Origin of the sequence: Actinomadura graeca (genome assembly GCF_019175365.1) — a bacterium.
Lineage (GTDB): Bacteria > Actinomycetota > Actinomycetes > Streptosporangiales > Streptosporangiaceae > Spirillospora > Spirillospora graeca.
In genome coordinates this window covers 8,147,501-8,262,843 of the sequence record NZ_CP059572.1, presented here as the reverse complement: position 1 = coordinate 8,262,843, position 115,343 = coordinate 8,147,501, and the positions used below count along the sequence as shown (strand labels likewise).

Genomic DNA, 115,343 nt, shown 5'->3' with positions numbered 1-115,343 from the left:
CCTGATGGCCTAAACCCTCGGGTCATGGTGGAAGCGGTCGATGCGCTCACTCTGGATGAAGCGTTGCTGCTGGCCCGAGAACTACCTCACCTGCAAGCCCTGATCACAGGGACAGCGGACGGGTTGACTGCTACCGATGCCCGGGACTTGGCCCTGCAGGTTCTGGTCCAGACCCAAGGCCACCCCCTGCTCCTCGAATTGGCCAACAGCCAAGCGGCGAATGCGCAGCAATTATTATCGAGGCTGAACGCAAGCGCTCAGGAGTGGACCCTGACCCGAGGCCGACCCACGACATTCCTCGCCACCGGTAAAACACTCGTAGGCCCCGAGGACTACCTGCAGGTGCTGCAGCATTGGACCAACGCAGCCACCGGTGATCTCACCGACGGCGATCGCGAACTGTGGTGGCTGCTGTGTTGCCTGCAGGAGTTTGATCGCAACCAGGCATTCCTGGCGGAAGTAACAAAAGAAACTCGCCATCTGAGTCCGGACTCTCCATCCGGTCTCCGGGAAGGCTTGAACGCCTTAGCATTCAGAGGCTTGATCACCATCGAACCCTCCACACACGAGTACGTTGAGGCGTACAAAGTGCATCCTGCCCTGGCCACTGCAGGACGCGCAGAGGCGGGAGAATCGTTCCGAGAGACTGTAGATTCGGCCGCAGGCGCGTTGTGGTTCGCGGTCTTTCGTGAGCTGAGAGACCAAGAATCCAAGAGCGGCGGGAGCCGGGCGATCGTTCAGGCCGGGGAAAGTGGCATTTCTTACCTTATTCGCGGACGAAATTGGGAACCGGCTGCACAACTAGTTCAGCATGTACTCCTGCGTGATCACTCTGTCCAGACCAGGCAGAGGATTCTTCCGCAGCTCCGGCGGATCGCCGAGTCCCTTATCGCAACCGAGCGCCACCTTGCCGTCCTGAGAGTTATGGCCATGGCCTTGTCCGATAGTGACCCTGCCGAAGCTGAGCGGCTACTGCGACGGACTCAAAAAAGGGCGCTTCGCCAGTCAGACTATGGGATCGCTGCGTTAGTGACAGCTGACCTGGTAGAATTTGCGCGGCTGGATGGCCGGGTCGGTGAAGCGCACACCCTGTTCGCTTCGTTGCGTGAGTACCGGTGGCGTGCTGGTTCCGGACCGTGGGCTCGACTCATGGATGAGGTGCAGGGGGCGCGGTTGCTGCTGCAAGAAGACAAGCCAGAGGTCGCTCTGGTGGTAGTAAAAAGCCTGCTCGAACAGATGGCTACGACACCCAGGCCGGCCCCTAGTGCTTCGGACAGTGCCATCCCCTGGGGAGTGCATGAGAGCGCCCTCGGGCTCGGGGTGGAGATTTGCCTCCTCGCCGGGCGCTGGCAGCAAGCACTAGACTTGAATACGGACCACGTTGCATCGAAAGTGGCACGAGGCGCTCCTTGGACGGAGATTGCGCGTACCACCTTCGACAACTATGGGCCACTGCTACAGCTAGATCGCATGTCCGAGGCGTGGTCCACGCTGAACCAATGCCGCTCAACCTTCGAGGAAGACAATGACCTGGAGATGGTCGGCCTCGTTCTCAGCGCACAAGCCGACATCAAACAGAGACAGGGCCTCATCCAGGAAGCCATCAAACTCGAGCATGACGCGCTGCACTACAAGTATAAAGCAGGACCCCAATTTCGTGCTGCTGATGCCGACGTCATCGCGACTAGCCACCACAACCTCGGCTACTACCTGCTTCTCGGCTCCACCGACTGGGTGCGCGCAGCGACCCATTACCTGACCGCCGCCCTGCTCTTCACCCTTACCGAGAGTCCTGAGCGCTTGCAGGTAATCGATAAAGTCACCGGAATATTCCGCCTGCATACACCAGCCCAAACCGGAATCCGCCCAATCTCGCTGCCGCCGACGATCGATCAACTTTGCCGCGTGATAGACGAACAGCACGGAACGGATCTCGGCAATCTACTGGCGGTACTGGCACCCTCGCCAAGCCACCTGCAACAGCATTGGGACTGGCTTATAGGTCACGCACAAAAATCCTGAAGATGGCCATCTTGCGCACCCTCAGCCCAGGCCAAAGGGGGTGATCAGGAAGGCCCGGGCCGGGCTGCCGCCGATCGACGTCGCTAGCTGGCGCGCCGTCGTCATCGTGGCCGCGCATCCCGGCGACGAGGTTCCTCGGGGTGGGCGGGCTGCTCGCCATGCTCGACGTCCTGGTGCGGCTCGTTGCGGTCACCGACGGCGAGGGCTCGCATCCGCACCTGCCCGGCCGGCGGGTCGCCGCGCCGCGGCGCGCCGAGACCGCGGCGGCGCTGGCGCATCTCGCCGATCGCGAGATTTACCGGCTCGGGATGCCCAACGCCGGGGTCCGGGAACGGACGCTGACCCCCGTCCTGGAGGACCTGCTGCGCGGCTTCGACGTCTGCCTGGCCCCCTGGGAGCACGACGCCCATCGCGACCACCAGGCGGCGGGCCACGCCGCGCTCGCCACGGGTCCCGCTGACGGCCGCCACCGAGGTGACGCTCGGCTTCATGGACGGCAAGGTCTAGTAGTGCTTTGTTAGGTCAGCTTGTTGTGGCTGTTGGGGTCGGTTCTGCGTGCTGGGGTGGAGGCGTGACTCCGGAGAAGCTTGCTGGTGTCGGTTCGCGATTGGAGACGTTCGCGGCGGAGGTGTTCGCGCCGCTGGCGCACAGCGATCAGCGGGTCAAGGGTGAGGTCTGCTTGCGTGGGTTGTTGCTGGACGGCCGCCGCAAGCCGATGCAGCCGATGGCCGAGCGGCTGGGTGTGGACCATCAGGGGCTGCAGCAGTTCGTGACGTCCTCTACCTGGGATGTCGGGGCCGTGCGGCGGCGGCTGGCCGCGCGTGCGGTGGGCGTGGTCGACCCGGTCGCCTGGGTGATCGATGACACCGGGTTCCCCAAGGACGGCACAAGCTCGCCGTGTGTGGCGCGGCAGTATTGCGGCACCCTGGGCAAGGTCGCCAGCTGCCAGATCGGGGTCAGCGTGCACGCGGTCAGCGACACCGCCTCGTGCCCGCTGGACTGGCGGCTGTTTGTGCCCAGGTCCTGGGGATGAACAGGCCGTCGACGACGATGCCCGGCCGGGCGTGGCCGCACGCCGGGACCGTTGCGGGGTCCCCGCCGGTGAGCAGCACCGCCCCAAGTGGATGATGGCCGTGCAGATGCTCGATGCCCTGGCCGGGCAGGGCCTGCGTCCGCCGCTGGTGCCCACCGACGCCGGGTACGGCGACAACAGCCGGTTCCGCAGCGCGCTGGACGAGCACGGGATCGGCTACATCATGCAGGTCAAAGGCGACGCTCTGGCCCACGGGCCCGGCGTGGCCCCGGTGCCGCGGGTCTGGTCCGGGCGCGGCCGGCCACCGACACGAACCGACCCGCGCTACCCCGACACCGCGGTCGGCCTGGCCGGGCATGTCACCGCGGCCGGACGCGGTGCCGCGGTGACGATCACCTGGCGTGAAGGCTCCAAGGGCGCGATGACCTCGCAGTTCATCTTCCTGCGCGTACGCCCGGCCGGGCACCGCGTCGCCCGCGCCCCCGACGGCACCCTGCCTGAACGCTGGCTGGTCGCCCAGTGGCCCGACAGCGAACCCCGACCGGTCAGGTACTGGCTGTCCAGCCTGCCCGCCGACACCGACCCCGCCGCCCTGATCGGGCTCGGGAAGATCCGCTGGCGCATCGAGCACGACTACCGCGAGCTCAAGACCGGCCTTGGCCTGGACCACTTCGAGGGCCGCTCCTGGACCGGCCGGCACCGCCACGTCACCCTGGTCACCGCGGCGCACCTGTTCATCACCACACTGCGCCCGGACCCAAAAGCGGCTGCGCCGGCCTGACCCTCTACACCACCCTCCGCGAGCTGCAACTACTCCTCGCCACCTGGACCGGCGCATGCCCCACCTGCCACCAAGCCATCAAACCCTCGCACAGCAGAGGACCGCCATAACCTAACAAAGCACTACTAGTCCAGTTCCCGCCCACGTCCGACGAAGGTGGCCTCGAACCGGGGCAGGTTCACCACCAGCGGCGCGGGTGAGCGGGCGGCCTCGACCGCGCGGCCGCGCGCGGCCATCCACGGCCGAGGATCCTGCCCGCACGCGGTTACGAACGCCGTCAGGCTCGCCAGTGCGGGATGGTGGTGGTGCCGTCCCGGATCGCCTTGACCGTCGAGACGCTCAGCCCCGCGGTCTCCGCCAGCCGGTTGATGCTCCAGCCGCCGCCGACGCCGCCAAGCCGAAGGCGTCCTGCTACCGGGCAAGAAACCCACCGGCCGACCCCACGCCATCGGCCCGCCGAACTCGCCACGCTACGCTGCCTGGTCGCCGATGGCACCTCGGTGACCGAAGCCGCCCGCACGCTAAAGATCGGCCGGTCCACCGCCTACGCCGCACTCACCCAGCGCGCGGAGACGCCCGGACACTAATCCCGCCAGAAATACAGACAATAGATCCGTAACAATACGCCCACGAGCAGGGCCTGCGGAACCGCGTGTACGCGGCGGATCGAGTTCGCGAAGGAGTGCGGTGTGGCCGGCGCAGCGGCATGTCCTCTTGGCCAGGCTTGGCCGCCGCAGAGGCATTTGTCTGATCACCAGGCGTGAGGGGACGGGCGGGGCCGATGATGGCAACTCGGGGACAATCAGGTCCGGTAGTGCGGAGGGTCAACTGGATGGCAGCTGAATGCGAGAACGAGGACCGCGGCGTCCTCTGCGGCGTCCAAGCGCTAGGACGCTGCCCGAACCCGGAGTGTCATGTCCAGGGTGGTGCTGCGTTCTGCAGTTCGCACGTTGAGCGTCGTCACGGTAGGCGGCGAGACTGGTGTCTGCGATGCTCTCGCGCGGCTGACCGCTGGCTGCTTGAGATCGAGGAGGCGAAGGATCGAGCCCGCGACCGGATCCGGGCCCTGGCACACGCCCTGGTTGCAGCCGGGGCTGGGCCCGACGAGCAGTATTTCCACGCCACCACGACCGAGCTGATCGGGTTCTTGAAGTTCTTCGGGGTCTGGAAGTACCGTACCCGCGACAATCCGGATGGACACCGTTACGGGTGGTATATCGGCACCTATGACTGGTACTTAGAAGAGCCGATCCGCGACGCGCGTTTCGACTCCGGCGGCATCTCCCAGCACATCACATTCTATCATACCTTCGTCACCCAGGGTGGCGACATTGCTCCTCAGGGCGGTCGCAGGGGGCGCCTGGCAGGCTTGGACCTCTATGACAGAAGCCTGACCACCCGGACCCGCGACTTTCTGGACACCGGGGCGGCCGAGATGTCAAGGTTGGCGCAGGCTCGCGGGGTCGAGATCGAATAGCAGGGTGTCCACAACCTCGGGGGAGCCGAAGGCCTGCCGATTGCGAGCTGGGGCTCGGAACGCGCCCGGTCCAGGTGGTGCACGAGTGGAACGCCGCGGTCCACGTCCAGGACGCCGAGGGCGACCCGACTCGCCGCGCGTTCACCCGCGGCCAGGGCCGGCCGGCGGCCTCCTCCCGAGCATGTCCTGAGCCGCCAGGTAGCAGAGCGTGATCGGCCACCCGACGTAGTGTCCGGACCCGACCACCGCCGCCCGCCCTGCGAACGGACCCTGAACTGCGCGGACGGAGTTGTTCCTCACGTTGCCGCCTGATTATCCGGGCCTGGACTGGCCGTGAGCGCCCGTCATATCCCGCCCTGCCCGGACCGGAACCCGTCCGGCCGCCGGGGCGGTGCGTACCGTCCGTGACCTCTGCCGATCCATCCAGTTGGCGGTACAGGCCATGTTCGGGAGAAGGACGCCGGTTTAACGGCGGCACGGTCGTCTTCGGGGGTTCCCAGTTCTGGCGGCACGGTCAACTTCCGGGGCGCCCGGTTCAACGGCGGCACGGTCAACTTCTGGCACGCCCAGTTCAACGGCGGCACGGTCGACCTCGGGGGCGCCCAGTTCGAGGGCGGCACGATCGGCTTCGAGGGGGCGACCGGGCGGCACTGGTACGACGGGGAAGTTCATGTCGCTCCCTCTTCGGTTTCATGCTCCGGTGTAGACGAAGGCCGCCCAGTTCCATGGCTTCTGGTAGGGCCGGATGAGTTCCCAGGCGCGGTAGGCATCTTCGAGAGCCGGTGGAGGCCCTTTCAGGTGAGTCGCTTCGTAGGTGAGGAGTTCGCGGTGCATCGCACTGCGAAGCCATAGTTGCGCTTCGTTGAGTGCGTCCCTGGGTGCCTGACCGTTGAGGCGGTTCCCGCGGGTGCGCAGGAGGAGGTAGGTAGCGGGGGCGGGTTCGACCGGCCAGGCAAAGGCGATGACGCCGGCGACCCCCGTGTACATGAGGCGCGCGGGAAAGCCGATCGTCTCGTCGGGCAGGGCGCCGTCGGTGACGCCGGTCTCGCACGACGACAGGATCGCCAGGCGCCGCCTGCCCCAGTCGCTCGTAAGGAGCCGCTGCAATGGAAGCGGGCGGTTGACCAGCGCGAGAAAGCTTTCGAGGATGTCACCTTTGGTCACGTCGTGGCAGGCGAAATGCCTGATACCGTAGCCGCCGATGGTAGTCAGAACCTCGCCCAGCCGCGCGGACGGCAGGCGATGGCAGCGCTGCCCACCATAGAGGCGCTGGACGGCCTCAGTTTGCCCTGACACCAGTGGCACCGGCTTGAGCCGCCCATGGCCCATGGAGCCTCGGGCGCGTCGACCGTCAGGATGCGCAGGGGATGCCGGTCAGCCTCCCGCGCGATAGCCTGGGCGGTCCCAAGGAGGCGCGCGCTTTGGCGTCCAGCGCACGGACAGGCGGGCAGCTTCGGCGAGCACCTCTTCGGCGGCGCCGACCTCCCAGACCCTGCTCACCGCCGCCGACATCCTCACCGGCCGGCACGAGGAAGGCCCAGGAGCACGGCGGCCGCCGCCACCACCGCGACGGACTAGCCCGTGCGCGAGCACGTCGACTACGGCCAGGGCTCCTCGCCCCGCCATGGAGATACAAGTCAACGGCGGCCGTTTGGCCAGCGAGGATGGCCCCGTCGGAAAAGATCTTGGTTCTTCTTTCCCGTTGATCTTGTCTGTGGCGCACTAACAGATGAAGGGGCCGCCATGGGCGGCGCACTCCTCCGAGGTGGCCGGGGCGGGCCCCTCGGGATGGGAGGACCACACGGCATGGATCTTTTGACGGTGCTGGGGGCGGTGGCCCCGGTGCTCGCCGCGGGGATCACCGTGGCCGATGTCCGGCTGCGGGCGCGGCGCGGGCACCGTGCTCCCGCCGATGATGAGTAGCGATGACCGCCCCGAGCCCACCTCGTACCAGCGGCCGGTCCCAGCCGGCCCGGGCGATTCCGTGCGGGCCGAGGCCACGATGGCGGCGATGCGGCAGGTCTTCGTGGGCTTCTTCGACGCCGAGTACCACCCGGTGGTGCGTTTCGTGATGCGGTTCGGCGCCGGCCTGCCCGACGCACAAGACGCCGCGCAGCAGGCGTTCCTGCAGGTCTGGAACAACATGAGACGCCGCGAATGGGACGAGATCACCAACCAACGGGCTTGGGTTCGCACAGTGGCGCTCCGCCGGTACCGCGCCCGGCCGGGCACCCGGATCGAGATTCCGCTCGGCCCCCACATCGATCTCCCCCAGCCCGGCACCGGTCACGCCGAACTCACCGACCAGGCCCGCGACGCGCTCGCCCTGCTGCGGCGGCTGGACCCCGACTGCCGCGAGGTGATCGCCCTCGCCCTCGACGACATCCCCGCGGCTGACATCGCCGCTGCACTGGGCATCAGCCAGCAGAAGGTCCGGGACCTGCGCAAGAAGACACGAAAACAACTCCGAAAACACGCACCCGCCGTGCGCCGTGAGGGGAGGAACCAACGATGAAATGGCCCTGGTGGAACCGGCCCGACCCTGGCGACAAGGCCATGGACACTCTGACCGCCGGCGACGCCGACCTGCTGAACCACGTACGCGCGCACGCCGACCCCCACCGCGCCCTGGCGGGGCTCATGGACGAACTCACCCGAGACGACGACCAGGCCGTACCAAGGGCAGACAACCAGGCCGTGCCAGGGACCGGTACCCTGCCCCCTGGCACTCAGGCCGCTGCCCGCTCAAAGCCGGCGCAGGTGATCCAGATGCGTGTTCTCGCCTATGACCTCGGCCAGGCCCGTGGCCGCACTCTGGCCCTCGACCGCGCCCTCGACGGCGCCCGCACCCGCGCCCCCGCTCGCGACCTTGCCAGCGCCCGCGATCTTACCCGCGCCCTCACCATTGCCCTCGCCCAAGCCCTCACCCGCGCTCAGGCCCTCACCCGCGTCCTCGACCTCAACCTCGACCGCGACCTCGACCGCGACCTCGCCCAAGGCCTCGCCCAAGCCCTCGCCCGCGCCCACGACCTCGACATCGTCCTCGACTTCGACCGCTCCCCCGCGCTCGACCTCGACCGCGCCCGTGTCCTCGCCAGCGACCTCGACCTCGACGTCGCCCACACCTGCGACATCGCCCGCGGCCACACTCGCGATCTCTCATTGACGGCGAAGACCATCGATGCCAGGGGCGCCGATCTAGCCGATCTGGAGCTGCAGGAGTCGGGCCTGGCGGTGGTGCTGTCGGGTGTGATGTGGGACATGGACACCCGGTGGCCGCCCGGACTGCGGGCGCTGGTCGCGGCCCGGTCCCAAGAGATCGGACCCGGTGTCTATCAGGTGCGGGACGGTACCGAACGCGACCCGTACGAGGCCGTCGGAGTGTGAGGGCGCCCGCTAGGTGTTCTGTCCCGTGAGGTTGGGAACGCGGCTGGCGGGTGAGAGGCCGCCGAGTGCGGTGTGGCCGCGGTGGTGATTGTAGGTGTGGAGCCAGTGCGGGAGTGCTGTGCGGCGTTCGGTCTCGCTGGTGCAGGGCTGGTGGTAGGCCCATTCGTCGGGCAGGGTGCGGTTGTAGCGTTCGACCTTGCCGTTGGTTTGCGGCCGGTAGGCGCGGGTGCGCTTGTGGGTGATCCCGGCCGCGGTGAGGGTGTCGCGCCACAGGCGTGAGCGGTAGCACGAGCCGTTGAGTTCCTAATGGATGTCAAGCAGGCGGGGCCTTTGCGTGGTGGGTGGACGGGCCGGTCGGCGGAGGGTGTTGCGACTCCTTGTTTGGTCGGCCCGTTTTCGAGCTGGTGGTTTGGTGGCGGTGGGTGGTGCGTCTGGCTGCGCGAAGCTCGGCTGAGAAGGTGTATCGCTCGGCGATGATGGTGCGGGCTTGTTCGCGGGTGACCGGCTGGCCGGTGGCGTCGCGCAAGGTGTAGTGCTCGCCGCGGCGCCAGCAGGCGGCGATCCGGGTGAGTAGTGTGGTGGCGACGTGGCAGAGCGCCGAGGTGTGGTGTTTGCCCTGGGTGGCCATCGGCCGGTGGTATTTCGCGGCCAGGCTGGGGTCGGTGCGGCGGGCGTGCTCAGCGGCCAGGAACAGGGCCTCACGCAGACATGCGTCACCGGACTTGGTCAGGCCGCCGTGATGCTGGTTGAGGCCGGAGGAATCCAGGCGCGGGACCAGCCCGCTGAAGACTCGGACGCCCGCCAGCGAGGTGAAGCGGTTGGGCTCGCCCAGGCGGCCGAGGATCTGCGCGCCCAGGATCGGGTTGACAGGGCTGCCGCCGTACAGGTACTTCGCGTACTTGACGTACCTAGTTGCGCGTGACATGCTGGGCGTCGACCACGATGGATGATGTGGAGGTGCCGCGATGTCCGCTGTTCACTACGACAGCTACACCGACGCGCGCAAGCACCTCAAACTACTCCTGGATGCCGCAGAGAGCGGACGGACGGCGACCGTGCGTCGCGATTCGGCTACGTCGGCGATCGTAGACAGCGATCGCCTGCGTCACTACCTTGCCTCCGTCAGTCCGTCTCGCGCGCAAGTGGTGCCGGAAGCGGGCGGGTGGTCGATCTTCCTCCCAGGTTTGCCCGTAGCCGCGGACGGCGCGAGCCTTGACCAGGCCGTCACGGAGATGATCGATGCCCTGCGTGAATATGCCGACGACTGGCAGGATCACCTGCTCAATGCGCCGAATCATCGCGAGAACTGGGGGGTCGTGCAGCTGATCAGTCTCTCTGATGACGATCAGTTGCGAGAGTGGCTGGTGGGGCAGCACGCGTGACATGGCCCCAGGCCACGCGGGAGGATCATGATCGCTTCTGCCGGGCAGAAGGCTGGCGGGAGGTCAGGAACGCCCGTGGAAAGACTGGAACCCACCATGTCACCTACGAGCTAGACCTGCCCGACGGTCGAGTCCTGAGGACCCGGATCTCCCATCCGGTCGATCGGAGCGACTACGGCCGTGCCCTGTGGAGCCACATCCTCCGCGACCAATTGGACGTAAATGAAGCGACCTTCTGGGCGTGCGTTCGAGACGGTGTCCCACCTGACCGCGGAGGATTTGGCTTGCCCAAGGACGCTTTGCCTGCCGATCTGATCTACCTGTTGATCTCGAAGGTGGGGCTCAGCGAGCCCGAGGTAGCGCGGATGAGCAGAGATGAGGCTATCGCCAGGTTGCAGAAGCACTGGACGGAAGGCGGCTGATTCTCAGCATCTGACAACAGGCCAGTTCACAGGACCCGGACGAATCGGCACCCCGCAGAGGAACCCCAGGTCGGCCTCACCATCCAGCGCCTACTGCACACCCACCTACAACCCGACGCCGATGTCCACTGGCAGGACATCTCCCCATCCGCACGGGGTGGATTGCTCGCGGCGGCGGTTCGGATCCAACCTCGGCCCGCTGCGGCGGGGAGTCCAACATCATGCATCGGATCTCCGCCCGTATGACGGTAAGCCAGACCTCCACGCCAGGTACCCGCTTCCGCCCTTTGGTTGGACGCTCGACCGAGCCACTCATCACACCTTGCGTTACTGCGCACCTCGCTGAGCAGCACCGCGATCACCAGACGAACCAACACGAAAGCCGTAACGGGCACGCTGGTGCCGCAGTGCACGACTCTAGGATCAGTCGTGCCCACCCGATCCCGAGGTCAGCCACTCAGAGGACAGGGCGCGACGAAACCGCCGAACTGACAGCAGACAGCCACTGACATGGTGCCCGACGACCGGCGCGGACGAGGCGGACCGCGGGCCGGGCCACGCCAGGGAGGAGCGCCGGTACCCGGATGAGGCCGTTTGTGGACTCTGCCGCCACGATGCATCGCGGCGGCCCCAGGATGGCGGGCATGCGTAGCGGCAGGGCCTGGTGGCCGTGGCTGGCGTTCCTGGCGGCAGTGGCCGGAACGCTCATCCTGAGCATATGGACCCTCGTCCCCCTGACCGGCAAGGACGGTTTGCAGATCGCGGCGAACCGCGCCCAGCTCACCGGAGGACTCCTGATCACCGCCGCGGCCTCGCTGATCTCGGTCTGGTGGTGGGCCCGCCGCCACTCCCACAACCTGGCCGCACAGGCCGTCCCTGCACCCGATGCGCTGACGCGCGCCAAGGAATTACTGGCCGGGCTGGTGGCCGAGCAATGGAAGGACGAGGCGCGGCTGCGGTCGCTGGATGACCCCGATCCCATCCCGGTGCGCTGGCGCACCCCCACGCCCGGCGAGCACACGCCCGCGATCATGGACCATCCCGGGCACATCGACGCTGATGCGAGCGGGGGCGGCATGTGGTGGACAGCCTCCAGCGCCGACATCGCCGCGCTCACCACCCGCTTCCGCCGCACCCGGCGCCGCCGCCTGGTGATCCTGGGCGGTCCCGGGATGGGCAAGACCACCCTGGCGGTGCAGCTGCTGCTGCACCTGCTGGCCACCCGCCCCCAGCACCCCGGCGAACCGGTTCCAGTGCTGCTCCCGATCGCCGGATGGGACACCGGACGCTTCCCCCGGCTGCACGACTGGCTCACCGACCAGCTCCTCAGCGGCTACCCCGTCCTGCGCGCTCCCGGACTCGGCGAGCCGGTGGTGCGCGCGCTGACCACACGCGGGCACCTGCTGCCCGTCCTGGACGGCCTGGACGAACTCCCTGCACCCGCGCACAAGGCCGTCATCGGCGCGCTGAACCGGTCGCTGGGCGGCGACGACCAGCTCATCCTCACCAGCCGCACCGGCGAATACACCGACGCGGTCGCCCAGGCCGGAGACGTGATCACATCCGCGGCCGTACTCGAACCCCACCCTCTGGACCCCGCAGCCGCAGCCGACTACCTGGCAACCTGCCTTCCCCCCGAGCCCGGCCCGCACTGGCGGTACACCCTGACCACCCTGCGCCACACCCCGCCACCCGGCCAACGCTCGCCCGGCCACCCGGCGGCGGCACTGGCCGACGTCGCGGCAACCCCCCTGGGCCTGTGGCTGCTGCGCACCGTCTACCTCACCCCCGGCACCGACCCCGCCCCGCTCACCGATCCGGCCTGCTTCCCCACCGCGGCCGACCTCCGGGCCCGCCTGTTCGAACGGCTCATCCCCGCTCTCATCACCACCCGCCCGCCCAGCAGCAACCCCGCCGGGCCCTTCCGCCCCCGCCGCGGGCACGACCCCGTCCAGGTCCGCCGCTGGCTGGGCTACCTGGCCCACCACCTCACCCACCAGCCCGCACCAACCGGACACGGAAGCGGTACCCGCGACCTGGCCTGGTGGCGCCTGGCCGCCACCACCCAGGCCATCACCCCCGCCACCAGGCTCACCCTCGTCCTCCTCGCCGCCGCGGGGGGACTCGTGACCGGGCTCCTGGGCGGCTTGCTGGGAGGCCTTGTGTTCGGGCTCACGGATACGGAGGCCCTCACAGGCGGGCTCGTGGTCGGCCTCGCAATCGGCCTCGTAGTCGGCCTCGTAGTCGGCGCCATGATCGGAATCGCAGGCGGGCCGGTGGTCTGGCTCACTGCCAGAGATTGGGCGCAAGAGCCACCGGGCTATGCCGATCTGCGCCTTCGTCAACGAGCCACCGAACTCATCCCCCACATCGGACGTAACTTGACGGTCGGGCTCGCATTAGGGCTCCTGGGCGGCCTCGCGCTCGGGCTCGGCTTCGTGCTCCTGTTCGGCATCACATTCGCGCTCAGGATCGGGCTTCCGTTCGGGCTCACGATCGGACTCACATTCGGACCCACGTTCGGGGTCACGGAATGGGCAGAGACACCGGCGCAGGCACTCAACGCCCAGACTCCGATGGATAACTGGCGGGCCGACCGGACCCTCAACCTGTTCCGCATGAGCAATAGCAGCCTCACGGGCGGGCTCGCCGGCCTGCTCGCAGTCGGGCTCGTCTTCACGCTCGCAGTCGGGCTCGCGGTCGGACTCACAGCCGGACTCGTGGTCGGACTCATATCCGGGCTCGCCCTTGGTGACCACAGGGCCTGGCTGGCGTATCTGATCGCCGCCCGCCGACTGGCCCGCGCCCACCACCTGCCGCGCCGACTGATGCCGTTCCTGGACGACTGCCACCGCCTCGGACTCCTGCGCGCGGTCGGACCCATCTACCAATTCCGCCACGCCGAACTCCACGACCACCTCGCCGCCACCTACCGGCCACCCGCCTGACCGAAAACGGCGCCATCCTCGCCAGCCTCACCCTGCCGGTCCACCACGTCGGCCCCCTAACCCGAACAAGGATTCGGACTCCATGACTCAGCGCACCTCCTCCAAGGCACACGACGCGGCGGCCGGGAGTGTGAGCAAGGGAACGGTCCCAGCGGTCGCCGTTTCGGGCGCTCAAGCACACCCATGGCAAAATCGGCGACCGCTGAGAGCCGAAACTGAAGGGCGACAAGGACCGACCAACGCGCAGGCGGCATGCGGCCTCACCACCTCCACGAGATCACGGGGACGCGGATACCAACGCCCCGAAGAAGCACCTCCACGACATGGCCCGGCAACTGGAGGCCTCCGAGCGCTCGGCCATGCCAGTGAACGAGTTCGTCAAGGCCATCGAGAGGGTTAACAAGCGCAGGAAGGCCGGTTCACGATCCCGACCCCGCGCCGTCGGCCCTCCGGCGACGAGGTCGCAGGGTCAGGACGGCGGAGCGGGGACCAGATTCGCGGCCGCCACGGCCGCAGCCACCAGGTTGGAGGCCATCGCTCGTCCGGTGCTGTGCGACCAGTCCCGGCCCGCTTCGCTCTCCAGGTAGCCCGGGCCAGGCCCGCGCCACGCCTTCTGCCACCATGAGCTGAACTCCAATCCGTCTAGCCACCGCGTCCAGCCACTCACCACACGCCACCGGCATAACCAGCGCGACCCACGTAGGCTCACCCATGCGCGACAGCAGCCAGCCCTGGAACCGCTCATCTCAAAACAGTAACGACCCTACATAACCCCAGGTCACGAAGTGTTCTCCCCGCGCGAGCGGGGGTGGTCCGGTCCAGGCGCGGATGCAGCTCCCGGCCGGGGAGTTCTCCCCGCGCGAGCGGGGGTGGTCCGCGCGGGAGGCGGGCCCTGGGGCGGCTGCGCGGGTTCTCCCCGCGCGAGCGGGGGTGGTCCGTTGCGGCGCGCGTCGCGGCGTTTCCAGCGCAGGGTTCTCCCCGCGCGAGCGGGGGTGGTCCGTGGCAGGACGTGGCGGCGGCGCTCGGCATCAGGTTCTCCCCGCGCGAGCGGGGGTGGTCCGTCGCGGGTGATCATGCCGCCGAGCCAGATGGGGTTCTCCCCGCGCGAGCGGGGGTGGTCCGCCGCCGTGCGCGCGGGGACGGTGCGGCCCTACGTTCTCCCCGCGCGAGCGGGGGTGGTCCGGAACTGGCGGCCGCCCTCGACGGGACGGAGGCGTTCTCCCCGCGCGAGCGGGGGTGGTCCGATGCAGGCGGAGCTTGCCCAGGCCCGGGCGACGTTCTCCCCGCGCGAGCGGGGGTGGTCCGCGGTGCGTGCCGTCGCCGCGATCCTTCGCGGAGTTCTCCCCGCGCGAGCGGGGGTGGTCCGTCTGGTCGGACGAGTCGCACACCGAGTTCATCGTTCTCCCCGCGCGAGCGGGGGTGGTCCGGACGTGCACCTGCTGTTCACCGGCTCCGGCGGGTTCTCCCCGCGCGAGCGGGGGTGGTCCGGGCATCGGCGGCACCTGGAACTATTCCGGTGAGTTCTCCCCGCGCGAGCGGGGGTGGTCCGGCGCATGAATCGCAGGTCAGAGCGGTTCTGGCGTTCTCCCCGCGCGAGCGGGGGTGGTCCGGGCAGGGTGGCGCCTAGGTAGTGCTCGATCTGGTCTCCCCGCGCGAGCGGGGGTGGTCCGTCTTGTTGGGCGAGGAGGCCGCGGACGGCGTCGTTCTCCCCGCGCGAGCGGGAGTGGTCCGCCGCGTACCCCGCGGTTCCAAACGGCTGCGCAGTTCTCCCCGCGCGAGCGGGGGTGGTCCGATGTCGCGCGTGGATGCCTGACATCCTCGGGCAGTTCTCCCCGCGCGAGCGGGGGTGGTCCGCGCGAGACGGTGGCGTCGCGCGGCTTCATGTAGTTCTCCCCGCGCGAGCGGGGGTGGTCCGCTCGTCGGCCCAGAGGACGACCAGCCGGTGGTGTTCTCCCCGCGCGAGCGGCGGTGGTCCGCTCGCCGGCCCAGAGGACGACCAGCCGGTGGTGTTCTCTCCGCGCGAGCGGCGGTGGTCCGGTTGAGCGCGGACACCGCAAGGCCAAGGTCCCGTTCTCCTCGCGCGAGGGGGGTGGTCCGAATGGCTGCGCCGCGACGAGCGGGACGGAGACGTTCTCCCCGTGCGAGCGGGGGGCCCGCAGCGAACGTCGCCGATGTCACCCTTCGTCTTGTTCCCCCGCGCGAACCGGGGGTGGTCCGATCGGGCGGAACAAGGCGAAGTGTGAGCGGTAGTTTTCCCCGCGCGAACCGGGGGTGGTCCGGGACACCCGTGCGTCACGTCCGCAGCCTGCGCGTTCTTACCGCGCGAACGGAGGGTGGCCCGGTCACCGTGCTGGCGGTGGCGGTGTCGTCGCGGTTCTCCCCGCGCGGGCGGGAAGTCCGATCTCGTTTAGGGTCTGCGCCAGCGCTGCTGGTCTTCCCCGCTCGAGCGTGGGGTGGTCGCAATGTCCCCCACTTCTCGGATGTGGTGGTGCGCGGGTTCTTTCGCCGCGCGAGCGGAGGTGCTCCGTAGCTAACGGTCGTCATGACAAACGCCATGACATTCTCCCGGCGGGAACGGGAGCGGGAGTGGTCCGGTCCAGGAGGATCACGGGGCTGACATCAGCCAGTCTGCACTCCGCCCGCCGAGCCGCCGGGTGGATCGCCTGGTTGTCCGCCGACCTGCCGCCCTGGCCTGCCACGGACTCTCTCGACCGGTGAGGCGTCAATGATCCTGCTGCACCTGCCGCATCGCGTCGCGTCCGCTGCATGGTCTGCGTGGAAACCGACCCCTACAGCAACGACGGGGTAGGGACGTTGAGGTCACTGCGGCTGAACGTGTCCGGACGCGTGGCAGCTCGCCAAATCGTCGCCGATCTCGGCGAGCAGAGCCCGCTGCCAGCTCGCGACGTGGCCCCCAGGTTCCGCGAGGGCCTCACCGGCAGTTGTCAGAGTCTAAGCCGCAGGCCGACCAGTACGAGCTGAGTGCACGGGCAGGAGCCCGGTTCACGCTCTGAGTGCGGGGCGTGCTTGATCGTCACGCTGCTCGATCAGGGCGTGCCACATGGGCGACGGGCTCGGCCCGGCGGCTACCTGTAGTTCGGTGTGCTTGTCGTGGGCGATTTCGGGTGAGTCTAGGTGGTCTGGACAAGCGGATTGTCGTGGTCTCTGCGGGTCGGGTCGGCGCAGACCGTGGGGTTCGCTGCGTCGCCGGGGCGGGAGACGATCAGTGGTTTGGGTTTGCGGGTGTTCACTGCGGACCGCCCGGTCAATGAAGCTTTTGGTCAAGCCGGGGGATCTCCTCTGGGATGGTCGGCTGCTGGCTCTGGTTCGCTGGGGTTGAGCGCGATGAGGGTGAGGCCGTCGAGGTCGATGGGTGTGCGGCGGCGTTGGCCGGCGGTGTGGAGGGTGAAGCCTTGCTCGTTGTCGTCGGGGTGAAGGAGGAGGGCGGCGCCGTCGTTGATGGTGGCGGCGACGGCGCTCCAGAGTTCGGTGCGGACGCGGGCGGAGAGGGTGCCGACGTAGAGGCCGGGCATGGGTTCGGTCATCCAGCGGGTGAGTGCGCCGCGTAGATGGCCGGGGATGGCGGTGGTGGCGATGATGGTCATGTTCGCCATGTCATTGGTGTCCGTAGTTGGTGCCGCCGGCGAGGCGCCCGAAGTCGGGGTCCCAGAGGTCGACGAGTTCTTCGGTGGCGTCTTGGGCGTCTTCTTGGCGGGTGCCGTCGTCGGGTTCCAGGAGGGTTTGGATGTCGGCGACGATGCGGGGCAGCAGGCGGAACAGGCGCAGGCCGTCGCGGAAGGAGCGGCGGGCTTGGCCGTCGGGGTCGGTGGAGTCGTGGAGTGTGAAGGCGAGCGGGAGGGTGAGCTGGGCTTTGTAGAGGTCGGCGATGTCGTAGATGAAGGAGTGGCTGGTTCCGGTGTGGACGAAGCCGAGTCCGGGTGTGCATCCGAGGGCGTTGATGGCGGCGTGGGTGATGCCGTACAGGCAGGTGTTGGCGGCGGACAGAGCGCGGTTGACGGGATCTTGGGCGTCCCAGTCGTCGGGGGCGTAGGAGCGTTTGAAGGGGCGGACGCCGTTCTGTTCGGCGAGCATGCGGTAGAGGGCTTTCATCCGCTGGCCCTCTAGGCCGCGGAGCTGGGAGATGGTGGCGTCGGCCGGGGCGGTGTCGCCGAATCGCCGTTGATACATGCGGCGGGCGACGGCCGTGCGGGTGGTGTCGTCGGCCCAGGCTCGTGCTTGGGTTTCCAGCCACCGGGTGGGGAGTGAATCGGGGGTGGTGGCGATGTAGCAGCGGACGCCGGCGTTGCCGGTGCAGATGACGGTGGTGCCGTGCCGGGCGAAGGTCGACAGGGCCCTGGTGGTGATGGAGACACCGGGGCCAAGCAGCAGGCAGCCGAGGGCGGCGGTGGGTAGGGCGACACGGCGGATGTCGTCACCGAGCTGGACCAGGGCTGTGACCCCGGTGTCGTCTTGGACGATGCGCGCGATGTCGATGTAGAGGAAGGATAAGGAGTCGCCGATGCGGGGCAGCATCGCGGCGGTGGGGGCGGCCAGGCGTTGCCGGGCGTTGCGTGGCGTGGAGGTGCTCATGCGGGGGCGATGGTGAGCAGGCCGCAGCCGTAGGGCTTTCCGCGTCCGATGCCGGCGCGGATCTTTTCGATCAGTGTTGCGGAGTCGGTGACGGTGGCGGTGCCGTCGAACCGGGTGCGGGCGTGGGTCATGCGGGCGTTGCCGCGGCGGCCGGTGGCGCCGGGGAGCTGGCTGCTGTGCAGGCTTCGCAGGATGAGGCCGGCGGAGTCGGCTTGGCGTTGCCACCACTGGTCGGCGTCTGCGCCGTGCAGGGGGACGACTTGTTTGGGCCGGCCGGCGGTGGTGTTGTTGCCGAGTTTGCTGGTGGCGTTGGCGATGATCCGGTAGTGGACGTTGGCGCCGTCGGTGAGCCCTTTGAGCAGGGGTGTCAGGGACGTGGTGCGGGCGGCGCCGTAGTCGGCGGCCAGGTTGTCCAGGGTGGGCTTGATGCTGCTTTGCACCAGGATGGAGAACCCGTCGGGCTGCTCCTCCAGCCGGAACAGGGCGGCGGCCTGGTGGCGGGCCCGGTCCCCCAGGCCGTCTGGGAACAGGGTCATGATGCGGCGGTGCAGGTGGGTGGCGTCGCGGAGGTCTTTCAGGACGGCGCGGTCGCGGGTGTTGGGGACGATCTGGGTGAGCCATAGGCCGGTGGTCATGGGGTGTGCTCCCCGGTGGAGTGCTTGAGGTAGGTGGCGAGGTTGGTGACGTAGTCGACTCCGAGGCCGGCGCATTGGACGGCGGGAAGCTGGATGTGCCGCCGGTAGACCGGGCGGGTCCGGTAGTGCCGGGCATCGGGGGCGAAGGAGACCGGGTCGTCCTGGATCTGGGTGTGGACGTGGTGGTGTGCAGAGACGTCGGGGCTATCGGGCCATTGCCCGGTGAAGGCGGCGTCCGCGTGGAATTCCACGGTGACCGCTTGGGCTCGCCGGGGGGCGGGGCGGGCGAGGGGCAGGCCGGTCAGGTGCGCGACCGGGTCGTCGTTGACGGTGGCGATCAGCAGTGGGGCGTCGGGTGGGCAGGACCGGCGGCCCAGGTAGGGCGGCCAGACCGGTGTGCGCAGTGCGCGGGCGCAGGCCTCGAGCAGGCTGGGATCCGCTGCGGTGACGGCGACGGTGAACGCGGCGTCTTGGAGGTAGTAGCGGTGGGATACCAGGGTCGCCTTGTCGAGGCGGCGATGTTCTCGCTCGGCGGTGGCCACGGTGAGGCGGCGGGGCATGCCACCGCCGACGGTGTGGAAGTCGCGTAGCAGCGTGCCTGGCCGGTCGATGCGTGTGGTGAACCGCAGGGTGGCCAGGTCGTCGATGGGCTGGTCGCGGCGGCGGCCCAGGGCGGCGGCGACCAGGCCGATCAGGCCCGAGCGGGTGGGTGCGCGCAGGGTGTCGCGCTGGTTGAAGCGGGACCGCTCGCCCCACGATTGCAGGGGCCCGCTCAGGTGCAGCAGCACAGCGGTCGTGGCCTGGACGGCGGGCTGGGAGGTCACGCCGTTTCCTTCACCGGCTCGGCAACCTCCAGGGCGCGGTTCAGGGCGCCGTCGATGAGCTCGTCGAAGGAGGACACGCGTTCTCCCAGGCCGCTGGTGTCGGCGGTGGACAGGGTGGCGTGGGCGTGGTGGAGCAGCCCGCTGTTTCCCAGCAGGTCGTTGACGGCGGTGGCGTAGGTGCTGAGCGCCTGGACCGAGGGGTCGCTGTGTCCGCCGCCGGCGTGGTCGGCGGCGACCGGCTTCTCGAACGCTGCGGCGTAGGAGACCGGGCGGTCGGCGCGGACGGCCAGGTGGGCCAGGGCCGGGATCGTGTTGGGTGCGGTCGAGTTCTTCTTGGCGTGCGGCAGTGACAGCAACGCGGCGCGGATCACGGCGTCGGCAAGTTCCCGCGTGGCTGCCACGCCGCCGCCGAGGTTACGGTGCAGGTCGTGCAGGTCGACCACGATGTTGCGGTAGAGCACGCCGGCGCTGTGTTCGGCGTGGCCCATGTGTGCGCTGCCGGTGGTGTCGCCCCAGTCGCTGGTGACGTCGTCGACCGCGCTGAAGTAGTCGATCTCGATGTCGGTGGCGTGCGTGGTGAAGCTGTGCGCGACTTGAACGGCCCCGTCCACCTCGGCGTTTTCGACCTGCGCGAGCATCCGCCCGAACAGGTTGATGATCCCGTTGCGCTGCCGCAGGATCTCATCGACCTGGCTGGTGGGGATGACGGCGTGCTTGCGCTCGAACTTGGCGGGCTCCCCGGCTTGTTCCAGAGCGCTGCGGTGCTCGATCGCGAGCTCGGCGAGTTCGGCGATGGCGGTCGCGGGGATGTAGACCATCGCGGCCGTAGCCCAGGCGTTGGACACGGCGTCGGGCTCGGCGTTCTCGGCCTTCTTGTCCTTCTTGGGTGGTTCGGCGCCGACGCTGCTGGCAACGGCGATGTGCCGGCCGGCGCGCTCGGCGAGCTCGGCGGGCCAGTGGTGCTCGTCCTTCAGGTGCTGTGCTATGCGTTCGGGCAGGCGGCGGGTGCGCAGGGCGCTGTGCCCGAGGTGCTGTTGCAGGTGCAGCCGCATGGCGCGCTTCCAGCATTGGCTGCTGACCCGGGTGCGTTCGGCGCCGCCCCACTTCACGGTCTTGATCGCGTTGGTGTCGTCGCGGTTGAGGCTGGCGAACGGGATGGGCTGCAGGACGTGTATCTCAAGGAAACGGCCAGGGATCGTGGTCATGGCGGACTCCGGCATTCGCAGATCGATCGGGAAAGGGACTCAGGGCTATTCGGCGGCGGGCGCGTCGTGGTCGGCGCGGTCGGCCTGCTCGGCGGCCTGCTGCTCGGCCGCGGCCCGGGTGCGGTAGTACGACTGCAGCCAGCGGCGCGTGATCTGGTCGCGGTATCTGTCCCACCAGTACAGATCGGACAGCAGCTGCGTCCAGTCCACTGCCGATGGGCGGTCGGCCAGGACGCGGACGGCGGCGGGCAGGTGCCGGTGCACACCATCGACGCTTTGCCGGGTGAGCAGGCTCAAGCGTGCTTCGGCGGTGTTCTCCCGCAGCACGCCGCGCTGGACGCCTTCGGCGAGGCACTGACCGAAGTTGCGTCGATGGACCGCGCCGTTGTTTTCAGGCCCGGCGGCGCCCTCGGCGTCGTCCGCGGGACCATTCTCGGCAGCGGCGCGAGCCCCGGCCGTCTCCGGTTCGCTGTTGCGGGCCTGGGGCGGGAGCGCGGCGATCATGGCGGCGACGGCGTAGTAGGCGCGTTCGCCGTCCGGGCCGCCCCGCGGAACCCGCGCGGCGATGACCTGGTGCATCCGGGGACAGCCGTCCAAGGGGCGTCCCAGTCCGCTGCGGAGTGCGGCTCGTTTGCCGGGGTCCTCGCACAGGCTGAAGACGGTGGAGACAAAATCAGCGGCTTGGGTCACGGTGCTGGCGGCTCTCGATGAAGTGGGAGTGTTCATGGTCTTCCTGCCAGGGATCCGACGGGTCGGCGTCAGCTCCGCCGCTTGGGCTTGGCTGCGGGCTTGCGGCGGCCACCGTGCAGCTCGATGCGGGCCTGCTCCACGGCCCGGGCGTTGCGGGCGTCGCGAACGTGTTGCTGGGTGACCTCGTCGAACACGGTCGTAGCCGCATGCAGGAACGGCTTCCAGGAGTCGGTGTAGTTCTCGCAGCGCATCCGGTCCCAGAAGATGTCCTCAGCCTGCGGCCAGTACGCGGCCGCGGCATGCTCGGCCCACGCGCAGTCGCCGACCTTGTCCTTGTTGACCAGGGCCCAGGCGCGCTTGGCCGCATACTCCAGGCGCCGCCCGTACAGCTCCCCGAACATGCGCAGGTCCCCGATCCGGCGCGCGAGGACGTGATCGCTCTCCTGGATTCCAAACAGCAGCGGCGGCGTGGACGCCGACACGAACTGCACGTCCTTGGTCTTGCCGTCCTGTTCAAAGCCCAGCGCCCGCGCCTTGAACAATCCCGGCCCCAGTTCGTCAAGGGTGTCGAAGGCCTCGGGAGACTGCGGCTGGGCGGTGCCGGTGGTCTTGAGCTTGAGCAGCCCGTCCAGGTCGCGCCACAGGCCCCGGTTCGCGTCGGCCGGCCGCGCGTACGGGTTGCCCTGCTTGCTGATCTGGTGGATCAGATACGCATCATTGGTCGAAGGCTGCTTGCCGCGCCGGCCCCAGGTGATGAAGGCATCGGTCACCTTTTCCCCGCTGTCGTCGGGCACCAGCAGCACCGCGTGCTGCCAGCCGCCCGTCAGCCGGCTCCTCGGCCCCGGATAGGGAACGGGTTGCCGCGGAGGCGCCAGGGGGTCGGGGAGTTCGGGCAGTTCCCACGGGCACAGGTCGTCGCCTTCACGCAGCGTGCGCGGCGGGAGCGTCAGCCCCGCCAGCAGCGTCTCCAGCAAGGTCGCGCCCTCGGGATGGTAGGAGAGACTGGAACGCAGCGGCCCGGCCGACACATTGGCCTCAGTGACCAATGCGTGCGTGCGGGTGGCACACCGGCCCGACGGCCCGTAGTAGAGCCACACCACCAGCGCGGCGAACGCTTCCAGGGCCGGGGCCGGTACCGGTGCAGCCTCCCAGTGATGCCCGAACCACACCGGGTTGTTACCTGCCGGACGGCCAAGCACCAGCTTGTTCACTCCGGCACTTTTCGGAGACACCTGGGGGTCGGCCAGCCGCGGATCCTGAAGGAACGGGCGCACCGGGTCGAACAGATCCAGCCGCCCGGACATCTCCTCGAAGTACCGGTCGACCGCGGCCGGGTCCAGCGGGCGGCCGGCAAGGGCCGCCCGGCGGTCCAGCCAGTCCTCCTCGTGCCCGCCCACGACCTCCAGCCCCGTAATCCGCGACGTCATCGCATACAGCAGCCGGTACATCCCCGACAGGAACGGCGGCGGAGTGAGCGTCAGCGCCTCGATCTCATGGGCGTGAACCAACAGATCACGCAGGCCCACCCGCGGCGGACGCTCCGGCGAAGGCTCCAGCCAGCAGACATCGGCCCACTGTCGTTCAGCCAGATCAAAGCTGGCTCTGCTCAACACACACCCTCCCTTTCTCGCCGAACAACCGCCCGGCAAACTGCACCTGGCCACCGAGCCGGAATGTCATCTCGATCGGTCGCAACATTGCTGCGACGCCGCGGCCATCAGTGCCACAGGAAAGGCCGCGAGATTTGTTTGCCGCTGCCGCGTCCCGGCGAAGCTGCGGTGAGCCAACAACTGCACGGGGGCAGCCGGGCAGCTGCTCCGTTACCGGTTTCCTCACGAGCGGACGGGCCACTCAGGATTTCCGGAGTATCGAGTCATACAGCCTCAGCAGCCCCGCGGGAACCATTGTCTCGGATAGCGCTAGTCAGGCCACTCGATCGGGTGTACTCGACGGCCCCTGACCGGACTTGGCCACCCCACCGGCCATCGAAATCAAGACGCATCGGCAGCTGAGCCCAGCCGGCCAGGACCGAATTCTCCTGCCAGGCAGGCGGCGTGGGCAGAAGGTCGGCGTCGCCTTCGACCCATTTCCCCGGAACGGGAATCATGTGACGGGCGATCAGCCGGGCCTCATCGGCACTCACCCTTACCGTGCCCCTCATCCCAGGCACGGGGACATCGCCCTGCTCATCCAGCGTCCACCGGCCCGATTCCTGCTCATAAACGCACACCAGCCGCGCCGAATCGGCCCCCAGCCGGGTCGTGATCAACGACTCGTCGACCCCGGCCTTGGCATTGCTCATCTCCCACAGGTCGTTCAGCAAACGGTTGTCCGGCGACTCGATCTTGACCAGCGCGGACAGCTGGCCCTGGGCCGCCTGCCCGGCCAGTCGCTCGCCATCGGCGCGCCTGATCGCCTCCGCCGTCGCCTCATCCACGTTCGCGACTGCGGCGAAGTCGGCGGCATAGACCGCATCGACCAGTTCCTGCACGGCGCCGGGCACCGCGACCACGCCCCCACCTCGGTCATGCAAGAGCCGGCTGGTGCGGCGCAGCAGGGACTCGTCGTAGACACCGCCCCAGGTATCGGGGACGGCGAAGGCTCCGTCGTCCCCCACCGGATCCAGCACCACGATCCGCGGATCACGGCTGATCCATTCCGGCCGCCGCGCTTGATGCAGGTCGTGGCCGGTTCCCCGGTGCCGCTGGCACCGGCCCGCACGCTGCAACAACAGCGCCATCGGAGCCAGGTCCGTGATGAGCAGGTCGAAGTCCAGGTCCAGAGACTGCTCGATGATCTGCGTGGACACCAGCACCGTCCTCGGCCGAGTGCCCGTCTTACCGAAATCGGCCTCGCACCCAGCTGTGATGTCGGCGCGGTCACCGGCCCGGAAACGAGAGTGCAGCAACCGCAGCTCCGGCGGGCACTCACCCTCCGCCCGCAGCCGGGAGAACCAGCCCGCCAGGTGCCGGTAGGTCTCCTGCGCCTCCTTGACGGTGGTACAGCACACCAGCACGCAGCCCCGGTCACTGTCCACAACCGGTTTCAGCAACTCCCGGAGCACGCCGATCCGGTGCCCCGAACCCTCTGCGCCCTCGCCCCGCCGCACCGGTACGACCTCGAAAGCCAGCTCACGCTCGCGCTCACTGGGCACCGCCCGCGGCTCGCACACCTGGCCGGTGACCGCGTCAGCGAACAACCATCCCGGATAACACGGCCGTAGCTGCGACCCGGCATCATGACCGCCACCGCGCAGATAGGCCTCCACCAACGATCTCGCAGACGAACCGGTGAGCGTCGCCGACAGCAACACCACGGGCGCCTTCAACGCCCCCAGCCACTCCAGCAACCGCACCAAAAGCCCGTGCATCCACACGTCGTAGGCGTGAACCTCGTCAAAGACCACGACCTTGCCCGCCAAGGCAAGCAGCCGCAACACGTTGTACTTCACCGGCAGCACCCCGGCCAGTGCCTGGTCGATGGTGAAGGTGCTCAACGGCGCCAGCAGGCCACGCCGGCTGGAATGCAGCCACTGCGACGCCTCCAGATCGGCGACCACCCACCCGGCATCCGCAGCCGACACCGCCGCATCGCCTGCGGCGTCCTTAGACAGCCACGCCATGCTGTGCACCCGCGTCAACGCAGCATCCCCCAGCAGCGCCCTGCCGACGAACTCCGCCACCCGCTTGTGCATCGCATCGGTCGTGGCCATCGTCGGAAGGCAGAACCCGAGACCTCCGGCCCCGCAAGCCCGCGCCAGAACACTCGCCGCGTACAGCGCCACCTCGGTCTTGCCCTCACCTGGCGGCGCAGTCACCAGCAGCACCCCGGGCCCCCGCACCATCTTGGGCAGATCGTCCGCCACGGACGCCTGCAGCGGATTGGGCTCGAAGGGGAACAGCTCGCCGAACTCCCGCTCACCGAACCGGGCCTCCCCCAGCCCGGCCGCCCGGACCACTCCGGGCGCCTCGGCTACCGCACGCTCCCAATGAGCACGCAACCCCGCTTCTCCAGCCGCCCAGCCAGGAACGGGCAGCCGAGCACAGATGAACTCCTCCTGGCTCGCCAGCCAATCGGCGACGATCACGATTCCCAGCACCATGACCCCCACCGGGACAGTCAGCCGGCCCGTCAGAGGCTCATACGCGCCGGTCAGCTCCTGGAGAACCCCGGCATGCGCCGCACGCTGCCGCCGCCAAGCCCCCTCCCCGAGCCCATCCCTGCGCGGATCACGAAGCTCATCACGCTCCAAGGCCGGGCAGAAACGCCCATGATGGCCACCGAGCAACTGGGCGATCTGATGAGCCACGTCCCGGCGCGCTCTCGCGTCCGCCGGATATCCCAGCCCGCGGAAAATTTCGACCAGCACCCACTGCGTCACCTCGCTGTGCCGTAACCCAGCAACCGACTCGTTCCCCTCCCCGCCATACTCCGGCGCCCGAGCCAGCAACTTCCGGTAAAGATCATCGACGACAGCTTGAAATGACGGAGAGATCTTCCCGACATCATGCAGGCCAGCCCAGAAGCAAACCAGTCTGCGCATCTCAGCCCTGGCAGGCACACCGCCGGGACCCGAACCATCCCGCAGAACCGCGAGCTCCCCGATCCAGGCATCCCATAAGGCACCCGCGATCGCCGCAGTATCGATCAGATGACAGATCACCGGATACGGCGACGGAAGCCCCCGGCGCTTACCCCACAGACGAGCATCCACAGCCGCCATTGGCTGAGACTCCCGATCACCATGTGCCATGAAAACGACCTCGCTCCGTCTACTCACCGTGCGCAGCCACTCAACCACACCCCACCGACAGGACCAGCGCGATCCACGTAGGCTCACCCCATGCGCGACAGCCGTCGGCTCTGGAAGCACTCATCTCAAAACGGTAACGACCCTGCATCGCCCCAGGTCACGAAGTGTTCTCCCCGCGCGGGCGGGGGTGGTCCGGGTGAATCCAGGTGTCCGTGATGTCGAACGGGGGTTCTCCCCGCGCGGGCGGGGGTGGTCCGAGGTGGGATGGCGGGTCAGTGCGGCGGGGATTGTTCTCCCCGCGCGGGCGGGGGTGGTCCGGCGATGCCCGACGCGGTGCCCAGCGTCAGCGCGTTCTCCCCGCGCGGGCGGGGGTGGTCCGAGACCCGCCCAGGTGATCACGTAGTACAGGATGTTCTCCCCGCGCGGGCGGGGGTGGTCCGGTGAGGGTCGTGACGCCGCCGGACGAGGACTTGTTCTCCCCGCGCGGGCGGGGGTGGTCCGAGGTCCGCCCAGGGCTGCAGGGCGGTCTCCGCGTTCTCCCCGCGCGGGCGGGGGTGGTCCGCCAGTCGCGGAGCTATCAGCAGTCGACCAGGTGTTCTCCCCGCGCGGGCGGGGGTGGTCCGACTGAGGACGCGGTGAAGGCCGTCCAGGCGTGGTTCTCCCCGCGCGGGCGGGGGTGGTCCGCCGGGTCTGTTCGGGACGCTGACGGCGGAACAGTTCTCCCCGCGCGGGCGGGGGTGGTCCCCGATGAGCAGGCCGAGTGTGGCGATGCCGAGCGTTCTCCCCGCGCGGGCGGGGGTGGTCCTCTGGCGTTCCGTCCAGTTGATGTACTGGATGCGTTCTCCCCGCGCGGGCGGGGGTGGTCCGGAAGCGGACCGGGCAGCGAACTCCTGCCGCTGGTTCTCCCCGCGCGGGCGGGGGTGGTCCGCGAGGTGAACTCCCGCCTCCCGCCACGGTCCGGTTCTCCCCGCGCGGGCGGGGGTGGTCCGGCCGCCTTCGCGGGTGGCGCGCACACGAAAGGGTTCTCCCCGCGCGGGCGGGGGTGGTCCGCGCCTACGGTCCTGGCTCAAGGCGGCGTACGGGTTCTCCCCGCGCGGGCGGGGGTGGTCCGTCCACGGCCGCCCAGACGGGCGCGTCGTCGACGTTCTCCCCGCGCGGGCGGGGGTGGTCCGCGCCTGGCCGACGTCTACGGCACCCGCGCCGCGTTCTCCCCGCGCGGGCGGGGGTGGTCCGATCGCCTTGGCCTTGTCGGCAGCCTCGGCAGCGTTCTCCCCGCGCGGGCGGGGGTGGTCCGACCGACGGGTCCAGGGTGGTTCTTGAGGACGGGTTCTCCCCGCGCGGGCGGGGGTGGTCCGTGGCGGCGGTCACCGGGTCTCCTCGTCGATCCGTTCTCCCCGCGCGGGCGGGGGTGGTCCGCCGCCGGAGCACCTGGTTGACGCGTTTGTCGGGTTCTCCCCGCGCGGGCGGGGGTGGTCCGGCCATGGACGCGCGGCTCGTCAGTACCGGCGAGTTCTCCCCGCGCGGGCGGGGGTGGTCCGCGCTCGGCGCGCTCCTCCTCGTCCTCCAGGTCGTTCTCCCCGCGCGGGCGGGGGTGGTCCGGCGATCCTCGTCATCCGGGGTGACCGCGCCGTGTTCTCCCCGCGCGGGCGGGGGTGGTCCGCTGGACATTGCCTCTAACCCCGCACTGGCGGAGTTCTCCCCGCGCGGGCGGGGGTGGTCCGGCGGTCGCTGCCCTCAGCCGCCTTCTGGGTGTTCTCCCCGCGCGGGCGGGGGTGGTCCGGTGGCCATCGCGGTCACCGTGATCGATCTGCCGTTCTCTCCGCGCGGGCGGGGGTGGTCCGCCCGCCAAGGTCGCGGCGCGCGGCCAGGACGCGTTCTCCCCGCGCGGGCGGGGGTGGTCCAGTAGAGGCGCCTGTAAACCAGGGTGTACCAAGGTTCTCCCCGCGCGGGCGGGGGTGGTCCGCGATTCGTCGGCCCGGCGAACCCGGGCGAAGAGTTCTCCCCGCGCGGGCGGGGGTGGTCCGCGGGGGCCTTTGCCCTGGCAGCGCCAGTTCGCGTTCTCCCCGCGCGGGCGGGGGTGGTCCGCGGTCGCCGGTGGGATCCTGCTGGGCGTCGGGGTTCTCCCCGCGCGGGCGGGGGTGGTCCAGGTCTCGGCGTACTTCACTGTCAGGCCCAGGGTGCCCTCCCCGCGCGGGCGGGGGTGGTCCGTGCCTATGGAGCCTTTACGGGGAGAGGGCGCAGTTCTCCCCGCGCGGGCGGGGGTGGTCCGTCCGCCGCCGCTCGTGCGGCCGTCGCTGCAAAGTTCTCCCCGCGCGGGCAGGGGTGGTCCGTCGTCGCCACCTTGAAGGTGTTCGTCGCCGAGGTTCTCCCCGCGCGGGCGGGGGTGGTCCGAGCTGGGGACGTCCACGTGATCTCCCCGCTGAGTTCTCCCCGCGCGGGCGGGGGTGGTCCGTTAGTTGGTGAGGTCCTCATCCCTCGGCCCCGGTTCTCCCCGCGCGGGCGGGAGTGGTTCGAGGTCAGCGTACGGCCGCCACTCGTCCCGGTAGTTCTCCCCGCGCGGGCGGGGTGGTCCGCCGGTATGCGGCGCCTCGATGATCTTCCCCGCGTTCTCCCCGCGCGGGCGGGGGTGGTCCGAGCGACCCGGCGCGGCGGGCCCGGTTGGCGGAGTTCTCCCCGCGCGCGGGGGTGGTCCGGCAACCCAATGAGCCCTTTTCCATCCTGGGCGGGTTGGTCACGAGCTGGATGCGGATCGCCGGTTGTGATCGCCAGCTAGCGAAGCTCCCAGTAGATGCGGAGTCGACCAAGACTCGACCGCACCCACCAGGAGCTTCAGTGCTGCTCTATCGCGCTGCGCTGGATCTGTCGCCCGCCTACCGCAGATACGTGGCCCACCTCCTCCGCGCTCACCGCCGCCGCCGGATCGGCTCGCGCTGGCGGGCGCTGCCGTCCAAGCGCCAGGCCCTGCTGATCCCGGTGCACTTGCGCCGCAACGAGACCTTCCCCGCCCTGGCCGCCGCGTTCGGCGCCGGGCCGGCGACCGCCCACCGCTACGTCACCGAAGTGATCGAGTTGCTCGCCGCCCCGGCGCCCGGCCTGCGCACCGCGATGCGCATCGCGACACGCAAGGCGTTGGTGACCCTGGACGGCACCCTGGTGCCGACCGACCGGCTCACAGGCGCCGACGACCGGCGCATCCACTCCGGCAAACACCGGCGGCACGGCGTGAACGCCCAGTTCCCCACCGACCCACACGGCCGCCTGATCCGGGCCTCGGCAACATCGCCCGGCTCCAACCACGACCTGACCGCCACCCGCGTCCACGGCATCATCGACGCCCTCACCGGCCGGGCGATCGCCTGCTACGCCGACAAGACCTGCAGCGGTGCCGGCGGCGCGATCCGCACGCCCTACCGCCGCCCCAAAGGCGGCAAGCCCAGCAAACGCAAGAAGCTGTTCAACCACCACCACGCCAAAATCCGCCCACTGGGCGAACAGGGCGCCGCCACCCTCAAACGCCGGCACATCCTCCGCCACGCCCGCTGCTCACCAGCCCGGCTGACCGCCATCGTCCAGGCGATTCTCGCACTGCACCATCACACCAACTGAGCTTGGAAAGAGCTCAGTAGTTACGGGACAGCCCATAGGCCGGACCTACTCGCCCCACGCCGATGTTTGTTGTTCTGTGGTGAGCAACAGGTAGTCGATCATGAAGTAGGGGATCGAGTAGTCGTTGTCCACGTCCTGGCTGATGCTGAAGATCTGCCGCTGCCTTGGCCCCAGCCCTTCCAGAAGAAACGTTTGTGCGGCCAGGCGACCCGTGAGTAGGCCGGACTGCGTATGATCAAGGATTCGTGACGATCTCGCCCTTGCCACCGAAGATTCGGCCACCATCAGTATCGCCTCATGGGATCCGTCGGATCTAACCATCAGTTCGAAAATTTCTATTGCGGTCTCGCGCAGCAAGGAAATCAAATCCGGATCCACGCCGACAGATCTCGGATTCTTCTTAAGCTGGCCAAGGCACCAGGAGAGGCGCCGCTCAACTCGCCGATAATCTTCATGAGTGGCGAAATCGAGCGCAGAGGCGGATCCTTCAATGTGGCTGCGAAGTTCGCCAAGATGCTGCTGGCATATATCGATGTATTCTTGATACCTCGGCAGATTCTCCTCTAAGGTCGAACTGCTACTCCCAACAAACACGAGCCGCATAACGTCGACGAATGTTTCACATGCGCGCCGGGCGAGCGCCCTATAGGCAAAGTCCCATTGCCATCGCTGATGCCTACTCACTAGGCGTTCAATCACGAGTATGGCGATTGCAATCTCCAGCGAGACTCCAGCAAGTTCGGCGATTAGATTAGGTATCATATCGCCGCCATAGAGCACTATTCCCAAGGTCGACCATAAGATAACGAGAGAACATGCGACGGTTCCGGAGGCGACAAGAATATGCCTGCTTGGCCAGCGGCTCATGTGCATTCCCAGCGCTTCATCGGCGGTCACCTCTCTGACGCAGAGCCATAGGCTCTCGTTCCAATGATCTTCCTTCGATCATTAGCAACCCTGGATAGGCTAGTCCGCAGACTTGCGGATGCTCCGCATGCCGAGGCTTACAATGGGTTTGCTGGTAGCGGCATCGTACACGGCCTGAAGCTTCTGGTTCGCAGAGGCGAGGGTTGTTTCGATGGTGGCGACTCTGCCGAGCGGGCCACCGGCCCGCCTGCAGACCTGCGCGGCCAGATCGAGTTCCTCACTGTGCACGAGCAGCCCGCGCCGGACCCACCGGCGAGGGGATGACCGTCCTGCCGGAGGTCACCACCAGGCCTGAGAACCGACCTCGATCCGCCTCCTGCTGAGCAGAGGACCGGTGACCAGCACCGGCGGCCAGGACTACGGCACCCACCGGGGCCTGATACGACGGACGGCTACGCACGCGCAGACGTTGGCGAGCAGAACGCCGTCCGGCTGCCTAATGTGACCTGTGCTGCTGCAAGCCACCCGCGCCAGCACCGCCGCCGCCTCTGGCGACTTCAGTTCGCTTCGTCCTCGCCCTCGCGCTCGGCATCACCGCATCTTGCCAGAGTTTGCCCCCCACCGGTTTCAGCGGTTCACCGGCGCGCGGCCCGTGACATGCCTATTAGCAGCATCCCAACACCTCCCCGGAGTTGGCGACTGAACAGTGGCCGAAAGGCCGCACACCCGCCGCCCGTTCTGGTAACCCGAGTGGCCGCCAAGCAGCTCAAACGCACCTCCTCTGCTCGCACATTGCTCGCACAAACGGCCCCACAGCACGCCCCACCAGCCCCCTTCAACGACCACAACGGCCGCTGCGGGTGGCCCCCTGACCAGTGCAAAAACAACTGGACGTATGAACCGCAACCTACACCCAACTATCCGGAGCACACTCCTAAAGCGGGTGTCACAGCTAGAAGCCCAACTTCTCTGTGAGGGAGTGTCCAGTTTCCGGTGTAACTCGATCTGTGGGTCTAGCGGCGGTTGATGGACAGGCGGCCTTCGAAGGCGATGTCGAAGGCGTTGAGGGCGGGTTTCCAGCGGCTGATCCAGCGTTTCTGGCCTTTGCCGGTGGGGTCCAGGCTCATCACGGCGAGGTAGACGCACTTCAGGGCGGCCTGCTCGTTGGGGAAGTGCCCGCGGGCCTTGACCGCGCGGCGGATGCGGGCGTTCACCGACTCGATGGCGTTGGTGGAGCAGACCACCCGTCTGATCTCGATGTCGAACTGCAAGAACGGGACGAACTCGGCCCAGGCGTTCTCCCACAGCCGCACGATCGCCGGGTAGCATCCGCCCCAGGTCTCGGCGAACTCCAGGAACCGGTCCCCGGCGGCCTCGGCGGTGGGCGCGGTGTAGACCGGCTTGAGGGCCTTGGCGAATGCCGCTGCTCTCTGCTGGGCGCCAGCTAGCTAGCGCCCAGCAGAGGCTCACCGCCCAGGTCGGGGTGGTGGTGCGGGAGTTGGCCGGCCGGGCCGGCGCTCGGATACTGGCCGCGCTGGCAGCGCCGATCTCCCCTCACACCGCACTGCGAGCCCTGTCGCGGATCCCGTTACCGATGGTCGCGGCGCCACGGGTGCTGGGCGTGGACGACTTCTCCCTGCGACGCTCCAGGACCTGCGCCACCGTTTTGATCGACGCCGAGACCCGCCGGCGTGGCGATGTCCTGCCCGACCGCAGATCCGGCACCCTCGCAGTGTGGTTGCGCGAGCATCCGGGCGTGCAGGTCGTCTGCCGGGACGGTGCCGCGGGCTACGCCGACGCCGTGCACCAGGCCCTGCCCGACGCCCTGCAGGCCGGGGACCGGTGGCACATCTGGCACAACCTCGCCCAAGCCGCCGGCAAGGAGGTCACGGTCCACAGCGGCTGCTGGGCCAGCGCCTCCCGGGTGCGCAACCTCGACGGCGCAAAGACCACCACCCTCGCCCGGTGGCAGCAGGTCCATGACCTGCTCGATGCGGGCGTTGGCCTGCTGGAATGCGCCCGGCGGCTGAACCTGGCCCTGAACACCGTCAAACGCCACGCACGGGCCGACAAGCCCGAGCAGGTGCGGCGGGCGCCCCACTACCGTCCCGCGCTTGTCGATCCCCACCGCGAATACCTGCGCAAACGCCGGGCTGCGGACCCCGCGGTTTCTGTCCTGCAGCTCCTGCGCGAGATCCGCGAACGCGGCTACACCGGCAGCCAGAACCTCCTCTACCGCTACATCACCCAGGGCCGTGTCCAGGACGACCGCCCCGCCCTGTCACCCCGCAGGCTCGCCCGGCTCCTACTCACACGCCCCGAGGCCCTCAGACCCGACCAGCAGGGAACTCCTCACCACGACCACCAGCGCCTGCCCGGAGATGAACAACCTCGCCGCGCTGGTTCCCAGCCTCGCCCGGCTCCTGATCCCCGCCGTCGACAACGCCGACCGGCTACAAGAGTGGATAACCACCGCCGACGAGGCGAACCTGCCCCACGTGCACTCGTTCACCCGCGGTCTGCGACTCGACCAAGCCGCTGTTCACACCGCCCTAACCAGCGAATACCACAACGGCGGCACCCAAGGCGTCAACACCAAGAACAAACTGATCAACAGACAGATGCACGGCCGAACAGGCCTCCACCTACTACGCCACCGCATCCTCCTCCGATAGCCACACCCTCCGCCACCACCGAAAGTGCGACAGAGCCGGAAACTGGACAGACCCCCCGTTGGACCGGCTGCTCCCCGGGCTCATCCGCAACGACGGTGTCGGTCACCTGACGTCTTTTTGATCATCGGGTCCGCCGTTCATTAGGTACTCCCGGGGCAGCGCACCGCGTCTCAGGCTGCGGGCAGGGCCACGCACGGACCCTGCAGCCTTGGAAGGAAGAGGGCTCGGAGAGGTCTCATCGGGTATCCCGGGATTCGGGCCTACCGCCGTTGGGCGCTGGCATTGTGGAATGAGTGCGTGAGGGCTTCGGAGAGGGTAAGTGCGCTCGAGTACGTCGGTCCGTACGTGCTTGAGCGGCGTCTCGGGTCGGGTGCGCAGGGAGTCGTCTATGAGGCCTATCGCCGCCAGGATCGGCAGCGAGTCGCGCTGAAGCTGCTCCCGGGGGAGAGCCATGACATTAAAGGGTTGGAGGGTGAGGCGCGAGCGCTCAAGCGGGTTCCATCGTTCTGTACCGCCCGAGTCCTGGATGTGGATCTCAAGGGGCCCCGGCCGTATATCGCCAGCGAGTACGTAGAGGGCCTCAACCTTGCTCAGGCGGTACTTGGGTTCGGCGCCGGCGGCCGGTATCGACCGGGGGCCAGGCTGTCGGGCGACGATCTTTACCACCTCGCCGTGGGAACCGCGACCGCGCTCACAGCTATCCACGGGGTCCAGGTGGTGCACCGCGATTTCAAGCCCGACAACATCTTGCTCGGACCGGACGGCCCGCGAGTCATCGATTTCGGGGTCTCACGCATCCTGCTGACGCATTCGGGCACGGAGTTCCCCTTCGCAGGCACACCCGGCTACATCGCACCTGAGCTCTATCAGGGAAACCGGGGCGGGCCTGCCGCGGATGTTTTCGCCTGGGGCGCGGTCATCTTCTTCGCCGCCACAGGATGCAAGGCGTTCGACGTCCCGCGTACCCCCAACGGCGATGTATGGATGGCGCGCCATCCGCCTGATTTGACAGGCCTCCCCCGGGCCCTACGGGGGCTGGTTACGGCGTCGCTCGCGGTGGCCAGGCGCGACCGTCCGCTGGCCAAGGAGGTGCTTTCCTACCTGATCGGGGAAACCGAGACCGATCCGGCCAGGCTTCTGGCTGCGGGAAAGGCCGTCGCCGAGCCGTTGCTCCACCGCTGGCAGCCGGTGAACCCGACGCTGGAGGTCATCGCTGAGCAGGCGTACGAGCGCCTTCGACCCGAGGATCGGGCCATGGCTCACCAAGTTCTGCTGCGCTTCATCGCGATCGGCGAACGCAATGAGATCGCTATCCGCCGGGTCCCGGCAGAGGAACTGGAGCTGGGCCAAGAAGCACCGGGCGCCGTCCACCGGATCTTGCGGGAGTTCGATCAGCTGGTGTCCTCGCGCGACGGGGAGGTGGTTCTGGCCAGGCCCGCCCTGCCGCATGCCTGGGAGCGGATGCATACCTGGATCAAGTCCGATCTGCAGGGCCTGCATGTGCATGCGCAGCTGAGGTCGGCCGCACGCGCTTGGCGGCAGCATGGCCGACAACCCTCAGACGTCCTCGGTGGAACCGCGTTCCGGCAGGCTTTGGAGTGGGCATCCGCACCGGGCCGACTGACCACGGCGGCGGAACGCCAGTTCCTGGATGCGTGCGCCCAGGTCCAGATCGCCATCGCCCGGCGAAACCGGATCGTCGCCGCCGTCATGGCGGTCCTGCTGGTCATCATTGCGGGCGCGGCCGCATGGGCGTTCCGGGAGCAGAACGAGTCCGGACGACAACGCGATCGAGCCGTGGCCGGGCAGCGGGCGGCCACATCACGGGCACTGGCGGCCCGAGGCGAGCTGCTCAAAGACGCAGAACCTGCCACTGCCGCGCGTCTGGCGGCCACGGCCTGGGGAGTCAGCCCCACAGACGAGGCCCGCGCGGCCGTCGACGGGCTGCTGGCCGCACCGTTCCGCGGCGAGAGCCGGGACCACACCAAGCGAGTGGTCGACGTGGCCGTCTCCCCTGACGGCCGCCTGGTGGCTTCAGCGAGCTTTGACGGTACCGTGCGCGTCTGGAACAGAGTGACAGGCGAACATGTGATCGCATTGCGCGGCGATGCGTTCTTCGACGTTGCGTTCAGCCCCGACGGGCGCACCCTAGGTGCGGCCGCCACCACGATCAGGCTGTGGGATGTGGCGACACGCCGGGAGCTGCCCGACAAGATCCCCGGTTCTTCAAGGGTCGTCTTCAGTCCCGACGGGAGAATGCTCGCCACAGGTGGTGCCAAGGTTACGCTGTGGGATCTCCGCTCGCGCACCGCGGTTCGCAGCCTTCCCGCAGGCGCCGGGACGGGGACGTTGGTGTTCAGTCCTGACAGTCGGATCTTCGCTTCGGGCGGTTCCCCAGTGCGCTTGTGGAGCACCGCGACCGGCCAGCGGCTCAACACCTCACCCGCGGATGTGCTGAACGGCGAAGTCGCGTTCTTGCCTGATGGAAAGCACGTTGTCCTGCTCGGGCAGCCCGATGCAGCCATCAACGATCCGGAACTTCACGGGGACAAGGCCGGGATCTGGATCTTGGATTCCACCACCCACGACATCACAGGCCCCTTCTTCCCGCCGAATACCGCCAACGCCCTCACGCTGGCCGTAAGCCCCGATGGCTCTACAATCGCCACGGGCGATGAGAAAGGAAAACTTTACTTGTGGGACACCGCCACCGCGCAGCCTCTGGGTGATCCCATCAAGGCACACGGCGAGTTCATCACCGGCTTGGCGTTCACGTCCGATGGATCAACGGTGGTCAGCAGTTCCTACGACACCGTCGTCAGGGCCTGGAACGCGAAGGTGCGACGCCCGGTCGGACCGGCAATCCAGGAAGCGGGGATAGCCGATATGACAGCACTGACGAGCGATTCAATCCTGACAATAACCCAGGGTGGCCAACTGAAGACCTGGGACGGACCCAAGGGCGCCGTCAAAACGGCCGCCCTTCCACAACCACATCTGGACGCCATCGAACTGATGGCTGTGAGCCCGGACCAGCGGACCCTCGCAACCGGGTCATCCCCTGGTGCCACGTCCACGATCTTCCAACTATGGGATCTTCCGTCTCGACGCCCCCTGACAGGATCGATCACCGTACCTAACGCTGCCCGTTTCGGAGCGATGGCGTTCTCTCCGGACAGTCGCCATCTCGCTACAGTTGGCTGGGGCGGCGGACTCACTATCTGGGACGCACGGACTGGGAAGCGAACCGCAGGGCCCCTTGGCCGCAGCAAATCCTACCTCGCCTACAGTGCAGACGGCCATACGATCGCCACCGCCAACGGCATCGACCTGCCCACCGGCAACCACACCTACGACCTCACGATCCACCTATGGGACACGCGAACCGGCCGAGAAAGGACGCCAGCGTTAACAGGGCACACAGGCCAACTGACCGGTCTCGCCTTCAGCCCCGACGGCGCCACCCTCGCCTCCTCCGCGGTCGACGGAACCGTGCGGCTTTGGAATGTCACCTCCGGAAAACAGACCGGCAACTCCCTCACCACATCCACAGTGCCCGTCACCGCCATGGCCTTCGACCGAAACGGGCGGACCCTGGCAGTCGCTACCGCAATCACCGCCGCGAGCTCAGTCCAACTCTGGGATCTCCCCACACGCCACCCACTCGGCCCCCCGCTCCATGAGCCCACCGACTACGACACCCGGCTTACTTTCACCACATCGGGCGACCTCGTCTCACTCAGCTACGACGATCCAGACGAGACCGATACCGATACCGCCACAGACCCTCCGTTTTCCCTGCGCTACTGGAAGACCCAACGCCTAGCCGACCCAATCACCGAAATCTGCCGCATCAACGGTTCACTCAACTCAAAAGAATGGGATCAGTACATCGACAGTCAGCCCTACCAGAAAGCCTGCCCATAACTCCACCTTTCGTACCCGCCATGCAACCGGGCACGTCCCAGCTAAAGACCGTCCCGTAACGCCAGGCATTCAAGATCGTTGATCTTGGCGCAGAGCAAGTGCCGATCCTGGGCTCGTAGCAGGTGTTGCGGGCCCCGTGCGGCGGGCGGTGGCCTCTCGGTTGCGGTCGCTCTCGAGGCGGCCGAGGTAGCACCAGCTGCTGCAGTCGGGGATGTTGCCGAGTTTCTTGACATGGATGTGCAGCATCGCGCTAGGCCGGTCGTTTCGTAGCGACGGACCGGTTCGCCGGTGACGCGGTCGATGTGCGACAGCCGGTTGAGCCCAAGTTGCGAGCCGACGTCGCTGTGGTGCACCAGCCCGGGTCCGACCGGGCGGCCGGTGCGGTCGCGCCGCCATAGCGCCATGTCGAGGGCGTCCAGGACCAGCCGGGTCTGTTTGGTGGTGGCCGCGGCCCAGCCGGCGATGGCGCGGGAGAACACATCGACCACGAACGCCACGTACACGATGCCGGCGAAGGTGGCCACGTGCGTGAAGTCGGCCACCCATCGCCGATTCGGCGCGGACGCGGTGAAGTCCCGGGCGAGCAGGTCGGCGGCCCGTTGGTGTCGGTCGTCGGGCACGGTGGTGCGGATGCAGCGGCCGCGCCGGGCGCCCTGCAGGCCCAGCTCGCGCATCAACCGCTCCACCGTGCAGCGGGCGACCCGACACCCGTCGCGGCGCAGCTGGTGCCAGACCTTACGGGCCCCGTAGACGCCGTAGCTGGCGGCGTGGACCCGGGTGATCTCGGCCTTGAGCCACTCGTCCCGGACCGCCCGGCTCCAGGGCGGGCGGGAACGGGCAGCGTAGTAGGCGGACGGTGCGATCGCCGCGCCGTGCTCGCGCAGCACGCGGCAGATCGGCTCGACTCCGAACACCTGCTTGAAGGCGTCGATGAACGCTATGAGAACCGCTGTGGCCGGTCGAGCCCGGCCGCGAAGAAACCCGCCGCGGCCTTGAGGATCTCGTTGGCGCGCTTGAGTTCGGCGTTCTCTCGGCGCAGCCGCTTGATCTCGGCGGCCTCCTCGGTCGTGGTCCCCGCCCGCTGACCGGTATCGACCTCGGCCTGGCGGACCCAATTCCGCAGCGTTTCGGGCGAGCGGATGCCCAGCTTCACCGCCACCGCCCGCAACGCGGCGGTCTCGGTGTCGTAGTCCGCACGGACCTCGGTGACCATCCGCACCGCGCGGTTACGCAACTCGAGGGGATAGGGGGACAGACGTGCCATGACTCGATCCTCTCCAAGCAATCGAGCCTCCAGCAAACCCGGGGCGCTTCACTCCTGCTGGGATAAGGCCGCCGTCCTGATCGTGATGTTCATCGCGGTTGTCTCTCTGTGGATGCAGGGGCCAGCCAAGCCCGACCACGGCCTGCTCGCCGTGCTGCTATTCGTGGCCTGCGGTGCCTGCGCGTCGGCCGCGAGATCCAGCGCCGAGCAGACACTCGGCCGACCGATACTCAACCGGCCATCCACAAACCGTCCGCCGCATACTTGACGCTTTGCCTGGCGCACGTCCTTCGCAGGACTAGCACCCTTGGACTGGGGGGACGCTGCGCCTGCCGAAATTCACGTCCGTGCTCGTAGCGCCATGGAGTCTGGCAGGCACGGGGCGCCTGGGTTACTCAGTCGCAAGACAGGCCTGCGCTACAGAAGAATACGTCCGTTGCAGGTCAAGCGGCACTCGTGTACTCGTTGAGGCTTCCGCCCAGACGTTGCATCACGCGAGGAGTATGCGTTTTCGGAGAGCGCGAAGCCTGGCCGTCCATACATCTGCAGCATGAGTAGCTTGATTTTGGTGACGATGAGCTTCCTCCACAGCACTGTGGCACCTGACCCGCGAGGCCCATACCACTGGCGACCCAGCACGCGGCAGATACCTTGCCAACGCCCAGCTGCAAGCCCTCCTATCCCCACGACAACTGAACCCGGTAACAGCCCAAAGTGGCCAACCGGCGGCAGGCCGCCCTCCGAGGCCGTTTACTGATCCACCGTGAGCGGACGAACAGGGCGCGGACTGGCACGGGCACGGCGGCACTGGACGAACACGCGGGCGCGCCGGACAGCCCGCGAGCTACAGGTCCGGCCACTGGCGGCGGGGTTCTGGATGCTGGCGGCCGCCGCAGCTGCCGCAGCGACGATCTGGCTGACCACCGCGTGGCTGCTGGATGTCGCCGACGACGCCAAGGCCGGCACCGAGCGCGCCAAGGTCCGGGTGGACGCAGTCCGCACCGGCCTGGCCGCCGGCGCCGGAGCCGGCGCCGCGACCGGGCTGATGCTGGCCTTCCGCCGCCAGCGCCACCAGGAACTGGCCACCGCACTCGGTGAACTGGACGCCGCCGAGCGACGGGTCACCGAGCTGTACAACGCCTCCGCCGAACAGCTCGGCTCGGACAAGGCCCCGGTCCGGCTCACCGCCCTGTACACCCTGGAACGCCTGGCCAATGGCAACCCCACCCACCGGCAGACCATCGTTAACATCATCTGCGCGTACTTGAGGATGCCGTTCACCCCGCTTGCCCGGCCCTCCCCGCCGGATCCCGAAAAGGAGAACCGCGAACGGGCCCGCCGCAACACTGCCCGCTACCGCGCCGCCCGCGCCCGGCGACCCGCCGCCGACGGCCCACCGGCACCCGCCGGGCTCGATCCGCACGAGGAACTCCAGGTCCGCCTCACCGCCCAGCGCCTCCTGCACGCCCACCTGCAACCCGTCGCCGATGTCCACTGGCAGGGCATCTCCCTGGACCTGAGCGGCGCCACCCTCATCGACTTCGCTTTGACACGCTGCCACCTGCATACCGCCGACCTCACCCATGCCACCCTCTCTGGAGACGCCAGATTCGGCGAGGCGACCTTCACCGGAGACGCCTGGTTCAACAGGGCGATCTTCGCCGGAAGCGCTGGCTTCGACGCCGCAACCTTCACCAGAGACGCCTGGTTCGGCGGCACGACCTTCACCGGGAATGCCCGGTTCGACCGTGCGACTTTCACCGAGAACGCCATGTTCGACGGCGCGACTTTCAACAGGAATGCCTGGTTCGTCGCCGCGACCTTCATCAGGGACGCCCTGTTCTTCAGGACGATCTTCGCCAGGAGTGCGCTGTTCCGCGGAGCGACTTTCGCCGGAGACACCAGGTTCAACGGGGCAACCTTCGCCGCGAGCGCTGGGTTCGACGCCGCGACCTTTACCAGAGACGCCTGGTTCGGCGGCACGACCTTCACCGGGGACGTTTGGTTCGACGGCACGACCTTCACCGAGAACACTATGTTCGACGGCGCAGCCTTCAGCGGGGATGCCGTCTTCGCGCAAACCGCATTCACCAGCGTTGTCACCTTGGGTGATGCGTCCTTCTCGCGCGGCGTCGATCTGGAGGCGGCGACGGTGGCCGATGCCGGGCTGGGGCATCGGGTCCCGGCGGGGTGGCGGATCGAACCGACTGAGGAAGGCGGAGGAGGGTTCGTGCGGCTGGCGGCCCCGGCACCTCCCGCCGTTTGACAACAGAACCGGCAAGCAGCCTGCCGGAAGCGCCATGGGCTCTCCTGGCGTTCAGCTCTGGGACACGTCGATCGGCCGGTCGGAGCAGGAGGCAGTCCAGCGCGTCTCGGTCATTGAGGGCGCCTTCGGCAGATGCCCCTCGGCACAGCACAGGACGGCACTGGTCCCGGCCCTGGCTGCCCGTTCTGGCATCCGCCTCCGAGGCGCTCTCGCCGCCCTGCCTACAAGAGCCGGAGGACGGCATGCTCCAACGAAGGGGAATGAGCTGCAGCCGAAGGGTGGCTCGGTGAGTCGACGGCATCGACTCCACTCTGCGGATAATGATCGACAAGTGCAAGGAAGCCCAGCGTCTCCAGGGATAACACGCGAAGTCCATCTCGGCGTGCGGCTCGGCGAGCGTCTTGAGGAGCAGCGAACGCTCTCACAACCACCTCAGACGGTAGCGAACTCCCCAGCTCGGCGCCCTCGTTGGCCAGTGTGACGGCCCATAGGTACAGGATTATCGGCCTGCCCCTGTGCTCCGCAACTGCCACGGTCGCGTGGTCGCAGCGGCCGTGGCACGAGGATAGGTAGACGACACCGGTCGGAACGCCTGCCGTGAAAACAGACGAGGATCTCATAAAATCGATTCCGTACCGATAGAATTCGTAGCATCGCCTATGCTACGGTAAAGTGTGTCGGTCTTTGGTGATGCCGTTCGTGTGGCGAGGAAAGCGCGTGGTTGGACGCAGGGCGAACTCGCGGTGAATGTCGGGGTGGCCCAGCGGACGGTCAGTAGCTGGGAACGCGGTGTGTCGGAGCCGCCAGATGACACCAAGGTGCTCGTCGCCCGGGTGCTGTCTCTTCCTTCGGGCGTCTGGCCACGGACGGCCGGCGCGGGCGGCTTTTCCGGTCGCGCACGGCTGGCTGAGTTGCCGTTCGAAACTCTCACGGCGGAGGAGTTCGAGGACTTCTCCTTGACGCTCGCGCGGCGATCTTGGCCCGGTATGAACTGCTACCGGGTCGGGAAGACGGGTCACACTCAGGGCGGCTTCGATGTCCACGTGGAAGACGGTACGAAGCTGATCGTCGGGATCCAGTGCAAGAGGGAAAGTGAGTTCGGCCCGGCCAAGGTCATCAAAGCTGATGAAGGCGTCAAGGAGCGGGCTGGCCTCAACCTGATCTTCTTGTCGCGTACGGCGACGCCGGGTGCGCAGACGGAGGCACGCATGCGAGGTTGGCAGATCTGGGACAAGAACAAGCTGTCGCATGTTGTGCACGACCTCCATCTCTCGGAGTCCGTGCCGATCGTGGACCGGTATTTCCCGTTGCTGCGTGAGAGCTTTCTCGGCGTCCTGCTACCAGGCCCCTGGCTCGATCCGTCGCAGTACTTCGGCCGGCTGGACCGCAGCGAGCGTTCGAGTCAGCGCTGGACCCTAGTCGGCAGGCAGGCATTGGTGGAGGAACTGAAGACCTTCACGGGCGGCCCGTCCGGGAGGGTGGCGGTGGTGGTGGGGCGGGGCGGCATCGGGAAGACACGGCTGGTGCGTGCCCTCTGCGACGACCTTGAGGAGACCGAGGTCGCCATCAGATTCTTGGAGCGCGACTCGACGGTAGATCGGCAGGGATTCGAGCAACTTCCGCCGGGGAGCCTGCTGCTGGTGGTCGATGACGCCCATGACGACGGCGTGCCAGTCGGCAAGGTCGTCGCAGGCATCTTCGCCGTCAACCCCAGCGCCAAAGTACTGCTAACCTCACGGCCAGACGGCGAGGCGCGGATCCGCCGGGAACTGCGCGCGGTCGGCGCCGACCTACCCGATACCCTCCGCCTGGACGTACCCGACCTCGATCGCGAAGGGGCCGAGACTCTGGCCCGCGAAATCCTCGGCGCTTCCTCAGAGTTCGCGGCACGCAGGCTGGCGCATATCGCGTGGGATTCGCCGTTCCTGCTCGTCATCGGGTGCATCGCCGTCCGTGAGGGGGTGATAGATCCTGGCAGGTTCGAAGGCGACAATGAGCTGCGCCGGGAACTGATCGGTTCCCTGGTCGACTCGATCGCCCGAGCCCCCACGGATCAGACTGACACCCGGGAGGAGGTCTTGCGCGCGGTGGCCGCGTTGCAGCCGGTGCGAACCGGGGACGGTGAATTCCGCGAGGCGCTTGCTCGCCTGACGGGCAGACCGTTCGACCAACTGCTCCCCCATCTGACGGCATGGGAGGACGTGGGGATCATGCTGCGCCGCGGACAGAGCTACCGAATCGTTCCAGACCTCCTGGGCGACGCGATCCTGGCCCGCGCCGCCCTGATGCCGCAGACGCCATCGCCGACCGGATACCTCGAACGCGTCCGCGAGGTCGCCGACGGACAGGCGCTTGTCCATCTTCTGGTCAACGCCAGTCGGGTCGACTGGCAGGAGTCCCCGCCGCGCAGAGGCCATCTGGTCGTCTCCCTGTGGGAATCATTGAGCGCGGAGTTCCGGCACGGCGATGCCGCAGCGCGCCAGGGGATCCTCAGTGTCCTCGCCAAGGTTGCCTTCTACCAGCCACGACCTGTTCTCGAGCTCGTCGAGTGGGCGATGGAGCATCCCGCTCAGAAGGCAGGACTCGACGCCGGGTTCGGGCTCTTGGTCAACGTCACCGACGAAGAGGTCCGCCAAGCGGCGGCTCCGGTCCTACGTGCGGCCGCCTACGATCTCGACGCCTTCGACCAGGCTGTCCTCCTGCTGTGGGAGTTGGCGCGCGACGACGCTCGGCTCCTGAACCGGACCCCGGACCACGGCATGCGCCTGTTGGAGGGGATCGCGGGGTTCGATCGCAGAGGCATTACCGTCTACCAGCTACGGCTACCCGCCCTCATCGAGCGGATCCTGGGCCGCCCGCGACGAACGACCGACGTCCACGAACCTTTGACGATCCTGCATCCTCTGCTCGCGGCTGATGCCCACGAGCAGACCTGGAGCCGCCACACACTGACGTACCGTCCCTTCCTCATCGACCCTGATGCCGAACCCGTTGTCGCACTGCGCGAGCAGGTCATTGACCTCGCGTTCGCGCAACTGGCCGAGGCAGAGCCACGCCGCGTGGTCGCCGCCGTCGAGACGATCGGGGCCGCGCTGTCGCCTCCCCGGGGGGGCTACGGCCTCGAGGTGACCGAGCAGATGCGCGCGCCGTGGTACAGACACTTCGCCTCGACGCTGCTGCGGCTGCGAGCGGTCCTCGGCAGCGTCGTGCTGTCTCCCGCCGTCTACGTCGTTCTACGCAAGGAGCTGGAATGGAGCGCCGAGCGCGGACCGGGTGATGTCCGCCTGGCAGCACGACAGGTCCTGGGCGGGATCCCCCGACGCCCCGAGCACGAGGTGGCCCGCGCTCTCCACAACGGCCCGGCCGATCCTCCCGCAGACCAGAAGATCCGCACCTTCCTCGATCGCCAGAACGATAAAGAGGAGGCGCTGGCAAACTGCGTGGAGGCGATCATTGATCTGGCCGACAACGAGGTGATCGATCTGATCGAACGGTCACTGCGCGATTTGAGGCTGACGTTGAACGACGACGGCCATAACGCCCACCCGTTCCTGTGGTCCCTGATCACCGCCCGCCCCGCTGTGGGCCGCATGATATGCGAGCGCGTGGCGAACGCCCCGGACGGTCCGCTGAGCCCGTTGATGCACACGGTCGTGTCGGCTCTGGCGAAGCTGGCCGATCCGTACGTCATCGGCTTGGGCCAGCACATGCTCGCCGCTGGTGATCTGGTGCTGGCGCGGAGCATCGCTCACGGGTTCGGTATACAGCGCGGCAGATCCGGTCTCCTCGAAGGAGAAACGGCACTGCTACGGGCCCTGATGCAGTACCCCGATCCCACTGGAATCGTGCAGGCGGCCACAATCGGCGCTGTGCACGCGTTCGAGGGCCGGCACCGGGAGCTTGCGGCCGAGCTGCTCACCTGCGCACCTTCCGGTCAGAAGATCGCCATGATGGACGAACTCGCGCTCATTCTCGGTCCTCACGGTTCCTTCGCCTGGAGCGACCTGGAACAGCACCACCGCGACGAGATCTTCCGCACTCTGCGTGACGTCCCCTCGTTCGATGACAGTTACCACCTCCTGGCCTTCCTCGCGCAGCGGAGCCGAGACGAGCCGATCGCCACGCTAGAGCTCCTGATAGCACGAGTTGCGAAGTCCCACGACGGCGCGAACTACCGGCCATTGCCGGACAGATGGCATGACCGGCTGCACTTCCAGGAACACGACGACTACCCCGACCTGCTCCGCCGTGTCCGTGAACGACTGGCATCATCACCGAACCTAAAACGGATGCATTACTACGGTTCCCAACTGTTCTCCGCGGTGGCCGGTTCCTTCAACGCCCAAACCCGCCAGGTCATCACCGAATACTTGGACCAACCCGACCCCATCAGGATGGAGGTCGTCGCGATAATGCTCCGCGGCGCCCCCCGCGACCTGGCTTGGGATCTGCCCTTCGTACGCTCCTGCTTCCGCGCTGCCGACGCCTGCGGCCAAGAACAACTCAGAGAAATCCAGAGCGCCCTGTTCAGATCAGTGACCGCAGGTGAGTCCTCCGCCGACCTCGGCCAGCCATTCCCTGAAGACATTGAACGCCAAAAGATTGCCCACGGACTCGCCGACCAAGCGATACCAGGCAGCCCCGAGGAAGGATTCTACCGAGCCCTCGCTCGAGACGCGGCGTCGTCGATCCGCCAGAGCCTGGCCGAGGACGACATGCCCTCAGACGATCGTGAATGGTGACGGCGGAACAGTCGTGCATTTTGGTCGCGCCGAGCCGTCAACGTACGATCAGCGGCATGAGCGGACGTCTCTTGCTGTCCGGAGTGGTCGTGGCGCCAATCCCGTGGAGACTGTCGCTGGTGGCCGCTACTGTGATCATATGGAGAGTCTGTCCACAGGGTTGCCGAGCCCGGCCCACCTCGACCCCTATGGCAGCATGAACCCAAGGTTCCTCGGCGTTGTAGATACCTGCGCCCTGCTCAGCAGCATCCGCAACGACGTCGAGCATGGCCCACAATGGCGGTCGCGCTTGCTTCGCATGACCGACGACGGAACAGCCTTGCTCTACGCCTCCGACCACGTGTACGCCGAAGTATACCGGCGACTTCCCAAGATCGCGCAGACCAGTTCGGCTTCAGACGAACCCGAATCCTGTCGATCGCGGCAAGCGCGGGTCGAAGATCCACCTGCTGGTCGATCGTGCCGGGCTGCCGCTGTCAACACCTCCGACAGCAAGGCGTTGCAACGACCACTTGAATCCGCCCTGAACGCCACGATCGGAATAATGAACCAGCCCGTCTCTGACATCCCCGCGCGAACAGATCACCATTTCCAGCGCGTCCAACGCCAGGTCGGCGCCAAGGTGATCGGCGACCTGCCAGCCCACGATCGCCAGGGAGAACGAATCCTGCACGAACGCGGTGTAGGGGTCAGTTGAGCATCGGCCGTGAATCCAACGATGTTGCTTCTGGCCTGCATTGATCGTGTTTTCAGCGCTTGCGTCGGGTGTTTGGGTCGCGTCGGGCGACGTGTTGGCCGACGGCGTCGACGCTCGGGCGGGCGTACCGTTCCAGGGATCGCACGGAGGCGTGGCGGGAGCGTGCCAGCAGGGTAGGGGGTGTCCGGATGCGGGCAGGTGTGGCTGGTCGTGGTGGCGCCGGTCAGGACAGTGCTGAGTTCCTCGGCGAGGCAAACCTGCGGGCCGCCGGGCACGAAGGCATTACTGAGCATTCGACCGCCCACAGGTGCGGACCACGATCGTGACCAAGATGACCGGCAAGGTGGTTAAGGCCGCCGCCGAGCAGACCGTGGTGCTGCCCGCCGAAGCGGCCACCGCGGAGTTGAGGCGGTCATCGCCGTTGGTATCGAGTCAGGCAGTTGTGGATATAGGCAACTAGCGCCTCGGTCTTCACCTCACGACCGGTATCAATGTATGTCGCCGGCCTCCAGCGCTCACCGTTGGTCGAACTAAAGATGCACCCGTCGGCCGTTACCCAGTAGTCGTGCATCGTCGTCAGGTCCGATCCCCCGATCTCGATCGGGCTGCCGCCCACGCTGTAGATTTTCCAGGCGTCTTCCTGCTGGCGGCGCTTGCGACCGGTGATCTCTGAGCGTCGCGATGGTACGCCGGCGTCCCGGAGGGTTCGGACAGCCCAAAGGGCGAACTGGGAGTGTTCCTCGACGCGACGAAGCCGTGCTGCCTCCCGTTCCCTTTGCCAGGCGATCCGCTGCCTCTCTTCAGCGTTTGCTCGCGTCGCCATGTCGTCCAATAAGCGATCAAAACTGCCATCTGGCTCGTTCACCTCTCCATCATGCCCTACTCGGAAAGAGAGTTTCGGGCTTTTGTGGCACCGCGCTGCTGAAGCAGCTACGCACTCTCCGGGACCGGGCGATTGTGCTGCTCATGCTGCAAGGCGGGCTGTGGCCCCGGCGAGGTGCTCGGCCGGCGACGGCACGGTTCCCCTCCGACCCTAGTGTTCTGCGCCTGAGATTCGTTGTATAAGTCTGTGCTGGGCGGATGGCGAGGGCAGGGCGGCCGAAGGCCCCGTTCTCAGTGACCGGAGGCTGGGCGGGTGGAGCTTGAGCGTGGGGCGCGGGCGGCGACCTCGACGCAGGCGTATGCGTTGCGGTGCCGGATCGTGCTGGCGTGCGCCGAGCCGGGCGCGTTCCACAGCCATGTGGCCGCCGAGCTGGGAGTCTCCCCGCCGACGGTGGCCCAATGGCGGCGCCGGTTCAGCGAGCATGGCCTGGCCGGTCTGGTCGACGAGCCTCGCCCGGGCCGTCCGCCCTCGATCCTGCTGGATCGCGTGGAGGAAGTGGTCACGCTCACCCTGGAGCAGACCCCGGCGGGCGCCAAGCACTGGTCGAGGGCCTCGATGGCCGAACGCACCGGGCTGAGCAGGTCCACCATCGGGCGGATCTGGCGACGGTTCGACCTCAAGCCACACCGAGCCGGCACCTTCAAGATCTCCACCGACCCGCTGTTCGTGGAGAAGGTGGTGGACGTGGTCGGGCTCTACCACCACCCGCCCGAGCGCGCCGTGATCCTGTGCATGGACGAGAAGTCGCAGATGCAGGCGCTGGACCGTTCGCAACCGGTACTGCCGATGATGCCGGGCATGCCCGAGCGGCGCACCCACGATTACGCCCGGCACGGGGTCACCAGCCTGTTCGCCGCCTTCAACATCGCCGATGGCACCGTCATCGCCGAACTGCACCGCCGGCACCGCGCCACCGAGTTCAAAAAGTTCCTGGTCGCGATCGACAAGGCCGTCCCCGCCGGGCTGGAGGTGCACCTGGTCTGCGACAACCTGGCCACACACAAGACACCGCTCATCCTTCAGTGGCTGGCCCAGCACCCGCGCTTCCACGTGCACTTCACCCCGACCGGGTCCTCCTGGATCAACCAGGTGGAGCGCTGGTTCGCCTACCTCACCACCCAGCTCACCCAACGCGGTGTCCACAAAAGCGTCCAAGCCCTCGAAGCCGATGTCCGCGCCTGGATGGCCCAGTGGAACACCAACCCCAAACCGTTCGTCTAGGGCGTGTTTCGAAGTGAGTTGAACCTCGGCGTGTTGTGAGCCGGACATAGCGAGGTCTCCGGTAGGTGGTTCATCGACCAAGAAGAACCTGAAACCGGAGACCGCGTGGCCACCCTAGCGGTGACGAGGCGGTTCGACCTGACCGACGCGCAATGGGCGGTCCTGGGGCCGTTGCTGCCCGTTCCCAGGCGGCCGGGTCGACCGTCGAGATGGACCAGACGGCAGCTCATCGACGGGGTCCGCTGGCGGGTGCGCACCGGCGCGCCGTGGCGGGACGTTCCGGAGTGTTACGGCTCCTGGCAGGCCGTCTACGGGCTGTTTCGCCGCTGGCAGCGCAACGGTGCCTGGGCACAGATCCTGGTCGCCCTGCAGACCCGGGCCGATGCCGCCGGGCTGATCGGCTGGGAGGTGGGCGTCGACTCCACGATCATGCGGGCCCACCAGCAGGCCGCCGGAGCCCGGCGGAACGGCGACCTGCAGCGTGAGCCGCCCGGCGGGACGGTCGCCGAGCCGGCCGATCATGCGCTGGGACGCTCGCGCGGCGGGTTGTCGACCAAGGTGCATCTGGCGTGTGAGCAGGGCCAGATGCCGTTGTCGCTGGTGGTGACGGCCGGGCAGCGCGACGACGCCCCGCAGTTCCCGGCCGTGATGGCCCAGATCAGGGTCGCCCGCGCCGGGCCGGGCCGTCCCCGGACCCGGCCGGACCGGGTCCGGGCCGACAAGGCGTACTCGTCCCAGGCGATCCGGGACCACCTGCGCCGCCGCGGTATCGCCGCCACGATCCCGGTTCCGGCCGATCAGGCCGGGCACCGGTCGCGGCGGGGCAGCCGCGGCGGCCGTCCACCCGCCTTCGACCCGGCCGACTACCAGGCCCGTCATGCTGTGGAGTGCGGCATCAACCGTCTCAAGCGGCACCGGGCCGTGGCCACCAGGTACGACAAGCTCCGCGTCCGCTACCAGGCTGTCCTTGAGATCACGGCCATCAACGAATGGCTCCACCTACTTCGAAACACGCCCTAGACCAAGACCGCCGAGGAGATCCTCGGCTCCCCCGCCCGATGTCTACAACGAATTTCAGGGGGCCTGTACGGTTTCCGGCTCTGTCCCGTATTCGGTGGTGGCGGTGAGTGATCACCTGCCAACCTGGGGCGTGCTGGAGATCAACAATCTGACGAGTGTGGTGTTTTCGGGCCTGTCTGCGCTGGTCATCGAGGATGTCGCGGACGACAACGATCGCATTCGGGTCATGGCCCGCACCCGGGATGGGCTGGTGCCGTGCCCGGTGTGCGGGGTCCTGACCGGGCGGGTACACGGCTTGTGCGGCCGGACCGTCACCGACGTCCCGGGGGTGAGGAGTTCGGCGAAGCCGTGGACCAGGCGGGCGAGCTCGGCCAGCTCGGGGCAGGCAGCGGTGAGTTCCTGCAGGAGCCGGGTGTCGGCCTCGCGCCGCCTATCGGGGCGGGTGAGCAGGAGCCGGGTGAGTCGGCGTGGGGTGATGACGGGCCGGTCGCCCTCGGCCCGGCCCTGGGTGATGTAGCGGTAGAGAAGGTTGAGGCTGCCGGTGTAACCGAGTTCCTTGATCTGGTGGAACAGCTGGAGGACTGGGACGGCCGGATCGGCGGCGCGCTGCTCCCGCAGGTGATCGCGGTAGGGATCGACCAGGGTGGGCCGGTAGCGCGGAGTGCGGCGCAGGGCTTCGGGCTGGCGGGTGCGGGCGTAGCGCTTGACGGTGTTCAGGGACAGATTGAGGCGGCGTGCGCATTCCAGCAGGCCGGCGCCCTTGTCCAGCAGGTCGTGGATCTGTTGCCGGCGTTCCCGGGTGGTCTGCTCCCGGGCACCGGCAGGCAGGGCAGGGTTGACCGTGGCCCAGCAGGAATTGTGAGAGCGGACCTCGGCGAGGGTTTTGTCGCAGAGGTTCTTCTGCACGTGCCACCTGTCGCTGACCTGCACCGCCTCAGGTAACGCCCTGCCAATCGCCTCGCCGTAGGCACCTGAGCCGTCCCGGCAGACGATCTCGACCCCGGGGTGGGTACGCAGCCACGCCTCAAGAGCGTCGGCGCCGCGGCCGGGGAGAACGTCGATGCGCTCGCCGGTCTGGGCGTCGGTGAGGATGGTGGCGTAGCGGTGGCGGCGTTTCAAGGCGAAGTCATCGACCCCGGGCACCCGCGGGATCCGCAGCGGCGGCAGTGGCAGCCGCATGAGCAGCCGCAGCGCCGTCGACTTCGACACCACGACCTGCAGCACCTGTGACAGGCGAGCACCCGCCCGGCCCGCCAGCGAAACCGGTGGCACCCAGATGACCCTGGAATCAAATGCACTTCTGTCCGCTAGTGGCCAATTTGATGTCGATGTAGTCACGTTGAGGCATTGATCACATCTCTTAGGGCAGAGTACTTCTCTGCAAAAAAGTCTTCTTCGGTGACAAGGGAGAAATGGTGTGACGTCCGGAGGTGCTGGGAGCGATGGGGGGTCATTTTGGACCAGGCCACATTGGCAAGCGGTCGGAGTAATCCTCGCCGCTGTGGGGCTCATCCTAACTTATGCCATCTATGAATGGCAGAAGGGCGATGATAAGCCAGGATCGCCTGTCCAGAACAATCAAAACGTCCAAAATGGGAACTGTGTTGCCCAAGGCTCAAACAATAACTTGAACTGTGCGCCAGCACCGAAGAGCGTCGAAAAGCTGGATTTCATATGGCAAGGGGGGGTTTCCTTCTTGTTCGACGGCCCGCCGAGCGCAATCCCCAGACCACCGGACTACTCTCCTGGCGCGATCCGAAGCCACTGCGGCGAATGGCTCTCGTGGATGGGCGGGCAGCCAAAAGTGTATGCCACCATCCCGACTTTCGCCATGTCACTACAGGCCGGATCGCCGGACATCCTTACGGTCACAGGCATCACCGCATCTGTAACCAAAAGGCTCCCGGCACCAAAAGACTATGTCCTCATAAAATGCAAATACGGTGCTGGCGGTGACGCCGGATACTTCATCAGCGTAAATACTGTCTCAGGTGTAACCAAAGTCGAGGACTACAACACGGGAAAGAAGGGGGTGATGCCCCCGTTCTCGATCAAGCTGCAAGGTCGGGATTCGGGTACCGTGATAATTAGCGTCGAATCACGCAAGGGTTATCTCTACACAGGAAACCTGACTGCATCATTGGACTTCAATGGGCGTACCGTCGCCAAAGAATTTGGGTTTGGGGACTACCCCGGTGAATTCAGGTGGCTGGGTGGGCGTGACTTCGACTTTACGAGACCGACCTACGATTGGGACTTGGAGAAGAAGCGCTGGGTACGAGTGATTGGGGAGACCCCACCCGGCGAAGCATCATGACGTGAACGGATGAGCGTCTTGTCCGCCCTCCAGGGCGGGCGTAGCAGACCGGGTCCGAGCGGGTGCAGATCGCCGCTGATCATCCGTTCGCGGGCCATGAAGGGCGGCCCATGGCGGAGCGATCATATGACTGCAGAACCCTCGACCTACAGTTCGCGTGAAGGCCACCGAGCGCTGGAGGATGCGAGGTTCTACCAGCCGTCGATGTAGCGGAAGGTCGATGTAGCGGAAGAACGCCCCCTCGACGTCGAGGCGTTTGGCGAAGGCCGCGTTCGGCCAGTGGGATCGGCCTGGTCTCAGCGGTGGATCGTAGGTTCTGGCCAGGGTCACGTCGCGGCTGTCGCCAGTCGAGCCGGTTGCGGGTACTTACCGGCGTCGGACAGGCCCCCGGTGAACCGAATAGCGATGTATTGACAGCCACTCCCGAACCATCAGGAACTCGCGGGACGAACGTCGCCCGCTGGCACAGGCAGCCACCCTCGCAGGAAGCATCATGAGCCGTACCAGGGTTGATGAAGTCCGTGATGTACCCCGAGTTCCGTGGTGTCGGGATACTGGAATCTCATGCCAGTTGTTGAGCTGCGTGGAGTCTTTCGTACTCGATGGGGCTGAGCATCCCAAGGGCGCTGTGGCGGCTTCGGCGGTTGTGGAAGATCTCCAGGTACTCGAAGATCGCGTTGGCCAGTTCGATGCGGGTGCGCCGGCGTTGCCGGTTGAGCAGTTCGACCTGCATCCGGCCCCAGAACGACTCGATGACCGCGTTGTCGAAGCAGTCGCCGATGGAGCCCATCGAGGCCACCAGGCCGGACGCCTTGGCGCGCTGGGTGAGGGCCCAGGAGGTGAATTGCACTCCGTGATCGGAGTGGATCAAGGTGCCGGTCTCGGGCCGACGGTTGTGGTGGCCATGCCGAGCGCGTTGGTGACCAGCGTGGCGGTCTGTGCCGGATCGATGGACCAGCCGGCCACTTTGCGGGAGAAGGCGTCCAGCACCACGCAGCAGTAGACCTTGCCCTCGCGGGTGGGGTGTTCTGGTGATGTCGGTAACCCACAACTGGTCGGGTCGATCGCGGGTGAACTGGCGATCGACCAGGTCGGCCGCGATCGGGGTTTGCTGGGTGGGGCGGCGTCGCCGCGCACCGGGCAGACCACGAAGGCCGGCGCGGCGCATCAGCATCTCCGCCGTTCCGTGTCCGACCTGGATGCCCAGGGCCGAGGGTGAGTTCGGCGTGCTCGCGCTGCCCGCCGTAGGTGCCGCGGGACTCGGTGTGCACCCGGCGGATCTGTCCGGTCAGCCAGGCGTGCCGGATCGCTCGCATCGAGGGTGGCCGCTTGCGCCACATGTGGAACCCGGGTTCAGAGACGCCCAGGGCGCGGCAGCAGACCTTGATGGGCAGCCCCTCGCTGAGCATCACCGCGATGGCTTCGAAGCGTCTCTTGGGGGCACCGGCCGCTTCACCGGCTCGGCGGCCGCTCGGCGGGTGACGGCCAGTTCGGTCTCCAGCTGGGCGATCCGGCGCCGGGCGGTGACCAGCTCGGCGTGGTCGGTCGAGGTCAGCCCCGGCTCCAGGCCAGAGTCGATGCGGTCTTAGCGCAGCCAGACGTAGATGGTCTGGCTGGGCATCTGCAAGTCCGCAGCAACCTGCCTCACGGAGCGGCCGGCCTTGGCAAGGTCCGGCACCTTGCGACGGAACTCAGGGGGGCAGCTTCTGGGCACCTGGGGCACTCCTCATGATCGAAGACACGAGGATCCCAGTAACGCGACCCCACAAAAGCAGGGGTACATCACGGGCTTCACCAAACCCGGTGGGCTTCAGTTACGGTACGGCATGATCACGCCCGGGTTGCCCTGGTAGCCGCCGTCGGCCATCACATGCGCACCTTGGCAGGGCTTGTCCACACCGCTGTCCCGGAACGCAGTGCAATCGTTGTGGTCGCCAGGAACGGGCCGGCCGACCGCGACGACCAAGCGGGTGTCGGGTCGGCATCGATGACGACCTGCATGTTCACCGAGCAACGGTAGTTCTTCGACGACGCCGACACGCTCCGATCATGGGTGGGCACCAGCGTGCCGTCCACGATCAGCACTGTGTCGGGCCCGTGCCGCTGGCTGACCGACGCGAGCGTGAGCAACGGCGCCAGGTGATCCACGATGCGGTGGGCAGCCGACTTCGACACCCCGAACAACAGCGCCACCTGCCGCAGCGTGAGGTTGGCGCGGTAATACACCGCCATCAGCAGCACCCGATCCGCCAACGGCAGGTCCCACCTTCGGCCGGTCCCGCATTACTCACCGCCCCGAGCCGCCACGATGCACACCAGCCTGCGGAACTGCCGCACCGACAACCCGGTGAACACCGGCACCCACACCATGTCATCCTCACTGACCGCCTGCCCCGCATCGAGATCATCGATCAAGATTCCCCACCGTTACGGGACAGCTCTGAGGGAAGCTGGTCACACCCGACACTAGCTATAGAGCGGGCATCGGAGTTACAGTCAACAGAACCAAGCCTAGCTGCATAGCCACCAGGGAATAGGGATGACACACGTGGATCCAGCTCGACGGCGCAGTGATGAGCCTAACCTAGACGAATTAAATCCAAAGATCCTAGAGATTCTTAAATTTCTCCAAAACGAGGCGGGCACAGAACCACCCTCCAACCCATTCAGTAGCTATATTGTCGTCGACGACTCGGCAAAAGAAGACTAGACTCCCTTCAAATATGATGCGATAATCTAATTGAAATCGCGGAGATGCTATTCATGAATATTCCTTCTCGATCAGAATTTGATCAAAATCACCCGGTCCGAACGGCAGTGATCAAGGTTGCAAGTCGCTGCAATCTCGCCTGCACTTATTGTTACATTTATGAAATGGCGGATCAGAGTTGGCGCCGGCAACCACAAGTCATTGATACGACTACAATCGAGGCGATTGCTAAGCGCCTCGCCGAGTACGCGCAATATCGGTCACTTTCAGCATTGATAGTCGTAGCGCATGGTGGCGAGCCTCTTCTTATAGGCCCGGAGCGTCTCGCGCACTTCTTCACTACCATCAGCCACGGACTAGACACGGTAGGGTGTGAAACTCATCTGGGCGTACAGACAAACGGTACACTACTCTCCATGGAGGCTGTTCAGAAACTTAAGTCTCGTAAAGTCCACATTGGAATTAGCCTCGATGGGCCCCCTAAAGTCAATGATGAGCATCGCGTCGACAAGCACGGAATCGGCACCTCAGGAGCTGTCCTCGACGGACTGTCTAGGCTTCGTGAGGCCACAAATAGTCGGCCTCTTCTCGGCGGATTCCTATCGTACGCTGATATCAGCGTGCCCCCGATAGTCCAGTTAGACTACTTCATCGAACTTGGCGCAGCACAGGTCGACTTCCTCTTCCCAAATTTTAATCACGACACTTTGCCGAAGGAATACCGCAATGGTGCGCTTGGTCGATGGATGATCCAACTTTTCAATTTGTGGATGGACAGGTCAAATCAGCTTGAGGTCCGGACCTTTACAGTGATTATGCGATTGCTGCTGGGCGGGAAGTTTGGCTATGAGTCGTTTGGTGCAGAGAGTCAAAAAACAATTGCAGTGGAGCCAGATGGAACGTACCACGCTTCTGATGTTCTCAAATCGGCCTACGAGGGGGTCACATCAACCGGCATGGATGTCTGGCATCACGAGATTCGAGAGGTTGAGAGTATGCCTCTAATTGCCGCTACAAGCAGCAAAGCGGTTTCAGCGGCTAATGAATGCCTTGCCTGCCCGATCTTCAGCGTATGCGGCGGCGGACTGGTGGCGCACAGGTATTCAAAGGCTCAGGGATTCAACCGTGTAAGCGTCTATTGCGAAGATATAAAACTGCTAGTAAGGCATATAATGGACCGACTCAAGAAGGAACTTATGGGTCGGCCAGATGTCACGGTCAGCGTTTCCAGCTTTAGCGCCTATTCCCACCGCGTCTGACTTGATTCCATAGATCCGCAGCGAGTCGAACCGAGTCAAGTGTTGCATGATGCTCCTCGCCAAGCAGGAGCTTCCTTCGAACCACAGTGTCCTGACACAATGCCAACGCTTGATCTAGATGGCCAAGTGCGCGAAGATCGACCGCTACGTCATGGGCAGACAAAAGAGTATGAGGATGATTGTCCCCGAGGGCTTCACGTCGACCCGATAACGTTTCTTCATTGAGTGTCAACGCATCCTCAAATAATCCAAGTCGCCTTAGATCCAAAGCTAGATTATGTGCCGTTCCCATGGTGTCGCGATGATTCTCACCAAGAACTTGCTTCTTTCGAGTCAACGTTTCTTCGTGCAGGGCCCGAGCAACTTCCAGCTCTCCTAGTTCCCTCATGATGGAGGCAAGATGATCCGCAGAATTCAGAGTGTCTTGATGATCTATTCCAAGCACATTGCATCGCCGCTCAAATACTTCTGTAACTAGTGACTGAATTTCTGCGTAGCGTCTCTGACGTATAAAGGCACTCACGAGCGCATGAGCAGCGTCGAGGTTTTGCGGGTCGTCAGGCCCAAGCGTAACACGCCACTGATAGTGGAGAGATCGTGCCAATTCTTCGCCTCGCTCCAACTCGCCACGTTCCAGCTGATACCAAACGAATCTGCATGCAGCGGATCGCAGAGCAGGTGAACTGGTTCCAGCAAGATCCGTCGCGAGCAAATGTGGGAGCAGGTGCTCCCACCGTTCCCACGATGCAGTGTCTCTGCTGTCGTCAGGGCAGGCGCTTGCGAGCGCCCTATCAGCACATTTACGAACACGTCGAAGCGAGGTACGATCGATCTTCTCGGCTATAATAAGCTGTACAAGCCGGTGCAGTTGAATATTAGATTGATCAACTCTAGCCAACCCATATCGCGCAATACGCCCCAGCGAACGACGTAGCGCCAGCGTCGACCGCACTGTCTGTGATAGAGGTTCACAGAACGTCCCGTCAGTGCCACATGCGAAGATATCAATTGGGATAGGTTCAGCCGCCAACATCGAGCAGATCTCCAGTACTTGGACTGCCGCACGATCTTCCGCATCAAGCCGGCCCAATGAACTCGTCACCACCTGGGCAAGTGAGGCATGATAATTCGGAGGTTGCCCATCGCTCAACAACTCACGACCATCTGTCGTCAGCTCGGAAAGATACTCCGCTGCGCTCATACCCGTTTCGCTCATAACGAAAGACGCCTGAGTAATGGCCAGGGGAAGATCTCCGAGTATATTTGCAACTCGGTCCGCCTCATCTTCCGATACGGACACAAGACGCTTTATCAATTCCACCGATTCGGTACGCGAGAATACACTCAGCGGTACTGAAGTACCGACCATTTCCCAATTGGGACTTCGTGAGGTAACAAGAGTATGGCCTGATCCTTGAGGTAACCATCTATTTACCGTCAACGGCGTCTCAGCGTTGTCGAAGATTATGAGCCAGCCGCTTATCACTCGCAGTCGACGAATGGTCTGCTGCGCCGCTGATGGGATGTCCGCATTTGGCATAACCCAACCCGCTGCGACACCGAGGGCTGCAATCTGGCCGGGGATCGATTCGGCCTGCTCAGCATCAATCCACCAAACAATACTGTATCGATCAGCAAAACGGTACGCATACTCGACTACAAGTGAAGTCTTTCCGATACCCCCAGCACCATAAAGCACCTGGACGACAGCTTGGCCTCGTTTGCGACGTCCACCTTTTAGCATCTTGAGCTGACCACTCCTACCAACGAATATCCGGCTACGTGGCGGCAAATTCCATGCTGGCATCAGCTCAGGCCGCTCCTCTCTAGAGGAGCTTTCACTTGCCGAGCCATTGGATGCCGCGTGTCCGGCCCACGCAGCCAGTGGTGCTCCCACAATTGGCAGTACCAAGGCGGCAACAGTTGCCGAAGTTTGCACATCTAAACCAACCCACAAGTCACACCAGATCCATACAACACCTACCGAGACTATTCCCGCACCAGTCGCAATCAACCACCGCATCATGTGCGCTGCAACCCCGCCCGATCCGCCTCACTCACCATCACCGGAGCCTTCGGTCTGCCGGTCCTCGCCATCTACCCAGCATAGACTCACACAACGAATCTTAGGCGCAGTACATCGAGCCTTTTTCATTCCTGGTTCGAGTCGGCTGATCACAGCCGGCTGCGGGTTGGTCGTTCCGCCTCAGAAGATGAGAAGCCCCTGGTAGATGGGTTGATCACCATAACCAATACCCGTCTGGACCAGGAGCTTCGGTGCTGTTCTATCGTGCTGCCGTCGATTTGTCGCGTTCAACGCTGAACTACGTGGCCGGGTTGATCCGCCGGCATCGCAAGGCGATCGGTTCGGCCTGGCGGCTCCTTGCACCGACCAGCAGGCCCTGCTGGTGCTGGTCCATCTACGTAAAGGCGAGACGTTCGCACAGCTCGGGGCGGGTTTCGAGGTGTCGGCTCCGACCGCCTGGCGTTATGTGGAAGAGGTCGTCGCGCTGCTGTCGTCCCGCTCGCCGAAGCTCACGGCCGCTCTGCGCCGGGCGGTCTGGGACGGGCTGCACCTGCTGGTGCTGGATGGGACGCTCATCCGCACCGACCGGGTGAAGGCCGACCGGCGGCCTGTTCGCCGTGACCGTCCAGGCCGATGTCCGCCCGGCAGATTCGTAAGATGGTCCGGGGTTTCGCAAGACTTAGGCCCCTCCCGACGTCTCCATCATCACGTCCGAAGCCGCCTCATGTACGGGCAGCAGGACGCGAGCTCGAGAGCGCACCGGAGGCTGACCAGAGGGCCTCCTACGAGCGTCCCGGATTGGCACAGTGACGGCACCACCCCACCACTCGTAACACGACGCGAGATCGCACAGTGGATGCCGTCAAACTGTGAAAACTCCAACAAAATGTACGGCACCAAACCCGCTGCACGACGGAGATCACCCTCTTAGGGCGGGTGTCGCGAATGCGGGGCCCCGGTTATCCGCTCTTCGTGACTATCCAACTCCGCGACCAATCGGCAGTGGCGACCATGCCAGTGAAGTCAATATGCGGATTTACAAGAAGAGGGGACTGTCGCGATCACAGCAGCTGACCTGCCCATGGGAGATCTGTGGGACGATCTCGCCGCTCAGATGAGGGCAGGCCGGGCCAGACTGGGTGGTACCAGCGGCCCGGCCTGGGGCAATCTTGATCATTGCAAGTGCTCGGTCCTGTCCGTCCTCACTGGGGGTCAAGGGGTCGTGGGTTCAAATCCCGCCGTCCCGACAGCACGAAAAGCCCTGCTGATCACGGCGTTTGCCGAGGTCGCAGGGCTTTCGCATGGACACGCACCTTTCGCCTGACCGGGCAGTGCGGATCTTTGTTGGGGACCGCTTGGGGACCACGATCATTTAGCGAGATGCGCGCTCAGCGCCGCACCGGCCCCGACAATCGCGTCCAAGTCCGGATGCAGGTACCGCTGCGTCGTCGTGAGCGAGCCATGCCCCGCGATCAGCCTCAGCACATGCACCGGGACGCCCGCGTCCGCCATCCAGGTCAGACCTGTATGCCGCAGGTCATGGCGCCGCAGCTTCTCAAAGCCGAGCGCGGTCACGACCTCATCCCAGTGCGTGGCATCCCGCAGAACGGCAGTGGTCAGACGGCCGCCGCGCGGCCCGGTGAACAGCCGGGCATCAGGCTGGCCTTGAAGCTTGCCCAGCCGCCGGGCCACCAGCGGACGCACCTCTTCGATCAGCGGCACCCGACGGGCGCGCCGTCCCTTGGTGGCCTTGTCGATGAGGCCGCCGGGACTCGGCGTGGTCTGACGGCGCAGCGTCCACACCCAGGTGTCCGGGTCGATGTCGCGGACCCGCACACCCGACACCTCACCGATCCGGGCAGCCGTGCACGCGGCGAAGACGACCGCCTCACCCCAGCCCGAGAATCGGCCGGCCGAACGGGCCACGAGCGCATCGGCGAGCTTGACCAGCGCCGTCCAGTCCGGCAGCGCCAGCGCCCGCGGGTCGTCCAGCTCATCGAACGCTTGCCGGTACTGACGCTGCCAACCGGTAATCCGGGCCGGGTTACGGCCGATCAGCCCATCACGGACGGCCTGTTCCATCACCCGCACCAGCGCAGCGAGACTGTTCTTCACTGTCGAGCGGCCGTGTCCCTCATCGATCCAGCCGAACACGGTCCGATCCACGACGCCATTGGTGATCCGCCGCACGGGCAGATGACCCAGCGACGGGAGCACCCGCAGCCGCCATCCGGCCAGGTAGGGATCAAGGCTCTTGGCCTCCAGTCCCCGCATGGCCAGCGGCATCACGCACTTGCCGTACTCGGCGAGCGACATCGTGAAGGTGGCCGGATCCACGCCCGCCGCCGCAGCCGCCATCACCTCATCGATCCACTCTTGCGCCGTGCCCTGGTCAGGGGCCGCTTCGGAGATCGAGCGGCGCCGCTTGTCCACCGGATCAACCCAGCGGACCCGTGCCCGGTAAGGCTTGAGACGATCGTTGCGGTACGCGACATCAGCCGACAACGACAGGCCCACCGGAAGACGCTCAGGGCGTGCCGGGCGACCATCCCGTCCAGCACCTGACGGCAGTACCGGCCGTTGCCGTGCGGCTCGTCCGCCGGCGGCCGCGCGTAGTGCCCCAGCAGGTCGCGCACGGTCATGTCCGGCGCGTGGACGCGGCTCACGGTGATCCTGCCCGCCTGTTACGGGCTCGGGCTGTACGTCGTGCACTGGGTCAAGGACCGGCCGGCGGCCACCGGCGCGGTCCTGGCGCTCCTCGTCGCGCTCACCGGCCTGTTCCTCGTCGGAGCCGAGCGGATGCCGGGCAAGCGGCTGCTGCCCTACTGGGGACGCGCCGCCGACCTCGCCGAGTCCGCCGTCTCCATCGCCCTGCCCGTGCTCACGCTCGCCGTCCTGCACAGCTACGGCTGGGCGCGGGCCTTCGGGGACTGACGGCCGTGCAGAACAAGCGGGATCAGGTCCAGTCCCACATGTGCGCGGTGGGGCGTCTCAACGCGGCGATCGTCAGCGGCGACCCCGACGCCCCCGATCCGCCGATGAAGCGCGTCACCACCGGCGCCGTCATCGGCGCGGTGATCGGCACGCTGCTCGTCGCGGGCTTCGGCGTCTACGGGCTGATCAGGCCGGGCGGGTCCAGCGACTGGCGGGCCGAGGGCGCGCTGGTCTCGGTGAAGGAGAGCGGGGCGCGCTACGTCTTCCTCGGCGGCCGCCTGCACCCGGTGGCGAACCTCGCCTCCGGCCGGCTGATCGCCGGACGGGAGGCCAAGCTCGCCTCCGTGCACGAGAACACGCTCAAGAACACCCCGCGCGGCTTCCCCGTGGGCATCCCGGGCGCGCCCGACGCGCTCCCCGGATCCTCCTCGCTGGGGGGACGGGACTGGATGGTCTGCACCACGGCGCGGACCGGCTCCGCGGGCCGGACCAGCGACCAGGTGGTCGTGACGATGAACGTGGCCGCACCGAAGTCGGCCGCCGGCGCGGACGAGGGCATGCTCGTCCGCACGTCCGCCGGCCAGACGTATCTGCTGTGGCAGGGCCGCAGGCACCGGTTCACCACCGCCGCCGGGCCGTTCTCCCTCGGCTACCGGGGCGTCGTCCCGTACCCCGTCGCGGACCAGTGGATCAACATGCTGCCCGCGGGAGGCGACGTCGCGCCGCCCCGGGTCCCCGGCCGCGGCGGGGCCGGGCCCGCCATCGGCGATCGCCCGACCCGCATCGGCCAGGTCTTCACCACCGAGAACCCCGGCACGGTCAGGCAGTACTTCGTCCTGTTCGCCGACGGGCTCCGCCAGGTCAGCGTCACCGTCGCCGGCCTGGTGCTCGGCGATCCGGGCACGGCCGCCGCTTACGGAGGCCGCACGGCCGGGGCCGTCCCCGTGCAGTCCGCCGCCGCGGCACAGCACCTGTCCGACGCCCCCGCCTTCACCGGCGGCCTGCCCGCCACGCCGCCGCGCGTCCGGCAGGCGGGCGGGAACGACCGGCCCATCTGCACTTCGGTTCTCGTGGACTCGGCCCGGGGCGCGAGTGTCCAGGTCGTCGTGCCCGCGTCGGGAATCCCCGCCGGGGGCATACCGGTCACCGATCCCGACCCGAGGACGGCGCACACCGTCCTGGTCAGATCGGGCACCGGCGCGCTCGTGCGGTCGCTCCCGGCCCCGGGCAGCGGCATCGGCGTCCGCTACCTGATCACCGATCTCGGGGTGAAGTACCCGGTACCCGGCGACGACGACCTCTCCGCGCTCGGTTACGCGGGCGTCGAGCCGGTGCCCGTCCCGGCGGCCGTCCTCGACCTGCTGCCGTCGGGCCCGCCCTTGGCCCGAGCCGCGGCCGCGGGTCCCGCCGCGGCGGGGTCCGGGCGAAAGGGCGGAAGCTGAGCTCAACCGACGGCCGTCCGGACGAGTCGGCCTCCCGGACACAGGAAGAGGCCGGGGCGTGGAGTCACCCTCCACGCCCCGGCCTCTTCCGGTCGGAAGGTCAGCCGTTGAGCTGGCCGCGAACGGCGCCACCCGGGAACTCGGTGCTGTGGATGTTGGCGTACCAGTTGCGCGGGTTGGCGCGGATGCCCTGGACGACGCCCGGATCGACGCCGGTCGCGGTGCCCGCCACCGCGAAGATCGTGCTGGGCACGGGGGTGGTGACCATGTTGACGGTGACCGGGCCGTTGACGCCGAACCTGCCACGGTGGACGTGCGCGAGGCTGGGCGTGACGCCGACCCAGGCCAAGGCGAACCGGACCGAGCCGGTGCCCGCGGGCCGGACGAAGGCGACCGCCCTGCCGTCCGGGTCGCCGACGGCGGGGCCGTCCTTCACCGGGACCTCCTGGTCACCGGACAGGAACGCGCGCCTGCCGCCGGTCTTGAGCAGCCTCAGCACGTCGCGCCTGCCGCCGAGCGGCGCGAGCTGGGCGCGGACGGCGCCCTTCGGGTTCTCCTTGGTGTGCAGGTTCACATACCAGTTGCCCGGGTTGGCGCGCAGACCGTCGGCGGTCGCGGGATCCGTGACGGTGACGGCGCCCGCGGCCGAGGTCACGGTCGCCGGCATCGCGCTGGCGAACAGCGGCACCGCGACATCGCCGTTGACACCGGCCGGGCCACGGTGGATGTGCCCGAGCGTCGGGGCGGTGATGCCGTTCCAGTCCAGGGCGAAGGTCACCCGGTCGCCCTGGACGCGGACCAGGGCGGTGCCGCTCCCGTCCGCATCGCCCGCGGAGGCCGGCACCTCGTTGGCGCCCGAAAGCCTGGCCACCAGGAACACCGGCTTGTTGCGCGCCTTGTTCGTCGCGACCCGGCCTTGCGGAGCCGGCTCGCCCTGCTGCCCGGTCTGGGGCGGAGCAGGCTGTTGTGAGGCGCCCGCAGCCGGGCTCGGGGCACCCGACGACGAGCCGGCAGGTGCGGGCGCACCGTGATCGTGCCCGTGCTCCTGCCCCGCTGCCGGGGTGGCGGAGCCGGGCGTCGGGTGGCCGTCCGCATACGCGGGGACCGCCGCCGGCAGCCCCAGCGTGACCGCTGTGACCGCAGTGACCGCCGTGACCGGCAATGAGATGAGGTTCTTGCGCATTGGTGATCCTTTGAAGTGAGTGGACGTGAGTCTGAGCGGTAAGCGCCCCGGTGTACGACGAGATCTTGAGGGCGGGTTCAAGAGAAAATTCGATGAATCGAATTGAACCCGCTCCGCCGAACTCCACGTGTAGCAGGGAGTACATGTAACTCACCCCCCAAGCATTGGGAGCATTGCCATGCGCGCACGTTTTGCTCTGCTCGGCGCGGCGGTCGCCGTCATCGGGCTCGCCGGATGCGGCGGTTCCAGCGAGGGCCGGACGGGAAAGGCGTCCGGCGAGCACGCCGGCATCAAGGTCAGCCAGTCCGATCTCGGGCCGATCATCACCGACCAGGCCGGACGGACCCTGTACGCCTTCACCAGGGACAAGGCGGGGAGCAGCGCCTGCGAGAACGAGTGCATCGCCACCTGGCCCGCGTTCGCGAGCAAGACGAAGGTCACGCCCGGTCAGGGAGTGAACCGGTCGCTGGTGAAGCATTCTCAGCGCTCGGAGGGCACTTTCCAGGCCACCTACGGTGATTGGCCGCTCTACTACTACGCGGGCGACGGGAAGCCGGGCGATCTCGACGGTCAAGGCGTCGACGGTGAATGGTTCGTCGTCGGCGCCGACGGCAAGATCGTCCGACGAGAAGCGTAATGGCGGCGCCGGGCCGACGGCAATTGGGCGGGGTCCTCACGGATCGGCGGCCGAGATTGGCCGACCTGGGGCTCCCGCCGTTGAACTCGTGTCGGGGACGAGAACGTACTAATTCATAAGGCGATTTCGGGACCCGGGGAGCGTACAGATGACGTATCGCACGCCGCCGTACTGGACGGAACCGCGGCCCCGGAACGGTCTCGGGCGGGCGCTCGGGTTGACCGTGGCCTCCACGATGGTGTGGGGCGTCGCCCACCTCTCGGCCGGGCGCCGCGGCACGGGGGCGGCGCTGATGACCTTGTTCGCCGCGCTGATCGGCGGCGCGGCCACGCTGGCGCTGGGCTTCCGCGAGGATGTGGAGCGCGTCGCGGTGCGGCCGCAACAACTGGACGGCGTCATCGCCGCCATTGTCGTGCTCGCCCTGACCTGGGCGGCGGTGGTCGTCCGGTCCTACCAGGTCGTACGGCCACGGCGGATCAGCGCGGGCGGGCAGGCCGCGGCGGCGATGGCCGTGGCGATCCTCGTCGCCGCAGTCTGCGCGCCGCTCGGCCTGGCGGCCCGCGACGCCTACGCGCTGCGCGGCACCATCTCCGGCATCTTCCAGGATGATCCGGCCCTGGCCGGGGCGGAGCTGAACAAGCCGCGCGTCAACATCCTGCTGATGGGCGGGGACGGCGCGGCCAACCGCCAGGGCATCCGTCCCGACAGCATGACCGTGGCGAGCATCGACACCGCGACCGGCGACACCGTGCTGCTCGGCCTCCCCCGCAACCTGCAGCGCTTCGCCGTCCCGCCGCGGCTGCGGCCGCGCTGGCCGGACGGTTTCACCGGTACGGCGCCCGGCGCCGAGGGCCTGCTGAACGAGATGTACCAGGCCGCGGAGAACGATCCGTCGCTCGTGCCAGGCGTCCCGGCCGGGCGGCGCGGCCCGCGGCTCATGCGGGAACAGATCTCGTTCCTGCTCGGTCAGCCCGTCGACTTCTACGTCCTGGTCAACCTGTTCGGCTTCCGCGACATCGTCGACGCCGTCGGCGGAGTGCGGCTGCGCGTCCAGCGGGACATCCCCTTCGGCGGCCCGTCCGACGGCAGCAGACCGTCCGGCGTCATCCGGGCCGGGACCCGGGAACTGGACGGCACCCAGGCCCTCTGGTATGCGCGGGCCCGCCAGGGCAGCAGCGACTTCGCCCGGATGGGACGGCAGAAGTGCCTGATGAAGGCGCTCGCCGACCAGGCCGACCCGCGGCGCGTGCTCACCAACGTCGGGCGGCTGGCCGACGCGACGAAGAAGACCATCACCACCGACATCCCCGCCAGGCTGCTGCCCGCGCTGGTCGAGCTGTCCGGGAAGGTGAAGCGGGGCGCCGAGGTTCGCAGCCTGCAGTTCGTGCCGCCGCGCGTCCAGGTGTTCCGCCCCGATGTGAGGCGCATCCGCCAGTTGGCCGCGCAGGCGCTCAGCAAGAGCGAGGGCCCTGGACGGCCGTCATCGCCGGTCCGGAGGGCGCAAGCCCGCACGAACAGGAACCAGCCGGACCCGCTGGACACCGCCTGCGCCTAGCTGAGCTGCGGCTGATTTCGAGGGCCTGGCAGAGCGGCCTTCGGCGTCGTGTCGTCACGGACGGTTCACGCCGACGAGCGGCGCGCTCGACGGGTGGGAGACTCGCGTGGGCACCGTCACGGTCGTAGAGGCCGTCCGCACGCCGTCGGCGGCTCACCGCCAGATCCTGAACGAGACGGTGCTGAGCGGGCGCACCGTGAACGAGGCCGCTGAATAGCTCGCGATCCGTCGAAACGGTGAAGTCACGGGTCTGCCACGCGCTGCGGACCGCCTCGGTGGAAAGGGAGTGACGGCGTTACTGCCGAGGTCGAACACACCGATGCCGGGGCACATGCGCTAAGGCTCGCTCCCGACGACGCGAGGGCGCTCGAAGACCACCTCGCCACGTCCGGGCGGTGCGCCGGCGAACTAGTGGACCTCCGCGACGGGACCGGACGCGGCGTCCGGCGCCCCGGAATCCTGCTCGCCGTCGCCACCGCAGTCCCTCGCGGGCGGAGTCGTCATCGGGACGACCCGCCGCGACGGGGCCGACCCGAGGGGCTGGCGTCCGAGCCGACGGCATCGGAGACCTCCTGAGCATTCGCGTCTGACCTTCTGTCCCGTGCCGGCCTCACGGAAATTGCCGAGAAAGGCGTGAACTCGACCCCCTTGCCGGTCGTAGCTCTGGGCGAGTCGCTTGTTTCCGGACAAGGGGAGGCGCCCGATGACCCGCGAAGGGCCCGGGAGAATTTTTCGACGCATAAGGCAGTACTCCGTCGCCGCATTGGTCTTCGGTCTGGCCGTGGGCTGTTCTTCTGACGGCCGTTCGGACCCGCCCGCGGGTCCTCCCGCGGGCGCCCCCGCCGATCTCGGCGCACTGGCCTCCAAGATCGGCTGTGCGCAGATCACGGGAAAGCGCAATGTCAGGGACCTGCGCCAGGGGACCTGCAGAACACCACAGGGCCGCTACACGATGGTGACCTTCGGAACGGATCAGAACAGGGACGCCTGGCTGACCGAGGCCACGAAATGGGGCGGCGCCTATCTGATCGGCTCACGTTTCGTCGTGGTGGGAACGCCGCAGTCGCTGGGCCCCCTCAAGGAGAAGGTGGGCGGCGAACTGAAAATGGGTGACGCGCACCACTGACGGAGCCCGAGTATCGGCCACATCGAATTCAGGAGAACCAGAATGCGAATCAACCGTCTCACGGTGATCCTGCCCGCGGTGGCGGTCGCCACCGTTGCGGCAGGGCACGGTTCCGCATGGGCGCGGGGCCCGGCCCTCGATGCCGCGGTCGTCGGCGTCCACGATCATGACGATCGGGACGGCGGCCATCGAGGCGAGCCCGACGACCAGGAGAAGCGGGACCGCGACGAGGGTGAGCGCGGCGACGGGCGTGACGACCTCGGCCCGGACCGGAACGACTTCGTCGACATCCGGGACGTCCGCCCGGACTTCCGGCGGCCGAGGTTCCGCGACGGCGGCTCGAAAGGGACGTTCATCTCGCGGTGCGGCAGGAACGAGAACGAGCACTATAACTCCGACAATGTCATCGCCGCGCCCGGCGTGCGGAACGGTGCGCAGCATCTCCACGACTACGTCGGCAATGAGTCCACGGACGGCGACTCCGACGACGAGAGCCTTGAGAAGGCGGACACCACGTGCCGCAGCGGGGACAAGTCGACCTACTATTGGCCGGTTCTGCGCTTGCGAGGCGAACGGGACGACACCCCGCAAGCACGGCAGAGCAAGAAGGACGGCAACGTCGGAAAGCCGCTCACACCGTCCTCGGTGACCCTGCGGTTCTCCGGGAACGCACGGGACAGGATCCGGGAGATGCCGCGCTTCCTGCGAATGATCACCGGGGACGCCAAAGCGAAGTCGGACGGTGGCGACAAGGCGCGGGCCCAATGGACGTGCACCGGATTCGGCGACCGAAGGACCGACAAGTATCCGCTCTGCCCGCCCGGCAGCAGGGTGGCCCGCGTCCTGGACTTCCCGAGCTGCTGGGACGGTGAGAACACCGACAGCGCCGACCACCGTTCCCACGTCGTCTTCCCGAAGCGCGACGGCGAATGCGACGACGACTTCAAGCCGATACCGCACCTGGTGTTCGTGCTCACCTACGAGATACCGCAGAACCGGCTTTTCGCGCTGGACAGCTTCCCCAAGGAGAAGCACAGCCCGATCACCGATCACGGAGACTTCGTCAACGTGATGCCCGACGGTCTCATGCGCCGCGCCACCGACTGCATCAACGACGGTCAGGACTGCTCATAAGCGCGAGCGAGTCCGGCAGTACACCACACCTTGGGCACCGCCCGGGTCGATCCGATCCCGAGCGGTGCCCTGGAGGTCACGTCCAGCGGACTGCTGATGGGACGCGCTGACGGGTCAACTCCGGCGATACCCCAGCGTGTTCGCCGACGCGTCCTTCGAGCTTTGTCGGTGTCGGTGAGGTGATCGGGGCCGCTGGTGATCCAGCGTCGAACATCGTGGACGGACGGCGGTTTGGACGGCAGTTCAGGAGCATGAAGCCCCGCCTGCAGCGGCGCAACGTAGCGGCGGATGGTGCGGACGCTACCGCGATGGCCCTGCTCCCGGAGCACGTGGCAAAGCTCGGCGGGCGTTATCGGTCCACGCGTCCGGCGGCGGCCGCGTGCTCGGCCGCGCGGTCCAGCGCGTACCGGCCCGCCGCATTCCACCGGCGCGCGGCACCGGCCGCGTGGCATGTTCAGAGACTTGCGGCGGCGAGGCCGACGGCCGGGCAATGACACCGGACGGCAGTAATCGGTCCAAGAATTGTGACTCTCAGGCCGCGACGGCAGCCGCACCGGGCCCGGAGCTGGTGGTCATGGCAACGCTCCCCCAATGGTCAGGATCATCCTGCGTCCTTCGTCGGCGCCGTACCGGCCCGCGCCGCCCCCGCGCCCCGCTCCTGGTGCCGTCCCCGTGGCTGCCCGGTGGTGCGTCCGAGGCCGGCCAGGTTGGCTTGTTCGGGTGTGGGCGGGTGCCGTCGGTGGCCAGCCTGCCAGCACGAGCGGCCGGGTGCTGGGGAGCTGCGGGATTGAGTGACCGGGTGCGGCGGGCGTCGTGCGCGTTGATCGGCTCGTTCGCTGGCGGTGAGCAGGAGTCCGACGCCTGCAGGCCGATGAGGACCCGGCTCGGCCGACGACGTTGGTGCTGCTGGATGTGTGCCGGGCCGGGACCGCCGCCCGGCTGCCGCATCGGCTGACAGTCGAGCGGCGCCGCACGGTGATGCTGGGCGCCTCAGCCGCCACCCCACCGGCCGCCCGAAGGCCTCGACCCCGGCATCGGCGACCCGACCCTGGGCTTGAATCCGGTGCACTCTATCGACCGCGCGTACGCGCCCGGGCCGTTCCCGCGCATGTCCACCGGCCTGTTCCACGGCCGCGACAACATCCTTCGCGACCCATCGGCATGGCTGGACGGCACGCCCCCACCCACGCCTCCGCCCCTGGCTTCGCCGAGTTCACCAACCGCAAACTGCGCCGCTCAGCCCACCGCAGCGTGGCCGAACTGGAACGCGACGTCTGCGGCTGCGTCTACGAATGGAACAAGGTCCCGAAGCCGTTCGTACGGACCGAACCCGCCGACGAGATCCTCGAAACCCTCGCCGCATACTGCAATGAATCAACGATTCGGGATACCAGGGGAGCCGGGCCAGAACCAAGACGGTAGCAACGAGTCACCATCGGCAACGTTATGTGATCGCTCCGAGACGGAATGCCCCAGGTAAGAAACCACTCACAGAAGGGAACCTGATGCGCCCCGCATCCGTCCTCGTCGCGCTGACGCTGAGCACGACACTGGCAGGAAGCCTCACCGCCGTGACCGCGGCTCCCGCCGACGCCGCACAAGGCTACGTCCGCGTCTGGACCCCGGGCTCAGGCAAAGGCCACCGGGACTACGTCAACCCCGTGGGCTGCTACACCACCGGACGGCAGACGGTCCTCGGCAACAACACCGACCGCAGGATCGAGGTGTACGGCAACGGCGGCTGCCAGGGAAACGTCTACAGGTACGTCCAGGCCGGAGACCTCTTCGAGGAGTGGCCCTTCCGCAGCTTCTACGCTCCCCGATAGCCGCAACACGACAAGCCGCCCAAGAGGCCCACGCCCTCCGCCCGTCCTGGACAGCGGACCCGCAGGGGCGGTCTCGTCTTCGATCAGGCTCCTGTTCCTCACCTTGCCGACACCCGTTACCGGCCAGCGCGATCATCACCGGCTCGGCGCCGTCAGGCTCGGCCGTCGTTCGTTCCGGTGTGGTCTGTTCGGCGTGGTCCGGGTGCTCGTCCTGACCGCGCTCGGCGCGGCCCTTGATAGCTGTGGGGGAGGTCTCATTCAGCCGGTTCCTTGACCGGGTGGATTCCCGATCTCCCCCACCGGATACCCCGAGCTGCCGAGCCGGCACCGGAGAGGCCCCCCGAATGATCGCCCGGTTCGGCCTCTGGAGTGCCCGGTCCGGCGACGCTTCGGGGCGGCCGGTTCCCGGCAGTGGGGCCGCGGATCTGATGTCCGATTCTGGATGACGCGCCGATGCCGTCGCAGGAGATGGGCAAGGCGAGGCCGCCCGGGCGCATCTGACGGGCCGCTACGTCCGGGCCCGGACCGGCTATCCCAGGCCGCCGCCGCGCCGTCCTGATACCGACCTGACACCCGCAGCATGGGCGATCTCCCCCCGCTGGCCACGCGCGCCATTCCTCGCTGCCGTCGACGTTTTGGAGTCACAGAAGGAACCACAACCTAGAGGTTCAGGGTCCTTGGTCCTGCGGCCTGCTGTTAGGTCCACAGGACCAGGGGGAGGTCTTGATGGTCAGCAAGAGCGCCTAAGAGTTCATGCCGGGGCGGCGTTCTGCTTGGCGCGGGTTTGTGCTGGCCAGGACCTTGATTTCGCAGCGGAATCCAGGTCACGGCACTCACCGAGTATGCGACCAGCACACCTTTGATGGCGTTGCGGCCAGCCATTGGCTTCTGTTCGGGCTTGGGACCATCCGCTACAACAGAAGCACCGAGCAGCTGACCGCGATGGGAGGGCCGGTGTACGCGACTGTCCGTGACACCACGCTGTACTTCGATGTCGACGGCGCGGGCCTGGTCGACGACGACCGGCATGGGACGTGGGAGAAGCCCGTCCTGTTCGCACTGCACGGCGGCCCCGGTGGTGAGCACGCGGGCCTCAAACGCGCGCTGTCGCGCCTGGCCGACAAAGCACAGATCATCTACCTCGACCAAAGGGGCAGCGGCCGCTCAGCCCGCGGGCCCCGCAGCACCTACACCCTCGACAACAACGTCGAAGACCTCGAAGCCATGCGCCGTTATCTGGGCCTGGACAAGATCGGCATCCTGGGCGTCTCCTACGGCGGCATGGTCGCCCTCACCTACGCCACCCGTTACGGCCAGCATCTGTCCCATCTGATCCCCATCGTCACCGCCGCCAGCGGCCGCTTCATCCCCCGCGCCCAGGAGATCCTTGCCGAACGCGGCACCCCCCAGCAGCGCGCGGCCGCCGAACCCCTGTGGACCGGCGCCTTCACCAGCGACGACCAGCTCCGCGACTACTTCGAGACCCTCGGCCCGCTCTATTCCCTCACCTACGACCTCGACAAAGCCCGCAAGCACCCGCGCATCCGCAACCACCAAGCCCTCAACGAAGGCTTCGGAGGCTTCCTGCCCGACTACGACGTCACCGACCGGCTCCCCGAGATCACCGCGCCCACCCTGGTCATCGGCGGCCTCCACGACTGGATATGCCCCCCGGAATTCTCCGCCGAGATCGCCGCAGCCATTCCAGGCGCCGACCTGCGCATCCTCGAACGCAGCGGCCACGGCGTCCTGTCCGACGAACCAGAAGCCTGCACCGACATCATCCGCGGCTTCCTCACCTACACCCGCCAGAACAGCGCGCGCCATACGGGCACGATGACCGGCCCATAGCGGCGGCTACGCTGCCCGGCCTGGCCCAAGCACCAGCAGGGACACGACTTCGCCATAGCTCACCGGACATTCGGATAGAGAGGCCAGCTCGACGCAGACACGGGCCGCCGTTCGTACCACAACTATGCGACCCCGCCCCGGCTCGGAGGACCAACAGCCGTCTTTATTCTCTGACGGTGATCGGCTGCGCTTGGCTCCCTACACGGCGGGTCCGAGCTGACGGCGATCGGCCCACTGCTACCCTCTGGCGGCCAGTTCGGCTTTCCAAGCGATGCCGGGGTCTGCGGTGCTGCGGCCAGTGAATGCCCAGGCGAGGCGGTCGATGTCGGCAGGAGCGATGTGGGTTGAGGAGTGGAACCGGGACAGCCAGTACGCCACCTGGCGGGGTGGTGGTCGGCTTTGAGCGCCCAGGGGATGCGCAAGGCTAGGTCCACCCGGGCGGCTCCACGCGAAATGGAGGCCCAGTGCACGTCTCCATCGACCATGACCGCCCCGTCCGTATCACGGGGATGACGCGCGACCTCCTCCCCCGGGCTCATCCCCTGCCAAGGGTCCCCGGGGCTTCGGGCGGTGGGGTGCGGCCGCAGGCGGTGCAGAACGAGGCGGACGCCGGGGAGCGGCGGCCGCACTTGCATTCCCAGGGGGCCGTCCGCGACGGGACGTCCGCCGGGGTGGGCTCGCCGCGGCCCCTGGTGGTGTGGGTGACGGCGATCTTGACCACGTTGATGTCGTGGGGGCGGATGCCGGATCTGATCCGCACCACTCCCGTCCGGGGATCGAGGATCTCGACGAACCGCTCCAGCTCGGCGAGGAGGTCCTTGCCGCCGGTCTGCCAGGCCAGCCGGACGGCGCGGCCCCAGGCGTCCCCCGCTGCCGGGTGGTCGCCGTCCTCGTAGGCGCGGATTCCCAGGTCGACGGCCTGGCTCATGTTCTCGTGGGCCGTGTAGTAGGTGGAGACGGGGTCCATGTGGGTCAGCGCGTCCGGTTCGTCGCCCCATTCGACCACCACGGCCGCGGGGGCGGCCTGGGGCCGGGCGTCCACCACGGCGTCGATCCGCGCCACGCGCAGGTCCTCGTAGAGGGGCGCGTCGGCGCTGCTCACCTGGAAGGTCAGCTGGTAGTCGCGGACCTCCTCGCCCCAGGGGCCGGTAGGGACCTCCACGGTCCGGTCGCCGGTCCGCTCGACGCGGTCGGTCAGGTCGGAGGTCGTGGGATGCACCTGGCGGACGCCGAGCAAGGTGGCGGGGGGCGTGGTGGTGACCCGCAGGCGCAGCTCGGCAACGGTCCGGCGCATGGCGGCCCGGGTCGTCCGCTCGAAGTAGGCCGCCAGATCGGCGTCCGGCGAGACGGCGGTCGCGGATCCCTGCCGCGCGGAGACGATCTTCAGAAGCTGGTCGGCGTCCCAGCCCTCGCCGATGCCCAGGGCGTCGCAGACGAAGCCGCTCTCGCAGCCGGCGAGCGCCTGCTCCAGATGGCCCGGCGGCGCGTTGTCGCAGCCGTCGGTCAGCAGGAGGACGTGCTGGATGGCCGACGGGTCGGCGCGGAGGAGCTCGTCGGCCTTCCGCAGCCACGATCCGATGTGGGTGTTGCCGTAGGCGACGGAGCGGGCGACCGCGGCCTTGGCCTCCGCCCGGGACGCGGGTGAGGCGACCGCCAGGACGGAGGTCTCCGGGTAGATCACGGTGGCCTCCTCGGTGCCCTCGATCACCGCGAAGCACACCCCGTCCCGCAGGACGTCGATGGCCGCCGCGGTCGCCCTCCGGGCCTCCTTGATCTTCTGGCCGCGGCGGCCGGGGGTGAGGCGCGCGCCCATCGACGAGGAACAGTCGATGATCAGGATCTCGGACCAGCGGGACGTGCCGGCGTCCGGCGCGGCCGCGGCCGACACCTCCAGCACCGCGTGCAGCTCGGTGGCGGCCGTGAACAGTTGCGGGTCCTGGCGGACCTCCAGGCCGAACCTGTGCGGGGCCGTCACAGCCAGCTCCACGGCCGCACGGCGTTGGCGGCGTCCAGCAGGGCGCTTCTGGCGCGATGGTCGCCGGCCTGCCCGGCGAGGTTCTTGAGCGATGTCTCCAACCGTCCCCGCACCTCTTTCTCGGTCGATGTGTCATCGGCGGGCCCGAGCCGGTCCAGCCGCAGCGAGAAGATGGCGGCCCGCAGCCGCTCGCGGGCCCGGCCCTCCGGTTCGCCTCCGTCCAGGACCAGACCGGGCAGCCGCCGCTCCGCCTCGTCGAGGTCGGCCACGCCGGGCGGCGCCGACGGCAGTGGTTCGAGGTGGACGCGCAGCGCGGCGATCCTGGCCGCGTCGTAGTGCCGCGACACCTTCGGCACCTGGTCGAGGACGGCCGCCGCTCCCGCCCGGTCGCGGCGCAGCATCCGGAGCCGGGCCAGGCCGAAGGCGGCGTTGACCTGCGAGCGGTCGCGCCGCCAGACGGCCTCGTAGAGCCGCTCCGCCTCGTCGGGCTCGCCGAGCAGTTCGGCGCAGTGACCGAGCGCCAGCTTCGGCGCGCTCTCACCGGGGAGGTCGCCGTGGACGGCGTCGAACCGCCCGCCCGCCTCGGTGACGCGGGCGAGGACGGGTCTCCCGTCGCCGCCGTCGCGCCCGGCGCGGGCGAGCGCCAGCAGCCCGTGGTGCCAGACCGTCCGCCAGTCGCGGCCACCGGTGATCCGCTCAGCGCCGCGGAGCGAGGCCGCCGCCGCGTCCAGGTCGGCCCGCAGCAGATGGGCACGGCAGCGGTGGAACTCCGCGGCCGCGGACCCGTTCCCCACGTCGGCCAATTGGCCGAGCACGCCGTGCGGGTCCTCGGCGATCGCGGTGGACAGCAGATCGTGCAGGGGATCGTCCGGGGGGACGCGCGGCACCGGCAGGCTGGCGGCGCGGTCGGCCGGGGACGGCGCCAGGACCGCCGGGACCGCCGGGACCGCCGGGCGCTCCGGCGCGGTCGGCCGGGGCCTCACCGGGGGCTCCGTCGGGGGCACGGCGCCGAGCCCGCCGTCGAGCAGGACGGCGCTCGGCTCGAACAGCGCGGACGGCGTGGCGTGCTGCCGGCCCGTCTTCAGCGCGAGCTCCTCCTCCAGCACTCCCAGCAGCTGCCCGGCCATCTCGGCGGCGGAGGCGAACCGGCGGGTGCGGTTCGGATTCGTGGCACGCCCGATCAGCCGGTCGAGGGAGGACGCTCCCGTCCGGGCACCGGGGCGGGACGCCGCGAGCAGGTCCCGCAGGGTCTTCCCGACGGCGTAGAGATCGGACTGGACCGACAGCCCCTCGGCCTGCTCCCGTTTGCCGACCATGTATCCGGCGGTGCCGACGAGCCCGCCGTCAGGGTCGCCGATCCGGCACACCGCCCCCATGTCGACGAGCTTGACGCCGTTCTGGGTGAGGACGACGTTGTCCGGCTTCATGTCGCAGTACAGCAGCCCGCGCCCATGCAGGTACTCCAGGGCCAGCAGGATCTCGTAGCCGTAGCCGATCACGTGCTCGACGGCGAGCGGCTCCCCGTCCGAGCCGCGCGCGGCGTTGATGACCTCACGCAGCGACCGCCCGTTGAGATACTCCATGATGAGGTATCCCCGCCGGTCTCCGGCCTCCTCGCTGTCGTGGGTGACGAAGTTGAAGATGCGGACGATGTTGGGATGGTCGAGCGTGGTGAGGTAGCGGCGTTCGTTGATGCCGAGGGCGATGGCGATCGGGTCGTTCGGCTCGATCAGGGCCTTGACCGCGACGAGGTTGCCGTCCAGATGCCGGTCCCTGGCCACATAGATCCAGCCCTGCCCGCCGTGGGCGATGGGCCCTACGATCGTGTACTGGTCGCCCAGAACGTCGCCGCGGGTGAGCCTGGGCCGGAAGTCGTAGGAAACGCCGCAGTTCGGGCAGAAGCCCATGAGCAGCGCGGGCTGCCCCGCGTAGGCGACGCTGACTCGTTCCCCGCACGTGTGCTTGCGGGTGATGCTCAGCGAGCCCGGATCGGTGATGACCCGCTCGTCGGGGTCGTCGCTCGACAGGACGGGCAGTACGACCAGGCCCGCGGCGACGCGCAGCTCCGCGCTGCCGCCCGCGGAGTCGGCCGCCCGCGCCGCCGACGGGGCCGATCCCTCCGCCCGTGGTTCCGGGCGGCGGCCCCGAAACGCGCCGGGGTACAGCGGGCGGCGCCCGCAGGTGTCGCAGAAGCCGGTCTCGTCGATGGCGCCCGCACACGCGGGACGATCACAGTGGGTCATGGGACGGCTCCCTCGGCAGTGCGCGCAGATAGCGGTCCACCGCGGCGGCGGCGGCCGGGAGGTCGCACGGGCCGCGGGCGAGCATCCCGTGCGCCCTCCGGTAGAGGGCGGCCAGCCCGGGTTCCGGCTCCGCCGGCCTCGTGGCGTGCCGGTACGCGGCGAGCAGGCCACGGAGCCGGTCACGCTCGGACAGCAGCTCGTCCAGGTGCCGGTGGGTCCGCACCGCCTCGCCCAGCAGCCGTTCGGCCTGCGACTCACAGTCCTCCAGCTCGGCCAGCACGTCGCCTCCGGCGGCGGCCTCGGCGCGGACGGCGCTGACCCGTAACCGCAGCTTCCTCGCGCCCGCCGGGATGGCGGGGACGGGCGCGACGCGGGCGGCGACGTACTGGTGCCGTTCCCGGGCCGCGTGCTCGGCGGCCGTGACCTCGGCGAGGCGGTCCCGCAGCGCCGTCAGCCGCCGTTCCGCCGGGAAGCCCAGCATGCCGCGCAGCTCCTCGGAGTCGCGGCGCAGGCAGACGACGACGCGGTTGTCCCGCTCGGCCAGCGGTTTGATCACCTCGTCGGCCACCGCCGCCGGATCCGCGGCGTCGTCGAGACCGTCGATCATCAGGGCGGCGTCCGACACCGGCGCGGGGCCGAGCTCGGCCTCGATGCGCCGAGACACCTGCCCGGCCGACATGCCGGAGACGTCCAGCGCGAGCGCGGCGTCGGAGCCGCCGCCGGTGTCCGGGACACGGGCGGAGTGGCCGGAGGACTCGAAGATCCGGCTCAGCGACGCGGAGTCGGCCGAGCCGTCCTCGCCGGTCACCACGATCTTGATGCCGCCCGGCCCGCCGCCCCGGAGGAACAGCACCACCTTCCACGCCGCGCTCACCTCGGCGGGCGGGGCGGGCAGCACGTGGCCCGCCACCCGCGGCAGATGACGGACGATCGTGTGCACCGGGATCATCCAGGCGAGTCCCGCGTCGGCGCCGCGCCAGCGGCCGACGACGATGCCCACGACCGTCCCGGACATCTCGTCGACGACCGCCGACCCGGAGAAGCCCCGGTCGACGCGCCCGTCCGGGGTGTCGAGCTGGATCCACTCGCGGCCGGGGCCGCCGGAGCCGCTGAGCGTCCCGCCGATCCACACGCCGTCGTCGAGGCGGAGCGGATATCCCCTGGTGTACACCTCGCGCCTCCAGAGCGGCAGCTCGCACAGCGGCGCCCCGGAGCCGTCCGGGGCCGGCTCGGCGAGGTCGAGCAGCGCGAGGTCGCCCTGCCCGGCTTCGTCCGGCGGCACCCAGCAGCCGGCGGCCACCCGCGCGCGCCCGGCGGGCACTCCGGGCAGGCCGAGGAAGTCGACGCCGAGCTCCTGCCCGGGAAATCGATCGCCGGCGCCGGCCGAAATCACATGGGCACAGGTCAGCACCTGCTCCGACCCCAGCAGCACCCCCGCCCCGACGACCGTTGCCCCATTCCGGATTCGTACCCACCAGGGCTCGTGACCTTTGCCCAGCAACATTAGAAGATCCTACGCGTCCGCTGCGATTCGCGACAGATGCCACGCTATCAATCAGTATGTATCGTGATTGATGGGAGGCAAGGCCCGGAGAACCTTTCCCGGGGAATCAGCCCGCGGGGCCAGAACCATCCCTTATCAAAATTATCGGACCATGCTGCCCGTTGTAGGTACGTTCCCGACCAAACCGGGCGCTCAACTAGGGAATTCGATCGACTGGGAGGCGTGGTGGGACGACGGCTGCACGCGGCCCTGCGGGGAGCGGCGACACCGCTCGCCCTGGGCGTACTGAGCGCCTGCGGGTGCGGCGGATCCACGGACGAGGCCCCCGTGACCCTGCGGCTGGCGGCCTACTCCACTCCCAGGGGCGCGTACGAAAAGATAATTTCGGAGTACCAGAAAAGGGTGAAGGTCAGGTTCGAGACGTCCTACGGGGCGTCCGGCGACCAGAGCGCCGCGGTGGAGTCGGGCGAGCGGAGAGCCGATATCGTGGCGTTCTCCCTTGAACCCGATATCACCCGGCTGGTACGGGCCCGGCTGGTCCCCGAAGATTGGCGCTCGGACGCGTACGGGGGCCACGGCGGGATGGTGACCAATTCGGTGGTGGTCATCGCCACCAGAAAGGGAAACCCGCGCAAGCTGCACACCTGGCGTGACCTACTCCGGCCAGGAATAGAAGTGATCACCCCCAACGCCTTCGTGTCCGGCGGCGCCCGGTGGAACGTGCTGGCCGGATACGGCGCGGAGTCGGACCGCGGCAAGGACAAGGCCGCGGGCCGCGCCTATCTCCGCGCGCTGTTCGCGCATGTGCCCGTGCAGGACTCCAGCGCGCGCGGCGCGCTCCAGACCTTCAACTCCGGCTGGGGGGACGCGCTCCTGGCGTACGAGAACGAGGTGTCCGGCCTGGCGGCGCCGCTGGAGACGCAGATGCCGGAAGCCACGATCCTGATCGAGAATCCGGTGGCGGTGACGCTGGACAGCGAGCATCCACGGGAGGCCAAGGCGTTCCTGACGTTCCTGCGCACCCCGGCCGCGCAGAGGATCTTCGCCGAGAACGGGTACCGGCCGGTGCTGCCCGGGATCGCGGACCCGCGGCGGTTCCCCGTCCCCCGGCGGCTGTTCACCATCAAGGACCTGGGCGGCTGGGAGAAGCTCGACGGGGAGTTCTTCGATCCCGAGCGCGGCCTGGTCGCCGACATCCAGGAACGGTCATGAGCGGGCCCGGTCAGAGTGCCCGGCGCGTGCTCGGCTCGACCCGCGCCGAACTGACGGCCTGGACGCTGCTGCTCGCGCTGGCGCTCGCGGCGACGGCCGCCGCCGGGCTGCTCGCCGACCGCGCCGTCCGGGCGGGCGGCCGGGACCGCACGTCCGACGCCGCCGAGATGAGCGGGCACGCCCAGGTGATCCACCGGTCGCTGGCCGAGGCCGGGACCGCGGCGACGGGCGGCTTCCTGGCCGGGCCGCGATCCGCGCAGCGGACGGTGCTGGAGCAGCAGTACCGCGACGCGGTCAGCGAGACGCGGACGCGGCTGGCCGCCTCGGCGGCGCTGGCCGGCGGCGACCCGGGGCGGGCGCGGAGCGTCGCGCGCATCGCCCTCATGCTCCCCCGGTACACCGCGCTGGTCGCCAAGGCCGAGGACCTGAACCGGTACGCCGGCACCGACCCGAAACGGGCGCTGCTCGGCGCGGCGTATCTGCGGGAGTCGACCGCGTATCTGCGCACCGCCCTGCTACCGGCGACGCTGCAACTGTGGCAGGAGGAGATCGAGCGGCTGTCGCGGGCCCGCGGCGACGCGCGCTCGGCGATCGGCCTGCTGTCCGTGCTCGTGCTCGGCTCGCTGGCCGCGCTCGGCTGGGCACAGCGCCGCCTGTGGCTGCGCTTCCGCCGGGTGTTCAACCTCGGCCTGGTGGGCGCGACGGTGCTGCTGGCCGGCGCGGGACTCTGGCTGATGGTGGCGCTGAGGGACTGGCCCTGCACGGACGAGCGCCTCGGCACGGTCGGCCGGCTGCTGGCCGGCCAGCGGGCACGGGTGGAGACCGAGCGCCGGTCGCTGGACGCCCGCGCCGACGACTACCTGCGGCTCGGCGGCAACGGCAACGACGCCGGCGCGGAGACCCTGCGGACGCGGTTCCGGACCAAGGCCGGATGCGACCGGCCCGACCGGTGGGTCCCGGCCGCCACCGCCGGCGTGATCAGGACCTGGTGCACCGCCTACGACGAGGAGATCGACGTGCGGGAACGTCAGGGACAGCACGAGGAGGCCGTCGCCGCCGCGCTGCCCGGCGGCCGGGTGGCGGTCGCCTATCAGGCCGTCGACGCCGACCTCACCCGCCTCATCGGCGACGGCGAGACCGGCGTCCGGGACGAGGTCGGGGCGATCCCCCGCGCCCCCGGCGGGGTCGGTGAGACGGTCGGCGGCGCGTGCCTGGCGGGCGCGCTGCTCACGGCGGCCGGAGTCTGGACCCGGATCAGGGACTACCTGTGATCGGGGACGTGATGCCGCGGGTACGCGGAGCCGCCGCCGGACTGGCGGCCGTCCTGATCCTCGCGGCGTGCGGCTCCGGCTACCAGCGGCCCCGGGTGGCCGTCCCCGTCCCGGACGGGGTGCGCAGCCCCGCGCCGCGGGCCTCCCCGGAGCCGTCCGGCTGCGAGCCGCGCAACAGCCTCGCCGCCGCCACGTCGCCGCCCCCGCGCCTCACCGGCGGGAGCCGGAAGATCAGGGCGGGGGTGGACCAGACGATGACCCGGATGGCCTACCGCGACCCGGCGACCGGCGAGTTCCGCGGGTTCGACGTGGATCTTGTCCTGGAGGTCGCCAAGGAGATGTTCCCCGGCCGCGACCCCCGGGACACGGTGGTGTTCGTGGCGATCACCCCGGCGGAGCGGCAGGAGCGGCTGCGGGACGGAACCGTGGACATCGTCGCCGACTCGATGACCGCCACCTGCGGGCGCGCCGCGCGGATGGCCTACTCCACCGACTACCTCGACTCCGGGCAGACCGTGCTGCTGCCCGGGAACTCGCCGCACCGGCGGATCGGGGACCTCGCCGGCAGGCCGGTCTGCGCACCGGCCGACACCACCGCCCCGGAGAACCTGCGGAAACGCCCGGAAGGGCTCCTCCCCGTCACCGCGCGGAACCCGGCCGACTGCCTGGTCATGCTGCAGCAGGGCCAGGTCGCCGCGATCTCGGCCGCCCACAACGTCCTGCTCGGCTTGCAGGACCTCGATCCGGCCACCCGGTTCCTGCCGGTCCCGCCGCCGCGGCCGCGGGACGACCCGTCCTGCCTCCGGCACCGGCTGCCGGCGGCCGGCTGCACGTGGTTCAGCGACGAGCCGCACGCCCTCGCGTTCCGCCGGGAGGACACCGAGTTCGTGAAGTTCGTCAACCACGTCCTGGAGAAGATCCGGGGCAACGGCCGCTGGCGGGAGATCCACGACCGGTGGCTGCTGGACCATCCCGACCAGGGCCCGCCGCCCGCGCGGTACGGCCCGAACCCGACCTGGCCCCCCGGCCGGTGAATCCCTTTCTCGGAGGAGAGACCATGACCGAACTGCTGCGGTTCGAGACCACCGGCGGAGGCGAGGTCGCCGTCGAGGTGGGCGAGCTCGAACCCGGGGTCGAGCGGGTCGCCCGGGGCGGGCAGGAGGCGCTCCGCCGCCGTTTCCAGGAGGCCCTGGCCGGCGTCCGCGAGGCCGCCGCCGACGCGCTCGACGCCTTCCGCTCCGACCGGCTCGGCCCGGACCAGATCGAGTTGGAGTTCGGCGTCCGGCTCAACGCCGAGGCGGGCGCGGTGATCGCCAAGACGTCCACCGACGGCCACCTGACGGTCAAGCTCACCTGGTCGTCCACCCCGCCGCAGGATTCACCGCGCTGACCGCCCGGTGCCGCGGGCGGCCGGGCTCATCGCCGGGTGCGACTTCCCGCGCTTCCACACCTTGGTCGACGTGGGCGGGGGTGGCGCTACGGGATTCGTCAAGCTGCTCGGACGGGTGGTTCGCGTGTGGGCTGGTGCAGCGCGAACGGTGATCCGGGCCGTCCGGGCCGGTCGTGGTATCCGGAGGTGGAGACGTTCAGTACTCGCCAGGCCACCGCGACCGGGATCGAGTCGGCGGCGAGCTCTCTTGCCAGCAAGGAGCTTGTCGCCTTGCCGCGCCAATTCGATGGCGCGGCGGCGGAATTCGGGCGGAAACGCAACCGGCATCAGCCCCGGTCAAGTGACGTCGAGTACGGCCTTGCCGCGGATCCGGCGCTGCAGAAGTGCCTCCGCCGCCTCGGCCACCCGGTCCCACGGGCCGCGCCAGCCGATCTGCGGGTCGAGCCGCCCCTGGTCCAGCAACTGCAGGAGATAAGCGAGGTCCGGGCCGAACGCCCAGTCGAGCCGGTAGGCCTCGATGCGCAGCCTGCTGCCCAGATGCCGGATGGCCTCGAAGTCGATCATGGTCGACCCACCGGACGCGTGCCCGATGGACTGGACGATGCCGCCGTCGGCCAGCAGCCCGTACGCCTGGGCCAGCAGGGCGCCGCCGACGTTCTCCAGGACTCCGGCGACCGGCTCGGTCACGTTGTCGAGCCCGACGACGACCTCGGCGGCGCCCAGCTCGGCCAACCCGGCTCCGCGTTCCGGGCTGCCCACGGCGGCGACGACATGAGCCCCCGCCAAGGCGCCGAGCTGGACCGCGTACCGGCCGACACCGCCGGACGCGCCGGTGACCAGAATCCGCCGCCCGATGACCGGGCCGAGACCGCGCAACGCCTGGAGGGCGGAGACCCCGGCCACCGGCAGCGCACTGGCGACGCCGAGGTCGACGGTGTCAGGCACCGTCACCAGCTTGGCGGTGTCCACCGCGCGCAGCTGCGCCCAGGCGCCGGCCGGGCCCCAGGTGACAACACGCCTTCCGACCTCGGGACCCGAGCCGTCCGCCGCCGCCTCGACGACGACGCCCGCCGCGTCCCAGCCTGAGACGCCACCCGGCTCGGTGCGCCGGGACAGGTCGGCGACCTCGCCGAAGTTCAACGACACCGCGCGGACCTCGACCACCGTCTGCGCTCGCTCCGGCCGCGGGTCGGCGACCTCGCCGACCCGAAGGCCCTGCGGTGCGTCCGGGTCGTAGATCAAGGCGCGCATCGGGGACCTCCGTGATCGTTCATCAAGGGCACGCCACGATCTCATGATCGCCGTCTCCAGGGTTGGCCTATGGCAGCAGATCCACGATGCCGCCAAAGCGCGTCGGCCGGACGGCTGCCGATCAAATTGATCCGTGCTGGTCACAGCCCCGCCGCAGCTCCTCGCGCGTGGGCGGCTGAGAGCCGAACGTGAGGGGCGTCAGGGGCCGACCGACGCACATGCGGCGCGCGGCCTCGCCACCTGCCACGAGACCCCGAACGGCGCCGACACCAACGCCTCGCACGCCTTGGGCCGCGAGCTGGAGGTCTCCAGGCACTCGGCCCGCCCGTGCTCGGTGATCCATGCACATTTTGTAATGAGCCACGCAGCGGGTCATCGCCCACCGTAGCTTCATCTCGAAGAGTTGCCAGTCGATTACGGACGGTTAGAGGGGCGGAGTACTCGGATGAGACCGATCGGGGACGGGTGGGGTGGGTCGGAGCACATGCTCGCCGAACTCGACGAGACCGGAGCCGACCAGGAGCACCTGCGCCTGCGAGAGCGGTTCGATGAGGCGTTGGTGGCCGAGCGAGAACCGCAGGCCGTTGTGCTGGCCGCAGCGGACTGGTGGCAGGCGGCAGGTATCGGGATTCCGGTGTCCCTGCTTCACCAGCAGGCTGCCCGCCGGATGTCCACATTGGCCCCAGGGTGTTCGTTGACGCCAAGGGGCTTCGAAGCCGGACTTGCGTGGGCGACCGCTCCTCCAGCGCTGCTCGTCGCAGACGATGCGGGGCGCTACGAACTCGCCGACGGCATACCGCTCTCGTTGTTGCCGCGACATGAGAGCTTGGTGAGTGAAACAGGCAGGCCGGTGACGCCGATGGCGGCTGTCGCCCTGGCGGCCAGGGCGCTGAGCGACCTCCGTGGGGACCGCGAGGTCGCACGGTCGGCGTTGTCCTACGCCATCGACGGCGACGATGCCGACGCGGCGGCGCTGGCCCGGTGGCATCTGCTCGAGGCCGACCTGGACGATGGCGATCGCGGTGCGGCGCGGGCCGGGTTCGAGCGGATCGTCCAAGAGGGCCATTTCGCGATCGCGCCGCGGGCGATGTTCGCTCTGGCCAGATTGGACTTCGATGCCAGGCATCCGGCGGCCGAGGAGCTGTTGCAGCGGGCGATCGACTGCCGTCACCGCCTGGTGACGTCTCCCGCCGCACGCCTTCTCAGGGATCTGCGGCTACGGCACGACGATGAAGCCGGGGCGATCACCGCTGGCCGGATCGTTTTCGACTGCCAGGATCCCCTCTTGGCGGCCTTCGATGGGCGCGTCCTGGCGGCTCTGCTGGTCCGGTCAGGAGAGGACACCGCGGCTGAGCAGGTGCTCCGTCAGGTCATCGACCTGGAAGACCTGTTCGAGTCCGGGCGCGCGGCCGCCGATTTGGCACGGATCCTCATCGAACGCGGTGAATACGCCGAAGCCGAGCGGGAGTTGACCGAGGCGCTCACATGGGATGTCTTGCATCGTGCAGACCTTCAGATCGCCCTGGCCGGGGCCCATCTTGCTCAAGGGGACCTCACCGCCGCCGAGGAACTGATCGACAAGGCAAAGGCGTCTGACCTGCCGCCCAGTTCGCAGGAGCTGGCACGGATGGGGGTGATGCAAGCCCATATGGCCCTGGCCCGTGAAGACGATCAGACCGCAGCGGATATTTACACCGATCTCCTCGGCCACCCGGACCGCGTGACCCGTCAGACCGCGCACGAACTCGTCCTGCAGGCCGGTACCCTTCTGGCGCGCGGCGGCCCCTGCGCGATCCCGGGGCTCGCGCCGCCGCTACGCCACTTGATGGTCGAGGCCGACACGCCGGTGCGGGAGTGGGCCGCCTATGGCGTAGGCCGTATCGCCGAGTCCGAAGGCAACACGCGATTGTCCGGCCAGGCCTATCGGATCGCGGCCTGCGGCGCCAATCCCGACTATGCCGTACGCGCCGCACGCAAACTCGCCGCGGCCGATCTCACCGAACATGACCAAGCCCTGAATTCCCTGCTGCAGATCCTCGAGGGCGACGCCGCAGACGCTGTCGCCGGCGCCATCGTTCCCGCTGGCACGCTGATCAGGCACAGCCGACACCTCGGCTTCCGCCGCCGGGCCAGACTGGTTCTGCGTGTTCACGAGGCGTGCCTGCGCCACATCGAGGCGGGCGACCCGTATGCCGCCCATATCGCCTTCGCTCTGGGAACCCTGCATTTCGAAGTGCTGGGCCGTCCCCGCAAGGCGATCGAACCATGGGAGATCGCAGCCGATTCCGATGACGCAGACATCAAAGCAGCCGCGGCCTTCAATCTCGGCCTTGCCCACGCGCACGTGTCGCAATCCATCTCGGCCGTACAGGCATTCCAAACCGCGATCGCGACTGGGCACTTCGAGTTCGCACCCAAAGCCACATACGCGCTCGGACAACTCGCCGAAGAGCTCCACGACCTTCCCGCTGCCACCGACGCCTACCTGCAAGCGCTGACGACCGAACACCCCGAGGTCGCTCCTCGCGCGGCCTTCCAGCTCGCCTGCCTTGTCCGCCGAGACCAGCCTGACGATGCGGAATCCGCCCTCCAGCAGATCATCAATGCCCCAGAGGCGCCAGCGGACATCACCGGCGCCGCCTACGCCCAGCTCGGCCGAATTTACGCCGAGAACGGCAACCGCAAACTCGCGCGCCGGTTCTGGCACAAGGGAAAGAGGCACGCCGACCACGCGACAGCCGCCGCCTTTGCTGCAGAACGAAAGAAGATCGGCCGGGTAACCAGACGACCTCGCTGAACTCGCATCCCGCATCCCGCATCCCGCATCCCGCAGCAGCCAGCGCACCTTCATTTGGAGACTGCTCAAGTAGAGGCTGTCCCGTAATGGTGGAGGCGTGGGACGACCGGGCGTGCCGCAGTGACGTGTCGTCTCAAGCCGGGGCAGCCGGTCATCGCCAGGTTGTGCATAAGGGCGATGCCGCGGGTGGCTTGGTGGACGCCGTCGCGTTTGCGGCGGCGGTTGCGGAGGACGTTCCACCACGTCATGTGTGCGAAGGTGTGCTCGACGCGGGCACGCACCCGTTGGTGGACGGTGCTGGGATCGTGCTGGCGGGCGGGCGGCCCGCTGCCGCCCCGGGGCCGCCGGCAGGGCATGACCTGCTGGTTCGCCTGGCAGCCGCCGTCGGCTCGGCCATCGCGTGCGCACCCCGGCACGCGGTTCCGGCACTTGGATCGCAGAAGGCGGTGCAGTCGTTGTGGCCGCCCGGGACCGGACGTCCGGCCGCGGCCACCAGTCGGGCGCCGACGTCAATGACGGCCTGCATGTTCACCGGGTACCGGTGGTTCTTGGACGAGGCGGTGACCGTGCGGTCGTGGATGGGAACCGGTGTCCCGTCCACGGGCGGCACGGCTGGCGGCCGTGCCGACGAGTGACCGGGGCGGGTGCGGGCAGCGGCGCCGGGTGGTCGACGAGACGGTGCGCGGCGGGCTTGGACACCCCGGGCAGCGGTAGGCCCGCCGCAGTGTGAGCGCAGTGGAGGTTGGTGCGGTAGGACACCGCGATGAGAGGAACCCGGTCGGCCGGCGCGGGCTCCAGCGCCGTCCGGCGCGGGTCTGGTCCCCGTCCCGGCCTGTAACGATCCGCACCGGGCGGTGGAGACAGCCGCACCGGCAGGCCGGTGAAACACCGGCACCCACTCGTCCCGGTCGTCCCGAATCACCCGCCCGACACCAAGACCAGGCGATCTTGATCGCCTAGCGTACGGGACAGTCTTGAGCGGTCCCCGCGTCCGCGATGGGCTGCGAAGCCCTCGGCCGACGATGCAGTGCCAGGTGAGGGACCGGACTGCCTGCTCGCCGCGGATGGTCACCGGGGAGTAGTCGGTTGTGACTCGATTGCTAGATGAGACAGGGCCGTGAGTACTGTGCCGCTGCCCTCCTCAACCTCTCCAGCACCAGACCGGTCTCTTCTCGATGAAGTCGATCTGGGCCGTCCGGCGCTCGATGCGCCAGAAGCCGCCCTCCCGCCGGTAAGCGTCGCTGTAACGGACATGCCAGGCGAAGTCGGTGGGCTCTTCCGACTCGTCTTCGCTGAGATGGTGCGCGACGCAGGCGACGTGACCGGTCGCCGTCGCGTTCTCTCGTCCCGGATCGAACACCTGGCCCACGATCTCGTGCATCGTGCGTGGGAATCTCTCCAGGGATCGGAGCGCCTTGGCGATCTCCTCTCTTCCCTTGAAGGAATGGACGGGTTCGAGCTGCTCCGGCGGGTCCGGCAGGACTAGCACCGCATCGTCGGTGAAGAGACCCACGAGACCGGTGTACCTGACATGGTCGGCATAGAGCGCGTACCTGGCGACGAGGTCGGTGAGCGCGATCCGGTCGCGCGGATCGAGCACCCTCATGAGAGCCTCAGGCGTTCAGCGCCGATCGCGGCGAGTCTCACCGACGACCAAAGAACCTCGGCGTACCACGACGCGAAAAGCCCACGATCCAACGACATGTCCGGAGCATACAGGGGCCCTGGGACCCGCTCTTCGACCCACGAGCGTGGGTACGGCGCTCATTCAGAACGCCGATCGGCCGAGTTCCCTGCATGCTCGGGCAGCAACTCGTCGGCATCAGGATGCGGATGGCTGTTGCAGCCCTGAGGACACATCTCGTGCGGGCTGAACGGTGAGTAAGCGCGTCTGATTCGCTCCGATTTCGACGCCGTACGAGCAGGGAGCTCCCATGCCAGCTGATCAAGTGGTCCTACTACGGGCTAAACCATTCTTACTGTCGTCCGGGTGGGTCGTATCCCCGGTGAAGGTCCGCCGAACCTTCGGAGCTGGGCATACTTCCTAGCCTCGGTGTTGGGACGCTCAGTGGGTGTTGTGTGGACGTCCCCCAGCTCTCCTCAGATGGCAGTGGTACGCGTGCAGTTGCGTGCTCGTGCCGAGTGGGGATTCCGCGCGGACGTTGGTGCCCGCTGCGGACGTCGCCGGAGCACGGGCCGGAAGCAAGCCGACCGTCACTTCTGTTTCGTCGCTCCCCACCCACCCAGACAGGAAAGTGGCTGGAAATCTGGTGCTCCTATGAATGAGGGGCGGGGACCGTGCCGCGGCAGCGCCAGGAAGGTAAGCCGCGCCTCGACTTCGCATTCCATGAAGCCGGGAACGACGTCCGTGATGGCCTGGATCGTGGCAATACATCGGCACCTTGGGCGGCCGGGGCCGGAGACTAGTCCGACGGCCGGTGGGTAGGGAAGGCAGGTGTCATCCTTGATCGTGAATGCCCAGGTGTGGCGTGGGCTCATCGTCGCCGCGATCGTCCTCGGTGTGTCCGCGGGGTGTGACCGGGCCGGTGACGACGATGACGTGCGCACGGCTGTGCAGAACTTCGAGTCTTCGGTTCGAGAACATGACGGCGCGGCCGCCTGCAGGGCCTTGTCGCCGAAGGCAGCCGAGAGCCTGGAGTCCGGTGGGAAGGACTGCGCGGCACAGATCACGGATCTGGGTCTGCGTCCGGGCGGCATCGCGGCGGTCCAGGTGTGGGGTGAACGGGCGCAGGCGAGGCTGAGCGACCAGACCGTTTTCCTGGTGCGTTTTCCCGACGGGTGGAAAATCGCCGCCGCCGGATGCCAACGCGAGCCCGAAGGACCCTACGACTGCGAGGTGCAGGCCTGATGCGCACCGTCTTCACGGTCACTCTGCTGATCATCGTGGGTGGGTTGCTGTACATCACGATCATCGGACTGATGGGGCGGTGAGCGGAATGCGCGGGTTCGTCCGGGACAACTCCCTCAGCCTCTTCTTCCTGGGCATCCTGCTGCTGGCCCTCGCGGGGCAGGCGTTGTCGGGATGGCACGAGTACAACAACGAGGCACTCGCCCAGTCCGGTGCCGAGATCTCGCTGGCAAGGTACCTGTCGTCTTCGCAGTTCGGCGTCGACGTCGCGGAGAACTGGCAGTCGGAGTATCTGCAGTTCTTCCTCTATATCTTTGTGACCGTGTGGCTGGTCCAGCGCGGTTCACCCGAGTCCAAGACCGTCGGCAAGGAGGGCGAGGAGTCCGACCGGGCCCAGCACGTCGGTCGCCATGCCACCGACGCCGCGCCCCACTGGGCCCGGGCCGGCGGACTGCGCGGCGTGGTCTTCGCCCGATCACTGGGCATGGTGATGGGCCTGATCTTCCTGGCGTGCTGGCTGGCCCAATCAATCACCGGACGGGTCGCCTACAACGCCGAACAACTCGCCGACTACCAAGATCCGGTCTCGTGGACCGGCTATGTGACCTCGGCTGACTTCTGGAACCGGACCCTCCAGAACTGGCAGTCCGAATTCCTGGCCGTCGCCTCCATGATCGCCCTCAGCATCTACCTGCGCCAGCGCGGCTCGCCCGAGTCCAAACCGGTCGGCACCTCCCACGACGCCACCGGAATCGAAGGCTGAGCAAGTCAGGCCGGCCGCAGATCAGAGTCTTTCTGCGGCGGCTGCGGTGCCTTGCGGGGGTGCGGGTCCGACGCCGCCGGACCGCACACACGTGGCGTATCCCGGTGCCGCGAGGGCGGTGCCCTCGGGGCGCGCTCGTGCTTGTGGGCCAAAGGCTCCGATCGCGTGGCTACCTCACCAACCTGATGCTGCGGCGGGTCGCGTTGCTGCCCGGGGTGTCCAGGTCAGCCGGGCGTGCAGATTGTCGGAACCACGGTTGGCCTTTGCGCCCGCGCCGCCGGGTCGCCAATCGGCATATCGGCGGGTGATTGTTCTGGCCTGTGCAGCTAAGGACGCGGTGGGCGAGGCTTCTCGCAGTGATTGATCCGTTGGGATGCGCGCCCTTTCGAGCTGGTTCCTCCGCCGTTTGTTGGAATGCAGCGATCGGTGGTGGAAGGCGTCCCCGGCCGTCCCGGGGTGGGCGTCCAGGTACAGGACGACCGGGGACGAATCGGGGCTCAGGCCGTGCCGTACCGGAGGGTGAAGGCGCCTGAGCCGTCATAGGCGTGGACCCGCCACCGGTAGGTGCCGGGGGCGCCTTCGAAGGTGAGGGTCTCGTTGGGTTCGGGGTCGGTGGAGCCGGCGACCGTCGTCCAGGTGCTGCCGTCCTTCTTCTCCAGGTAGAGGTCGAAGTCGACGCCGTCGAAAGCGTCGAGGCAGGCGGAAAGCGGGCCGGAGGCAGTGGTGGTGAAGCCGCCGTCGGGTTCGTGGGCGCTGGAGCCCGATGTGACGTTGCCGGACGCCTTCGTCTGGTTGCCGTCGCAGGCGCCGTCCGCGTCCGAGCGGTGCCCGTTCGCGGTGACGAGCTTGCGGCCGCCGTCGCGGGCGATGAGCTGCAGGACCTCGTCGACGGGCTGGAAGAAGACCTCGTCGCCTTCGCCCTGCCCGTCCTTGCAGGAGCCGGAGCCGCCGGACGTGATGCCCTGGGCCTGGCCGCCGGTCTGCGTGATGAGGGCGCCGCCGGAGTCGCCCGGGTCGGCGCAGATGTCGGTGCGGATCAGCCCGCTGACCGTCCCTTGCTCGTACTTGACGGAGGCATTGCGTTCCTGGATCTTCCCGCACCAGAGCTTCGTGTTGGTGGTTCCGCCGGAGCGGCAGACTGCGGCGCCGATGGGGGCTTCGGTGGCGCCTTGGACGGTCTCGTAGGAGCCGTCCCAGCGCGTGAGCTTCGGGGTGGGGGTCCACTGGGCGTTGGTGTCGATCCACGCGTAGTCGTCACCGGGGAAGGAGGAGCCCTTGAACGTTCCCTGGTCCACCTGGTTCGAGCCGCGTGTCTTCTCTCCGACGCCGCCGCAGTGCCCGGCGCTGATGAATCCGCCCGTCACGGAGAACGCGATCGAGCAGCCGTACTTCGACGTCCAGTAGCGTTCGCCGCCGACGAGGTCGTGCAGAGGGCGGGGCCTCGCCGTCGACCGGACGATCGTCACGGTGCCGGCGTCCACTCCGCTCGCCGTGGCGAACCGCTTCGCCGCGGCCGCGGAGGACGCCTTGATGACGACCGTGTTGCGCTGGACGTCGACATACCACGAGGTCACCGGCTTGGGAGCGGATGCGGAGTGCTGGTTCAGCTTCGTCTGGACGGCGTCGAGGGTGCGTTCGGCGTACCGCACGACCTTGGGCCGCGCACCGGCCTTCTTGATGGTGGCGACGGCGGACGCGTCGGTGGTCGCGACGACGAGGTTCGCGCCGTCGGTGACCCAGGCGCCGCCGAACGTGCCGCCGAGGGTCGTCCGCATCTGCTTCTGGAGGCGTGCGGCGTGCATGACGGCCGGATCGGGAGCGAAGGGAGCGGCCTGCGGATGTTGGACGGGCGACCGGGTCTGGCTCGCGAGTGCCGGTGCGGTCAGAGCAGCGACGAGACCGGTTCCGGCGGTGATGCCCAACAACACATGTTTTCGGGCCATGTCATTCTCCTGGGGGGCGGGGTGGGAGCGGTTGTCGAGAGGCGTTCACGGTCATGTGCATCAATGGGGCCGCGTCGCGGGACGCCAACCCGTTGTTCGACCGCGAAGGGCGTTCCGAAGAGGGGAAACGAATAGCCACGTCGTGCAAGCGACCTGCGCGTCCTGGTCGCGGAGAAGCCCACTGAATGGCGCATGCGGTCGTGTCCACCGCCAGGCTGGTCGCGGTTCTGACACCGGCCGCAGTGGGAGCGCGCTGCGGGGGGCACATCGGATCTCCTTGTCATGGTGGCCGTTTCCGTCGGGCCACCGGGCGGGAACGTGGGAGCTACGGCGCCGCTTTCACATTCAGCAGCTTCGGTCCCCTTGCACGATCCGGGGTACCGAGCGCTTGCGACGTACGTGACGTGTCCGGTGCTCTCGATCGTCCGGGCCCGTCTCGTCAGGCCATGGTCCATTGCGCGACCGCATGATTGGTAATTCCAACCGGTCATAGCCTCGGCGACCTGGAACCCGGGGTCGGGCAAGTGCACGATGCTGCACCTGATCGGCACGCTGCGCTGGGCAACGTCGCCGACGGCCTGCTACACCGGCGCCGCCAGGCGGAAGCGCGAGCGGCGCGCCGAGGCCCCGCTCTCCGGGCCGCGCCGTCCTCGACCGGGAGCTGTCGGAACTCGGCACCACCATGCTGCGTGTCACCCGGCAGCACGGCGTTCGGCGAGCGGCCACGCTGCCCGACGAGTCGGCCGCGATGATCAGCGGATCGGCCCGGTGCGGTCGGCGACCGCGACCGGTGTGCTCAACGGAACGTACGCCCATCGCAACGAGCGGATCCCGGCGGTGCGGTCCAGCGGCCTGTGATCGCGACGGTCGGCGCCACCCTCGACCGTGGCGCCTGGCTCAACGCGGCGACCGAGCGGTATCCGGCGGTGGTGCTCGGCGCGGCGGTCGGCGGTGTCGGCGCGACGGTGGTGGGCCTGCGACTGCCTGGGGATCGCTGGTGCCATCGACGGTGGCGGCCGAGGCGACGCGGCTGGGGCCGGGTGGCCGGTCGTCCTGCCGGGTTCTGGCCGATCCGGCCGCGCCGGTGCTCCGGGGGGCCTTATCGGACGTGGTCGGGCACCGTCCGTCTTGATTTTCGGTTAACCGTCATCAGGCGCAACTCCTTGATCAGAAGTTGCCTCGGAAACCGTGCAGTCCCAACAGTTGTTTGCCAATCATCGTTTGGGTCACAAGGCCATAATTGTCTTATCGACATTCGGCATGCCCAAAATCAGGTGATGAGATAGTGGACAACTCAGTAAACCCTGGGTAAAGATTCTCAGTCTGGCACGATCCGGCCAACATTGATGAAACTTCCCGGAATCATTATGTAAAATGCTTGCGTAGTCGCCCCCTTTCTTGAAGGTGGGCGCCCAAGGGGTCTGGTGGGACTGGCGGACGCGCCAGGACGTCCACCGGCACTGATCAAGTATTCAACGGCCGGTAGGGCTGGCGTGACAGGGTTTCGGGGGCGAAGACAATGCCGATTCAGGCTGCTCGAACTGGTGTGTGCGGAGGAAACTCCAAGCCGCATCGGTGGTATCGGCCCGACCAGTCCGACGAACAGGTCGCCTCCCCCGCCCATGCGCGGTCGGCCTGTCCGCATCTCCAGCGATCCGAAAATCCCTCTTGGCTGGGCTGAACATGGATCGACGGGACGTTTCTGCCGGTCAGGACCGGAGTCCAACACTAGGTGACGACGCGGCTGCCCCGTAGAGCGGGGACTGTGCCACCCGGCAAGGAGGTCCTGTTCCTGAACGAATGCTCTGCAGTTGCCCCAGGCCACCGACAAGGCCGTTCGACGACCGCCGCCGGGAGCGGCGATGTCCGTGTCACGGCCTCGGGAGTGAGAGGGAGCCCATGACCTCTCCACCGACCAGGAGGATCTTCTCTTGACCGACCAGAAGCGCACCACGAGATCCATGCTTTCCCGAGGACTGTCCATCCTGAACTGCTTTCACCCTGGCGAGTGCGAGCTGGCCCTGTCGGAACTCGCCCGCCGCGCCGACCTGCCGAAGCCGACCGCCCACCGGCTGATCGCCGAGCTTGTCGACGCCGGCATGCTGGAACGCGGGGACCGGGGCCTGCGCCTCGGCTTCAACCTGTTCATCTTGGGAATTCGCGTACCGCGCCCCCGCATGATCCGGGAACTGTCGCGTCCGTGCTTGGAGAGAATGCGGGAACTCACCCGGCAGAGTGTGTTCTTATTCGTTCCGAACGGCCTCGATCCGGTCATGCTGGACAGCCTGCGCGCGAGCCGGGGGGACGAGTCCTCCTCCTGTACGCCCGCGGAAGGCGCGGCGGCGGCACACGCGGTGGCGAAGCTTCTCCGGGCCTACCGCACCCGGCTCGCCCCCACCGTCGCGGGCGACATCGAGCAGCGACGTCCGCGCCGGACCATCCGCGAACCCTCCGCCGAGGAACTGGCCCGGGTGGCCGGACAGGGGTTCGCGGTCGCCCATGGGCAGGACGCGGTCGCGATCGCCGTTCCGGTGCTGGACACCTCAGGTGCGATGATCGCCGCACTGGCGGTCACGGGCACACCCGAACAGATCCACCCCGTCAGGACGGCCTCCTATCTCCAGGCTGCGGGCGCCGGGTTGATTCGCGCCATAAGGGGCGCCCCCGGCCTGGTCCAGGTGCAGTGAACGGGCGCTCGCCGTACGGCTTGCTCCGGCGGCCCGGCCACGGGCGGCCGGTGCCCTGCGACCTCGCCCGCGATACCCACATGGTCGTCAAGCCGGACGGGGTCGGCCGCGGACTGGTCCCTGAGGTGATCCGGGCGCTGCGGGAGGCGGGACTGACCGTCGAGCCCGTCGGCGCACTGCGGCTCACCCGAGTCCAGGCTGAACGCTGGTACCCGGAGAAGCTGAACGAACCGGACGGGCCCCTCACACTCGCCTATCTCTGTGAGGGGCCCATGCTGGTGCTCGCGGTCGTCGGGGACGACGCCCTGCGCCGGACCCGCCGCGTCAAGAAGGACGTCCGCCGCCGGTTCGGCACGAGTGAGCGCCGCAACGTCGCGCACTGTCCCGAGACCCGTGGTGAGCGTGATCACGAACGGGCCGTGTTCGGGCCCCTCATCCGCTATCGATAGCCCGGCGGAACCGCGATGGTGCGGCCCGCGATGCCGGAGGCCGGGGTGTGCGGGGCCGTCGGAGATCACCCGCGCTGGAAGATCACCTGGGCGGAGAGCCGTTCGAGGCCGGTCGCCGCGTCGTGGACACGTTCCACGGCGTGCCAGCTGTCCTCGCCACGGGGCAGGAGGACACCGGTGTTGGCGACCGGAGGAATCCGGCGTACCACGTCGGCTTCGGACGAGGATCCCAGAAGCAGCAGGTCACCGCCCTGCTCGGACGGCCATGCCTCGTTGAAGTACAGGATGTGCGTGACCAGCTTCTCCGGCTTGTCGACATGGGGGGCGAGCCAGCAGCTCCGGCCGTACCGCCAGACGTTCACCTCGACGGGGCCGTCGTCGATCGGCAGGCCCGTCAGCCGGGCGACGGCGGCGCGGTAGGCCGGTCCCGTCACCTCGGTCACGAAGCGCCGCCAGGGCTCGGCGAGCTCGGCGGCGCTCTCCCCGGTCCCGTCCAGTGGATGCAACTGGCGGTGGTACATGGCGTACGACTTGTCCAGACCGGAGCGTGTGACCATCCGGAGCCCGTCATGGGGGAACGTCTTGAGCAGTGCATCCAGGTCGGCTTGGCCGAAGGTGTTCCGGGCGTGGTACCAGCGGAAAGGGGTGTCCTCGTGTGTGATGTGTTCGAGCGAGACCATCGGAGTGCTCATCGGCCCTCCCCCGCGCGCAGCGGCTCGGGTGTCACCAGGTCGCCGGTGTCGTTCAGGAGGAAGTTCTCAAGACCGGCCGAGCCCACCGCGTAACGGCAGTACTCCCGGCGGATCCGTTCGAGTGCCTCCCGCGCCGTCGTCCCGCGCAGGATGACGTCCAGGCAGCACAGGACGGTTCCGGTGCGTCCGTGCCCGCCGAAACAGGCCACCTCCACGGTGGCGCCGTCCCGAAGCGCGGCGGCGGCCTCCTTGATCCGTGCGATGAGCAGCGCGCGCTCCACGGGGGCCTCCAGTGTCGGCCAGTACACGAAGTGCGAGGTCCGGGCGTCCTCCTCGCCGTGCCAGCGCTCGTCGAGGTAGAGGCCGAAGTCGGCGGGTTCGGCGTGCGGTGCGTTCCGGCGGCGCTCCTCGCTGTCCAGCGACGTGCCCCAGACCTCGTACGCCCCGACGCGGTACCGCGTCCTCCAATGACGGTCCTTCATGATCTCCTCCGCTCGTGTGCCCGCGATCGTCCCGGGATCCAGAAGCCGGACGCCTGGTACTCGTCGGGCCCGAAGTTCTTCTTGAAGCGGGTCACCGACGTGCCGGGATAGGTGTCACCCAGGTAGAGGGCCCGCGCGCCGCGCGCGCAGGCGTCCTCGGCGACCAGATGGAGCAGGTAGGGCGCCGCGCGGGCGGGCGCCGCCCGTTCCTTGTCCATGGCGCCCTGCCAGTAGACGACGTACGGCCCCTGGTAGAGCGTGACCACCGCGGCGATCGCCTGACCGCCGTGCCGTGCCATCCAGACCTGGCAGTCGTGACCCAGGTGGTCGGCGACCGCGGTGAACTTCGTCGGCGGGTTCTTCGCCCGTATCCGCCGGCGGGTCTCTCCGCGCGGCTCGTCCGACTGGTCGTCCCACCGGTCGAGTGACAGCTCGAAGAGCCGGTCGAACTCGGGGAGGAGCCGTCCCGTGCCGTCGCGTTCGATCGTCAGCCCGGCCCTTTCCGCCCGCCGGACGGCGGTGCGCAGGGTCCCCCGGAACCGGTGGCGCCAGACGTGCTCGAAGCCGCCCTCAAGGTCCAGGATCTGCAACATCCGCGGATTGCGCCGGGTGCCGGGAGGGACCAGCGAATCCCACAGGGCCACCGACGCGTGGTGCGGGCGCAGATAGACCTGGTCGGCGGGCAGGGCGGCCAGGTCGCCCAGTATCGCTTCCGCGCGGTCGGCGGTGACGACGCCGGCGGCGGCGACCACGCCGCCGACACCCCAGCCTTCCGGCCAGGACGCGTACTGCGTGCGGGTCCCGTCCGTGGATCGGGCCAGAGGAAGCAGCACCCTCGCGCCGTCGGGCCAGGTGTACAGGCGTGTCGCGTCCTGCCAGCCCTGCGCGCACACGGCCGACCGCCATCCCGGTGTCTGGCTCGGCAGCGCGTCCTGGGCGGCTTCGGCGATCATGTCGCGCCACAGGCGGTCCGGCACGGGCGTCCGTACCTGGACGCGCGTGGCCGGTGTGCGGACGTTCAACGCCCACCGTCCCGAGCGCCGTCGGCGCTGACCGCACGCACGGTGTGGGCCGCCGGGTGGACGGACGCGCCGGAAACGGCGGGTGCATCGGCGGTCAGCAGCCTGCGCACCCGCACCAGGTCGTCCGCCCGCACGCCCTGCGCCTCCAGTGCCGTCTCGATGCGGCCGTACCGGGCGTTCACCTCGTCCAGCCAGTGCTCCATCGTCTCCGGGGAGGTGCACAGCCGGGAGATGTACTCCTCGCGGGTGTGGCCGCGCCGCGTCCACTTGTCCTTGAAGCGATCGGCCTTGGCGATCAGGTCGGCCCTGCCTGCGGCGTAGTCGGCGCAGATCTCGCGCGGGGACGCCCCGGCGAGTGCGAGCAGGACCGCGACGACCAGGCCGGTGCGGTCCTTGCCGAAGTGGCAGCTCAGCAGGAAAGGACGGTCGGCCACCCGGGCCAGCGTCCGGAAGAGATGCGCCCAGCTCCCAGGTACCGCGTCGGTCAGGATGCCGTGCAGGTACCGCGTGCGGTCGGCGACGGTGGGCCGCCGCGCGGCGATGGGATCGCGGGGGTAGCCGCTCAGCGGCACGCGCAGCCAGCGCACGCCATGGGCCAGGAGTGCGCTGGGCGGCCCATAGCGTTCGACTTCGGGGGCCGACCGCAGGTCCAGCGCCGACCTCAGACCACCGGGTCCGGCCAGGACGCCCGCGTCCTCGGCGGTGAACGCGGTCATGTCGCCGGACCGGTGCAGGATTCCGGGCCGCAGGCCGGAGGCCAGCGGTGCGCGGTAGTTGATTCCGGGGACGGCCGGCATGCCGGTCACGCCTCGCGGTCCGGTGACAGGGTGAACGCCGCGGTGACCTCGTCCCAGAACCGGGGGAAGTCGACGTTGACGTCGGGACCGTAGGCGACGCTGACGCACGGGAGGGCGGCGAGGGCCGCGAGGACCTCCGAGCGGACGGCGGGTTCGGGTCGTGGGTGCGGCAGCAGGCCCAGGTAGTCGGTGAAGTGCCGCAGGTCCGCTCCGGCGAGCAGGGCCTCCGCGAGCGCCTCCGCACGGTCGGCGACCGGCTCGATCGCCCAGCCGCGGCGGGACGGGTCGGCCCGCGGCAGCACGATGCCCGCGGGCCGGCTGCCGGTGGCCACGGTCGCACCGGTCAGCGCCGTGAACTCGTCCAGGTCCGCGAAGATCCGCTTCCTGCCCTGGGGGCCGGTGCTCCACACCGCGCCCGAGGGGACCGGGATCGGCGGCCTGCCGGATCCGTGGCGGCGCAGCGGTGCGCGTTCGAAGGCGTCGCGGGCGGGGTGGTCGGCGAGCAGGGCCGTGGCGATGCCGACGCGTTTGGGCCAGCCGCGCAGCACCGGCGGGGAACCGGGGCCGTGCGCCCAGGCGACGAGGGTGTCGTCGGACACGTAGTCCGCGCCGCACCGGGTCACGGCGAGGAACGCCAGCGACGACTTGCCCTGGTGCTTGGGCCCCAGCATCAGCACCGCGGAGCCGTTCACCGCCACGGCCGATCCGTGCAGGAACACCGCCCCGCGTCCGGTGAGCTGCGCGCCGAGGAGCGTGCCGAGCAGACGGACGACCGCCCGCACGGAGGCGGGCCCGGCGTCGGCCGCCTCCACGGTCAGCCGTCCTCCACCGGCCGGGACGGTGATGAGGAGCGGGGCACTGTCGGTCTCGCCGTCGCGCAGGAGCACGCTCCGGTCGAGCGTGCGCTCCAGGATGACGTAGCGGGGCCCGTCCGGGTGCAGCAGCAGGTGTGGTGCGCTGCCCGGGTCCTGCTGGGCGGGACGGCACGCGGTGTCCGTCCGGATGGTGCGGGACGGGGCGTCGGACCGGGTGGTGAAGGTCATGCACGGCGCCGCGAGGGAGGTCGCGTCGTCCATCTCGAACAGGGGCTCCACCAAGGCGCCGACCGCCGTGCGCAGCCCGGGAACCGTGCTGCGCACTCGCAGCTCGGCCGGTGGAAGGGCGAGCCGGAAGGTCTCGACGGTATCCGGTAAGGGATCGGCCGGGACTCGAACGGTCTGGGATGACACGGCGGCGACTGCCATTGGCCTCTTCCGTCGAAGCTCGGATGACGTGGGTCACGGGGTTCCCGCAGCGCAAGGTTCTCGTGCGGTCCCCGGGCTGCTCGCGCTCCGTGAGCAGCGTGACAGTGCGATCGTGGCGGACTCGCGATGCCGAGAGAAGGCGGTGTCTCCCTCCATGAAACGGTGATGTGCGCGCAATTCCGGTTCGTTTCGTCCGGCGGAACACCGGCGCGGTCCATGCGGTGTCTGAGTGCATCTCACGCGTCGCCGGACGTGCGCAGTGGCGTGGTGATGATCGTCAGGAAGACCACGGCGGCCGCCATCGGCTCGCCGGCGAAGGCGTGCAGCGCCGGTCCGTCAAGGGTGAGCACCGCGGCGGACAGCAGCAGGGCGTAGAGCTTGGGCAGCCGGGAGCGCAGCCCGGTGCCCGCGGCGCGGCGTGCGGCCCGGGCCGTGGCGGCCGCCACACGGGCGGAGCACTCGGCGTGGCGGCGCAGCAGCAACGGGACGAGCATCGCACCGGACGGGCCGGTCCAGGCGTCCTCCGTGGCGGTGCGCACGATGCGGCGCACCGCCCGTGCGGCGTCGGCGTCCTCGCCGCGGAGGGCCGTCGCCGCAGGAGGCGGCACGGCGAGGCAGAGCGGGAGGAGGGCCGGCGCCAGCGCCGGATGGACGGCGAACGCCACGGCCAGCCGCACGGCCAGACCGGCGGCATGCCGGCTCGCCGCGCGTCCTGCCGGGCGCGGCGACTCGTCGTCCGTCGTCGTCGAACGGGCACCTCTCAAAACGCGTCTCCCCTGGACACGGTGAGTGTCGGTACGCGCGTGCCGACGCGGGAACTCCAGTCGGCCAGCACCTCGGTCAGGATCGGGCCGGGTTCCCCGGTGAGCCGGACCTGCGCCGCGCCCAGCTCCAGGAGGGCGCTGATGCGGGCTGCGGCGATGCGTTCCCAGGTGTCCTCGTCCAGGTCGACACCGCCGGAGAACTCGGCCGACAGCACGGTGCGCCAACCGTGCGGCAGGGAGCCCGCGAGCTCCTCCAGCCCGCACAGGCGAACGGTGCGGGGAAGGCGCGCGGGCACGGAGTCGCCCGGGGAGAGGGCGCCCAGGTGCACATTCTCGGCGAGGTCGGCGAAACCCAGGCGGCTCGGCAGGGCCGCGACGACGACGAGCCTCCCGCCCGCGGGAGCGTCCTCTCCGCGGACCGGGCCCGGTGGCGTGGCCCGTTCCGCCTCCCTCAGGTGGCATCGCGTGGCCTGCCAGTGGCGGACTGCGCCCACGTCCGCCGCCGTCATGCCGTAGACGAGACGGGCGAGCAGGACTGCCGTCGCCATCAGTCCCGTGACGGCGTCCGGGCGGTGCACCGCGCCGGCGACCGGGACGAGCGCGGCACCGACCGCCAGCAGACCGGCAAGGACGGTGACGGTCCGCGCCTCACGGCGGCGGATGGCCCAGCCAGCCCGCCCGGTCCCCCGCGCACGCAGTCCGCGGGGCCGCAGTACCAGGCCGACGGCGAGCACGGCGCACGCACCGGAACCGGCGGCCAAGGCGGGTGCGACGGCGGCGAGAACGCCGCACAGTGCCGCGACCGTCAGGAGGGAGCCACCGATGTGTGCGCGCGCGGCGAACGCCGCGCCGGGTTTCGGCTCCCACCGGATCGCGACTCCGGCCGCCGCGTACAGATGGTCCCGCAGAGGCACGCGTGGTGGGGTGCGTGCTGTGGCGAGGCTCTGGACGATGCGGAGCAGACGGGTGCGGGCGGCCTCGTCCCTGGAGAGGGCGGCCGGAGCCAGGGCGGAGGTGTACAGGCCCTGTCCCGCCTGGTAGAGCAGCCAGCATCCGGTCAGCCACCAGAGAACGGCGTCCGGTCGATGGAGGAGCAGCAGGACGCCGAGGGCGCACGCCGCGCTCCGCAGTGCGGCGCCGCCGATCAGGCCCGGGAGCCCTGTCACGGTGCCTCCGTGGCGGTCGCGTCCGCGAGAACGTGGCCCAGCGGGTCCTGATCGTGATGGCGGACGGGATCCCACTCCAGCCGCGTCCGCGCAACGTCCGCGGCAAGGCCGGTGACGTCCCGCAGGCCGTCGGGGCAGCGGGGGAAGTGCCACTCCAGGAAACCGGCATCGGAGGGAAGCAGGTGCGCCCGGACGGCGGCGGCCGTCTCCCCGGGGCCGAGCGGGCGCACGGCGGGTGCGCCGCCTTCGGCGGCCGACAGCACGACCAGCCTGCCGATGGGGGCGCAGTCCACGGTCCGGACGCCCAGGACGTGCTCCGACTCGCGCGGGGTGAAGATCACCTTGTTCGGTGTCCGCGGCAGGTCGCCCAGCCGGTGATGGCCGTCGCCGTGCCGCAGCAGCGAGGCGGCACGGACCCGGCCGGCCAGGCCGAGGCCGGTGAGCGTGCCCCAGCGGAAACGGGGCAGCAGCCCGCTGCCGACGGCCCACCAGCCCTCGCGCCCCGGCACCAGCAGGGTCCGGTCGCCGCTCACGAAGCCGCCGCCCGTCCGGGCGTCTCGCGCCTGGGTGGCACCGGCCCGGGCCAGGTGCAGGGCGAGGGTGCTCTTGCCGCTTCCGGAGTCGCCGAGGAACACGACGGCCCGCCCCTCCCCGTCGGTCGCCGCGGACGCGTGCACCGTCAACGCCCCGCGGGCGGCGAGCACCGCCGCCACCAGCCCCCGCAGCACGACGTCGCCGACCCTTGCGCGATCCTCGGCGCCGCTGTCGTCGGCGTGCAGGATCGTCCACCGCCCTCCGCGGTGGACGATGGCGTGCAGAGGGAGGCCGGGCCCGGTCGCGTCCGCGGGGCGGTCGCCGCTCCTCACCCAAGCTCCATGGTCCGGCGCGCGGCGGTAGTTCTCCTCGCGCAACCGCTGGGCGGGTCCCGACGCGGTCGCCGCCAGGCGGTCCAGTCCCGCTCCGTCCCGCACCGAGCGCACACTCAGCACGGCCTGGTCGCCGGCGGGACGGCCGGCGGGCATCGCCGTCACGAGCCGTGCCGCCACCCGGGCGGTCTCGGTGCCGTCGTCGGCCGAGTACGACCAGACCACCGGCCCCCGCAGGCCCGCCACCATCTCGGGGGGCATGTCAGACGCCCTCCCGGCGGCGGGCGGTGAAGATCGACGGCAGCAGCCGCCCTGCCCGGTACTCCTCGCGGGCGGTGGAGAGGGTGCGCTGGATGAGGTCGACCGGCTCCTCGCCGTAGATGCCGACCACGCTCCCGCGGAAGACCCGCACCACTTTCAGCCGGTCCCCCAGCAGCGCGACGGCCCACTCCCGCAGATCCGTGCGCGCCACGTCGGTGAGACCGGCCTCGTCCAGCTGCCGCATCCGGTCCGGCAGGGAGGTGGTGAAGAAGACGTTCGGCGGATGCGCCTCCCGGAAGGCGGCCGACGGAGCCCGGCCCCGCGGCGTCAGGCTCACCTCCTCGGTGGCGACCAGCAGCCCGCCCGGGCGCAGCAGCCGGGCCGCCTCCCGCAGCACCGCGCCGGGCCTGGGGAAGTGCGGCATCGAACCGGTCACCACGACGACGTCGAGCGACGCGCCCGGCAGCGGCACATCGGCGGCGTCGGCACAGATCTCGGTCACTTCGGAGCGGCCCTGGGCGGCGGTGATGCGGCGGCTCACCGCGCAGTGCTCGGGGACGAGCTCGACGCCGTACATCCGTGCGACGCCGGGCCCGTCGTCGTCGGTCAGCGCGTCCGCCAGATAGCGCAGCGCGCCGCCGAAGCCGCTTCCGAGCTCGGCCACGTCCAGGTCGGCGTCAGGGAACCCGTCGCGGATGAGGCCCGCGACGCGATCACAGCCCTGAGGCCCGAAATGGCCCATCTGGTCGAGGCCCAGCAGCCCTTTCGGGCCGCTCTCCCCGGTGAACTCCACGATCGACGCCTCGGTCTCCTCCCAGTTGTGGAGGGCGGGGAAGAGGTCGCGATGGTAACGGTGCTGGATCCGGGTCTGCCCCGTCTCGCCGTGCTGTCCGGTCTCGTCGTGCCGCGCGGTGTCGTCGCGCCGGCCGGGCGATGGGGTCACCATGACGTGCGGCCCCCGTCGACGAAGTGGACGAGCAGGACCCGCCGGTCCTGTTCGGCGAGGTCGGCGACCGGTGCCACGGTGTGCCAGGAGTCGGGTGAGGGGACGAGCAGCACCGAGTCCGCCAGGCCCGGCACGATCTCGGCGGCGACGTCGTCCGCGGCGGGCGAGCGGAGGATGCGCAGCGCCCCGCTCCATTCCGGGCGCCATCCCTCGTTGAAGTACCAGGTCTGCGTGACGACCTTGTCGGCGCGGTCGGTGTGCGGGTCGATCCAGGACCCGGCGCCGTAGCGGACGGCGCGCACCTCCAGCGCGGTGCCCCCGAGATCCTGACCGGTGGCTTCGGCGACGGCCGAGCGGTAGGCGTCTCCCAGCAGGAACGCGACCACGTCCCGCCACGTCGGTGTCAGGCGGCGCATGCCCCCGGGGACGGGGACGCCGTCCTGGACCAGGGACAGGTTCCAGGTGCGGTACCCCTTGCCCGCCGCCGTGCCGGCGGGCCGTTCGGTGAGGACGAAGCCTTCGGCGGGGAACTCCGCGGCGAGCCGGCGCCGGGCCGCCTGCTCTGGTACGGAGTCCTCCACGAGTCCCCAGGTGAAGGGGACACTCGCCATGGTCGCGCGGGCGATGGCGTCCCGGTCGAGTAACGCGGTGCCGGTCATGCGGCCCCCGTCTCCTCTGGCGCGCCGACACGTGCTCCCAGCGCGGTGAGCTTCGCGGGCAGGTCCTCGTAGCCGCGGGCAAGGTGGTCGGCACCGTGCAGGATCTGCGGCGCGCCGGTCCCCAGCGCGGCGAGCAGCAGCGTGGCGGCCGCCCTCAGGTCGCGGGCCTCCAGCGGGCCGGGGGACGGCTTCAGCGGGCCGGGGGTGATGCGCAGTTCGTTCCCCGCCCGGTCGAGGACGGCGCCCATGCGGCGCAGGCCCGCCACATAGCCGAAGCGGTTCTCCCACACGCCCTCGATCAGCCGCGACGGCGCGTCCGCCCCCAGCAGCATCAGCGCGAACAGCGGGCCGGAGTCGCTGTACACGCGGTGCGATGCGGCCAGGACGTCGGTGCCGCGCAGCCGCCCCGGAGGCCCGACCCGCAGCCGCCGCCCCTCCCAGTCCAGTGGCACGCCCATGGCGTCGAGGCACTCCAGCTCCGGAGCGAGCCCCGACCGGACCACGTCCGGGCGTTCGAGCAGCAGATCCAGCTCGCGTCCTCCATGGACGGCCCACGCGACGAAGGTGACGACCTCGATCAGGTCGGAGGGCAGCGTGATGTCCGCACCGCCCAGCGGCCCTCCCAGACCTTCCACGGTGATCCGTCCGGGAAGCACCTCCACCCGCGCCCCGGCGGTGCCGAGGATCCGTGCGAGCTCCATCGCGTCGGGTTTGGGGTACGGGTTGGCGAGCACGGTCGTGCCCCGGGCGGTGACCGCGGCGAGCAGCGCCGTCTTGGTCGCGCCCGAGTAGTACGGGCCGGTGTGCGTTCCGGTGCCGGGCTCGGGCTCGGCGAAGTCCGCGAGATCGATACGGGTGCCCCGCAGTCCCCGCCGGGGGGCGGTGGCGCGGAACCCGTCGCCGGTCACCTCGCAGTCCGCGCCGAAGCGCTCCAGGACGGCCGCGATGTGCGACATCGGACGCGAGCCGCCCGTCCCGCCCCCGATCGCGCACCCGCCGTGCTGCCCGGACGTCGCCTCACCATGCGCCGCGAGCAGCACGGGCAGCAGGTACACGCCGCCGTGGATGCCCCCGCTCCACTCTGCCGGGACATGGGTTCCGCGGAGGCCGGACGCGTCGACGGTGACGCCGGCTCCCTCGTCGTCCACGCTCACACCGAGATCGCGGAGCATCGCCGACAGCAGCCTGCGATCCTCGATGCGCGGGGCGTTGGCGATGCGCCACGGACGGCCGGCGAGGCACGCGGCGGCCAGGCTCGGGACGAGCAGGTGCTTGAAGCCCCCCATGCTGAGCGCCGGACGCGGGACGGCGGCGGGCCCGCCGAGGACGTTCCAGGAGGACGGGAGGACGGGCGGGCGGCCGCCGTCCGCGACGGCCGTGGTGGATGGGCTGTTCAGCACGCGGCTGCTCCTTGGGATTGGGGCCGGGCGGCGTCCGTCACCCGGTGGTCTGCGGCGGCCGCCCCTCCCCGGGGCCGCCCGGGTGGCCGAGGACCAGCACGAGGAACCACGGCCGGCGCGATAGCTTGTCGAACTTGCCGCCGAACTCGTCCCGCCGTGCCTCGTCGGCACGGGGCTCGTACAGCTCCCGAAGGGAGAGGCCGGCGGCGTGCACGTCGGCGACGATGCGGCCGAGCGGGCGCCGGAAGAACCGGACGACCGGGGTGGGCGGCCCGAAGGAGGGCCACTCGTCCCGTACCTCCTCCACGCGGAAGTAGTCGCCGCTAGGGGACATCTCGAAGTCGTTCAGCGGGTGGTGCGTGGACAGGACCACGGTGCCGCCGGGCGCCAGCACCCGGCGGAACTCGGCCAGCGCCGGAACCCAGTCCTCCAGGTAGTGCAGGGTGAGCGAGGACACCACCACGTCGATGGATGCCCCGCCCAGGAAGTCCAGTGGCCGGCGCAGGTCGTGCACCCGCACCTCGGCCCGTCCGCCCAGCCGTTCGCGGGCCCGGGCGACCAGCGTGGGGCTGGCGTCCAGCGCCACGACCCGCGCCGCGCCCTGGTCCGCCAGCCACCGGGTCAGGCCCCCGCCCGCGCATCCGGCCTCCAGCACCCGCCGGCCCGCGAGCGGAGGACATTTGCTCTGCACGGCGGGACGGTCCAGCAGCGTGTTGTAGATGTTGTCCGCGCTGCCCTCGTCGTACTGGACGGCGAAGTCCTCGTAGCTGCGGTCGTCTCGGTCGTGGGCCATGGTCTCCGCTCCTCATCGCACACGGGAGCGGCCCGGCGCCGGCGAGGTGCCCTCGCCGCGCCGTACTGCGGCGGCCCCCTCGGCGCCGTTCTCCAGGCCCCTGGAGGGGCCCGCGGGGGCGCCGGTTCCGAGTGGAAACCTATCGTCGGGCTCCGCGCCGGCGCCGGAGCCGCCACGGCGGAACTCGTCGGGGACCGCCGCGCAGGTGGCGTCGAGGAGGTCGAGTGCCTCCCCGGCCTCCTCGTCGGTGGCCACCAGGGGCGGCAGCAGCCGGATCACCTCCGGCCGTCCCAGGCAGGGGGACACCACGAGCCCGCGCCGGCTCAGTTCGAGGAGGACCTCCCCGGCCGCGCCGCCGGGGTGGAACTCCACGCCCCACAGCAGGCCGCGGCCCCGCACGTCCGCGATCAGCCCGGGATGTCCGCGCGCGATGCGCCGCAGCCCGCCGGCCATGAGCTCCGCCAGGCGCACGCCGCGGGGCGCGAGTTCCTCCACCGCGCGCAGCGCGGCGCTGCCCGCGGCGGCGGCGAGCGGATGACCCGAGAACGTCGTGGTGTGCACGAAGGGGTCCTTGGCCAGCGGCGCGTACAGGTCCTCGGTGGCCACCAGCGCGGCCAGCGGTTGGACGCCACCGCCCAGCGCCTTGCCGAACAGCACCGCGTCGGGACGCAGCCCGGCGGCGACGCTCAGCGCCCGCTCCCCGCATCTGCCGAGGCCCGTCTGGATCTCATCGGCGATCACAAAGGCGCCGTGTTCGCGGGCGGCGGCGGCCAGGGCGTCCAGGAACCGCGGCGGCAGGACCGCGACACCGCCCTCGCCCTGCACCGGCTCCATGATCACGGCGGCGACGTCGCCGTCCGTGAACGCCCCGGGCACCGCCTCCGGGACGGCGGGGATGTGCGTCACCCCGCCGAGCAGCGGTTCGAGGGATCGCCGGTAACGCCTGCTCCAGGTGGTGGCGAGCGCGCCCATCGACTTGCCGTGGTAGGCGCCCTCGACGGCGACGACCCGGGTGCGGCCGGTGGCCAGGCGAGCCAGCTTGAGCGCGGCCTCCACGGCGTCACAGCCGTTGAGTCCCAGCCACACCCTGGTCAGGCGGCCGGGGTCGGTGTACTCGGCGAGTTCGGCCGCGAACCCGGCCGTCGTGCCATTGGCGAGGACGCGGGTGGACACGGCCATCGCGTCCAGTTCACCGGCGACCGCCTTCAGGACGTCCGGATGCCCGCGGCCGAGCAGCGTCACCGCGTAGCTGCCGAAGTCCAGTACGGAGCGCCCGTCGGACAGGACGATCCGCGCTCCCTTCCCGTGGGACTCGACCGCGCCCGCGCCGTTCATCCCGTACACCAAGGCCAGTCCCGGCGAGAGATGCGATCGGACCTGGTCCAGGACGCCGCGCGCGTCCGGGGCGGCGTCCTCCGGTGACGCGCTCACGCGTGCCCGCCTCCCGCAGGGACGGCGGCCATCGGCGCGCCCTGTGCGCCGTCCTGAGAGGAGGCGCGGGCTTGGACGAACCACTGGTGCACCGCGGACGTCGCGTAGCCGCCGGATGGCAGGAAGAACGAGATCGTGCAGGCGAAACGGCCCGGGTACAGCGAATCAGGCTCGACGCGGTGAACCGAGATGTGCGTCTGGAGCACGGTCGGGCGGGCGGCCGTGCTGCGCACGCACTCACCGTCCGTCCAGCGGTAACGCACGTAGTCCAGTTCCGGGCTGTGCGCCGCGAGTGCCAGTACCGCGGCGCGCGTGGTCGCGAAGGCGTAGGGAACGCCCTCACGGTCGACATCGGCGACCTCCCCGGCCGCGTTCTCCCGGAGAAGATCGCGCACCTGTGCGTTCCATTGGTAGGAGGCGTGCGCACACCGGTAGAAGACGGGGACGCGGGGATCGAGACGCCGCCAGAACTCCCCCGCCGGCCCCCGGTGCTCCAGGGCCTGCCTGCCTTCGGCGGAACCGGAGCGGCGCAGCAGTTCCAGCGCCGTGTCCTCGTCGCCCGCGAGCAGGGACCCGCCGATCAGATGGGTCTCCTTCGGCCCGCCCGGCACCCCGAAACGCTGTGTGTCGTAGTAGTTGACGAAGAAGTGGGTGTGCCGCCGCGGCCCCTCGGCGAGCACGGCCGCCGTGGCGTCGTCCAGGTCGCGGACGATCAGCCGGAAGCCGTTGCCGTCCAGTCCCCCGGTGCGCAGTGCCGCGGTGCCGGTCCCGTGCGGCGTCACGCGCCAGGCGCGGCGCCCTCCGCCGGCCGGTACGTTGGCGCGTTCGATGTCGGCGTGCGAGAGCAGGCCGCGCACCGAGACGAACTGCTCGGTGACGCCGTCCTCGTCCTTCAATCCGGCCGCCGCCACATCCTGCACGTCCACGGCGAACGCCGCGGCGAGCTCGCGCAGCGCCTCGTGGGTGGTCAGGCCGCGCTTCCAGAGCAGCAGGTAGGTGTGCGTGGACCCGTCGGGCGGTGCCGTCTCGAGCCCGAGGTACTCGGTGACCCGGAAGTCCTCGGGCAGGGTTTTGAGCGAAGGCGGATGCATCGGGACCTCTCCGGACGCTGGACTGCCTGCGGGGACGGTCGTGGCGAGCCGCTGCCCTCGCGCGTCAGCCTCCGATGTGATCGTGGTCGCGCCCTGGCCGCACGAAGGAGCGTCTCTGGCGAATGCCGCCCGCAGCCATTGGCATTCCCGCACCCGAGTGGCGCCCGCCCTTCCGGCGCGCAGGATGGAACGACAATTCATCTCGCATACGGTCGATACGACGACCACTGAAGTGGATCACGTGGTTTTTGTCAGGTGATTAGGTGATCACTCAATGGCGTCGCACCGTGACAGCAGTTCCGCCATGTCGGAATCTACTTGCGGCCGATTTTGGGGCGAGAGGATGTTCCGTGCGGCGGAACACTTCCTGATGCTTCTTGCTCCGTCCTCGCGGGCCTGCCTATGGTGACCGAGCCGCTCATCCCAGCCGTTGCTCAGCCACCGAACCAGCCGTCGCCGGGAGGTCCGAGACAGTTATGGAACAAACCTCCGTACCGGCCGTTTTCCCAGAGCCGCACGTTCTCGAGAAGCGCTTCCACGAGTTCCTGGGGGAACGCGGCCTTACCGTCGGCGACGTGGTCGGCGAGACCGACCAGGGGCACGGCAGGCCGGCGCTCGCGGTGGCGAGCGGGTCGGTGCTGGCCGGGTTCGGCAACCATCGCAGCGATCTCGATCTCCTGGTCCTGGTCGAGAACGACCGGCTCACCCGGTTCCCGATCCAGTCGCACGAGCACGGCACACTGATCGACGTCAACATCCGCCAGGCCAGCGCCGTCAGGGACCGGAGCGCACGGCTGCGCGACGGTTCCTGGCCGTGCTTCGACACGGTCACCCAGGACGCCTGGAACCACCGGCGCCGCACCATCAAGACCGCGACCAGGCTGGCCCTCGGCCTGAAGCTGATCGTCTCCGAACCGTGGGAGACCTGGCACGCCGGGTTACGCGAGCCCTGGCTGGTGCGGGTGGTCGAGCAGTGGTGGACGGTCGAGGCGCACCGGCTGGCCCGCGCGGCGGGGCTGCTCGCCGGCGAACGCCCGGCGGTCGCGGCGATCCGGGGCCGGGAGGCGGTCGTGGCGGCGCTGAACGCCCGCGCCGCCGTCGCCGGGCAGATCTACTTCACGGAGAAGTGGATCGGCGAGAAGCTCAGGGCCGTCTCCGACGACGCCCTCGGCCTGCTCCGCGAGGTCCTCGCCCCTCCGCTCTCCCCCGCGGCGCGGGTGGCACGCTGTCTCGACCTCGTCCAGGAACTGACCGGCCCGGTCTCGTATGGGGGGACGACCCCCCACACCCCCGAAACAGCCCCGCCCCTCGTGGGGGGACGACCCCCCACACCCCCCGGAACAGCCCTAATGCGCCGCTGCACACAGTGCTGCGCTGGGCGAAGGGCATAGGCACCGCGCGACTGGAAGACCGCACAATCGTCGACCGCTGGCAGCTGCGAGCCCTGGAGATCCCGCGCACCGACTTGCCGCCACCGGAGTCCGACGAGGTCCTGTGGTCGGGACCGCCCGGCACCGACCCGCCGCCCGGGATCGCGCTGCTGTTCGTGCACGACATGCTCTGGCTCGGCGTGGCCCCGCCACAGGAGGTGTCCTGACCATGGACGACACGGGAGACGTCCCGGTCATGACGGCCGGCCCAGGTGCCCACGAAGCCCTGCCGGATGTACGGCGGCTCGTGGCGTTCCGTGCCCACGGAGCGGCCCGCCTGCTGCTGAAGTGCTACGCCGCGCTGGAGGACGTCGAGGGCGCGGCGGCGGCCGGGCAGACCGAGGTCGCGGTCCTCATGGCCTACGACCTGGTGCAGCTCTCGCTGTCCGTGCGGAGCCTGCGCACCCACGGTGAGCTGACCTTCACCGGCGAACAGGCGAGCTTCGACCCATTCGCCGGACTGCCACCGCAGGACGTCGAGGACGGGATGCGGCTCGCCGCCGCGGGGCTGGACGCCATCGCCACAGGACGGTCCGACGAGTGGCTGGAGCGGCTGCGCGCCCATCTCGACGCGACCGAGGCGGGGCTGGGGTACGCGCGGAAGCTTCCCAACGTCCGGGCAGGCAGCGGCATGATGAAGGGGTTCAAGCTGGCCCGGACCTGGTCACCGCATCTGGAGCGGCTCGGGCTGCCGGACATCATGCCGAACAACTGGACCCAGCGTGCCGACTGAGCTCCCCGGCGGCGGGCACGCGCTGACGCTACGCGGCGTGACCAAGCGCTACGGCACGCTGACCGCGCTCGACGACGTCGACATGACCATCGCCCCGGGCGAGATCGTCGGGCTGCTCGGGCACAACGGAGCCGGGAAGACGACGCTCATGTCGATCGTGGCGGGGCTGCTGCGCCCGGACGCCGGGCAGGTCGGCGTCCTGGGAAGGGACCCGGCACGGCAGCCGCACGAGGCCCGGCGCCTGCTCGGCCTCGCCCCGCAGGAACTCGGCCTCTACCCGCCCTTGACGGTCCGCCAGAACCTGCTCTTCTTCGCCGAGCTCGCCGGTCTGCGCGGCGCCGCGGCCGACCGCCGCGTCGAGGAGGTCGCCGAGCCGCTGGGGCTGACCGGGCTGCTCGGCCGCAGGGCGGCGCGGCTGTCCGGCGGAGAGCAGCGACGGGTGCACACCGGCATGGCCCTGGTGCACCGGCCGCCCTTGCTGCTGCTGGACGAGCCGACGGCCGGGGTGGACGTCCAGACCCGTGAGCAGCTGCTGGCGATGGTCCGCGCCATGGCCGCCGAAGGCACGGCCGTCTGCTATTCGACGCACTATCTGCCCGAGGTGGAGGCCATGGACGGCTCGGTCGCCGTGCTGAGCGAGGGCCGCATGATCGCCAATGGCACGCTGAAGGAACTGGTGGGGCGGTACGGCGACAGCGGCATCGACCTGACCTTCTCCGGAGTGCCGCCCGAACTGCCCCTGCCCTGGCCGCAGGTGCGGGACGGCGGGGTCCTGCGGGTGACGGTGGAGCAGCCGCACCTGGCCGTCCCGCAGGTCATGGCGGCCCTGGGCGACGCCGCCGGGGCGCTGGTCAACCTGAGGCTCGTCCAGCCCAGCCTGGACAGGGTGTTCCTGCGCATCACGGGACGCGGCTACGACGAGTCCGCGGAGACCCCCGAGACCACCGGGACCGCCGCCGCGGTGACCGAACCGGCCCGGACCGTCGGAGTCGCTGAGGAGGAACCCGTATGAGCGACGGTTCGCTGGGACGGATCGCCTCGCTGGTCCGGCACGACCTCCGGCTCCAGTTGCGCGACCCCGCCCCTCTTCTCGTCCGCAGCGCGATGCCGCTGCTCCTCATGGGTTTCATGCAGCCGCTGTTCCGTGCGGCGCTGCGGGCCGACCAGGTCGAGAACGCCACGGGCGCGGAGCAGGCGGTGCCGGGTATGGCCGTCATGTTCACGTTCTTCCTGGTGAATCTGGTGGGCTTCGCGGTCTTCCGCGAGCACGGGTGGAGGACCTGGAACCGGCTCCGCGCCAGCCTCGCCCGGCCCTGCGAGATCATCGCCGGGCGGATCGTCGTCCCGCTGTGCGTGGCGGTGCTCCAGCTCACGGTGGTGTTCCTGGCCGGCGGCCTGCTGTACGACCTTCGGATCGCGGGGTCGTGGCCCGCGCTCGTGCTGGTCGGGGCGGCGCTGGCGCTGTGCGTGGTCATGTTCGGGATGGCGCTGGTGTCGGTGTGCCGGACCGTCTCGCAGATGGCCGTGTTCGCCAACCTCGCGGCGCTGGTGTTCGCGGGCCTCGGTGGCGCGCTGACACCGCTGTCGGCCCTGCCGGGCTGGGCCCGTCCGGTCGCGCCCGGCGTCCCCAGCTACTGGGCGATGCGCGGGTTCACGGACGTGGTCATCGACGGCGGCGGGGTCGGCGCGGTGGTGCTGCCGGTGGTGGTGCTGCTCGGCTTCTCCGCCGGTTTCGCCGCGGTGACGCTGCTCTTCTTCCGCTTCGAGCACCAGAAGGTGTCGTGGTCATGAACCCGGCGGACGAGACGACGGTGGTGGTGTTCGACTGCTTCGGCACGATCGTCACCGAGCGCCGGCCCATGCCCGGAGCGGACGACTTCACCAGGGCCGTCGCCGAGACGCTCGGCATCGGCTCCGGGCTGGCCGGGGAGGTCGTCGAGACGGTGTTCACCACGCTGTACGCCGCGCTCGTCGACAAGTCGGCGCTCCAGCCCGCGACACGCGACCTGGTGGGCACGGCACTCCGGGACCGGGGCGTGGCCCGTCCGGCGCAAGACGTGGACCGGGCGCTGTGGCGGGCGCTCGGCTGTTGCGACGACGACCGGTACGAGCTGTGCGAGCCGGCCGCCGAGGCGATGCGCCGGGTGGCCGCAGCCGGGCACACGGTCCGGCTGCTGTCGAACTGCTACCTCCCCGGCGACCTGATGCGCCGCCTCCTGACCGGACTCAAGGTCCCCGAGGTCTACGACCTCGCGTTGTTCACCGCCGACGGCGGGCCGAAGAAGCCGGACGCGCGCGCCTTCGAACTGATCACCACGGGCCCCTTCCGGCGGAAGGTCATGGTCGGTGACTCCGCCGGCAACGACATCGCCCCGGCCCGCCGCCTCGGCTGGGACACGGTCCAGGTGGACCCCGGCCGCCCCGACTTCGCCGGTCTCGACGCGTTGCTGGGCCTGCGATAGGCACGAAATCCGTTCCGTCCAGAGAAACGACGGCGATGGGACGGGCACCCGCGACTAGCTTTGACGGTATATCGGCGCGCTGCACTGCGCTCGAGGCCCCTGAACCATTTCGGCCGTGCCGAAGGAGTTTCCTGTGAGAGTTCTGGTCATATGGCCTCCTCATGTTCCCAGCTACTTCAACGCGGGTCACCACACGCCGCTTTACATGACGGCCGGGCATCTGCGGCGGCTGGCGCCGGTGGAATGGGTGGACGTGCGGGACGCCGGTGTGCTGAACACGCACTGGAAGGCGATCGGCGATCTCCTTTACCAGGGCCGGTACGACGTCATCGCGATGATGAACGACTTCGACGCCGTCGACGGCTTCGAACGGTTCACCGACTATGCCCGCGAACTGTCCCCGTCCAGCCGCCTCATCACCTTCGGCCGGCTCAGCAGCATGAACCCCGGCTTCTTCCAGCGCTACGGCCTGGACGCCATCGTGCAGTCGGGCGACTACGAGACGGGTGTCGCGCACTACGTCCGTTCCCTGGCGGCCGGCACGCCCGGCGCGGCCCTGCCCGGCGTCGCCGTCCGTGCCGGGGACCGGTGGGAACCGCCGTCGCGCGCCGGGGACGCCCTGGAACCGCGCGACTGGACGCTGCCCGACGTGCGGGAGATCCCGTACGAGAACTACGACCGGCTCTACGCGCGGGACGAGGACAAGTTCTGCGGGATCCCGTTCCGCCGTGAGCTGGTGGTCCCGGCGGCCCGCGGCTGTCCCATCGGCTGTGAGTTCTGCGAGGTGCACGAGATCTTCGGGCTGCGTGAGCGGCGGCTGCCGGTCGACGCCGTCACCGCCTACGTCGAGGAGAGCATGCGGGCGCTTCCGTTCGAGTACGTCTCGTTCTACGCGCCCACGTTCACCCTCGACAAGCGGTGGGTGCGCGAGCTCTGCGAACGGTTCCTGACCGGCCCGGTGTCGCCACGCTGGAAGTGCGCCACGACGGTGCATCACCTCGACGCCGACCTGGTGGAACTCATGGGCGAGGCGGGTTGCGTGCGGATCTCCGTCGGACTGGAGACGCTGGAACCCGACGGCCACGGCTCACTCCCCCGGGCCAAGCAGATCCACGAGTCGCGGTTCCGGGAGCTCGGCGAGCAGTGCGCCCGCGCGGGCATCGAGCTCAACGCCTTCGTGATCGTCGGCTTGCCCGGCACCGGGACGGAGGGCGCCCAGCGCACCCGGGACCTGGTGGAGCAGATCGGCGCGCGCTTCCGGCCCACGATGTACACGCGGCTGCACGACATGACCCCGTCCATGACCCCGCTGCAGATCAGCAGGTACAACCGCCACCTGATCGCCGATCCCGGCCACGGGGAGGACGGGCTCTACGCCTTCCTGTTCGGCCGGGAGCCCCGGGTGACGTCGGTGCACGAACGGATCCCCGAGGTCGCCGCCCGGAGCGGCACATGACCGCACCGCTCACCACCCCGTCCGCGCGCGGTGTCGCGTCCGGCGACGGGGTGCCGTTCCCCACGCGGCGGGACGTGTGGGAACTGCGCTGGGCACCGCGGTGGCAGCGGGACGGCGTGCTGAACCTGAAGAGCTGCGAACTGCGCCATCCCACGGCGTCCCGGCTGGTACGCGCGGCGGCGGACCGGCTCACCCCCGACGACCTGACCTGCTACCCGTACCAGCAGGCGCTGCTCGCCGACCTCCGCGACCACCACGGCCACGAGCCGTCCGGGATCCTGCTCACCGCCGGGTCCGACTCCGCCGTCGGCCTCGTCGTGGACGCCCTGGCGGCCGGGGGCGCGGGCCTGATCCTGCACGAGCCGACGTTCGAGAGCTGGCGGTACTACGCCGCGCTGCGCGCCGTGCCCGTCGTGGGCTGCGCCGCGCTGGACGCCGGCGCCGCCCGTCTCGACGTGTCCCGGCTGCACTCCACCATGGCGGACCACCCGCCGGCGGTCGTGGTCGTCACCAATCCGGGGAGCCCCTCGGGGCTGCTCCTGTCACCGGAGCAGATCGCCGAGACGGCCGAGGCGGCACGCCGCGCCGGGCATCTGCTCGTCATCGACGAGTGCTACGGCGCCTTCACCGGTGTCACCCACGTCCCGCTCGTCGCCTCGGCGCCGCACCTGCTGGTCGTCTGCTCGTACTCCAAGACCTTCGGGCTCGCCGGCGCGCGTGTCGCGTCGGTCCTCGGCTCGCCGGCCCTGGTGGCCTACCTGTCGCGGTTCCGGCCGGACAGCACGGTCTCGGCCACGGCGCTGGCCCTGCTGCGGGCCGTCCTCCGGGAGCGGGACGCGTTCGCGGAGGTGTGGCGCGACGTGCGGGCCATCCGCTCCGCCTTCGTCCGGGACGTGCTCGCCGGGCATCCCGGGTGGAGCGCCCTCGACCCGGGCGGCAACTACGTGACGTTCAGGACCGGCGACCGTGCCGTTCCCGGACGGATGACCCGCCACCTCGACGACCACGACGTGCGCGTCCGCCCGCTCGACGGCATCCCGGGGCTGGAAGGGTGCCTGCGGGTGTCCCTCGCCGACGCCCCCGCGATGCGGAGGGTGGCCGCGCTGATGAGGGACGTCCGGTGACCGCGGCGCCTGCCACGTCCGCGCGCAGGATCGTGGTGCTGGGCAGTCCGGGCAGCGGCAAGTCGACCTTCAGCCACGCCCTCGCGGCCGGAACCGGGCTGCCGCTGGTCCATCTCGACGACGTGTACTGGCGCGCGGGCTGGCAGCGGCCCCCGGAGGACGAGTGGGAACGGGTGGTCGAGCGGCTCGCCGCGGAACCGTCCTGGATCATCGACGGGAACTTCGCCGACACGGTGCGCCGGCGTGCCGAGCGGGCGGACGTCGTGATCCTGTTCGACCGGCACCCGTGGCTCTGCGCCGGTGCCCTGGTGCGCCGCTCCCTGCGGCTGCGCGGGAACGCCTTGCTGGGGCGCCCCACCCGCGAGTACCTCCCCGCCGGGCTGACGGCGGGCGACCCGCCGGTGCGCAGCGTCACCGCCCTCGTCCGCAAGGCCGTGGGATTCCGCGGCCGGGAACTGCGCCTGATGCGTCCCCTGCTGGCGGCCGGTCCCGCACCGGTCCTGCATTGCCGCAGCCGCCGTGAGGCGGCGCGCGTGCTGCGGCATCTGTCGGCGCAGGAGCGGCCCACGCCCGCCGAACCCGCCGGGGTGCCCGTGTGCACGTGCGCCCAGCGGCAACGACCCGGCGGCGGCCCGCTCCCCCGCCCACCCGGTCCGCCACCGCGCCACGTCCGTCCGGTCCGGGAAGGGAGCACCTGAGAATGGGTGACGGCATGGAGCAGGCACCCCACGCCGCGCTGCTCGGCTCCGGCTGGCACCGCCACCGGGTGCCGGAGGGCTCCTCGGGCCCGGACCGGATCCGGCGGATCGCCGAGAGCGGCTTCGCCGCGCTGCCGATCCCCAAGGAGTTCGGC

The 115,343-nt window shown here is 69.0% G+C and carries 81 protein-coding genes, 13 pseudogenes and 2 CRISPR repeat arrays (2 of these 96 running past the window's edge); of the genes and pseudogenes, 50 read left to right on the top strand and 44 right to left on the bottom strand.

Features of this window, described 5'->3' with window-relative positions; genetic code table 11:
* The 5 genes and pseudogenes from AGRA3207_RS36690 to AGRA3207_RS36670 all read left to right on the top strand — a co-directional run.
* Nucleotides 1-2,022, top strand: the 3' portion of a protein-coding gene (locus tag AGRA3207_RS36690; RefSeq protein WP_231331933.1) for a CHAT domain-containing protein. 1,761 nt of this gene lie to the left of the window's left edge; 2,022 of the gene's 3,783 nt are visible here — the last part of the coding sequence; the start codon falls outside the window, past its left edge; it ends in the stop codon at nt 2,020-2,022.
* Nucleotides 2,023-2,162: 140 nt separating this feature from the next.
* Nucleotides 2,163-2,543, top strand: a complete 381-nt coding sequence (locus AGRA3207_RS36685; protein WP_231331931.1) for a PIG-L deacetylase family protein — start codon at nt 2,163-2,165, stop codon at nt 2,541-2,543.
* Between the two features lie 50 nt (nt 2,544-2,593).
* A pseudogene (locus tag AGRA3207_RS36680) lies at nt 2,594-3,836 on the top strand (IS701 family transposase).
* Between the two features lie 832 nt (nt 3,837-4,668).
* The gene (locus AGRA3207_RS36675; protein WP_231331929.1) at nt 4,669-5,313 is read left to right on the top strand and encodes a hypothetical protein; all 645 of its coding nucleotides are present in this window, start codon (nt 4,669-4,671) and stop codon (nt 5,311-5,313) included.
* 411 nt (nt 5,314-5,724) lie between these two features.
* Nucleotides 5,725-5,895, top strand: a pseudogene (locus AGRA3207_RS36670) (hypothetical protein); the annotation flags it as partial.
* Nucleotides 5,896-6,003: 108 nt separating this feature from the next.
* Here the strand turns inward: AGRA3207_RS36670 and AGRA3207_RS36665 are convergent.
* Complete coding sequence (locus AGRA3207_RS36665; RefSeq protein ID WP_231331927.1) at nt 6,004-6,642, bottom strand: CHAT domain-containing protein; 639 nt, start codon at nt 6,640-6,642, stop codon at nt 6,004-6,006.
* Between the two features lie 583 nt (nt 6,643-7,225).
* On the opposite strand from AGRA3207_RS36665, the gene AGRA3207_RS36660 reads away from it, so the two are divergent.
* Nucleotides 7,226-7,828 (top strand): sigma-70 family RNA polymerase sigma factor, encoded by a 603-nt coding sequence (locus AGRA3207_RS36660; RefSeq protein ID WP_231331925.1) that lies wholly within the window; start codon nt 7,226-7,228, stop codon nt 7,826-7,828.
* The gene (locus AGRA3207_RS36655) at nt 7,825-8,700 is read left to right on the top strand and encodes a hypothetical protein (RefSeq protein ID WP_231331923.1); all 876 of its coding nucleotides are present in this window, start codon (nt 7,825-7,827) and stop codon (nt 8,698-8,700) included. Before AGRA3207_RS36660 ends, AGRA3207_RS36655 begins: the two co-directional genes overlap by 4 nt.
* A gap of 9 nt (nt 8,701-8,709) precedes the next feature.
* On the opposite strand, the pseudogene AGRA3207_RS36650 reads toward AGRA3207_RS36655, so the two are convergent.
* Nucleotides 8,710-8,997: pseudogene (locus AGRA3207_RS36650) on the bottom strand (integrase core domain-containing protein); the annotation flags it as partial.
* Between the two features lie 16 nt (nt 8,998-9,013).
* Nucleotides 9,014-9,625 (bottom strand): IS110 family transposase, encoded by a 612-nt coding sequence (locus tag AGRA3207_RS36645; protein ID WP_231331922.1) that lies wholly within the window; start codon nt 9,623-9,625, stop codon nt 9,014-9,016.
* 40 nt (nt 9,626-9,665) lie between these two features.
* On the opposite strand from AGRA3207_RS36645, the gene AGRA3207_RS36640 reads away from it, so the two are divergent.
* The 3 genes from AGRA3207_RS36640 to AGRA3207_RS36630 all read left to right on the top strand — a co-directional run bounded on the left by AGRA3207_RS36640 (nt 9,666) and on the right by AGRA3207_RS36630 (nt 13,452).
* Nucleotides 9,666-10,082 (top strand): prevent-host-death protein, encoded by a 417-nt coding sequence (locus AGRA3207_RS36640; protein ID WP_231331920.1) that lies wholly within the window; start codon nt 9,666-9,668, stop codon nt 10,080-10,082.
* Between the two features lie 284 nt (nt 10,083-10,366).
* Nucleotides 10,367-10,504 (top strand): hypothetical protein, encoded by a 138-nt coding sequence (locus AGRA3207_RS36635; protein WP_231331918.1) that lies wholly within the window; start codon nt 10,367-10,369, stop codon nt 10,502-10,504.
* A 644-nt stretch (nt 10,505-11,148) separates the two neighbouring features.
* Nucleotides 11,149-13,452, top strand: coding sequence for an NACHT domain-containing protein (locus tag AGRA3207_RS36630; RefSeq protein WP_231331916.1), 2,304 nt, complete (start codon nt 11,149-11,151; stop codon nt 13,450-13,452).
* A 787-nt stretch (nt 13,453-14,239) separates the two neighbouring features.
* Nucleotides 14,240-15,489: a CRISPR direct-repeat array (repeat unit 29 nt; unit sequence GTTCTCCCCGCGCGAGCGGGGGTGGTCCG).
* A gap of 1,244 nt (nt 15,490-16,733) precedes the next feature.
* On the opposite strand, the gene cas2e is transcribed toward AGRA3207_RS36630, so the two are convergent.
* The 8 genes from cas2e to cas3 all read right to left on the bottom strand — a co-directional run bounded on the left by cas2e (nt 16,734) and on the right by cas3 (nt 26,119).
* Nucleotides 16,734-17,057, bottom strand: a complete 324-nt coding sequence (gene cas2e / locus AGRA3207_RS36625; protein WP_231331913.1) for a type I-E CRISPR-associated endoribonuclease Cas2e — start codon at nt 17,055-17,057, stop codon at nt 16,734-16,736.
* A 10-nt stretch (nt 17,058-17,067) separates the two neighbouring features.
* A complete protein-coding gene (cas1e, locus tag AGRA3207_RS36620) occupies nt 17,068-18,042 on the bottom strand; it encodes a type I-E CRISPR-associated endonuclease Cas1e (RefSeq protein ID WP_231331911.1) in 975 nt (324 codons plus the stop codon).
* Nucleotides 18,039-18,677 carry a type I-E CRISPR-associated protein Cas6/Cse3/CasE gene (gene cas6e / locus AGRA3207_RS36615; protein ID WP_231331910.1) on the bottom strand — a complete coding sequence of 213 codons (639 nt, stop codon included), beginning with the start codon at nt 18,675-18,677 and terminating at the stop codon, nt 18,039-18,041. Before cas6e ends, cas1e begins: the two co-directional genes overlap by 4 nt.
* On the bottom strand, nt 18,674-19,501 hold the full coding sequence (cas5e, locus tag AGRA3207_RS36610) for a type I-E CRISPR-associated protein Cas5/CasD (protein WP_231331908.1): 828 nt from the start codon (nt 19,499-19,501) through the stop codon (nt 18,674-18,676). Before cas5e ends, cas6e begins: the two co-directional genes overlap by 4 nt.
* Nucleotides 19,498-20,706: a type I-E CRISPR-associated protein Cas7/Cse4/CasC gene (gene cas7e, locus AGRA3207_RS36605; RefSeq protein WP_231331906.1), complete on the bottom strand. Its 1,209-nt coding sequence runs from the start codon at nt 20,704-20,706 to the stop codon at nt 19,498-19,500. The genes cas5e and cas7e overlap by 4 nt, the downstream gene beginning before the upstream one ends.
* 45 nt (nt 20,707-20,751) lie before the next feature.
* Nucleotides 20,752-21,432 (bottom strand): type I-E CRISPR-associated protein Cse2/CasB, encoded by a 681-nt coding sequence (casB, locus tag AGRA3207_RS36600; RefSeq protein WP_273699970.1) that lies wholly within the window; start codon nt 21,430-21,432, stop codon nt 20,752-20,754.
* A 32-nt stretch (nt 21,433-21,464) separates the two neighbouring features.
* A complete protein-coding gene (casA, locus tag AGRA3207_RS36595) occupies nt 21,465-23,006 on the bottom strand; it encodes a type I-E CRISPR-associated protein Cse1/CasA (protein WP_231331903.1) in 1,542 nt (513 codons plus the stop codon).
* A 263-nt stretch (nt 23,007-23,269) separates the two neighbouring features.
* Complete coding sequence (gene cas3, locus AGRA3207_RS36590) at nt 23,270-26,119, bottom strand: CRISPR-associated helicase Cas3' (RefSeq protein WP_231331901.1); 2,850 nt, start codon at nt 26,117-26,119, stop codon at nt 23,270-23,272.
* 196 nt (nt 26,120-26,315) lie between these two features.
* A CRISPR array of direct repeats spans nt 26,316-28,662; the repeat unit is 29 nt; unit sequence GTTCTCCCCGCGCGGGCGGGGGTGGTCCG.
* Between the two features lie 319 nt (nt 28,663-28,981).
* Here cas3 and AGRA3207_RS36585 point away from each other — a divergent pair.
* A complete protein-coding gene (locus AGRA3207_RS36585; RefSeq protein ID WP_231331900.1) occupies nt 28,982-29,755 on the top strand; it encodes a transposase family protein in 774 nt (257 codons plus the stop codon).
* Between the two features lie 45 nt (nt 29,756-29,800).
* On the opposite strand, the gene AGRA3207_RS36580 is transcribed toward AGRA3207_RS36585, so the two are convergent.
* Both AGRA3207_RS36580 and AGRA3207_RS36575 read right to left on the bottom strand, forming a co-directional pair.
* Nucleotides 29,801-30,652, bottom strand: coding sequence for a hypothetical protein (locus AGRA3207_RS36580; RefSeq protein WP_231331899.1), 852 nt, complete (start codon nt 30,650-30,652; stop codon nt 29,801-29,803).
* A gap of 983 nt (nt 30,653-31,635) precedes the next feature.
* Nucleotides 31,636-32,043: pseudogene (locus AGRA3207_RS36575) on the bottom strand (transposase); the annotation flags it as partial.
* Between the two features lie 41 nt (nt 32,044-32,084).
* Here AGRA3207_RS36575 and AGRA3207_RS36570 point away from each other — a divergent pair.
* Nucleotides 32,085-33,297 (top strand): annotated as a pseudogene (locus AGRA3207_RS36570) (ISL3 family transposase); the annotation flags it as partial.
* 297 nt (nt 33,298-33,594) lie between these two features.
* A complete protein-coding gene (locus AGRA3207_RS36565; RefSeq protein WP_231331898.1) occupies nt 33,595-37,224 on the top strand; it encodes a protein kinase domain-containing protein in 3,630 nt (1,209 codons plus the stop codon).
* A gap of 147 nt (nt 37,225-37,371) precedes the next feature.
* Here the strand turns inward: AGRA3207_RS36565 and AGRA3207_RS40410 are convergent.
* From AGRA3207_RS40410 to AGRA3207_RS36550, 3 genes and pseudogenes are all read right to left on the bottom strand, one after another.
* Nucleotides 37,372-37,592, bottom strand: a pseudogene (locus AGRA3207_RS40410) (IS481 family transposase); the annotation flags it as partial.
* Between the two features lie 12 nt (nt 37,593-37,604).
* Nucleotides 37,605-38,138, bottom strand: a pseudogene (locus AGRA3207_RS36555) (IS3 family transposase); the annotation flags it as partial.
* A 23-nt stretch (nt 38,139-38,161) separates the two neighbouring features.
* Nucleotides 38,162-38,488 (bottom strand): transposase, encoded by a 327-nt coding sequence (locus AGRA3207_RS36550; protein ID WP_231331897.1) that lies wholly within the window; start codon nt 38,486-38,488, stop codon nt 38,162-38,164.
* A gap of 877 nt (nt 38,489-39,365) precedes the next feature.
* On the opposite strand from AGRA3207_RS36550, the gene AGRA3207_RS36545 reads away from it, so the two are divergent.
* The 3 genes and pseudogenes from AGRA3207_RS36545 to AGRA3207_RS36535 all read left to right on the top strand — a co-directional run.
* Nucleotides 39,366-40,754: a pentapeptide repeat-containing protein gene (locus AGRA3207_RS36545; RefSeq protein WP_231331896.1), complete on the top strand. Its 1,389-nt coding sequence runs from the start codon at nt 39,366-39,368 to the stop codon at nt 40,752-40,754.
* Nucleotides 40,755-41,428: 674 nt separating this feature from the next.
* Nucleotides 41,429-45,496: a helix-turn-helix domain-containing protein gene (locus tag AGRA3207_RS36540; RefSeq protein WP_231331895.1), complete on the top strand. Its 4,068-nt coding sequence runs from the start codon at nt 41,429-41,431 to the stop codon at nt 45,494-45,496.
* A 398-nt stretch (nt 45,497-45,894) separates the two neighbouring features.
* A pseudogene (locus AGRA3207_RS36535) lies at nt 45,895-45,975 on the top strand (IS5/IS1182 family transposase); the annotation flags it as partial.
* A gap of 630 nt (nt 45,976-46,605) precedes the next feature.
* Here the strand turns inward: AGRA3207_RS36535 and AGRA3207_RS36530 are convergent.
* Nucleotides 46,606-47,058, bottom strand: coding sequence for a hypothetical protein (locus AGRA3207_RS36530; protein WP_231331894.1), 453 nt, complete (start codon nt 47,056-47,058; stop codon nt 46,606-46,608).
* 270 nt (nt 47,059-47,328) lie between these two features.
* On the opposite strand from AGRA3207_RS36530, the gene AGRA3207_RS36525 reads away from it, so the two are divergent.
* The 3 genes and pseudogenes from AGRA3207_RS36525 to AGRA3207_RS36515 form a co-directional block, all read left to right on the top strand.
* On the top strand, nt 47,329-48,297 hold the full coding sequence (locus AGRA3207_RS36525; RefSeq protein WP_231331893.1) for an IS630 family transposase: 969 nt from the start codon (nt 47,329-47,331) through the stop codon (nt 48,295-48,297).
* A 105-nt stretch (nt 48,298-48,402) separates the two neighbouring features.
* The gene (locus AGRA3207_RS36520) at nt 48,403-49,317 is read left to right on the top strand and encodes an IS5 family transposase (RefSeq protein ID WP_231331892.1); all 915 of its coding nucleotides are present in this window, start codon (nt 48,403-48,405) and stop codon (nt 49,315-49,317) included.
* Between the two features lie 130 nt (nt 49,318-49,447).
* Nucleotides 49,448-49,642 (top strand): annotated as a pseudogene (locus tag AGRA3207_RS36515) (ISL3 family transposase); the annotation flags it as partial.
* Here AGRA3207_RS36515 and AGRA3207_RS36510 read toward each other — a convergent pair.
* A pseudogene (locus AGRA3207_RS36510) lies at nt 49,642-50,574 on the bottom strand (transposase); the annotation flags it as partial. The pseudogenes AGRA3207_RS36515 and AGRA3207_RS36510 overlap by 1 nt on opposite strands.
* Before the next feature lie 244 nt (nt 50,575-50,818).
* On the opposite strand from AGRA3207_RS36510, the gene AGRA3207_RS36505 reads away from it, so the two are divergent.
* Nucleotides 50,819-51,634 carry a hypothetical protein gene (locus AGRA3207_RS36505; protein ID WP_231331891.1) on the top strand — a complete coding sequence of 272 codons (816 nt, stop codon included), beginning with the start codon at nt 50,819-50,821 and terminating at the stop codon, nt 51,632-51,634.
* 562 nt (nt 51,635-52,196) lie between these two features.
* Here AGRA3207_RS36505 and AGRA3207_RS36500 read toward each other — a convergent pair.
* Together AGRA3207_RS36500 and AGRA3207_RS36495 are read right to left on the bottom strand one after the other, a co-directional pair.
* Nucleotides 52,197-53,348 (bottom strand): annotated as a pseudogene (locus AGRA3207_RS36500) (IS3 family transposase).
* A gap of 102 nt (nt 53,349-53,450) precedes the next feature.
* Nucleotides 53,451-54,004: pseudogene (locus AGRA3207_RS36495) on the bottom strand (transposase family protein); the annotation flags it as partial.
* Nucleotides 54,005-54,388: 384 nt separating this feature from the next.
* On the opposite strand from AGRA3207_RS36495, the gene AGRA3207_RS36490 reads away from it, so the two are divergent.
* A complete protein-coding gene (locus tag AGRA3207_RS36490) occupies nt 54,389-55,603 on the top strand; it encodes a radical SAM protein (protein WP_338028242.1) in 1,215 nt (404 codons plus the stop codon).
* On the opposite strand, the gene fxsT is transcribed toward AGRA3207_RS36490, so the two are convergent.
* Entirely contained in the window at nt 55,578-57,629 is a 2,052-nt protein-coding gene (gene fxsT, locus AGRA3207_RS36485; protein WP_231331889.1) for an FxSxx-COOH system tetratricopeptide repeat protein, read from the bottom strand. The genes AGRA3207_RS36490 and fxsT overlap by 26 nt on opposite strands.
* A 251-nt stretch (nt 57,630-57,880) precedes the next feature.
* On the opposite strand from fxsT, the pseudogene AGRA3207_RS36480 reads away from it, so the two are divergent.
* Nucleotides 57,881-58,233 (top strand): annotated as a pseudogene (locus AGRA3207_RS36480) (helix-turn-helix domain-containing protein); the annotation flags it as partial.
* 764 nt (nt 58,234-58,997) lie between these two features.
* Here the strand turns inward: AGRA3207_RS36480 and AGRA3207_RS36475 are convergent.
* The gene (locus AGRA3207_RS36475; protein WP_231331888.1) at nt 58,998-60,146 is read right to left on the bottom strand and encodes a tyrosine-type recombinase/integrase; all 1,149 of its coding nucleotides are present in this window, start codon (nt 60,144-60,146) and stop codon (nt 58,998-59,000) included.
* Between the two features lie 123 nt (nt 60,147-60,269).
* Here AGRA3207_RS36475 and AGRA3207_RS36470 point away from each other — a divergent pair, with 123 nt between their 5' ends.
* Both AGRA3207_RS36470 and eccB read left to right on the top strand, forming a co-directional pair.
* The gene (locus AGRA3207_RS36470) at nt 60,270-60,563 is read left to right on the top strand and encodes a hypothetical protein (protein WP_231331886.1); all 294 of its coding nucleotides are present in this window, start codon (nt 60,270-60,272) and stop codon (nt 60,561-60,563) included.
* A 5-nt stretch (nt 60,564-60,568) separates the two neighbouring features.
* The gene (gene eccB, locus AGRA3207_RS36465; RefSeq protein WP_231331884.1) at nt 60,569-62,005 is read left to right on the top strand and encodes a type VII secretion protein EccB; all 1,437 of its coding nucleotides are present in this window, start codon (nt 60,569-60,571) and stop codon (nt 62,003-62,005) included.
* 100 nt (nt 62,006-62,105) lie between these two features.
* Here eccB and AGRA3207_RS36460 read toward each other — a convergent pair whose 3' ends face one another.
* Nucleotides 62,106-63,188 carry a CHRD domain-containing protein gene (locus tag AGRA3207_RS36460; protein WP_231331883.1) on the bottom strand — a complete coding sequence of 361 codons (1,083 nt, stop codon included), beginning with the start codon at nt 63,186-63,188 and terminating at the stop codon, nt 62,106-62,108.
* 178 nt (nt 63,189-63,366) lie between these two features.
* Here AGRA3207_RS36460 and AGRA3207_RS36455 point away from each other — a divergent pair, with 178 nt between their 5' ends.
* From AGRA3207_RS36455 to AGRA3207_RS36430, 6 genes are all read left to right on the top strand, one after another.
* On the top strand, nt 63,367-63,825 hold the full coding sequence (locus AGRA3207_RS36455; protein WP_231331882.1) for a COG4315 family predicted lipoprotein: 459 nt from the start codon (nt 63,367-63,369) through the stop codon (nt 63,823-63,825).
* A 148-nt stretch (nt 63,826-63,973) separates the two neighbouring features.
* Nucleotides 63,974-65,380, top strand: coding sequence for an LCP family protein (locus AGRA3207_RS36450; protein ID WP_231331880.1), 1,407 nt, complete (start codon nt 63,974-63,976; stop codon nt 65,378-65,380).
* Nucleotides 65,381-66,083: 703 nt separating this feature from the next.
* The gene (locus AGRA3207_RS36445; RefSeq protein ID WP_231331879.1) at nt 66,084-66,506 is read left to right on the top strand and encodes a hypothetical protein; all 423 of its coding nucleotides are present in this window, start codon (nt 66,084-66,086) and stop codon (nt 66,504-66,506) included.
* A 42-nt stretch (nt 66,507-66,548) separates the two neighbouring features.
* On the top strand, nt 66,549-67,640 hold the full coding sequence (locus AGRA3207_RS36440) for a DUF1996 domain-containing protein (RefSeq protein ID WP_231331878.1): 1,092 nt from the start codon (nt 66,549-66,551) through the stop codon (nt 67,638-67,640).
* 1,505 nt (nt 67,641-69,145) lie between these two features.
* On the top strand, nt 69,146-69,466 hold the full coding sequence (locus tag AGRA3207_RS36435) for a hypothetical protein (protein WP_231331877.1): 321 nt from the start codon (nt 69,146-69,148) through the stop codon (nt 69,464-69,466).
* 954 nt (nt 69,467-70,420) lie between these two features.
* Nucleotides 70,421-71,317 (top strand): alpha/beta fold hydrolase, encoded by an 897-nt coding sequence (locus AGRA3207_RS36430; RefSeq protein WP_231331876.1) that lies wholly within the window; start codon nt 70,421-70,423, stop codon nt 71,315-71,317.
* Between the two features lie 535 nt (nt 71,318-71,852).
* Here AGRA3207_RS36430 and AGRA3207_RS36425 read toward each other — a convergent pair.
* Genes AGRA3207_RS36425 through AGRA3207_RS36415 form a run of 3 tightly spaced genes read right to left on the bottom strand, consistent with a single transcriptional unit; the run spans nt 71,853 to nt 76,967 of the window.
* Nucleotides 71,853-73,292 (bottom strand): VWA domain-containing protein, encoded by a 1,440-nt coding sequence (locus AGRA3207_RS36425; protein WP_231331875.1) that lies wholly within the window; start codon nt 73,290-73,292, stop codon nt 71,853-71,855.
* Complete coding sequence (locus AGRA3207_RS36420; RefSeq protein WP_231331874.1) at nt 73,289-75,535, bottom strand: serine/threonine-protein kinase; 2,247 nt, start codon at nt 75,533-75,535, stop codon at nt 73,289-73,291. The genes AGRA3207_RS36425 and AGRA3207_RS36420 overlap by 4 nt, the downstream gene beginning before the upstream one ends.
* Nucleotides 75,522-76,967, bottom strand: coding sequence for a S1 family peptidase (locus AGRA3207_RS36415; protein WP_231331873.1), 1,446 nt, complete (start codon nt 76,965-76,967; stop codon nt 75,522-75,524). The genes AGRA3207_RS36420 and AGRA3207_RS36415 overlap by 14 nt, the downstream gene beginning before the upstream one ends.
* Before the next feature lie 294 nt (nt 76,968-77,261).
* Between AGRA3207_RS36415 and AGRA3207_RS36410 the strand changes: the two genes are divergently transcribed.
* Genes AGRA3207_RS36410 through AGRA3207_RS36395 form a run of 4 tightly spaced genes read left to right on the top strand, consistent with a single transcriptional unit; the run spans nt 77,262 to nt 80,912 of the window.
* Entirely contained in the window at nt 77,262-78,251 is a 990-nt protein-coding gene (locus AGRA3207_RS36410; protein ID WP_231331872.1) for an extracellular solute-binding protein, read from the top strand.
* Nucleotides 78,248-79,522, top strand: a complete 1,275-nt coding sequence (locus tag AGRA3207_RS36405; protein ID WP_231331870.1) for a hypothetical protein — start codon at nt 78,248-78,250, stop codon at nt 79,520-79,522. The genes AGRA3207_RS36410 and AGRA3207_RS36405 overlap by 4 nt, the downstream gene beginning before the upstream one ends.
* Complete coding sequence (locus tag AGRA3207_RS36400; RefSeq protein ID WP_231331869.1) at nt 79,519-80,556, top strand: transporter substrate-binding domain-containing protein; 1,038 nt, start codon at nt 79,519-79,521, stop codon at nt 80,554-80,556. Before AGRA3207_RS36405 ends, AGRA3207_RS36400 begins: the two co-directional genes overlap by 4 nt.
* A 23-nt stretch (nt 80,557-80,579) precedes the next feature.
* On the top strand, nt 80,580-80,912 hold the full coding sequence (locus AGRA3207_RS36395) for a CU044_2847 family protein (RefSeq protein WP_231331867.1): 333 nt from the start codon (nt 80,580-80,582) through the stop codon (nt 80,910-80,912).
* A gap of 336 nt (nt 80,913-81,248) precedes the next feature.
* Here AGRA3207_RS36395 and AGRA3207_RS36390 read toward each other — a convergent pair whose 3' ends face one another.
* Entirely contained in the window at nt 81,249-82,163 is a 915-nt protein-coding gene (locus AGRA3207_RS36390; protein ID WP_231331866.1) for a zinc-binding dehydrogenase, read from the bottom strand.
* 484 nt (nt 82,164-82,647) lie between these two features.
* Here AGRA3207_RS36390 and AGRA3207_RS36385 point away from each other — a divergent pair, with 484 nt between their 5' ends.
* Nucleotides 82,648-84,960, top strand: coding sequence for a tetratricopeptide repeat protein (locus AGRA3207_RS36385; RefSeq protein ID WP_231331865.1), 2,313 nt, complete (start codon nt 82,648-82,650; stop codon nt 84,958-84,960).
* A gap of 65 nt (nt 84,961-85,025) precedes the next feature.
* On the opposite strand, the gene AGRA3207_RS40405 is transcribed toward AGRA3207_RS36385, so the two are convergent.
* Complete coding sequence (locus tag AGRA3207_RS40405) at nt 85,026-85,208, bottom strand: hypothetical protein (protein WP_420830836.1); 183 nt, start codon at nt 85,206-85,208, stop codon at nt 85,026-85,028.
* On the opposite strand from AGRA3207_RS40405, the gene AGRA3207_RS36380 reads away from it, so the two are divergent.
* Nucleotides 85,155-85,595 (top strand): hypothetical protein, encoded by a 441-nt coding sequence (locus AGRA3207_RS36380; RefSeq protein ID WP_231331864.1) that lies wholly within the window; start codon nt 85,155-85,157, stop codon nt 85,593-85,595. The genes AGRA3207_RS40405 and AGRA3207_RS36380 overlap by 54 nt on opposite strands.
* A 506-nt stretch (nt 85,596-86,101) precedes the next feature.
* Here AGRA3207_RS36380 and AGRA3207_RS36375 read toward each other — a convergent pair.
* On the bottom strand, nt 86,102-86,566 hold the full coding sequence (locus AGRA3207_RS36375) for a nuclear transport factor 2 family protein (protein WP_231331863.1): 465 nt from the start codon (nt 86,564-86,566) through the stop codon (nt 86,102-86,104).
* Between the two features lie 858 nt (nt 86,567-87,424).
* On the opposite strand from AGRA3207_RS36375, the gene AGRA3207_RS36370 reads away from it, so the two are divergent.
* Both AGRA3207_RS36370 and AGRA3207_RS36365 read left to right on the top strand, forming a co-directional pair.
* Entirely contained in the window at nt 87,425-87,829 is a 405-nt protein-coding gene (locus tag AGRA3207_RS36370; RefSeq protein ID WP_231331862.1) for a hypothetical protein, read from the top strand.
* Nucleotides 87,830-87,917: 88 nt separating this feature from the next.
* Nucleotides 87,918-88,592, top strand: a complete 675-nt coding sequence (locus AGRA3207_RS36365) for a DUF6766 family protein (protein WP_231336503.1) — start codon at nt 87,918-87,920, stop codon at nt 88,590-88,592.
* A gap of 497 nt (nt 88,593-89,089) precedes the next feature.
* On the opposite strand, the gene AGRA3207_RS36360 is transcribed toward AGRA3207_RS36365, so the two are convergent.
* Entirely contained in the window at nt 89,090-90,535 is a 1,446-nt protein-coding gene (locus tag AGRA3207_RS36360) for a S1 family peptidase (protein ID WP_231331861.1), read from the bottom strand.
* 1,931 nt (nt 90,536-92,466) lie between these two features.
* Between AGRA3207_RS36360 and AGRA3207_RS36355 the strand changes: the two genes are divergently transcribed.
* A complete protein-coding gene (locus tag AGRA3207_RS36355) occupies nt 92,467-93,222 on the top strand; it encodes an IclR family transcriptional regulator (RefSeq protein WP_231331860.1) in 756 nt (251 codons plus the stop codon).
* Nucleotides 93,219-93,671, top strand: coding sequence for a nucleoside-diphosphate kinase (locus tag AGRA3207_RS36350; RefSeq protein ID WP_231331859.1), 453 nt, complete (start codon nt 93,219-93,221; stop codon nt 93,669-93,671). Before AGRA3207_RS36355 ends, AGRA3207_RS36350 begins: the two co-directional genes overlap by 4 nt.
* 65 nt (nt 93,672-93,736) lie before the next feature.
* On the opposite strand, the gene AGRA3207_RS36345 is transcribed toward AGRA3207_RS36350, so the two are convergent.
* The 14 genes from AGRA3207_RS36345 to truD all read right to left on the bottom strand — a co-directional run bounded on the left by AGRA3207_RS36345 (nt 93,737) and on the right by truD (nt 107,285).
* Complete coding sequence (locus AGRA3207_RS36345; protein WP_231331856.1) at nt 93,737-94,363, bottom strand: 2OG-Fe(II) oxygenase; 627 nt, start codon at nt 94,361-94,363, stop codon at nt 93,737-93,739.
* Entirely contained in the window at nt 94,360-94,845 is a 486-nt protein-coding gene (locus AGRA3207_RS36340; protein WP_231331855.1) for a protein-tyrosine phosphatase family protein, read from the bottom strand. Before AGRA3207_RS36340 ends, AGRA3207_RS36345 begins: the two co-directional genes overlap by 4 nt.
* On the bottom strand, nt 94,842-95,822 hold the full coding sequence (locus AGRA3207_RS36335) for a GNAT family N-acetyltransferase (protein WP_231331854.1): 981 nt from the start codon (nt 95,820-95,822) through the stop codon (nt 94,842-94,844). Before AGRA3207_RS36335 ends, AGRA3207_RS36340 begins: the two co-directional genes overlap by 4 nt.
* 41 nt (nt 95,823-95,863) lie before the next feature.
* Nucleotides 95,864-96,664: a tyrosine-protein phosphatase gene (locus AGRA3207_RS36330; RefSeq protein ID WP_231336502.1), complete on the bottom strand. Its 801-nt coding sequence runs from the start codon at nt 96,662-96,664 to the stop codon at nt 95,864-95,866.
* A 5-nt stretch (nt 96,665-96,669) separates the two neighbouring features.
* Nucleotides 96,670-97,893, bottom strand: coding sequence for a phosphoenolpyruvate carboxykinase (ATP) (locus AGRA3207_RS36325; RefSeq protein ID WP_231331852.1), 1,224 nt, complete (start codon nt 97,891-97,893; stop codon nt 96,670-96,672).
* A 251-nt stretch (nt 97,894-98,144) separates the two neighbouring features.
* The gene (locus tag AGRA3207_RS36320; protein ID WP_231331850.1) at nt 98,145-98,672 is read right to left on the bottom strand and encodes a hypothetical protein; all 528 of its coding nucleotides are present in this window, start codon (nt 98,670-98,672) and stop codon (nt 98,145-98,147) included.
* Nucleotides 98,669-99,838 carry a hypothetical protein gene (locus tag AGRA3207_RS36315; RefSeq protein ID WP_231331849.1) on the bottom strand — a complete coding sequence of 390 codons (1,170 nt, stop codon included), beginning with the start codon at nt 99,836-99,838 and terminating at the stop codon, nt 98,669-98,671. Before AGRA3207_RS36315 ends, AGRA3207_RS36320 begins: the two co-directional genes overlap by 4 nt.
* Nucleotides 99,835-100,965 (bottom strand): phosphoenolpyruvate carboxykinase (ATP), encoded by a 1,131-nt coding sequence (locus AGRA3207_RS36310; protein ID WP_231331848.1) that lies wholly within the window; start codon nt 100,963-100,965, stop codon nt 99,835-99,837. The genes AGRA3207_RS36315 and AGRA3207_RS36310 overlap by 4 nt, the downstream gene beginning before the upstream one ends.
* 1 nt (nt 100,966) lies before the next feature.
* Nucleotides 100,967-101,911 carry a class I SAM-dependent methyltransferase gene (locus AGRA3207_RS36305; protein ID WP_231331847.1) on the bottom strand — a complete coding sequence of 315 codons (945 nt, stop codon included), beginning with the start codon at nt 101,909-101,911 and terminating at the stop codon, nt 100,967-100,969.
* Nucleotides 101,905-102,570, bottom strand: coding sequence for a 2OG-Fe(II) oxygenase (locus tag AGRA3207_RS36300; protein ID WP_231331846.1), 666 nt, complete (start codon nt 102,568-102,570; stop codon nt 101,905-101,907). The genes AGRA3207_RS36305 and AGRA3207_RS36300 overlap by 7 nt, the downstream gene beginning before the upstream one ends.
* Entirely contained in the window at nt 102,567-103,970 is a 1,404-nt protein-coding gene (locus tag AGRA3207_RS36295; protein WP_231331845.1) for a hypothetical protein, read from the bottom strand. Before AGRA3207_RS36295 ends, AGRA3207_RS36300 begins: the two co-directional genes overlap by 4 nt.
* A 37-nt stretch (nt 103,971-104,007) precedes the next feature.
* The gene (locus AGRA3207_RS36290) at nt 104,008-104,763 is read right to left on the bottom strand and encodes a class I SAM-dependent methyltransferase (RefSeq protein WP_231331844.1); all 756 of its coding nucleotides are present in this window, start codon (nt 104,761-104,763) and stop codon (nt 104,008-104,010) included.
* A 12-nt stretch (nt 104,764-104,775) separates the two neighbouring features.
* Nucleotides 104,776-106,194 (bottom strand): aspartate aminotransferase family protein, encoded by a 1,419-nt coding sequence (locus AGRA3207_RS36285; RefSeq protein ID WP_231331842.1) that lies wholly within the window; start codon nt 106,192-106,194, stop codon nt 104,776-104,778.
* Nucleotides 106,191-107,285 (bottom strand): tRNA pseudouridine(13) synthase TruD, encoded by a 1,095-nt coding sequence (gene truD, locus AGRA3207_RS36280; RefSeq protein WP_231331840.1) that lies wholly within the window; start codon nt 107,283-107,285, stop codon nt 106,191-106,193. Before truD ends, AGRA3207_RS36285 begins: the two co-directional genes overlap by 4 nt.
* 575 nt (nt 107,286-107,860) lie before the next feature.
* On the opposite strand from truD, the gene AGRA3207_RS36275 reads away from it, so the two are divergent.
* From AGRA3207_RS36275 to AGRA3207_RS36230, 10 genes are all read left to right on the top strand, one after another.
* Complete coding sequence (locus tag AGRA3207_RS36275) at nt 107,861-108,676, top strand: hypothetical protein (RefSeq protein WP_231331838.1); 816 nt, start codon at nt 107,861-107,863, stop codon at nt 108,674-108,676.
* Nucleotides 108,652-108,882 carry a hypothetical protein gene (locus AGRA3207_RS36270; protein ID WP_231331837.1) on the top strand — a complete coding sequence of 77 codons (231 nt, stop codon included), beginning with the start codon at nt 108,652-108,654 and terminating at the stop codon, nt 108,880-108,882. Before AGRA3207_RS36275 ends, AGRA3207_RS36270 begins: the two co-directional genes overlap by 25 nt.
* A 2-nt stretch (nt 108,883-108,884) precedes the next feature.
* The gene (locus tag AGRA3207_RS36265; RefSeq protein WP_231331836.1) at nt 108,885-109,448 is read left to right on the top strand and encodes a hypothetical protein; all 564 of its coding nucleotides are present in this window, start codon (nt 108,885-108,887) and stop codon (nt 109,446-109,448) included.
* Nucleotides 109,438-110,460, top strand: coding sequence for an ABC transporter ATP-binding protein (locus AGRA3207_RS36260; protein WP_231331835.1), 1,023 nt, complete (start codon nt 109,438-109,440; stop codon nt 110,458-110,460). The genes AGRA3207_RS36265 and AGRA3207_RS36260 overlap by 11 nt, the downstream gene beginning before the upstream one ends.
* On the top strand, nt 110,457-111,239 hold the full coding sequence (locus tag AGRA3207_RS36255; RefSeq protein WP_231331834.1) for an ABC transporter permease: 783 nt from the start codon (nt 110,457-110,459) through the stop codon (nt 111,237-111,239). The genes AGRA3207_RS36260 and AGRA3207_RS36255 overlap by 4 nt, the downstream gene beginning before the upstream one ends.
* The gene (locus AGRA3207_RS36250; RefSeq protein ID WP_231331833.1) at nt 111,236-111,910 is read left to right on the top strand and encodes an HAD family hydrolase; all 675 of its coding nucleotides are present in this window, start codon (nt 111,236-111,238) and stop codon (nt 111,908-111,910) included. Before AGRA3207_RS36255 ends, AGRA3207_RS36250 begins: the two co-directional genes overlap by 4 nt.
* A gap of 133 nt (nt 111,911-112,043) precedes the next feature.
* Nucleotides 112,044-113,366: a B12-binding domain-containing radical SAM protein gene (locus AGRA3207_RS36245; RefSeq protein WP_231331832.1), complete on the top strand. Its 1,323-nt coding sequence runs from the start codon at nt 112,044-112,046 to the stop codon at nt 113,364-113,366.
* Nucleotides 113,363-114,490, top strand: a complete 1,128-nt coding sequence (locus tag AGRA3207_RS36240) for an aminotransferase class I/II-fold pyridoxal phosphate-dependent enzyme (RefSeq protein WP_231331831.1) — start codon at nt 113,363-113,365, stop codon at nt 114,488-114,490. The genes AGRA3207_RS36245 and AGRA3207_RS36240 overlap by 4 nt, the downstream gene beginning before the upstream one ends.
* A complete protein-coding gene (locus AGRA3207_RS36235) occupies nt 114,487-115,188 on the top strand; it encodes a P-loop NTPase family protein (protein ID WP_231331829.1) in 702 nt (233 codons plus the stop codon). Before AGRA3207_RS36240 ends, AGRA3207_RS36235 begins: the two co-directional genes overlap by 4 nt.
* Nucleotides 115,189-115,190: 2 nt before the next feature.
* On the top strand, nt 115,191-115,343 hold the 5' end (the start) of the coding sequence (locus AGRA3207_RS36230; RefSeq protein ID WP_231331828.1) for an acyl-CoA dehydrogenase family protein. The gene runs 978 nt beyond the window's last position; only the first 153 of its 1,131 coding nucleotides appear in the window; it begins with the start codon at nt 115,191-115,193; the stop codon falls past the right edge of the window.

Bases quoted from the DNA above. Each gene is read 5' to 3' on its own strand.
- AGRA3207_RS36655 (WP_231331923.1), top strand. From the start codon at position 7,825: ATGAAATGGCCCTGGTGGAACCGGCCCGACCCTGGCGACAAGGCCATG.
- AGRA3207_RS36455 (WP_231331882.1), top strand. From the start codon at position 63,367: ATGCGCGCACGTTTTGCTCTGCTCGGCGCGGCGGTCGCCGTCATCGGG.
- AGRA3207_RS36405 (WP_231331870.1), top strand. From the start codon at position 78,248: ATGAGCGGGCCCGGTCAGAGTGCCCGGCGCGTGCTCGGCTCGACCCGC.
- AGRA3207_RS36645 (WP_231331922.1), bottom strand. From the start codon at position 9,625: ATGTCACGCGCAACTAGGTACGTCAAGTACGCGAAGTACCTGTACGGC.
- AGRA3207_RS36440 (WP_231331878.1), top strand. From the start codon at position 66,549: ATGCGAATCAACCGTCTCACGGTGATCCTGCCCGCGGTGGCGGTCGCC.
- cas7e (WP_231331906.1), bottom strand. From the start codon at position 20,706: ATGACCACGATCCCTGGCCGTTTCCTTGAGATACACGTCCTGCAGCCC.
- AGRA3207_RS36395 (WP_231331867.1), top strand. From the start codon at position 80,580: ATGACCGAACTGCTGCGGTTCGAGACCACCGGCGGAGGCGAGGTCGCC.
- AGRA3207_RS36300 (WP_231331846.1), bottom strand. From the start codon at position 102,570: ATGACCGGCACCGCGTTACTCGACCGGGACGCCATCGCCCGCGCGACC.
- AGRA3207_RS36265 (WP_231331836.1), top strand. From the start codon at position 108,885: ATGGACGACACGGGAGACGTCCCGGTCATGACGGCCGGCCCAGGTGCC.
- AGRA3207_RS36470 (WP_231331886.1), top strand. From the start codon at position 60,270: ATGTCCGGCGCGTGGACGCGGCTCACGGTGATCCTGCCCGCCTGTTAC.
- cas1e (WP_231331911.1), bottom strand. From the start codon at position 18,042: ATGAGCACCTCCACGCCACGCAACGCCCGGCAACGCCTGGCCGCCCCC.
- AGRA3207_RS36675 (WP_231331929.1), top strand. From the start codon at position 4,669: ATGGCAGCTGAATGCGAGAACGAGGACCGCGGCGTCCTCTGCGGCGTC.
- AGRA3207_RS36490 (WP_338028242.1), top strand. From the start codon at position 54,389: ATGCTATTCATGAATATTCCTTCTCGATCAGAATTTGATCAAAATCAC.
- AGRA3207_RS36665 (WP_231331927.1), bottom strand. From the start codon at position 6,642: ATGGGCCATGGGCGGCTCAAGCCGGTGCCACTGGTGTCAGGGCAAACT.
- casB (WP_273699970.1), bottom strand. From the start codon at position 21,432: ATGAACACTCCCACTTCATCGAGAGCCGCCAGCACCGTGACCCAAGCC.
- AGRA3207_RS36435 (WP_231331877.1), top strand. From the start codon at position 69,146: ATGCGCCCCGCATCCGTCCTCGTCGCGCTGACGCTGAGCACGACACTG.
- cas6e (WP_231331910.1), bottom strand. From the start codon at position 18,677: ATGACCACCGGCCTATGGCTCACCCAGATCGTCCCCAACACCCGCGAC.
- AGRA3207_RS36290 (WP_231331844.1), bottom strand. From the start codon at position 104,763: ATGGCCCACGACCGAGACGACCGCAGCTACGAGGACTTCGCCGTCCAG.
- AGRA3207_RS36385 (WP_231331865.1), top strand. From the start codon at position 82,648: ATGCTCGCCGAACTCGACGAGACCGGAGCCGACCAGGAGCACCTGCGC.
- AGRA3207_RS36660 (WP_231331925.1), top strand. From the start codon at position 7,226: ATGATGAGTAGCGATGACCGCCCCGAGCCCACCTCGTACCAGCGGCCG.
- cas2e (WP_231331913.1), bottom strand. From the start codon at position 17,057: ATGACCATCATCGCCACCACCGCCATCCCCGGCCATCTACGCGGCGCA.
- AGRA3207_RS36460 (WP_231331883.1), bottom strand. From the start codon at position 63,188: ATGCGCAAGAACCTCATCTCATTGCCGGTCACGGCGGTCACTGCGGTC.
- AGRA3207_RS36375 (WP_231331863.1), bottom strand. From the start codon at position 86,566: ATGAGGGTGCTCGATCCGCGCGACCGGATCGCGCTCACCGACCTCGTC.
- AGRA3207_RS36330 (WP_231336502.1), bottom strand. From the start codon at position 96,664: ATGCCGGCCGTCCCCGGAATCAACTACCGCGCACCGCTGGCCTCCGGC.
- cas3 (WP_231331901.1), bottom strand. From the start codon at position 26,119: ATGGCGGCTGTGGATGCTCGTCTGTGGGGTAAGCGCCGGGGGCTTCCG.
- fxsT (WP_231331889.1), bottom strand. From the start codon at position 57,629: ATGATGCGGTGGTTGATTGCGACTGGTGCGGGAATAGTCTCGGTAGGT.
- AGRA3207_RS40405 (WP_420830836.1), bottom strand. From the start codon at position 85,208: ATGACGTGGTGGAACGTCCTCCGCAACCGCCGCCGCAAACGCGACGGC.
- AGRA3207_RS36360 (WP_231331861.1), bottom strand. From the start codon at position 90,535: ATGGCCCGAAAACATGTGTTGTTGGGCATCACCGCCGGAACCGGTCTC.
- AGRA3207_RS36550 (WP_231331897.1), bottom strand. From the start codon at position 38,488: ATGGCACGTCTGTCCCCCTATCCCCTCGAGTTGCGTAACCGCGCGGTG.
- AGRA3207_RS36340 (WP_231331855.1), bottom strand. From the start codon at position 94,845: ATGAAGGACCGTCATTGGAGGACGCGGTACCGCGTCGGGGCGTACGAG.
- AGRA3207_RS36255 (WP_231331834.1), top strand. From the start codon at position 110,457: ATGAGCGACGGTTCGCTGGGACGGATCGCCTCGCTGGTCCGGCACGAC.
- AGRA3207_RS36630 (WP_231331916.1), top strand. From the start codon at position 11,149: ATGCGTAGCGGCAGGGCCTGGTGGCCGTGGCTGGCGTTCCTGGCGGCA.
- AGRA3207_RS36390 (WP_231331866.1), bottom strand. From the start codon at position 82,163: ATGCGCGCCTTGATCTACGACCCGGACGCACCGCAGGGCCTTCGGGTC.
- AGRA3207_RS36345 (WP_231331856.1), bottom strand. From the start codon at position 94,363: ATGAGCACTCCGATGGTCTCGCTCGAACACATCACACACGAGGACACC.
- AGRA3207_RS36310 (WP_231331848.1), bottom strand. From the start codon at position 100,965: ATGCCCCCCGAGATGGTGGCGGGCCTGCGGGGGCCGGTGGTCTGGTCG.
- AGRA3207_RS36250 (WP_231331833.1), top strand. From the start codon at position 111,236: ATGAACCCGGCGGACGAGACGACGGTGGTGGTGTTCGACTGCTTCGGC.
- AGRA3207_RS36545 (WP_231331896.1), top strand. From the start codon at position 39,366: ATGCTGGCGGCCGCCGCAGCTGCCGCAGCGACGATCTGGCTGACCACC.
- truD (WP_231331840.1), bottom strand. From the start codon at position 107,285: ATGCATCCGCCTTCGCTCAAAACCCTGCCCGAGGACTTCCGGGTCACC.
- AGRA3207_RS36305 (WP_231331847.1), bottom strand. From the start codon at position 101,911: ATGGTGACCCCATCGCCCGGCCGGCGCGACGACACCGCGCGGCACGAC.
- AGRA3207_RS36445 (WP_231331879.1), top strand. From the start codon at position 66,084: ATGACCCGCGAAGGGCCCGGGAGAATTTTTCGACGCATAAGGCAGTAC.
- AGRA3207_RS36240 (WP_231331831.1), top strand. From the start codon at position 113,363: ATGACCGCACCGCTCACCACCCCGTCCGCGCGCGGTGTCGCGTCCGGC.
- AGRA3207_RS36450 (WP_231331880.1), top strand. From the start codon at position 63,974: ATGACGTATCGCACGCCGCCGTACTGGACGGAACCGCGGCCCCGGAAC.
- AGRA3207_RS36640 (WP_231331920.1), top strand. From the start codon at position 9,666: ATGTCCGCTGTTCACTACGACAGCTACACCGACGCGCGCAAGCACCTC.
- AGRA3207_RS36420 (WP_231331874.1), bottom strand. From the start codon at position 75,535: ATGACCCACTGTGATCGTCCCGCGTGTGCGGGCGCCATCGACGAGACC.
- AGRA3207_RS36365 (WP_231336503.1), top strand. From the start codon at position 87,918: ATGCGCGGGTTCGTCCGGGACAACTCCCTCAGCCTCTTCTTCCTGGGC.